The sequence below is a fragment of the Pseudomonas sp. PDM01 genome, assembly GCF_014852325.1.
GTDB lineage: Bacteria > Pseudomonadota > Gammaproteobacteria > Pseudomonadales > Pseudomonadaceae > Aquipseudomonas > Aquipseudomonas migulae.
In genome coordinates this window covers 56692-172034 of record NZ_JACVBK010000011.1, presented here as the reverse complement: position 1 = coordinate 172034, position 115343 = coordinate 56692, and the positions used below count along the sequence as shown (strand labels likewise).

Annotated in this window: 103 protein-coding genes, 4 tRNA genes and 2 pseudogenes (1 of these 109 running past the window's edge); 53 read left to right on the top strand and 56 right to left on the bottom strand. The window is 59.2% G+C overall.

The features are described 5' to 3' along the window. The 3 genes from IB246_RS25555 to IB246_RS25545 form a co-directional block, all read right to left on the bottom strand. Nucleotides 1-751, bottom strand: partial view of a hypothetical protein gene (locus IB246_RS25555; protein WP_008044439.1) — the 5' portion only. It extends 86 nt beyond the left edge of the window; only the first 751 of its 837 coding nucleotides appear in the window; the start codon lies at nt 749-751; the stop codon falls past the left edge of the window. 175 nt (nt 752-926) lie between these two features. Further along, entirely contained in the window at nt 927-1721 is a 795-nt protein-coding gene (locus IB246_RS25550; protein WP_008044437.1) for a substrate-binding periplasmic protein, read from the bottom strand. 93 nt (nt 1722-1814) lie between these two features. Continuing rightward, nucleotides 1815-2441 carry a TetR/AcrR family transcriptional regulator gene (locus IB246_RS25545; protein ID WP_008030281.1) on the bottom strand — a complete coding sequence of 209 codons (627 nt, stop codon included), beginning with the start codon at nt 2439-2441 and terminating at the stop codon, nt 1815-1817. A gap of 175 nt (nt 2442-2616) precedes the next feature. Here IB246_RS25545 and IB246_RS25540 point away from each other — a divergent pair, with 175 nt between their 5' ends. From IB246_RS25540 to IB246_RS25505, 9 genes and pseudogenes are all read left to right on the top strand, one after another. Continuing rightward, nucleotides 2617-4407, top strand: coding sequence for an acyclic terpene utilization AtuA family protein (locus IB246_RS25540; RefSeq protein ID WP_162130719.1), 1791 nt, complete (start codon nt 2617-2619; stop codon nt 4405-4407). Between the two features lie 12 nt (nt 4408-4419). Then, nucleotides 4420-5289 carry an SDR family oxidoreductase gene (locus IB246_RS25535; RefSeq protein ID WP_008044432.1) on the top strand — a complete coding sequence of 290 codons (870 nt, stop codon included), beginning with the start codon at nt 4420-4422 and terminating at the stop codon, nt 5287-5289. 3 nt (nt 5290-5292) lie between these two features. Then, on the top strand, nt 5293-6909 hold the full coding sequence (atuC, locus tag IB246_RS25530; protein WP_008044430.1) for a geranyl-CoA carboxylase subunit beta: 1617 nt from the start codon (nt 5293-5295) through the stop codon (nt 6907-6909). A gap of 24 nt (nt 6910-6933) precedes the next feature. After that, nucleotides 6934-8091 (top strand): citronellyl-CoA dehydrogenase, encoded by a 1158-nt coding sequence (gene atuD, locus IB246_RS25525; protein WP_008044426.1) that lies wholly within the window; start codon nt 6934-6936, stop codon nt 8089-8091. Then, nucleotides 8088-8885 (top strand): enoyl-CoA hydratase/isomerase family protein, encoded by a 798-nt coding sequence (locus IB246_RS25520; RefSeq protein WP_008044423.1) that lies wholly within the window; start codon nt 8088-8090, stop codon nt 8883-8885. Before atuD ends, IB246_RS25520 begins: the two co-directional genes overlap by 4 nt. Nucleotides 8886-8997: 112 nt before the next feature. Further along, a pseudogene (locus IB246_RS25515) lies at nt 8998-10465 on the top strand (acetyl/propionyl/methylcrotonyl-CoA carboxylase subunit alpha); the annotation flags it as partial. A 143-nt stretch (nt 10466-10608) separates the two neighbouring features. Continuing rightward, a pseudogene (locus IB246_RS29130) lies at nt 10609-10959 on the top strand (acetyl-CoA carboxylase biotin carboxyl carrier protein subunit); the annotation flags it as partial. Between the two features lie 71 nt (nt 10960-11030). Then, the gene (locus tag IB246_RS25510; RefSeq protein ID WP_008030291.1) at nt 11031-11573 is read left to right on the top strand and encodes an exonuclease domain-containing protein; all 543 of its coding nucleotides are present in this window, start codon (nt 11031-11033) and stop codon (nt 11571-11573) included. Nucleotides 11574-11642: 69 nt separating this feature from the next. Then, nucleotides 11643-11927 (top strand): pyrimidine/purine nucleoside phosphorylase, encoded by a 285-nt coding sequence (locus tag IB246_RS25505; RefSeq protein ID WP_008030293.1) that lies wholly within the window; start codon nt 11643-11645, stop codon nt 11925-11927. A 71-nt stretch (nt 11928-11998) separates the two neighbouring features. Here IB246_RS25505 and IB246_RS25500 read toward each other — a convergent pair whose 3' ends face one another. Continuing rightward, a complete protein-coding gene (locus tag IB246_RS25500) occupies nt 11999-12805 on the bottom strand; it encodes an MOSC domain-containing protein (RefSeq protein ID WP_008044403.1) in 807 nt (268 codons plus the stop codon). A 126-nt stretch (nt 12806-12931) separates the two neighbouring features. Further along, nucleotides 12932-13867 carry a chemotaxis protein CheV gene (locus tag IB246_RS25495; RefSeq protein ID WP_008044401.1) on the bottom strand — a complete coding sequence of 312 codons (936 nt, stop codon included), beginning with the start codon at nt 13865-13867 and terminating at the stop codon, nt 12932-12934. 463 nt (nt 13868-14330) lie between these two features. On the opposite strand from IB246_RS25495, the gene IB246_RS25490 reads away from it, so the two are divergent. The 3 genes from IB246_RS25490 to IB246_RS25480 all read left to right on the top strand — a co-directional run bounded on the left by IB246_RS25490 (nt 14331) and on the right by IB246_RS25480 (nt 16696). Beyond that, entirely contained in the window at nt 14331-14801 is a 471-nt protein-coding gene (locus IB246_RS25490; protein ID WP_008044399.1) for a hypothetical protein, read from the top strand. A 345-nt stretch (nt 14802-15146) separates the two neighbouring features. Next, nucleotides 15147-16040 carry a sensor histidine kinase gene (locus tag IB246_RS25485; protein WP_008030303.1) on the top strand — a complete coding sequence of 298 codons (894 nt, stop codon included), beginning with the start codon at nt 15147-15149 and terminating at the stop codon, nt 16038-16040. Continuing rightward, nucleotides 16037-16696, top strand: coding sequence for a response regulator transcription factor (locus IB246_RS25480; protein ID WP_032828800.1), 660 nt, complete (start codon nt 16037-16039; stop codon nt 16694-16696). The genes IB246_RS25485 and IB246_RS25480 overlap by 4 nt, the downstream gene beginning before the upstream one ends. On the opposite strand, the gene yegS is transcribed toward IB246_RS25480, so the two are convergent. Further along, complete coding sequence (yegS, locus tag IB246_RS25475) at nt 16680-17597, bottom strand: lipid kinase YegS (RefSeq protein ID WP_032832873.1); 918 nt, start codon at nt 17595-17597, stop codon at nt 16680-16682. The genes IB246_RS25480 and yegS overlap by 17 nt on opposite strands. A 228-nt stretch (nt 17598-17825) precedes the next feature. Between yegS and IB246_RS25470 the strand changes: the two genes are divergently transcribed. Next, nucleotides 17826-18134 carry a hypothetical protein gene (locus IB246_RS25470; protein ID WP_081500235.1) on the top strand — a complete coding sequence of 103 codons (309 nt, stop codon included), beginning with the start codon at nt 17826-17828 and terminating at the stop codon, nt 18132-18134. Between the two features lie 66 nt (nt 18135-18200). Here IB246_RS25470 and glp read toward each other — a convergent pair whose 3' ends face one another. Further along, entirely contained in the window at nt 18201-19388 is a 1188-nt protein-coding gene (glp, locus tag IB246_RS25465; protein WP_008044395.1) for a gephyrin-like molybdotransferase Glp, read from the bottom strand. Between the two features lie 22 nt (nt 19389-19410). Next, nucleotides 19411-19950, bottom strand: a complete 540-nt coding sequence (gene moaB / locus IB246_RS25460) for a molybdenum cofactor biosynthesis protein B (protein ID WP_008030315.1) — start codon at nt 19948-19950, stop codon at nt 19411-19413. Between the two features lie 81 nt (nt 19951-20031). Here moaB and mobA point away from each other — a divergent pair, with 81 nt between their 5' ends. Together mobA and IB246_RS25450 are read left to right on the top strand one after the other, a co-directional pair. After that, entirely contained in the window at nt 20032-20634 is a 603-nt protein-coding gene (gene mobA, locus IB246_RS25455) for a molybdenum cofactor guanylyltransferase MobA (RefSeq protein WP_008044392.1), read from the top strand. Nucleotides 20635-20710: 76 nt separating this feature from the next. Beyond that, nucleotides 20711-20932, top strand: coding sequence for a YgdI/YgdR family lipoprotein (locus IB246_RS25450; RefSeq protein ID WP_008030318.1), 222 nt, complete (start codon nt 20711-20713; stop codon nt 20930-20932). Between the two features lie 70 nt (nt 20933-21002). On the opposite strand, the gene IB246_RS25445 is transcribed toward IB246_RS25450, so the two are convergent. The 3 genes from IB246_RS25445 to IB246_RS25435 form a co-directional block, all read right to left on the bottom strand. Further along, nucleotides 21003-21893, bottom strand: coding sequence for a pseudouridine synthase (locus tag IB246_RS25445; RefSeq protein WP_032832869.1), 891 nt, complete (start codon nt 21891-21893; stop codon nt 21003-21005). A gap of 71 nt (nt 21894-21964) precedes the next feature. Further along, on the bottom strand, nt 21965-22285 hold the full coding sequence (locus tag IB246_RS25440; protein ID WP_008030323.1) for a hypothetical protein: 321 nt from the start codon (nt 22283-22285) through the stop codon (nt 21965-21967). A gap of 165 nt (nt 22286-22450) precedes the next feature. Further along, a complete protein-coding gene (locus IB246_RS25435) occupies nt 22451-22687 on the bottom strand; it encodes a glutaredoxin family protein (protein ID WP_008030325.1) in 237 nt (78 codons plus the stop codon). Between the two features lie 210 nt (nt 22688-22897). On the opposite strand from IB246_RS25435, the gene IB246_RS25430 reads away from it, so the two are divergent. After that, nucleotides 22898-24610 (top strand): cation:proton antiporter, encoded by a 1713-nt coding sequence (locus IB246_RS25430; RefSeq protein ID WP_008044387.1) that lies wholly within the window; start codon nt 22898-22900, stop codon nt 24608-24610. Nucleotide 24611: 1 nt separating this feature from the next. On the opposite strand, the gene IB246_RS25425 is transcribed toward IB246_RS25430, so the two are convergent. Continuing rightward, nucleotides 24612-25820 (bottom strand): ammonium transporter, encoded by a 1209-nt coding sequence (locus IB246_RS25425; RefSeq protein ID WP_008044385.1) that lies wholly within the window; start codon nt 25818-25820, stop codon nt 24612-24614. Between the two features lie 305 nt (nt 25821-26125). On the opposite strand from IB246_RS25425, the gene IB246_RS25420 reads away from it, so the two are divergent. From IB246_RS25420 to IB246_RS25380, 9 genes are all read left to right on the top strand, one after another. Then, on the top strand, nt 26126-26440 hold the full coding sequence (locus IB246_RS25420; RefSeq protein ID WP_008030332.1) for a DUF883 family protein: 315 nt from the start codon (nt 26126-26128) through the stop codon (nt 26438-26440). A gap of 2 nt (nt 26441-26442) precedes the next feature. Further along, nucleotides 26443-26832: a phage holin family protein gene (locus IB246_RS25415; protein WP_008044383.1), complete on the top strand. Its 390-nt coding sequence runs from the start codon at nt 26443-26445 to the stop codon at nt 26830-26832. Next, nucleotides 26829-27170, top strand: coding sequence for a hypothetical protein (locus IB246_RS25410; protein ID WP_008044376.1), 342 nt, complete (start codon nt 26829-26831; stop codon nt 27168-27170). The genes IB246_RS25415 and IB246_RS25410 overlap by 4 nt, the downstream gene beginning before the upstream one ends. A gap of 124 nt (nt 27171-27294) precedes the next feature. Next, nucleotides 27295-28458: an EAL domain-containing protein gene (locus IB246_RS25405; RefSeq protein ID WP_008044374.1), complete on the top strand. Its 1164-nt coding sequence runs from the start codon at nt 27295-27297 to the stop codon at nt 28456-28458. A gap of 69 nt (nt 28459-28527) precedes the next feature. Then, nucleotides 28528-29856: a deoxyguanosinetriphosphate triphosphohydrolase gene (locus tag IB246_RS25400; protein WP_008044371.1), complete on the top strand. Its 1329-nt coding sequence runs from the start codon at nt 28528-28530 to the stop codon at nt 29854-29856. A 175-nt stretch (nt 29857-30031) separates the two neighbouring features. After that, the gene (locus IB246_RS25395) at nt 30032-30424 is read left to right on the top strand and encodes a response regulator (RefSeq protein ID WP_008044369.1); all 393 of its coding nucleotides are present in this window, start codon (nt 30032-30034) and stop codon (nt 30422-30424) included. A 250-nt stretch (nt 30425-30674) separates the two neighbouring features. Next, complete coding sequence (locus IB246_RS25390) at nt 30675-31301, top strand: response regulator transcription factor (protein ID WP_008030344.1); 627 nt, start codon at nt 30675-30677, stop codon at nt 31299-31301. An 8-nt stretch (nt 31302-31309) separates the two neighbouring features. Further along, nucleotides 31310-34609 carry a transporter substrate-binding domain-containing protein gene (locus IB246_RS25385; protein WP_008044367.1) on the top strand — a complete coding sequence of 1100 codons (3300 nt, stop codon included), beginning with the start codon at nt 31310-31312 and terminating at the stop codon, nt 34607-34609. A 50-nt stretch (nt 34610-34659) separates the two neighbouring features. Next, nucleotides 34660-37602: an HD domain-containing phosphohydrolase gene (locus IB246_RS25380; protein ID WP_008044365.1), complete on the top strand. Its 2943-nt coding sequence runs from the start codon at nt 34660-34662 to the stop codon at nt 37600-37602. Here IB246_RS25380 and IB246_RS25375 read toward each other — a convergent pair whose 3' ends face one another. Next, the gene (locus IB246_RS25375) at nt 37603-38085 is read right to left on the bottom strand and encodes a GAF domain-containing protein (protein WP_008030351.1); all 483 of its coding nucleotides are present in this window, start codon (nt 38083-38085) and stop codon (nt 37603-37605) included. Next, nucleotides 38082-38972 carry an ATP-binding protein gene (locus tag IB246_RS25370; RefSeq protein ID WP_008030353.1) on the bottom strand — a complete coding sequence of 297 codons (891 nt, stop codon included), beginning with the start codon at nt 38970-38972 and terminating at the stop codon, nt 38082-38084. Before IB246_RS25370 ends, IB246_RS25375 begins: the two co-directional genes overlap by 4 nt. 165 nt (nt 38973-39137) lie before the next feature. On the opposite strand from IB246_RS25370, the gene IB246_RS25365 reads away from it, so the two are divergent. Further along, a complete protein-coding gene (locus IB246_RS25365; RefSeq protein WP_008044362.1) occupies nt 39138-41459 on the top strand; it encodes a response regulator in 2322 nt (773 codons plus the stop codon). On the opposite strand, the gene IB246_RS25360 is transcribed toward IB246_RS25365, so the two are convergent. From IB246_RS25360 to msrB, 3 genes are all read right to left on the bottom strand, one after another. After that, a complete protein-coding gene (locus IB246_RS25360) occupies nt 41443-41904 on the bottom strand; it encodes a MarR family winged helix-turn-helix transcriptional regulator (RefSeq protein WP_008030355.1) in 462 nt (153 codons plus the stop codon). The two genes, IB246_RS25365 and IB246_RS25360, sit on opposite strands and share 17 nt — an antisense overlap. Continuing rightward, a complete protein-coding gene (locus IB246_RS25355; protein WP_008030357.1) occupies nt 41901-42386 on the bottom strand; it encodes a glutathione peroxidase in 486 nt (161 codons plus the stop codon). The genes IB246_RS25360 and IB246_RS25355 overlap by 4 nt, the downstream gene beginning before the upstream one ends. Before the next feature lie 189 nt (nt 42387-42575). Beyond that, complete coding sequence (gene msrB / locus IB246_RS25350; protein ID WP_008044361.1) at nt 42576-42971, bottom strand: peptide-methionine (R)-S-oxide reductase MsrB; 396 nt, start codon at nt 42969-42971, stop codon at nt 42576-42578. Nucleotides 42972-43197: 226 nt separating this feature from the next. On the opposite strand from msrB, the gene IB246_RS25345 reads away from it, so the two are divergent. Continuing rightward, complete coding sequence (locus tag IB246_RS25345) at nt 43198-44409, top strand: pyridoxal phosphate-dependent aminotransferase (protein WP_008030363.1); 1212 nt, start codon at nt 43198-43200, stop codon at nt 44407-44409. A gap of 318 nt (nt 44410-44727) precedes the next feature. Beyond that, nucleotides 44728-45615, top strand: coding sequence for a protease HtpX (htpX, locus tag IB246_RS25340; RefSeq protein WP_008044359.1), 888 nt, complete (start codon nt 44728-44730; stop codon nt 45613-45615). 198 nt (nt 45616-45813) lie between these two features. On the opposite strand, the gene IB246_RS25335 is transcribed toward htpX, so the two are convergent. After that, nucleotides 45814-46470, bottom strand: a complete 657-nt coding sequence (locus tag IB246_RS25335) for a thiopurine S-methyltransferase (protein WP_008044357.1) — start codon at nt 46468-46470, stop codon at nt 45814-45816. 102 nt (nt 46471-46572) lie between these two features. On the opposite strand from IB246_RS25335, the gene IB246_RS25330 reads away from it, so the two are divergent. Beyond that, complete coding sequence (locus tag IB246_RS25330) at nt 46573-47340, top strand: DODA-type extradiol aromatic ring-opening family dioxygenase (RefSeq protein ID WP_008044355.1); 768 nt, start codon at nt 46573-46575, stop codon at nt 47338-47340. Nucleotides 47341-47369: 29 nt separating this feature from the next. Here IB246_RS25330 and IB246_RS25325 read toward each other — a convergent pair whose 3' ends face one another. Further along, a complete protein-coding gene (locus tag IB246_RS25325) occupies nt 47370-48083 on the bottom strand; it encodes a UTRA domain-containing protein (protein WP_008030372.1) in 714 nt (237 codons plus the stop codon). 349 nt (nt 48084-48432) lie between these two features. On the opposite strand from IB246_RS25325, the gene IB246_RS25320 reads away from it, so the two are divergent. The 6 genes from IB246_RS25320 to IB246_RS25295 all read left to right on the top strand — a co-directional run bounded on the left by IB246_RS25320 (nt 48433) and on the right by IB246_RS25295 (nt 53748). Then, complete coding sequence (locus IB246_RS25320; protein ID WP_008044353.1) at nt 48433-49497, top strand: ABC transporter substrate-binding protein; 1065 nt, start codon at nt 48433-48435, stop codon at nt 49495-49497. Between the two features lie 141 nt (nt 49498-49638). Next, a complete protein-coding gene (locus IB246_RS25315) occupies nt 49639-50445 on the top strand; it encodes an alkaline phosphatase family protein (protein WP_008040899.1) in 807 nt (268 codons plus the stop codon). A 5-nt stretch (nt 50446-50450) separates the two neighbouring features. After that, complete coding sequence (locus IB246_RS25310; RefSeq protein ID WP_162130714.1) at nt 50451-51287, top strand: ABC transporter permease; 837 nt, start codon at nt 50451-50453, stop codon at nt 51285-51287. Then, entirely contained in the window at nt 51274-52074 is an 801-nt protein-coding gene (locus tag IB246_RS25305) for an ABC transporter permease (RefSeq protein ID WP_008040901.1), read from the top strand. The genes IB246_RS25310 and IB246_RS25305 overlap by 14 nt, the downstream gene beginning before the upstream one ends. Continuing rightward, nucleotides 52071-53060 carry an ABC transporter ATP-binding protein gene (locus IB246_RS25300; RefSeq protein ID WP_008040902.1) on the top strand — a complete coding sequence of 330 codons (990 nt, stop codon included), beginning with the start codon at nt 52071-52073 and terminating at the stop codon, nt 53058-53060. Before IB246_RS25305 ends, IB246_RS25300 begins: the two co-directional genes overlap by 4 nt. A gap of 34 nt (nt 53061-53094) precedes the next feature. Continuing rightward, a complete protein-coding gene (locus IB246_RS25295; RefSeq protein WP_008040903.1) occupies nt 53095-53748 on the top strand; it encodes an HAD family hydrolase in 654 nt (217 codons plus the stop codon). A 115-nt stretch (nt 53749-53863) separates the two neighbouring features. Here the strand turns inward: IB246_RS25295 and IB246_RS25290 are convergent, their stop codons facing one another. After that, the gene (locus tag IB246_RS25290) at nt 53864-54826 is read right to left on the bottom strand and encodes a zinc-binding dehydrogenase (protein WP_008040904.1); all 963 of its coding nucleotides are present in this window, start codon (nt 54824-54826) and stop codon (nt 53864-53866) included. Nucleotides 54827-54964: 138 nt separating this feature from the next. Between IB246_RS25290 and IB246_RS25285 the strand changes: the two genes are divergently transcribed. Both IB246_RS25285 and IB246_RS25280 read left to right on the top strand, forming a co-directional pair. After that, a complete protein-coding gene (locus IB246_RS25285; RefSeq protein WP_008040905.1) occupies nt 54965-57046 on the top strand; it encodes a carboxy terminal-processing peptidase in 2082 nt (693 codons plus the stop codon). 132 nt (nt 57047-57178) lie between these two features. Then, nucleotides 57179-58969 (top strand): bifunctional diguanylate cyclase/phosphodiesterase, encoded by a 1791-nt coding sequence (locus IB246_RS25280; RefSeq protein ID WP_008040906.1) that lies wholly within the window; start codon nt 57179-57181, stop codon nt 58967-58969. Between the two features lie 109 nt (nt 58970-59078). Here IB246_RS25280 and IB246_RS25275 read toward each other — a convergent pair whose 3' ends face one another. From IB246_RS25275 to IB246_RS25255, 5 genes are all read right to left on the bottom strand, one after another. Beyond that, nucleotides 59079-59489, bottom strand: a complete 411-nt coding sequence (locus IB246_RS25275) for a sel1 repeat family protein (RefSeq protein ID WP_008040907.1) — start codon at nt 59487-59489, stop codon at nt 59079-59081. Further along, on the bottom strand, nt 59490-59861 hold the full coding sequence (locus IB246_RS25270) for a hypothetical protein (RefSeq protein ID WP_003223109.1): 372 nt from the start codon (nt 59859-59861) through the stop codon (nt 59490-59492). After that, nucleotides 59858-60199: a helix-turn-helix domain-containing protein gene (locus IB246_RS25265; protein WP_008040908.1), complete on the bottom strand. Its 342-nt coding sequence runs from the start codon at nt 60197-60199 to the stop codon at nt 59858-59860. Before IB246_RS25265 ends, IB246_RS25270 begins: the two co-directional genes overlap by 4 nt. A gap of 113 nt (nt 60200-60312) precedes the next feature. Then, nucleotides 60313-60768 carry a YkvA family protein gene (locus IB246_RS25260; protein ID WP_008040909.1) on the bottom strand — a complete coding sequence of 152 codons (456 nt, stop codon included), beginning with the start codon at nt 60766-60768 and terminating at the stop codon, nt 60313-60315. A gap of 293 nt (nt 60769-61061) precedes the next feature. Beyond that, nucleotides 61062-61778, bottom strand: a complete 717-nt coding sequence (locus tag IB246_RS25255; RefSeq protein WP_008040911.1) for an FKBP-type peptidyl-prolyl cis-trans isomerase — start codon at nt 61776-61778, stop codon at nt 61062-61064. A gap of 269 nt (nt 61779-62047) precedes the next feature. Here IB246_RS25255 and IB246_RS25250 point away from each other — a divergent pair, with 269 nt between their 5' ends. Beyond that, nucleotides 62048-63856 (top strand): di-heme-cytochrome C peroxidase, encoded by a 1809-nt coding sequence (locus IB246_RS25250; RefSeq protein ID WP_008040912.1) that lies wholly within the window; start codon nt 62048-62050, stop codon nt 63854-63856. After that, entirely contained in the window at nt 63853-65022 is a 1170-nt protein-coding gene (locus tag IB246_RS25245) for a catalase family protein (RefSeq protein ID WP_008040913.1), read from the top strand. Before IB246_RS25250 ends, IB246_RS25245 begins: the two co-directional genes overlap by 4 nt. 143 nt (nt 65023-65165) lie before the next feature. Here the strand turns inward: IB246_RS25245 and IB246_RS25240 are convergent. The 4 genes from IB246_RS25240 to IB246_RS25225 form a co-directional block, all read right to left on the bottom strand. Next, a tRNA-Asp gene (locus tag IB246_RS25240) sits at nt 65166-65242 on the bottom strand. Between the two features lie 19 nt (nt 65243-65261). Next, a tRNA-Val gene (locus IB246_RS25235) sits at nt 65262-65337 on the bottom strand. A gap of 188 nt (nt 65338-65525) precedes the next feature. Continuing rightward, a tRNA-Asp gene (locus IB246_RS25230) sits at nt 65526-65602 on the bottom strand. 19 nt (nt 65603-65621) lie between these two features. Next, nucleotides 65622-65697: transfer RNA gene (locus IB246_RS25225), tRNA-Val, on the bottom strand. Between the two features lie 160 nt (nt 65698-65857). Here IB246_RS25225 and rdgC point away from each other — a divergent pair. The 3 genes from rdgC to sugE all read left to right on the top strand — a co-directional run bounded on the left by rdgC (nt 65858) and on the right by sugE (nt 68323). After that, the gene (gene rdgC / locus IB246_RS25220) at nt 65858-66778 is read left to right on the top strand and encodes a recombination-associated protein RdgC (RefSeq protein WP_008040914.1); all 921 of its coding nucleotides are present in this window, start codon (nt 65858-65860) and stop codon (nt 66776-66778) included. Nucleotides 66779-66923: 145 nt separating this feature from the next. Beyond that, nucleotides 66924-67889 carry a bile acid:sodium symporter family protein gene (locus tag IB246_RS25215; protein WP_008035661.1) on the top strand — a complete coding sequence of 322 codons (966 nt, stop codon included), beginning with the start codon at nt 66924-66926 and terminating at the stop codon, nt 67887-67889. A 119-nt stretch (nt 67890-68008) separates the two neighbouring features. Then, nucleotides 68009-68323, top strand: a complete 315-nt coding sequence (gene sugE, locus IB246_RS25210) for a quaternary ammonium compound efflux SMR transporter SugE (RefSeq protein ID WP_008035664.1) — start codon at nt 68009-68011, stop codon at nt 68321-68323. Between the two features lie 78 nt (nt 68324-68401). Here sugE and IB246_RS25205 read toward each other — a convergent pair whose 3' ends face one another. After that, nucleotides 68402-69163 (bottom strand): TenA family transcriptional regulator, encoded by a 762-nt coding sequence (locus tag IB246_RS25205; protein ID WP_008040915.1) that lies wholly within the window; start codon nt 69161-69163, stop codon nt 68402-68404. A 78-nt stretch (nt 69164-69241) separates the two neighbouring features. Then, nucleotides 69242-71701: an EAL domain-containing protein gene (locus tag IB246_RS25200; RefSeq protein WP_008040916.1), complete on the bottom strand. Its 2460-nt coding sequence runs from the start codon at nt 71699-71701 to the stop codon at nt 69242-69244. A gap of 290 nt (nt 71702-71991) precedes the next feature. Between IB246_RS25200 and IB246_RS25195 the strand changes: the two genes are divergently transcribed. Further along, on the top strand, nt 71992-76653 hold the full coding sequence (locus IB246_RS25195) for a deaminase domain-containing protein (RefSeq protein WP_008040918.1): 4662 nt from the start codon (nt 71992-71994) through the stop codon (nt 76651-76653). A 14-nt stretch (nt 76654-76667) separates the two neighbouring features. Here the strand turns inward: IB246_RS25195 and IB246_RS25190 are convergent, their stop codons facing one another. From IB246_RS25190 to IB246_RS25170, 5 genes are all read right to left on the bottom strand, one after another. Continuing rightward, nucleotides 76668-78485, bottom strand: a complete 1818-nt coding sequence (locus IB246_RS25190) for an ABC transporter ATP-binding protein (protein ID WP_008040921.1) — start codon at nt 78483-78485, stop codon at nt 76668-76670. Next, the gene (locus tag IB246_RS25185) at nt 78478-79116 is read right to left on the bottom strand and encodes a DsbA family protein (RefSeq protein WP_008035678.1); all 639 of its coding nucleotides are present in this window, start codon (nt 79114-79116) and stop codon (nt 78478-78480) included. Before IB246_RS25185 ends, IB246_RS25190 begins: the two co-directional genes overlap by 8 nt. A 3-nt stretch (nt 79117-79119) precedes the next feature. Further along, the gene (locus IB246_RS25180; RefSeq protein ID WP_008035679.1) at nt 79120-80061 is read right to left on the bottom strand and encodes a rhodanese-related sulfurtransferase; all 942 of its coding nucleotides are present in this window, start codon (nt 80059-80061) and stop codon (nt 79120-79122) included. 184 nt (nt 80062-80245) lie between these two features. After that, nucleotides 80246-80542 carry a BolA family protein gene (locus IB246_RS25175; RefSeq protein ID WP_008035680.1) on the bottom strand — a complete coding sequence of 99 codons (297 nt, stop codon included), beginning with the start codon at nt 80540-80542 and terminating at the stop codon, nt 80246-80248. A 12-nt stretch (nt 80543-80554) separates the two neighbouring features. Continuing rightward, nucleotides 80555-81085 (bottom strand): DUF2059 domain-containing protein, encoded by a 531-nt coding sequence (locus IB246_RS25170; protein WP_008035681.1) that lies wholly within the window; start codon nt 81083-81085, stop codon nt 80555-80557. 192 nt (nt 81086-81277) lie between these two features. On the opposite strand from IB246_RS25170, the gene IB246_RS25165 reads away from it, so the two are divergent. Then, a complete protein-coding gene (locus IB246_RS25165) occupies nt 81278-82672 on the top strand; it encodes a class II fumarate hydratase (RefSeq protein ID WP_032829261.1) in 1395 nt (464 codons plus the stop codon). A 131-nt stretch (nt 82673-82803) separates the two neighbouring features. On the opposite strand, the gene IB246_RS25160 is transcribed toward IB246_RS25165, so the two are convergent. Then, entirely contained in the window at nt 82804-83763 is a 960-nt protein-coding gene (locus IB246_RS25160) for a DMT family transporter (protein ID WP_008040922.1), read from the bottom strand. Between the two features lie 210 nt (nt 83764-83973). On the opposite strand from IB246_RS25160, the gene IB246_RS25155 reads away from it, so the two are divergent. Beyond that, entirely contained in the window at nt 83974-84168 is a 195-nt protein-coding gene (locus IB246_RS25155) for a DUF6316 family protein (RefSeq protein ID WP_008040923.1), read from the top strand. A gap of 126 nt (nt 84169-84294) precedes the next feature. Here the strand turns inward: IB246_RS25155 and IB246_RS25150 are convergent, their stop codons facing one another. Both IB246_RS25150 and pap read right to left on the bottom strand, forming a co-directional pair. Beyond that, nucleotides 84295-85479 carry a thiolase family protein gene (locus IB246_RS25150; protein ID WP_008040924.1) on the bottom strand — a complete coding sequence of 395 codons (1185 nt, stop codon included), beginning with the start codon at nt 85477-85479 and terminating at the stop codon, nt 84295-84297. Nucleotides 85480-85580: 101 nt separating this feature from the next. Then, complete coding sequence (gene pap, locus IB246_RS25145) at nt 85581-87104, bottom strand: polyphosphate:AMP phosphotransferase (protein WP_008040927.1); 1524 nt, start codon at nt 87102-87104, stop codon at nt 85581-85583. 160 nt (nt 87105-87264) lie between these two features. Here pap and mnmC point away from each other — a divergent pair, with 160 nt between their 5' ends. From mnmC to IB246_RS25120, 5 genes are all read left to right on the top strand, one after another. Next, nucleotides 87265-89244: a bifunctional tRNA (5-methylaminomethyl-2-thiouridine)(34)-methyltransferase MnmD/FAD-dependent 5-carboxymethylaminomethyl-2-thiouridine(34) oxidoreductase MnmC gene (gene mnmC, locus IB246_RS25140; RefSeq protein ID WP_008040928.1), complete on the top strand. Its 1980-nt coding sequence runs from the start codon at nt 87265-87267 to the stop codon at nt 89242-89244. Nucleotides 89245-89420: 176 nt separating this feature from the next. After that, complete coding sequence (locus IB246_RS25135; RefSeq protein WP_008040929.1) at nt 89421-91193, top strand: N-acetylglutaminylglutamine amidotransferase; 1773 nt, start codon at nt 89421-89423, stop codon at nt 91191-91193. A 3-nt stretch (nt 91194-91196) separates the two neighbouring features. Beyond that, nucleotides 91197-92945 (top strand): N-acetylglutaminylglutamine synthetase, encoded by a 1749-nt coding sequence (gene ngg / locus IB246_RS25130; RefSeq protein WP_008040930.1) that lies wholly within the window; start codon nt 91197-91199, stop codon nt 92943-92945. Between the two features lie 158 nt (nt 92946-93103). Next, complete coding sequence (locus IB246_RS25125) at nt 93104-94294, top strand: osmoprotectant NAGGN system M42 family peptidase (protein WP_008040932.1); 1191 nt, start codon at nt 93104-93106, stop codon at nt 94292-94294. Nucleotides 94295-94503: 209 nt separating this feature from the next. Beyond that, nucleotides 94504-94731 carry a YheU family protein gene (locus tag IB246_RS25120; RefSeq protein ID WP_003199186.1) on the top strand — a complete coding sequence of 76 codons (228 nt, stop codon included), beginning with the start codon at nt 94504-94506 and terminating at the stop codon, nt 94729-94731. A gap of 5 nt (nt 94732-94736) precedes the next feature. Here the strand turns inward: IB246_RS25120 and csrA are convergent, their stop codons facing one another. From csrA to IB246_RS25105, 3 genes are all read right to left on the bottom strand, one after another. Next, nucleotides 94737-94922, bottom strand: a complete 186-nt coding sequence (gene csrA / locus IB246_RS25115) for a carbon storage regulator CsrA (protein ID WP_008034548.1) — start codon at nt 94920-94922, stop codon at nt 94737-94739. A 142-nt stretch (nt 94923-95064) separates the two neighbouring features. Continuing rightward, the gene (locus tag IB246_RS25110) at nt 95065-95397 is read right to left on the bottom strand and encodes a YnfA family protein (protein WP_008034549.1); all 333 of its coding nucleotides are present in this window, start codon (nt 95395-95397) and stop codon (nt 95065-95067) included. A 64-nt stretch (nt 95398-95461) separates the two neighbouring features. Continuing rightward, complete coding sequence (locus IB246_RS25105) at nt 95462-96277, bottom strand: SDR family oxidoreductase (RefSeq protein ID WP_008034550.1); 816 nt, start codon at nt 96275-96277, stop codon at nt 95462-95464. A gap of 278 nt (nt 96278-96555) precedes the next feature. On the opposite strand from IB246_RS25105, the gene IB246_RS25100 reads away from it, so the two are divergent. Further along, nucleotides 96556-96714: a DUF3309 family protein gene (locus tag IB246_RS25100; protein WP_174602692.1), complete on the top strand. Its 159-nt coding sequence runs from the start codon at nt 96556-96558 to the stop codon at nt 96712-96714. Between the two features lie 59 nt (nt 96715-96773). Here the strand turns inward: IB246_RS25100 and IB246_RS25095 are convergent, their stop codons facing one another. From IB246_RS25095 to IB246_RS25050, 10 genes are all read right to left on the bottom strand, one after another. Next, nucleotides 96774-98867: an LTA synthase family protein gene (locus tag IB246_RS25095; protein ID WP_008040933.1), complete on the bottom strand. Its 2094-nt coding sequence runs from the start codon at nt 98865-98867 to the stop codon at nt 96774-96776. Between the two features lie 1224 nt (nt 98868-100091). Continuing rightward, nucleotides 100092-100697 (bottom strand): START domain-containing protein, encoded by a 606-nt coding sequence (locus IB246_RS25090; protein WP_008040859.1) that lies wholly within the window; start codon nt 100695-100697, stop codon nt 100092-100094. 40 nt (nt 100698-100737) lie between these two features. Further along, nucleotides 100738-100992, bottom strand: coding sequence for a YkgJ family cysteine cluster protein (locus tag IB246_RS25085; protein ID WP_008040860.1), 255 nt, complete (start codon nt 100990-100992; stop codon nt 100738-100740). A gap of 165 nt (nt 100993-101157) precedes the next feature. Next, the gene (locus IB246_RS25080) at nt 101158-101631 is read right to left on the bottom strand and encodes a hypothetical protein (RefSeq protein WP_008040861.1); all 474 of its coding nucleotides are present in this window, start codon (nt 101629-101631) and stop codon (nt 101158-101160) included. Between the two features lie 95 nt (nt 101632-101726). Continuing rightward, entirely contained in the window at nt 101727-103166 is a 1440-nt protein-coding gene (locus IB246_RS25075) for a PLP-dependent aminotransferase family protein (RefSeq protein WP_008040862.1), read from the bottom strand. 300 nt (nt 103167-103466) lie between these two features. Beyond that, nucleotides 103467-104279 (bottom strand): OmpA family protein, encoded by an 813-nt coding sequence (locus IB246_RS25070; protein WP_008040863.1) that lies wholly within the window; start codon nt 104277-104279, stop codon nt 103467-103469. After that, complete coding sequence (locus IB246_RS25065; RefSeq protein WP_008040864.1) at nt 104276-104632, bottom strand: DUF4398 domain-containing protein; 357 nt, start codon at nt 104630-104632, stop codon at nt 104276-104278. Before IB246_RS25065 ends, IB246_RS25070 begins: the two co-directional genes overlap by 4 nt. 9 nt (nt 104633-104641) lie before the next feature. Then, nucleotides 104642-105478 (bottom strand): substrate-binding periplasmic protein, encoded by an 837-nt coding sequence (locus tag IB246_RS25060; protein WP_008040865.1) that lies wholly within the window; start codon nt 105476-105478, stop codon nt 104642-104644. 115 nt (nt 105479-105593) lie between these two features. Further along, nucleotides 105594-106523 (bottom strand): electron transfer flavoprotein subunit alpha/FixB family protein, encoded by a 930-nt coding sequence (locus tag IB246_RS25055; RefSeq protein ID WP_008040866.1) that lies wholly within the window; start codon nt 106521-106523, stop codon nt 105594-105596. Further along, on the bottom strand, nt 106524-107273 hold the full coding sequence (locus IB246_RS25050) for an electron transfer flavoprotein subunit beta/FixA family protein (protein ID WP_007942046.1): 750 nt from the start codon (nt 107271-107273) through the stop codon (nt 106524-106526). It lies immediately after the preceding gene. A 547-nt stretch (nt 107274-107820) separates the two neighbouring features. Between IB246_RS25050 and IB246_RS25045 the strand changes: the two genes are divergently transcribed. Next, on the top strand, nt 107821-109485 hold the full coding sequence (locus IB246_RS25045; RefSeq protein WP_032832564.1) for an electron transfer flavoprotein-ubiquinone oxidoreductase: 1665 nt from the start codon (nt 107821-107823) through the stop codon (nt 109483-109485). A gap of 184 nt (nt 109486-109669) precedes the next feature. Here IB246_RS25045 and IB246_RS25040 read toward each other — a convergent pair whose 3' ends face one another. Further along, nucleotides 109670-110560, bottom strand: coding sequence for an AraC family transcriptional regulator (locus IB246_RS25040; RefSeq protein ID WP_008040868.1), 891 nt, complete (start codon nt 110558-110560; stop codon nt 109670-109672). Between the two features lie 190 nt (nt 110561-110750). Here IB246_RS25040 and IB246_RS25035 point away from each other — a divergent pair, with 190 nt between their 5' ends. Then, nucleotides 110751-111803 carry an NAD(P)-dependent alcohol dehydrogenase gene (locus IB246_RS25035; protein WP_008032874.1) on the top strand — a complete coding sequence of 351 codons (1053 nt, stop codon included), beginning with the start codon at nt 110751-110753 and terminating at the stop codon, nt 111801-111803. A gap of 11 nt (nt 111804-111814) precedes the next feature. Here the strand turns inward: IB246_RS25035 and IB246_RS25030 are convergent, their stop codons facing one another. The 3 genes from IB246_RS25030 to dgoD form a co-directional block, all read right to left on the bottom strand. Continuing rightward, on the bottom strand, nt 111815-112618 hold the full coding sequence (locus IB246_RS25030) for an IclR family transcriptional regulator (RefSeq protein ID WP_008032872.1): 804 nt from the start codon (nt 112616-112618) through the stop codon (nt 111815-111817). A gap of 60 nt (nt 112619-112678) precedes the next feature. Then, nucleotides 112679-113989, bottom strand: a complete 1311-nt coding sequence (locus tag IB246_RS25025; protein ID WP_008032871.1) for an MFS transporter — start codon at nt 113987-113989, stop codon at nt 112679-112681. A 197-nt stretch (nt 113990-114186) separates the two neighbouring features. Continuing rightward, nucleotides 114187-115335 (bottom strand): galactonate dehydratase, encoded by a 1149-nt coding sequence (dgoD, locus tag IB246_RS25020; RefSeq protein ID WP_007903915.1) that lies wholly within the window; start codon nt 115333-115335, stop codon nt 114187-114189. Nucleotides 115336-115343 lie beyond the last annotated feature (8 nt).

Here is a 115343-nt window from a genome sequence, read left to right as displayed (position 1 = left end):
GCGACGAGTCCGCCGTAAACGAACCCTCCAGGCGGTTTACCGCTGATGTAATCTCAGTGGGTGGGACAATGACACCAGCACTGGATTCAAGTGAGAGCACTGGAACTGCATAACGGTTTATCCAACGGCGCACGTCAATCCCAAAGGTATACACGCGCCCCACCTCTAAATCCTGGAAGCTCTTGCTTAACAGAACGCCTGAAGATCGACTGGTGAACGTGTTGCTGAATAATGCATAGCCATTCCCATCTTGCCTGACAGTGAGATCTCGAGGGTCAGCCGCAGCCTCTCCCCTCATCCAGCCGTTCCAGTTATCTGTCCCGTCCTTCGCACTGAACGTTGTTACATCTTCGTAGCGCAACACAACCTCAAGACTCAGTGGCGGAAACAAATCCGGGCAACCACATTCGCCGTTCTCCAGCGGCACCTGAAAAACAAACATGAGGTGACTGCGGTCAAGCAGGCCTTGAAAATGCTCCCAACTAATGTCTCGAGACCAACCTTTCACATATTCATCTTGGGTTACAGGCTCCTTATCTACGATGAGCTGCATCATTGTCGAGCCATCCCGATTGTACCCACAGATATGCAAAGTAGTCGGTTGGCCAACCTCAATAGTCCGCCAACGGGCAACATCAACAGTGATACCGGACTCTCCATCCGGCGTCGGCACAGTCAGAAACTTGCCGACAGCTTGCTTCACCAACGGAGTTGGAAGACGCGGGAGTAAATTCGATTCGTTATTTGACATTGCAGATGCCTTTTCGTAATGAGGCTTTCCCCCATTAAAGGGTTCAGCACCGGAAAGTCATCTAACCGCAAGGCAATGAGAGCGACTACTGTCACATTTGACAGTTTGCTCCTCGAAAAAAGGAATTTACGACGTATGGGCGCCTGCTACTTTCCAGGGGGTTGAAGCCTTATCGTCAATCCTGGGGAACCGGCACCACGGCGATCTTGTACGGATCGAAAATCTTCAGCATCTGGCCGTTGTCCCGCAACCCTTGCAGCAACTTGCCGAAGGCAACGCCGCTGATGGGCGCTGTCGGACGGAGAATGGCGTAATGGTGATAGACCTGATCGATGCGTTCGGACACCAGCAGTTGATCAGCAACTTTATCGTTACGCAGCAGGTAATCGCTCAGATAGGAGCGCGTCACCAGGGCAATGTCGGCGCGCCCGCGCAGCACCATCAGCAGGTTGCTGTCATGGGAATAGGTCAGCGTGGCGTTGTAGTTTTGCGCGAGGACTTTGGGGTCGGCATTGAAGTTGGCGAATTCGTAGTGATAGCCACTGAACAGCGCCAGACGCTTGCCGGCAAGATCGGCGAAATAGTTCTGCTGACGATTGGGAATCCGTTGCGCGACAAAAATCTCGGCATCTTCCAGGCCCATGTCGACGCTGACGTGGGGAATGTCCTTCCAGCCCCAGTTCGGGTTCTCGAAGATGGCCATGTCCACCCGGCTCTGCTTGAAGTCACCGAAGCGTCGCGGAATGGATGTCGGCACGAGCACAAACTGGTAGTCGGTTTGCAGGGCATTGAGCGCCTCGACCAACTGCGGCAGCAGGCCAGTGTCGGCACCGGATTCAGGGCGTACGGTGTAGGGCGGAAAATGCGCGGCACCGACCCGCACCAGTTGCGCCGCCGGAGACGGTAATACCCAAAGCGCTGCAAGCGCCGCCAGAAAAAGCCGCGAGGCCGTCCGAATTGGCGAAGACATCAAAACAACCCACTCCCCAAAAAAGTACGCATCAATTCATTCAAGCTAGGCGGTTTCGGCCACTTAGCCAGTTTCCTGCGGTTCCGGGCAACACTATTGTTTTTCTTCGAGCACCAGAATCAACGCCTCATCGGCCAATTGATCGAGGTTCACGCTGCCATCCGGGCGATACCAGGTCGTGGTCCAGGACAGCGCACCGGTCAGAAAACGCCGAGTGATGAACACGTCCCCGCGAATGAATCCCGCGTCCTTGGCCTCCCCCAGCACCTGCAGCCAGAGGTCTTCATAGATGTCGCGCAACGCCAACACCTTCGCTTGCCCGTCCTCGGACAGCGAACGCCATTCGTACACCAACACCGCCATGGCCTCGCCGCTGCCGCCCATGATCGACTGCAACTCACAGCGAATCAGCGCCAGTACCCGTTCGCGCACGTTTTCAGCTTCGGCGATCGCCGCACGCATCAACGCGGTGTTGTAGCGAATGGTTTCCTCCATCACTGCCCGCAGGATCTCGTCCTTGCTTTTGAAGTGATGAAAAATGCTGCCCGACTGAATGCCCACCGCGCCGGCCAGATCACGCACCGTGGTGCGCTCGTAGCCTTTGTTGCGGAACAGGTGAGCCGCCACTTGCAGCAATTTGCCACGGGCGCTGTCCGGGTCGGTCAACTGGCCGTTGTCGACCAATTCGCGCATTACCCTCAGGGCTTTTTGCTCGTCCACCCGTTCTCTCCTACAGTCGTACTCACCGCTAAAACAGCGGGGTTGCGCGGGCAATTTAAGCTGACGAAGGCAACCAAGCAAGCGCTCGGGCAGAAGATATTTAAGTCGTTTACAAACCAAGCGCTTGCTTGGTAGTCTCGATACACGTCTGAGGGAGGTGGCTATGGAAAGGGCTGTGCCTGAAACTGTTCGCATCGGTTGCGCCAGCGCCTTCTGGGGCGACACCTCGACCGCCGCCGCGCAACTGGTGGAAGGCGGACGCCTGGATTACCTGGTGTTCGATTATCTGGCCGAGATCACGATGTCGATCATGGCCGGTGCGCGGATGAAAGATCCCCAGGCCGGCTACGCCAGCGACTTCATCGAAGTGCTCAGCCCGCTGCTCACGCAGCTCGCCGCACAGAACATCCGCGTCATCAGCAACGCCGGCGGCGTCAACCCGCAGGCCTGCGCCGCTGCCCTGCAAGCGGCCTGCGACAAGGCCGGCGTGGCGCTGAAAATCGCCGTGTTGCTGGGTGATGACCTGCAACCGCAGTTCAAACACCTGAGCACCCGCGGCCTTCACGAAATGTTCAGCGGCGCGCCCTTGCCGCCGATGTGCGTCTCCACCAACGCCTACCTCGGTGCGCCCGGCATCGTCGAAGCCTTGCGCCTGGGCGCGGACATCGTCATCACCGGGCGCGTGGTCGACAGCGCCGTGGTCAGCGCTGCACTGGTGCATGAATTCGGCTGGTCCTGGCACGACTACGACAAACTCGCGCAAGCCGCACTCGCCGGTCACATCATCGAATGCGGCGCCCAGTGCACCGGCGGCAACTTCACCGATTGGCGCGACGTGCCCGACTACGAACACATCGGTTTCCCCATCGTCGAAGTCAGCGCCGACAGCCAGTTCATCGTCAGCAAACCCGAAGGCTCCGGCGGTCTCGTCACGCCACTCACGGTCGGCGAGCAGATGCTCTATGAAATCGGCGACCCGCAGGCCTATCTGCTGCCCGATGTGATTTGCGATTTCACCCAGGTCAAACTTCAGCAACAAGGCAAGAACGCAGTTCAGGTACACGGCGCCAAAGGCTTGCCGCCCACCGATCAGTACAAGGTCAGCGCGACGTATCCGGACGGTTTCCGCTGCACCGCCAGTTGCCTGATCGCCGGGATCGATGCGGTGGACAAGGCGCGGCGTGTCAGCGAAGCGATCATCAACAAGACCTCGGAAATCTTCAGCCAGCGCGGTTGGGCGCCCTACAGCGAGGTCAATATTGAACTGCTCGGCAGCGAGGCCACGTACGGTCCCCATGGCCAGCGTCGCGACAGCCGCGAAGTGGTGATCAAACTCGCCGTGCGCCATCCGGACAAACAAGCGCTGATCGTGTTCTCCCGGGAAATCGCCCAGGCCGCCACCGGCATGGCGCCGGGGTTGACCGGCATCGTCGGCGGACGGCCGACGGTGTATCCGCTGATCCGGCTGTTCTCGTTCCTCATCGACAAATCCGCCTGCACGCTGGACATTGATCTCAATGGTCAACGTCATCCGTGCGCCCTGCCCGCCCTCGACGCGCTCACCACCGCGGACCTGCCGGTGCCGTACGACCCACCGAAACCCACCGGTCGCGCCGATGCCAGCGTGGCGCTGATCAAGCTCGCGGTCGCACGCTCGGGTGACAAGGGCAATCACAGCAACATCGGCGTCATGGCGCGCGAGCCGGAGTACCTGCCGTGGATCGCCGAAGCCCTGACCCCGGAAGTGATGGTCGACTGGATGAGCCATGTGCTCGACCCGATTCACGGGCGCGTCGAGCGCTGGTACCTGCCCGCGACCCACAGCCTGAATTTCTTGCTGGAAAACGCCCTTGGCGGTGGTGGCGTGGCCAGTCTGCGGATCGATCCGCAAGGTAAAGCCTTCGCCCAACAACTGCTGGACATCCAGATTCCGGTGCCGCAGCGCATCGCCGACCAGGTCAACTAGAGGACTGCCGCCGTGGCCTACGATTCGATTTTCAAAGCTGATCTGTTTGCCGGCCAAAACATCATCGTCACCGGTGGCGGCAGCGGCATCGGTCGCTGCACCGCCCATGAACTGGCGGCCCTCGGCGCCCATGTGCTGTTGATCGGGCGCAATGCCGACAAACTGAAATCCGTGGTTGCCGAGATTACCGAGGATGGCGGCAAGGCCGATTGGCAGACCTGCGATATTCGCGACGAAGAAGCGGTCAAGCATCTGGTCAGCGAACTGATCCGCAAGCACGGTCCGATCCACGGACTGGTCAACAATGCCGGCGGCCAATTTCCCTCACCACTGGCCTCGATCAACCAGAAGGGTTTCGAAACCGTGATGCGCACCAACCTGGTGGGCGGTTTCCTGATGGCGCGCGAAGTCTTCAACCAGTCCATGAGCCAACACGGCGGCGCCATCGTCAACATGCTCGCCGACATGTGGAACGGCATGCCCGGCATGGGCCACTCGGGCGCGGCGCGCTCGGGCATGGATAACCTGACCAAGACCGCTGCGTTCGAATGGGGTTACGCCGGGGTGCGGGTCAATGCAGTGGCGCCGGGCTGGATCGCCTCCAGCGGCATGGACACTTACGAAGGTGCGTTCAAAGCGGTGATTCCGACCTTGCGCGAGCACGTGCCGCTGAAACGCATCGGCACCGAATCGGAAGTCAGCGCCGCGATCGTCTTCCTGCTCAGTCCGGCCGCAGCGTTTGTCAGTGGCAGCACCTTGCGTATCGACGGCGCCGCCAGCCTTGGCGGTCGGGCGTGGCCGATCCACAAGGCCAGGATCAGTGAGTCGTACAACGGTTTCCACCGCGCGTACTTGCCGGACGTGCTCAAGGACAAGGAATAAGTCATGCCGGTGATTCAGTCGCAAGTCGACCCGTTCAGCGACCAGTTTGCCCAGAACCGTGCAGCGATGCTGGCGGGAATCGAGCAAGTCCGTCAGCTCGAACAGAACCTGCTGAACAAAGCGGCCGAAGCCAAACCCAGGTTCGACAAGCGCGGGCAATTGCTGCCCCGCGAACGCCTCAATCTTCTGCTCGACCCGGGTGCGCCGTTCCTCGAACTGGCGAGCCTGGCCGGCTACAAATTGCATGACGACAAGGACGGCAGTTCGGCCGGCGGCGGTTTGATCGCCGGGATCGGTTACGTGTCCGGTGTGCGGGTTCTGGTCGTGGCGAACAACAGCGCGATCAAGGGCGGGACGATTTCCCCCAGCGGTTTGAAAAAGTCCCTGCGCCTGCAACAGATCGCCATGGAGAACAAACTGCCGGTGATCACCCTCGCCGAAAGCGGTGGCGCCAACCTCAATTACGCAGCGGAGATTTTCGTCGAAGGCGCGCGCAGTTTTGCCAATCAGGCGCGGATGTCGGCCATGGGGTTGCCGCAGATCACCGTGGTCCACGGTTCGGCCACGGCGGGCGGTGCTTATCAGCCAGGGCTCTCGGATTACACGGTAGTGGTGCGTGGCAAAGCCAAACTGTTTCTCGCCGGCCCACCGTTACTGAAAGCCGCGACCGGAGAAGTGGCGACCGACGAAGAACTGGGCGGTGCCGAGATGCACGCGCAAACCGCCGGCACCGCTGAATACCTGGCCGAGAACGATGCCGATGGCGTGCGCCTGGTGCGCGAGATTGTCAGCCTGTTGTCATGGAACGAGCAGCTGCAATGGTTGCCCGAACGGCAGTGGAAAGAACCCCTCTACCCTATCGACGAGCTGCTGGGACTGATCCCGGACGATCCGAAAAAGCCCTACGACGTGCGCGAAATCATTGCGCGGATCGCCGACGGCTCGAACTTCCTTGAGTTCAAGGGTGAATTCGATCAGCAAACCATTTGCGGCCATTTGCACATTCAGGGGCGCGCCTGCGGATTCATCGGCAACAACGGCCCGATCACCCCCAAAGGGGCGAGTAAAGCCGCGCAGTTCATCCAGCTCTGCGATCAGAGCCAGACGCCGCTGCTGTTCTTTCACAACACCACCGGGTTCATGGTCGGCACCGAGTCGGAACAGCAAGGCGTGATCAAGCACGGCGCAAAGATGATTCAGGCGGTGGCCAACGCCCGCGTACCGAAACTGACCATCGTCGTCGGCGGTTCCTATGGCGCCGGTAACTACGCCATGTGCGGTCGCGGCCTCGACCCGCGCTTCATCTTCGCCTGGCCCAACAGCCGCACGGCGGTGATGGGCGGCGCGCAGGCCGGCAAGGTGCTGCGCATCGTCACCGAAGCCAAACAACTCAAGGACGGCCTGGTGCCCGACCCGAAAATGCTCGACATGCTGGAGCAGGTCACCGCACAGAAACTCGACAGCCAGTCCACCGCGCTTTATGGCAGCGCCAGTCTGTGGGACGACGGGCTCATCGATCCGCGGGACACCCGGACCCTGCTCGGTTACTTGCTGGACATCTGTCATGAGGCCGATGTGCGGCCGCTGCAAACCAACAGTTTTGGCGTAGCCCGGTTCTGAACCGGCCAGAGGAGAACAATAAAAATGATCTTCACCCAGGAACACGAAGCACTGCGCCGCACCGTTCGCCAATTCGTCGAAAACGAGATCAACCCGCACGTCGAGGCATGGGAAAAGGCCGGGCGCTTTCCCATCCACGAAATCTTCCGCAAGGCCGGTGACCTGGGCCTGCTGGGAATTTCCAAACCGGAAAAATTCGGCGGCATGGGGCTCGATTACAGCTATTCGATTGTCGCCGCCGAGGAGTTCGGCACCATTCATTGCGGCGGCATTCCGATGTCCATCGGTGTGCAGACCGACATGTGCACTCCAGCGCTGGCGCGCTTCGGTTCCGATGAACTGCGTGAAGAGTTTCTGCGCCCTGCCATTACCGGCGAACAGGTCGGTTGCATCGGCGTTTCCGAAGTCGGCGCCGGTTCCGACGTGGCCGGGTTGAAAACCACCGCCCGCAAGGACGGCGACGACTACGTGATCAACGGCAGCAAGATGTGGATCACCAACTCGCCAAGCGCCGATTTCATTTGTCTGCTGGCCAATACCTCGGACGACAAACCGCACATCAACAAGTCGCTGATCATGGTGCCGATGAACACGCCGGGGATCAGCCTCAGTTCGCACCTGGACAAGCTCGGCATGCGCAGCTCGGAAACCGCCCAGGTGTTTTTCGACAACGTGCGCGTGCCGCAACGCAACCGCATCGGCCATGAAGGCGCGGGCTTCATGATGCAAATGCTGCAGTTTCAGGAAGAACGCCTGTTCGGCGCGGCGAACATGATCAAGGGCCTGGAATACTGCATCGACAGCACCATCGAGTATTGCAAGGAACGTAAAACCTTCGGCAATGCGCTGATCGACAATCAGGTCATCCACTTTCGCCTCGCCGAACTGCAAACCGAAATCGAATGCCTGCGGGCGCTGGTCTATCAGGCCACCGAGCAGTACATCAAAGGTCAGGACGTCACGCGTCTGGCGTCGATGGCCAAACTCAAGGCCGGGCGACTGGGCCGCGAAGTCAGCGACAGTTGCCTGCAATATTGGGGCGGCATGGGCTTCATGTGGGACAACCCCGTGGCCCGCGCCTACCGCGATGTGCGGCTGGTGTCGATTGGCGGCGGCGCCGACGAAATCATGCTGGGGATCATCTGCAAACTCATGGGCATCCTGCCGGGGAAAAAGAAATGAGCACCCTGCCGGATTGCCAGACGTTATTGCTCGAACCGCATAACGGTGTGCTGCACATCACCCTCAACCGCCCGGAAAGCCGCAACGCCATGAGCCTGCAAATGGTCGCCGAACTGCGCGCGGTGCTGTTGGCCGTGCGCGATGACCGTGCGATTCGGGCCTTGGTGATCGGCGGTGCCGGTGGACATTTCTGTGCCGGTGGCGACATCAAGGACATGGCCAACGCCCGTGCTCAAGGCGCGAACGCCTTCCGCGATCTGAACCGTGCGTTCGGCGCGCTGCTGCAAGAGGTGCAACACGCACCGCAAGTGGTGATCACCGTGCTGCAAGGCGCAGTGCTTGGCGGCGGTTTGGGCCTGGCCTGCGTCAGCGATGTCGCCCTGGCGGATCATCAGGCGCAATTCGGGTTGCCGGAAACCAGCCTCGGCGTGCTGCCCGCGCAGATCGCGCCGTTTGTGGTCCAGCGCATCGGTTTGACTCAGGCCCGGCGCCTGGCGCTGACGGCGGCGCGGTTCGATGGCAACCAGGCGCGGCGCATGGGGCTGGTGCATTTTGTCGAGCATGACGCGCAAGGCTTGGCCGAGCGTCTCGGTGAAATTCTGGCCCACGTGCTGTGCTGCGCGCCGGGGGCCAATGCGACGACCAAAAAACTGTTGCTGGCGAGTGCCGGGCAACCGTCGGATGCGTTGCTGGATGAGGCGGCCGAGTGGTTCAGCGAAGCGGTGATTGGAGCGGAAGGGGTCGAGGGCACGATGGCCTTCGTGCAGAAGCGTAAACCGGGATGGGCGCCATAAAAGCTTCGCGGGCAAGCCTCGCTCCTACAGGGCTCACCAAAAACCTTGTAGGAGCGAGGCTTGCCCGCGAAGAGGCCATCACTTCCACCGCAAATACGAAGGGAATATCCCAATGCCCGCCCTGAAAAAAATCCTGATCGCCAACCGCGGTGAAATCGCCTGCCGTATCCAGCGTACCGCCCAGGCGTTGGGCTACCGCACCGTCGCCGTGTTCAGCGACGCAGATGCGGATGCCTTGCACGTACAAATCGCCGACGAAGCCGTCAACATCGGCCCGGCCCCGGTCCAGAAGTCGTACCTGAACATCCCGGCCATCCTCGACGCCGCCCGCCGCACCGGTGCCGATTCGATCCACCCCGGCTACGGCTTCCTCTCGGAAAATGCCGAATTCGCCCGCGCCTGCCAGCACGCCGGCCTCACTTTCATCGGCCCCAGCCCTGAAGCCATCGAACTGATGGGCAGCAAACGCCTGTCGAAACTCGCCATGCTCGACGCCGGTGTGCCCTGCATCAAAGGCTATCAAGGCACCGGGCAGGACGATGCGAGCCTGAGCCGCGAAGCCGAACGCATCGGCTTTCCGCTGATGATCAAGGCCAGTGCCGGCGGTGGCGGGCGCGGCATGCGCCTGGTACACGATGCAGAGGATTTGCTCGCACAGATTCGCACCGCGCGCTCCGAGGCATTGAACGGGTTTGGCAGCGACGAACTGATCCTCGAACAAGCGCTGATCGATCCGCGTCACGTTGAGGTTCAGCTGTTCGGCGACCAACACGGCAACCTGATCTACCTCGGCGAACGCGACTGTTCGATCCAGCGCCGCCATCAGAAAGTCATCGAAGAAGCACCCTGCCCGGTCATGACCGCCGAACTGCGCCAGGCCATGGGGGAAGCGGCGCTCAAGGCCGGTCGCGCAGTGAATTATGTGGGCGCTGGTACTGTGGAGTTTCTGCTGGACGCGCACGGGCAGTTCTACTTTCTGGAAATGAACACGCGGTTGCAGGTGGAACACCCGGTGACTGAATTGATCACCGGTCTCGATCTGGTGGCCTGGCAGTTGCACGTCGCCGAAGGACTACCGCTGCCATTGCGCCAGGAACAGGTGCAACTCAACGGCCACGCCATGGAAGTGCGGCTGTATGCCGAAGACCCGACCCAAGGGTTCCTCCCGCAGACCGGGCGCATCAGCACCTGGGAACCGGCCTTGCAGAATGGAGCGCGTATCGATCATGGGCTGATCGAAGGTCAACATGTCAGCCCGTTCTATGACCCGATGATGGGCAAGATCATCGCCCACGGCGCTACCCGCGAAGAAGCCCGGCGCAAGTTGCTGCGCGCGGTGCAAGACAGTGTGCTGCTGGGCTTGCCGAGCAATCAGCGCTTGCTTGCCAGCCTGCTGGAACATCCACGCTTCATCAGTGGCGAGTTCAGCACCGGGTTCATCCCGACGCATTTCGCCGACCATCCTTGTTTGCATCCGCATAACCCGAGTGCTGAAGAACTGGCGATTGCGGCGGCGCTGTTTTATCAGGCTTCGGCGCAGGCTCATCCCGCCGCGCTGGCCGGCTGGCGCAACAACGCCAGTGTGCCGCTGCACTATCGCATCGGCCTGGAGGATCGGGACTGGCCGGTGCAGTTGAACGCGGTACCAGGTGAACCGTACCGGATTGAAGTCGCCGCCCAGGCCTTCGAACTGAACGTCATCCAGTGCGACGGACGCTGGGCCACCCTGGACATCAACGGCATCCGCCAGCGCCATGCCTATCGTCTGGAGGCCGGACAACTCTGGCTGTTCACCCGCCCCGGCAGCCTGCGCCTGGAGGATCGCACGCAAGCGCTGGTCAGCGGCCAGGCCAGCGTCAGCTCCGGCACGCTCAAGGCGCCGATGGACGGCGCGATCGTCGACGTGCTGGTCGCACAAGGCAGCCTGGTCAGTAAAGGCCAACTGCTGGTGGTGCTGGAAGCAATGAAAATGGAGCATCCGCTCAAGTCCGGCATCGACGGCGTGCTCAAACGCTTGCAGGTCAAGGTCGGCGATCAGGTAAAAAATCGTCAGATTTTGTTGGAGGTCGAATAAGCCGCTAGGCGGATCCGTCGGGTTTGGCTACGCTCAAGCCCTATCAGGATGCGGATACCGGGAACCCTTCAATGCCTCACTGGCTGGTGATCGATCTGGAAGCCACCACCGATGAAGGTGGCTGGCCAGTTACGGAAATGGAAATCATCGAAATCGGCGCCACGCTGGTGGACCGCCAAGGGCGTGAGCAGGACCATTTCCAGCGCTTCGTGCGACCGCTGCGACGGCCCCTGCTCACGCCGTTTTGTCGCGAGTTGACCCGCATCACCCAGGCGAATATCGACAGCGCACAGGCGCTGACCGAGGTCTGGCCGGTCTTCGAGCGCTGGCTCGGCCAACATCATTCGCGGCTGGAAGGCTGGGCCAGTTGGGGCGATTACGATCGCAGGCAACTGCTTCAGGAGTGGGAGCGCTTGCAACTCGACAGCCAACTGAGTCGCGTGCCGCACATGAACCTCAAGCAGCGCTTTGCCAAGGCCCGACGGCTGGAACGCCCGCTGGGACTCAACGGCGCCCTGCAACTGGCCGGCATGCAGTTCACCGGCCAGCAGCACCGGGCACTGGAAGATGCGCGCAATACAGCGCGTCTGTTACCGCTGATTCTCCCGCTCTAGAGAGGTGACGGCGCCAAGGGCCTTGTGCATACTGGCCGGCCCTTTTTAGCCCTTTTCGAGGAATCGCCCATGTTTAAAGTCAACGAGTACTTCGACGGCACCGTCAAGTCGATCGCCTTTGGCACCGCTGAAGGTCCGGCGACCATTGGCGTCATGGCTCCGGGCGAATACGAATTCGGCACCAGCCAGCGTGAAATCATGCACGTGGTGACCGGCGCCCTGACCGTCAAACTGCCAGACAGCACCAACTGGGAAACCTTCGCCGCCGGCAGCCAGTTCAACGTGCCAGCCAACAGCAAATTCCAGCTTAAAGTGGCCGTCGACACCGCTTACCTGTGCGAATACCGCGGCTAAAACCCCGGATTTTCACAGCACAAAAAAAATGCCCGTGTCCTTGGACACGGGCATTTTTCATTCAGGGTCGCTTATTCCAGGATCGTGACCGGCATGCCGACTTCGAGAAGACCGTTGCCATCGTTGACCAGATTCTGGCCAAACATCGCACCGTCTTCCTGGGCACGATACTTCTGCAAGGTCGCGAGCGGTTCACGGTCATCGCTGCGTTCGCCGGTCTGCGGATCGATGGTGGTCAGAATGCAGCGCGAACACGGCTTGACCACACGAAACTCGACATCGCCGATACGAATACGCTTCCAGCCGTCCTCGGCATACGCCTCGCTGCCCTCGATCACCAGATTCGGTCGAAAACGCAGCATCTCCAACGAACGCCCGACCTTTTGCGACAGATCCTCAAGGGACGCCTGCCCGATCAGCAGCAACGGGAAGCCATCGGCGAAGGCCACCTGATCGTCGTCCTTGCCATAACCGGCCTGTGTGGTCCGAGCGCGATCAACCGGCACCTGCACCAGGCGAGTCGGCTTGCCAATGAATCTGCTGACCCAGGCCCCCGCCTCGTCACCGGCATCAGGCACACGCAAGGTGTCGCGCCAGATGGTCACGCCACGCAACTCAGCGTCGTTGGCAGGCAAGGCAATATCAATTGGCGTGTGGCCGGGAGCGCTGAGGGTCAAACCACCCTGGGCATTCCACAACGCCGACAGCTGGCTCATCTGCGCCACCGCACGCTGGGTCAGGAAGCGCCCGCTGGCCTCGTCCACCAGCATCCAGCGTCGATCCCCGTCCAGCCCCAGTTTGTCGAGACTGACCTGTTGCAGGATCTCGCCCTTGCCGGATTTCAACGGATAACGATAAAGCGCGCTCAGACGCAGCATGACCAGCTCCCTGGAGGACAAAAATGCCACCCTATACGAGCTTGATCGCCGAATCAAAGACTGCGAACTGGATTACCAACCCTGTGGGAGCGAGCAGGCTCGTTCCCACAGGAAACTGTATCGTGATCAGGCAGGCACTTCGTCGAGCATCAGGCGCTGACGCACCACATCGACCAGTTTGTCCGGCTGGAATTTGGAGAGGAAGTTGTCACAACCAACCTTCTTGACCATCGAGTCGTTGAAACTGCCGGACAACGAGGTGTGCAGAACCACGTAGAGGCCGCGCAGACGCGGATCGTTACGGATCTCGGTGGTCAGGCGATAGCCGTCCATTTCCGGCATCTCGGCGTCGGTGAAGATCATCAGCAATTTGTCGGTCATGTTCACGCCGGTATCCGCCCAGCCCTTGAGCATGTTCAGCGCTTTCAAGCCATCGCTGGCGATGTGCATCTTCACGCCCAACTGGCCGAGGGTGTCGCGCAACTGCGAGAGCGCCACGTTGGAGTCGTCCACCAGCAGCACTTCACGGCCACGGGCGCGCTCCAGTATTGGATCGTCGAGTTTGTCGCGGGACACCTTGGCGTTGTACGGAACGATTTCGGCGAGGACTTTTTCGACGTCGATAATCTCCACCAACTGATCATCGACCTTGCTGATGGCAGTCAGGTAATGCTGACGGCCGGCGCTGGTCGGCGGCGGCAGAATGGCTTCCCAGTTCATGTTGACGATGCGGTCCACACCACCCACCAGGAAAGCCTGCACGGAGCGGTTATACTCGGTGACGATGATCGTGCTGGTAGGGCTCGGCACCAGCGGACGCATGCCGATGGCCTGGGACAGGTCGATCACCGGCAACGTCTGGCCACGCAGGTTGACCACGCCGCAGACAAACGGATGGCGCTGGGGCATCAGGGTCAGTTTCGGCAGTTGCAGCACTTCCTGCACTTTGAAAACGTTGATCGCGAACAATTGCCGCCCAGCCAGGCGGAACATGAGAATTTCCAGGCGATTCTCACCCACCAGTTGCGTGCGTTGGTCTACCGTGTCGAGAATGCCGGCCATCAATGACTCCTGGTACTTGTTCTGATGAATTCACTAAAGAGGGTTATCGGCTGTTTTTTCAGGACCTTGACCCCGATGCAAAATGCCACGCTCAGGCATTGATGTCACATTAACATCATGCTTTACTGGCGCCATCACTTCATCTGCTTCACTCCCTGCGGCGCGACCCTGTTTCGTCCATTAGGTTCCCGTGCGTAAGGGATTCCCCTAGTAACAATCAGGCCCAACCTGATATTCGCAATATCCAATAGCCATTAATGTGACGCCATTCTCATTGCATGAACGGAGTCAGGCTTTTGTGTGCGATCGCAGGTCAGTGGCCATCCACCCTCTTGAACTCCTCCGCCTGCAGACAGCCCGGCTGGAGCGCGATCTCACGACGGCACGGCAACGCCATGGCGCAGATCATTCTCGCTGACACACACGACATTCCCTCATTTGACATGACGTTGTGGAGATAAGCATGCCGAACGACCGTAACGACTGGGCCAAGCGGTTCCCGGAGTTTCTCGCCGAAGCTGAAACACTCCTGGCCAAATCCGAGGAGTGCCTGAGTCATTTGCAACTGATCAGCAATGACAAGGACGCCATCGAATGCATGCTCAGTACCCTGCTCAAGCTGGCCAACAAGGCCGATGCCCTCGCCCTGGTCGCCGTTTCGGAGTTTTCGCTGCACATTCATGGCCTGCTGAACCATGCCCAAAACCACGTCGACCTGCATGCTCAGGCGCTGGATGCGTTGAAAGACTGCTTCACATTGATGGCCTGGCAACTCGAACTGATCGATCAGACCACCGGCCAACTCAGCCTCGACGACAGTGAACAAACCTCATTGATCGAAGCCTTTGCCTACCAGGTCGGGCAAAACCAGTTTCAGCCACCGGTTAATTCCAAACCGTTCCGGCTCGTTTCCTTTACGGAACGGCAGGCTTAATTTCACCCGATAATAACGCCGTGGTTCGTATTCATATTGCCAAGATGTCACTCTGTAACTTGATCACGCTCATGTCGCAATTGAATATTTCATGCCTGTCAACGACAGCCCGATACAAGTAACTATTCCCTTCCTGCCGATAAACTTTTCCATTGTGGAACTATCGTCCAAAACCTTTATTTCCTGACTCTATAGACATATATACCGAACGCGACCAACGGTATGTTAAGTGGTATTATGCCGACCATTAGTTGACGTCAATTAATGGCAGAGTGACTCAGACAGAGACCCGTCAGTCCATTAGACCGGTCTGCCCGCAGCGAACATCCATTGGCTCCATCCGTTATGTACGCCAGCCTCAAGTCAATCACCATGTGGCCCCCCTCCCGAGTAAACGCGCGTCGGTTCACGCTTTTGTTGTGTACCTGCTCGGCGCTCGGCAGCCTGCTGATCTATGGCCTGTCCACACGCTTGCCGTTAAGTCTGCTGCTGCTCAATATTGCAGCGCTGACGTGCGTCTGGGTGCAGCATCGCCTGTCGCGCAAGTCGATAAAGTTCGAGCCTCAAGAGCTCGCCGACCGTTTATTGAAGGTTCAGGAGAACGAACGCCACCGGCTCAGTCGTGAACTGCATGACGATATTGGCCAGTTATTGACCGCGGCAAAACTTCAAAGTGATTGGCTCAGACGCCGAATGCCCGAAGAACTGCAAGAGCAATGCGCGGCGCTCTGCGACACGCTGGAAGAAACCCTGACCAAAGTGCGTGACGTATCGGCCATCCTCAACCCCAGACAGTTGACCAGCCTGGGGCTGGAAGCCAGTCTGCGTGCACATTTGCTCAAGACACTGGGCAATACGACGGTGAACTGGAGCCTGGAATGCCATTCACGCTTGACCGGCATCCCCGAAGAAATGGCGGTGGCCGCCTTTCGAATCACCCAGGAAGCGGTGACCAACATACTGCGCCACGCCGAGGCGAAAAATCTGTTGGTCCGCCTGCAACGCCAGCCTCAAGGCTTGACGCTGTTGATCAGCGACGACGGCCTGGGTTTCGCGCCGGCGACGGATCCGGGTCGTGAGGGCCAGCGCGGAATGGCCGGAATGTCGGAACGTATCGATCAACTGGGCGGTACATTGACCGTCACCAGCGAACCGGGCAAAGGTACTCAAATCGAAGCTCTCTTCCCCTGGGCGCCACGTGCGCTCGAACGGGCCAGTACGAATAAGGTTATGCGTTGACTTGTAACTTACTTCTGGTGGATGACCACTCGCTTATCAGGGCTGGCGTGCGCGCTCTGGTGCTGGATATTCCCGGCTACGCCGTCATCGGCGAGGCCAATGACGGCTCGCAGCTGCTCGAAATGGTCGAGCATCTGTCCCCGGACATCGTGCTGCTGGATATTTCCATGAAGGAAACCGGTGGCCTTGAAGCCTTGCAGCGCCTCAAGCGCGTACGCCCGCAAAGCAAGGTACTGATTCTGTCGATGCACACCGACCCGGCGCTCATCATGCAGGCACTGGAATCCGGCGCCCACGGTTACCTGCTCAAGGACACCACGGCCACAGAACTCGAACATGCCCTGGAAGCCCTGCGCAACAACGAGCGCTACCTGAGCCCGGCCATCGCCCATACGGTCATCAACCAGGCGCTGACCCGCAACCAGAAACATCAGCCGGAACCCGCGGACTCGCACAACCTGACGGCACGTCAGCTGGAAATCCTGCGGCTGATTGTTCGCGGAAAATCCACCCGGGAAATCGCCAATGGCCTGGGTTTGAGTATCAAGACGGTCGAAACCCACCGCTCGCAAATCATGAAGCGCTTGCAGATTTACGACGTGGCAGGCCTGGTGCTGTTCGCCGTGCGCGAGCAAATCATCAGTCTGGACGACTGATCATTGCCGGAACGCTCAGCAGCGGCGAGTCCTCGGGCAAATGCACCCGCAGTGCTGCCGGGCGCGCCGAGAAACGCAAGCTGTCGCCTTCCAGTGGTTCACCATCGAGATTGATGTAAAGACCTTCCGAGACCTTGATCTCGACCCATGGCAGACGGGCGCGCACAAACATGCTGTCGATACCGAAGCCGTCGGAGAGCAAACTTTTCAACGTACCCACCACTTCCTGCGGTGCAGGCAGAATACTGATATCCAGCAGACCGTCATCCGCCAGCGCCTGTGGGCACAGTACGTGACCACCGCCCGCCTGGCGGCCATTGCCGATGCCCAGTGCCAGCAGCTCGCCACTCCACTGAAAATCCGGGCCATGCAGCTCGCCATAGGCCGCATGCAACTCGCTGAAACGTGACAACCCCGTGAACAGGTAGGCCGCACCTCCAAGCACTTTCTTTAATTCCTCTGAGGTATTGGCCGTGACCTGACTGCCGAAGCCGCCCGTGGCCATATTCAGAAACACCTGCCCGCCGACCTCTCCCAGGTCGATGGCACACGGCTCAGTTTCCAGAAGATTCAAGGCTTGGGCGGGTTCCAGAGGCACACCGGCAGCGCGCGCGAAATCGTTGGCGGTTCCCAACGGCATCAGCACCAGACTGGCCTGCGTCGACTGTGCAGCCATGGCTTCGGCAATATCACGCAACGTTCCGTCACCGCCCCCAGCGATGATCTGCCTGTAGCCCGCCGCCAGAGCCTCATCCACCAGGCGTCGTGCGTCGCCGGCCTCCCAGGTCAATCGAACAGCCAACTCCCAACCTTGTGCGCGCCTGCCCTCGACCGCCGCACGAACCTCCTCGTTGAGCGCCTGCTTGCCATGCAGAATCAACAGTGCCTTGCGTTCGCTCATTGTGATCACCCCCATGTTTGCATTCCGTATGGGAGATGTTGACCGCGATGCGCACCATAAAAGTCGCAGGAAACCGAATTATTTCAAGGAGTCCGGGATTGAGGTCCTACAAGGCGGGATTTTTTCTTACAAAACCTGAGGAATCGGCTCAATTGACCCACCCGTTTGATTGGTACACCTTGGTGGCTGCGGTTTATCAGTCATCAGCAGGAATTACAGGGACGTACCATGCAAAGCCATGACATCAGGTTACCGGGCATTCCGGTTGCACCACTCGCGGAAAGACGGGCCAAACAGCAAGCCGAATTCAATAAAAATGCAAAACCCACTGGAGAAGCCGAAATGGAACCTCGCGTCGTCGAACTGGAAACTCACCTCGAATACATCCGAAGAGACATGGATGAAGTCCGCAGTGACGTGAAATCGATCAAACACCGGCTTGCCTATTCAGCCGGTGGCACTGCCGTGGTGCTCGGCCTTCTGGGCTGGATCGCCAACAGTCGTTTCGACCAGGTCGTGGCACTCATCGCACATTAGGCGTCAGCCATCAACGCAAAACCCGGTTCGATCAACCGGGTTTGCGTGGCCAGCGTGAGGCAGGTATCAGCCCAGAACTTCGCTCAGCGGGATGAAATACACGCTGTCACCTTCGATCAGCGTGTGATCCTCCAGCACTTCAACCAGACCATCGGCCCAGGCTGCGCTGCGCAGTACACCTGAACTCTGATTTTTGTAGATGATCGCCCGGCCGTTTTCCAGACGTCCACGCAAGTACTCGCGTCGACTGCCGGCTTTGGTCCAGTTAAACCCTGCCGGCACCTGAAATTTCAGCGGTTCAACCACTTTTACGCCTTGGCGGCGTAATAGGTAGGGCCTTGCCAACAAGGCAAAGGTCACCAGGGTCGACGCCGGGTTACCGGGTAAACCAATGACCGGAACCCCACGGAAATGTCCGAAGGTCAGCGGTTTGCCCGGTTTGATAGCGAGTTTCCACAATGTCAGCTCGCCCTCCTCCCGTAAGGCAATGCCCAGAAAATCCGCCTCACCCACCGATACGCCACCGGTCGAGAGGATCAGGTCGACGCTTGCCAAACTGGCAAGACGGGCACGAGTGGTCTCGAGGTCATCTGGAAGAATACCGGCGTCGATCACCTCACAACCCAATCGCTGCAACCAGCTGCAGAGCAACACACGATTGCTGTTGTAGATCTGGCCAGGTCCCAGCGGCTTACCCGGTTCAACCAATTCATCACCGGTGGACAAAACGGCGACGCGAACTTTGCGAATCACCTCAAGCTCTGCGCATCCCAGTGAAGCAGCCAGGCCCTGCTCAATTGGCCCAAGCCGTGTGCCGGCTGGCAGAATCAGTTCACCGACGGTAGTTTCCTGGCCTTGTGGCCGGATGTTTTGTCCTGGCGCCAGGGCATCGGTGAAACGGACTCGTTCATCCGCCTGGATTTCGGCGTTTTCCTGCATCTCGACGCAGTCGGCCCCAGCAGGAACCGGCGCACCAGTGAAGATTCGCGCACAGGTGCCGGGCGTCAAAGGCGGCGGAGCGTTGCCTGCAAAAATCTTCTGGCTGACCACCAACGGCTCTCCCGTCCAGTCGGCCGCGCGCAACGCATAACCATCCATTGCACTGTTGGGCCACGGAGGAAGATCAAGCGTCGAGATCAGGTCATCGGCCAGAACACGACCCTCAACCTGCGCCAGGGGCGGGCGCTCACGCTCACGAATCGGCGTGGCTTCAGCCATTTCCAGCAAGCGCGCCAGTGCGACTTCGACAGCCATCAGGCTGCCTGTCTTGCCTGGCTTACCCACGGGATTCACAGGGCTGCGCCTGTTTCAGATGAGGCACGAAATTGCATGGGCGGTGCCGCGAATCCAGTTGCTCAGCGAGAATACCGTCCCAACCGGTTCGCACAGCGTTGGTCGAGCCGGGCAAGCAGCAGACCAGCGTGCCATTGGCCAAACCGGCCAAGGCGCGGGACTGAACAGTGGAGGAGCCAATATCCGCCACCGATATCTGCCGGAAAAGCTCGCCAAATCCATCGACCTGCTTGTCCAGCAGGCAGCTCACCGCTTCGGGCGTGCTGTCGCGCCCGGTGAATCCCGTACCACCTGTGATCAGGACAACCTGCACCACATCGTCGGCAATCCAGTTGGCGACTTGCGCGCGGATTTTGTAGAGGTCATCTTTGAGCAGAACCCGAGAGGCCAGGTTATGGCCAGCAGCGATCAAGCGGTCAACGAAGACCTGGCCTGACGTGTCGGTTTCCAGAGTACGGGTATCGCTGACAGTCAGCACCGCGATGTTGAGCGGTGCGAAAGGTACATCAGCCTTGGCTTTCATAGGCTCGTCCAGTTGTAGGAGAAACAGCCCGGTGTTATATCACAGCGCCTCCTTTTTTCGCCGCCCCCATGGAGACCTGCCATGACCTCGAATACACATTTGCCACCCTGTTCCATTCTGCTCCTGGCAGGGGGGCGCGGCCAACGCATGGGCGGCCAGGACAAAGGGCTGATCGAGTGGCACGGCGAGCCACTGATCGCGCATTTGCATCGCAAGACCCGTCCGTTGAGCGATGACCTGATCATCTCCTGCAACAGGAATCTGGAAAAGTATGCGCCCTACGCCGACCAGTTGGTCCATGACGACGAAGGCGATTTCCCCGGTCCGCTGGCTGGCATGCGTGCAGGCCTGAAGGCCGCTCGTCATGCGTATCTGCTGGTATTGCCTTGTGACGTACCGCGCATCGATGCCGCGCTGCTCCACAGCATGCGCGAAACCGCCAGCCAGCATCCGGACAAACCGCTGATGCTGCGCCATGACGGACACTGGGAACCCTTGCTGTGCATCATTCCGGTTGCCCTGCGAGAAGCGTTCGAAAGTGCCTGGAATGACGGCGAACGCAGCCCGGGGCGCCTCATGCGCAAACTGGGCGCCACGGCGTTGCAATGCCCCGACAACGATCCTCGCCTGGCCAACCTCAATACACCGGAACTGTTAAGTGCCCACAACACTGTGTCAGACTGACACGAGAATGAACTTGCACGTGTCGCGAACGTCTCAAGCTCAGTTACCAAAAGAATTCATATTCGGAGACACACTCATGACTCAACGGACCCTCGCCGCTTTCATGCTCGCACTCGGCCTCGCTACCCTTGCCGGTTGCGCATCGCCTGCAGTGATCACCTTGAATGACGGTCGCGAAATCCAGGCTGTCGACTCGCCAAAATACGATAAGGAATCGGGTTTCTACGAATTTGAACAGTTGGACGGCAAACAAACCCGCGTCAACAAGGATCAAGTTCGTACCGTCAAAGAGCTGTAATCTTTGCGGCACCAACCGGATACAGAAAAGCCCGCTTTATGCGGGCTTTTTCGTGGCTGAAAAACAGCCATCACCATTGCAGGGTGATAGCGCTCTCGAAGTCTCTTTCCTCACCCGTGACCGGGTCCACAAACCGAAGCCCTTGTGCGAGCAACTTCAACGGATTGGCATAGTCGTCTTCGACATCCTTGAGCACTTGCGGATAGAACGGGTCATTGCAGATGCTGGCCCCCAAAGCCGTCATGTGCACCCGCAACTGATGCTTCTTGCCTGTCACCGGGTAAAGCGCATATCGCCAGAGATCGCCGTTCTTCTCCCTGACCTCGACGGCCGTCTCGGTATTGCTGGCGCCCGGCCCCTCTTGCATACGAAAGAAAGGCTCGCCATCAACGAGCCGACTCTTGTGGACCAAGGGAAAGGTCAGTTCCGGCAATGCCCTGGCAATAGCCTCATAGCGCTTTTCGATCTGCCGCGTTGGAAACAACGACTGATACGCGGAACGGCTCTGAGGATTGGCTGAAAACAGCACCAGCCCCGCCGTATGCCGATCAATGCGATGCAACGGTACCAGGTGCGGGTTATCCAGCCGACGGATCAACCGTCGAAGCAGCGTCTGCTCGACATATTCACCCGCTGGCGTCACAGGCAGGAAATGCGGCTTGTCTGCCACCACCAGGTGCTCGTCCGCGTACAGAATCGACTCGACCACAGGGATCGGCTTTTCGTCCGGCACTTCCCGAAAGTAGTGAATCCGCAGGCCTTCCTTGTAAGGAAGATCAAGGGCGATTGGCGTACCGTGCCCATCGAGGACGCGACCGCGGGCGATTCGGTCCAGCCATTGCTCGCGACCGATGGCACTGAAGTGCTCGCACAGGCATTCAAGTACGGTCTGCCACGGGCCAGGCGGCAAGTAGAGCGTGCTGGCCTGGCTGTGCGCAGCAGAAAAAGATGAAGTGGACATACGGAAGTTCTGACCCTCAATGCAGGGCGGCATTATCCAACAGAGGCCGGACCGAACCTAGCAGAGAATCCTCAGGCCGGAATCGACTGCGTGCGCGCCGCCGCTTCAGTGAATTCCTTGAGCCAGCGCAACACATCGACCGCCTCCCAGCGACCCGGATCGTAAAGTGCGTACAACAAGCCCTGATAGCCCACGACGTCCAGCTGCCGGTGATAACCCGCGCGCTGGAACAGTGCTTCGATTTCAGCGAAACAGGTATTGAAATGCAGCTTGTTGAACGGCGTTTTTCCTTCCGTGACCAGGCCATCCAGACGCAACTCGTGGACGGCCTCACGCACTACGTCCACCGACATCCGGTTCACGCTGTTCTTCAACTGTTCGACATTGACCAAGATTCATCCCTCTGACTTCCGGGATCGCCTGCCTGAATCCGCAATAGAGAGAACACGGCAGGTGATCGGAATAACTGTATGCACATACAGTAACCGAATAACCTGCATTTCGCCAATGACCGAAACGAGAACAGCGACGGATGGGAATCGCGAAAAATGTCGAGGTCAGCGCAGGAACGCCACGACCTGGTCGGCACTGAATGGCCAACCCAGCTCAGCGCCGGTATCGACTCGCCGTAACACCGGAATGCGCAAACTGTAAGCTTCGAACCATGATTCGTTCTCTGCGATATCCACCAGCTCGACCAGCAGACCGCGCTCGACAAATTCCATCAGCATGGCTTCGGCCACTTCACAAAGATGGCACCCAAGGGTGCCGAAAAGCTGACATTCAGGAGGCATGAGCACAGAACCCGGTAAAGTGAGCGTTTATTCTAGGCCCGCTATAAGAAGCAGTCGAGCCAATGACTCAGGCGCCTTGGCAACGGCGCATTTCCAAAGTTTTCGGCAACTCCCTGACTCAAATCACTCAAGCGCAATGTCACTTGCGCGATGCTCGCGGCTTTTTTTGCCTCTACGCTTGAGTAACTCGCACCTTGACCGGAGTTTTTTGTGTTCGCCAACCTGTTGATCATCCTCGCCTCCTCTCTGGTGGTTATTGCACTGTTCCAGCGCCTGCGCCTGCCACCGGTGCTGGGCTATCTGTGCGTGGGGTTGATGATCGGACCGACCGCGTTCAACTGGGTCAATGAAAGCGAGGAGTTGCCCGACCTCGCCGAGCTGGGCGTGGTGTTCCTGCTGTTCTCCCTCGGACTGGAGTTTTCCCTGACGAAAATGCTCGCGTTGCGCCACGTGGTGTTTCGGCTGGGCGGCCTGCAAGTACTGGTCACCGCGACACTGCTTGGGGGGGTGCTGATGTTGCTCGGCATGTCGGTAACCCCTGCACTGCTGCTCGGCGCAGGTCTGTCGCTGTCGTCCACCGCCATTGTCAGCAAGGAGCTGGGCAGTCTCGGCGAGATTTTCAGCAGCCACGGCCAGAACGCCATTGCGGTGTTGCTGTTCCAGGACGTCGTGGCGGTGTTGCTGCTGACTCTGGTGCCGGTGTTCGCCGGGAACAGCGATCAGGCCTGGTACTGGGCGTTACCTGTGACGCTCGGCAAGACCGTTGTGCTGTTCGTCGGGCTGTTGCTGACCAGTCGCTGGTTGCTGCCGCGGCTGTTCCATGAAGTGGCGGCGGCCCGCTCCGCCGAGCTGTTTGTGCTGCTGGCGCTGGTCATTGTGCTGCTGACCGCCTGGCTGACTCACCTGCTCGGTCTCTCCCCTGCCCTGGGGGCATTTCTCGCCGGCATGCTGCTGGGGGAAAGTCATTACCGCCATCAAATCGAGGCCGATATCCGTCCGTTCCGCGACATTCTGCTCGGGGTATTTTTCGTCAGCATCGGCATGTTGATCGACCTGCAGTTGTTCGCCAGCCACGGCCTGCTGATCCTCGGCCTGACCATCGGCTTGCTGCTGATCAAAGGCTGCGTGGTCGCGCTGCTGGTCAAATGGCGCGGCAGCGATGTCGAAACCGCCTGGCGCAGCGGCCTGGCTTTGGCCCAGGGCGGCGAGTTCTGTTTTGCGCTGATGGCCCTGATGCAACAAAACAAAATGATGCCCGCCGACCTCGGCGGACTGCTGCTGGCCGCGACCTTCTGCTCGATGCTGCTGACGCCACTGTTGCTGCGTTCGGCGCCCCGCATCGCAACGCGTCTGCACCGCAAGCCCAACGAAGAAGCGAAGCTCGACGAAATAAGCGCGCTGAACGCCGGACTGCACAGCCATGTGGTGATCTGTGGTTATGGTCGCGTCGGTCAGTCGATCGGGCGAGCGCTGCGCAATGCGCTGCAGCCCTATATCGCGCTGGACACCGATCCGGTGCGTGTCCAGGAAGCCGCCGTGGGTGAAACCTGTGTGCACTATGGCGACTCACGACGCGGTGAACTGCTGCTGGCGGTAGGACTGGCGCGCGCCAGGCTGCTGGTGATTGCCGTGGACCAGGCCGATATCGCGTTGCTGATTCTCCAGGAGGCGCGCCGATTAAACTCGACCGTTCCAATCCTGGTACGCACTCGGGACGACAGCCAACTGGCCGAGTTGAAAGCAGCCGGCGCCAGCGAAGTCGTGCCCGAATTGCTGGAGTCGAGCCTGATGCTCGCCTCCCACGCGTTGATCATGCTGGGTATACCCGCGCATCAGGTCCAAGAGCGGGCCGACCAGATACGGCATGACCGCTATCGCCTGCTGCACGGTTTTTATCCCGGTGCCGACGATGAAGAAACCTGACTCAGTCCTGGCTCACGGCGCCGATCTTGTGCACCGACAGGTCCGCGCCGTAATACTCTTCTTCCTGACTCAGGCGCAGGCCATGGAACGCCTTGATCACGCCATACACGGTAAAGCCGCCGGCCAGCGCCACGACCACCCCGAGGGAGGTTCCGATCAACTGACTGACTAGGCTCACCCCACCCAGGCCACCCAGTGCGCTCTGACCGAAAATGCCACAGGCGATCCCGCCCCAGACACCGCACAGACCGTGCAACGGCCAGACACCCAATACGTCATCGATGTGCCATTTGCCTTGCGCAGCGGTAAAGCACCAGACAAACAGCGCCCCGGCGATGGCGCCGGTCACGAGCGCGCCGACCGGGTGCATCAGATCGGAACCGGCGCAGATCGCCACCAGCCCGGCCAGTGGGCCGTTATGCAGAAAGCCGGGGTCATTGCGCCCGACGATCAGCGCCGCCACGGTGCCGCCCACCATGGCCATCAGCGAGTTCACCGCGACCAACCCGCTGACACCCTGCAGGGTTTGCGCACTCATCACGTTAAAACCGAACCAGCCCACAATGAGAATCCACGAGCCCAGGGCCAGGAAGGGAATGCTCGACGGTGCGAACGCCACCAGGCGTCCCTCGCGATAGCGACCTTGCCTCGGCCCGAGCAACAACACCGCTGCCAGCGCCAGCCAGCCGCCCATGGCATGGACTACCACCGAACCGGCGAAATCATGGAAGCTGGCACCAAAGCGCGCCAGCAACCAGGCCTGCAAGCCAAAGTTGCCGTTCCAGATCATGCCTTCGAAAAAGGGATAGACGAACGCCACGATCAACGCCGTCGCACACAACTGCGGAACGAACCGGGCGCGCTCGGCGATGCCGCCGGAAATGATTGCCGGTATGGCTGCGGCGAACGTCAGCAGAAAGAAAAACTTCACCAGGCCATAGCCATGATCGGCATTGATCACCGCCGCCGGTTGCATGAAGGTGACCCCGTAGGAAATCCAATAGCCTATAAAGAAGTAGGCAAGGGTCGAAATGGCGAAGTCGCTGAGGATCTTCGACAAGGCGTTGACCTGATTCTTCTGTCGAACCGTGCCGACTTCGAGAAAGGCAAAACCGGCGTGCATGGCCAAGACCATGACTGCACCGATCAGAATGAACAACGTGTTGGAGCTATGGACCAGACTGTCCACAGCGCTTTGCAGATTTTCCATGGAGTTGGCAGACCTGAAGGCTAAAAAAGCACCAAAGCAGTTCGCGCAGACAATTCATGCACCAAGTTGCAACTTCGCCGGATCAGTCCATTGATCCCGATGAGTCACTTTGGCGCACAAGGTTGGAACCTTTGCGCGAGGTTTCATTATTTGAGATAAGGTTTTGCTCGATTCTTGCCCAGCAACAGCGCAAACACGCAGGCTGACGCACCACGACATAGCAAAAGTTGTACCAGTCATTTGTACTGAACCTTCGCGCAAGGCTCATACTCGAACGCAACAGAAGCCACTTACGGAGATCACCAATGGCCAGCATCAAGGCAAAGACTGCTCAAGAAATCCTGATGAACGACTTCCAGACCCTGGTCAGCGACACCGAGCGGTTGCTGGAACACACCGCCACATTGGCCGGTGATCAGGCGGATGAGTTGCGCGAACAGATCCACGACAGCCTGCTGCGTGCACGCGAAACCTTGAAACTGACTGAAGACTCCCTGCGCGAACGCGGCAAGGCCGCCGTCACCGCCACTGAAGACTATGTTCAGGCCAACCCATGGCAATCGGTCGGGATCGCGGCCGGCGTGGGTTTCCTGATCGGTCTGCTGGCAACACGGCGCTGATTATGACGATCGGTGAATCCGGCTCGTCCGCGACGGGCCCAAGCTCCTCATCGCGGCGCCTGGGTGCCGCTTTCCTTGGACTGCTGCACAGCCATGTCGAACTGTTCGGCATCGAATTGCAGGAACAAAAAGCCCGCACCGTCAGCCTGTTGCTGTTCGCAGGCCTGGCGCTGGTGTTTGCCTTGCTGTTGCTGGTGGGGTTGTCGACGCTGGTGTTGATCCTGTTTTGGGACACCTATCGCCTGCCCGCCATCATCGGGCTCTGCGTGTTCTACACCCTCGCGGCCATCTTCTGCGCGATGCGCTTGAGAGCAGCGATTTTCGATGAATCCTCGCCCTTCAATGGCACCCTGGAAGAACTGGCCAACGATCGGGAGCGCCTGCTGCCATGAGCCTGCCTGAACTGCCTCACAACAGCTCGCGCACGGAAATGCGCAAGGCGCTGATCCGTCTGCGTATGGAAATGCATCGCCAGGAAATCCGTCACGAATCCGCGCAACTGCTGCAACCCTTGCAACGTGTGCGCGGGATGACACAAAACCTGCAAGACGGCTTCGGCATCAAGCACGCCCCGCTCTGGGGCGTAGCGGCCGTGACCCTGCTGGGCTTTTTGACCGGCAAGGGCGCCAAGAGCGGTGGCGTCAGCAGCCTGACTCGACTGGTTCGGCTAGGCACCACGCTGGGGCCGCTGATCAAGCTGATCCTGCAAGGCAACTCGCCCAAACACTGAAGCCACTAGCTGGCTGCATTCTTGCAACATCACCGGGATGAACCTCTTTATCGAGGGGTTCAAACCTGCACGCCTACCCGGCATCAGGTTCAATCCAAAAACAAGACCTTACTAAGGAGGCCTCGTGATCGACGGGCAACCGCTCGCCTGCTTTCAGCCGTTCATCGATACCGCCACCGGCCGTATCGCCGGCGTCGAAGCACTGGGCCGACTGCGTCAGGCCGACGGTCAATTGGCCTCGGTGGGTCCACTGTTCGCCGACCCGAGAACACCCGCCATCGCCCTGCGTCGCCTGGACCGCCAGATCCGCGATAACGCCCTGAGCCGTTTGCATGAAGCGCCCCCGGAGTGGTTTCTCAGCCTGAACATGTCACCGCGCTGGATCAGTCGCTTGCGTGCGGACCAGGCACTGCCGAGCCTCAAGCAATTGAGCCGGCACGGCGTCGACCCGCAGCGAATCGTGTTCGAGATCACTGAACTGGGCGGTGACATCCAGCGTCTGGCCGACGTGGTGGCGCGATACCGACACGCCGGCGCGCGAATCGCCATCGATGATTTCGGTGCCGGTTACTCACAGCTTGATCGCGTGCTGGCCCTGCAACCGGACATTCTCAAGCTCGACATGCGGCTGTTCCAGGCCGCGGCGTTGGGCGGCCCCAGCAGCGACGTGGTCAAGGCCCTGGCGCAAATGGCGGAGAAAACCGGGTGCTGGATCATTGCCGAAGGGGTGGAAACCGAGGCTCAATTGAATTTTGCCCTGGAGTGCGGATCGCGTTATGTGCAGGGTTTTCTGTTCGCCCGCGCGCAAGCAGACTTCTTCGCCACCGACGCCTTCGTCGAGCGCTTCGCCCAGCTGCGTCAGCGCTATGTACAGCAAAAACTGACTGAGCGCGGTCGCCTGATGAGCATGCGCCAGCAACTTTGCGAGCTGATGGCGATTCTGCAAGCCTGGGCCCAGGCCAGCGCACCGCTGAGCGCATTGCCACAATTGGACGCCTTTCCCTGGCTCTTGCGTTTCTATCAATGCGACCGCCACGGCACCCAACTGACGCCCAACCTCGAATGGCGCAACAGCGGCTGGGAAGCCGACGATCGCTACTTGGGCCATAACTGGTCATGGCGTCCGTACTTTTATCATTTGCTGGCGGAGGGTTGGGATGAGCGCCGACTGACGCTTTCCAACACTTACCGCGACGCCACCAGCAACCAGTACTGCCTCACCGCCGGGCAATTTTTCGCCAACGGCGAGCGACTGCTGCTCATCGACATCGACGCTGCGGGGCTGTAGTTCCGCTTGCAGGTCCTGACGCGAACCGGGAAGCTTAAGGCATCAGTCACCTGACGGAGAGAATCAGCCTTGGATTGGCAAACCCTGCTTACCCGCGAACGCCTCGGAAAGCCGCTGCACAGCCCGGAAGAACTCGGCCGCAGCCCTTTCCACAAAGACCACGACCGCATCATTTTCTCGGGAGCGTTTCGCCGCCTCGGACGCAAGACCCAGGTGCATCCGGTCACCAGCAACGATCACATCCACACGCGCCTGACCCACTCGCTGGAAGTCAGTTGCGTCGGCCGCTCGCTGGGCATGCGTGTCGGTGAAACCATCCGCAGCGCCCTGCCCGACTGGTGCGAACCCAGTGACCTGGGCATGGTGGTGCAATCCGCTTGCCTGGCCCACGACATCGGCAACCCGCCCTTCGGCCACTCCGGCGAAGACGCGATCCGTCACTGGTTCCAACAGGCCGCCGGCCGCGGCTGGCTGGATGCAATGAGCGAAGCCGAACGCAATGACTTCCTCAACTTCGAAGGCAACGCCCAAGGTTTCCGGGTGCTCACGCAGCTTGAGTACCATCAGTTCGATGGCGGTACCCGGTTGACCTACGCCACGCTGGGCACTTACCTGAAATACCCATGGACGGCCATGCACGCCGATTCGCTGGGTTACAAGAAGCACAAATTCGGCTGCTATCAGAGTGAGTTGCCGCTGCTGGAGCAGATCGCCCATAAACTCGGCCTGCCGCAACTCGAAGAGCAGCGCTGGGCCCGCCATCCGCTGGTCTATCTGATGGAGGCCGCCGATGACATCTGCTACGCGCTGATCGATCTGGAAGACGGTCTGGAAATGGAGTTGCTGGAGTACGCTGAAGTCGAGTCCCTGTTGCTGGACCTGGTCGGCGACGATCTGCCGGAAACCTATCGCCTGCTCGGCCCGAGTGACTCGCGCCGACGCAAACTGGCGATCCTGCGCGGCAAGGCCATCGAACACCTGACCAACGCCGCCGCCCGCGCTTTTGTCGAGCAACAGGATGCATTGCTGGCCGGTACACTGCCCGGTGATCTGGTGGAGCACATGCACGGTCCGGCCAAGCGTTGCGTACTGAATGCCAAGGACATGGCGCGCAAGAAAATCTTTCAGGACAAGCGCAAGACCCTACACGAAATCGGTGCCTATACCACGCTGGAAATCCTGCTCAACGCCTTCTGCGGCGCAGCCCTGGAACAGCACAACGGGCGGGCGCCTTCGTTCAAGAGCCGTCGCATCCTCGATTTGCTGGGTAACAACGCGCCAGACCCTCACGGTCCATTGCACACGTCGTTCCTGCGCATGATTGACTTCATCGCCGGCATGACCGACAGCTATGCCAGCGAAATGGCCCTGGAGATGACCGGACGTTCTAGCCACTGACGAGAGCAGGTTGATCAGCCATTACGCCGCCTGAAATGGCTGATCAGCCTCCCAACGCCCAAGTGCACTCAACGTTCGCTGAATCGCCCTACACCTCACGTCGAGCAAGCTGATCGATTACTCGGAATACTCGCGAAATAATCACGCGTCCCAGAGACGAAGCGTGAGTAACTCCATGTTCAAAGACGACCTGCGCATCCTGCTGGTGGAAGATCATCCCTTTCAACTCAGGGCAACTCAGTACCTGCTTGAAAGTTACGGCTTCACTCAAGTGACCACCACCGACAGTGCCAAAGGCGCGTTGCAGCAAATGTTCAGGGCTGTGCAACCGTTCGATATTCTATTGTGCGATCAATGTTTGCCCGACCTTCCCGGACTTGATCTTGTCCAGTTCGCCAGTCATCGAGGAATGATCAGGCAGGCCATACTGTTAAGCAGCCTGAGTTGTACAGAACTTGATGAAATTGAGAAAACAGCCAACGAGCGGGGGCTACCCTTACTTGGTTATTTGATCAAACCCTTGAAACAATCCGAATTCAGAAACTTATTGACCTTGGCCTCATTATAAAAACAGCACAAGTGCGATAACTGCTTTTCGATACACAACTTGAAAACAACAAATAAAAACTCCCAACAGACTGACTGACCACACGCAACTTCCAGCCATCTTCATTAAAAACCTAGTTGATTCGTAGCCCCTTTCCTATTCGCTTGTAGGATTATTCCTATATTGCTGCTTGAGGTCTGTCAGTTCATGCGTCCCCTCAACTATCTGAGCTAAGGTGCGCGCTTTATTAGAGCTCGTATGGGATTTGATTATGAACTCCGTTTTTATTGTCGACGATCACCCCGTCATCCGTCTCGCCGTCCGAATGTTGCTGGAGCACGAAGGCTACAAAGTCGTCGGCGAAACCGACAATGGGGTCGATGCCATGCAGATGGTTCGCGAATGCATGCCCGACCTGGTCATTCTCGATATCAGCATTCCGAAACTGGATGGCCTCGAAGTTCTCGCCCGCTTCAACGCAATGAGTACCCCCCTGAAAACACTGGTATTAACTGCACAATGCCCGACACTTTTCGGTATTCGCTGCATGCAGTCCGGTGCTTCAGGTTATGTATGCAAACAGGAAGACCTGAGTGAACTGGTGAGTGCTATCAAAGCAGTATTGTCCGGTTACAACTACTTCCCGAGCCAGGCCCTGAATCCTGTTCGCGGCGATGAGGTGCGCTGTGCAGAACTGGAACTGTTCAAGTCAGTCAACGACCGAGAGCTGATGGTGTTGCAACTTTTTGCCCAGGGCCGCACCAACAAGGAAATTGCCAAAGGCATGTTTCTCAGCAACAAGACTGTGAGCACCTACAAAAAAAGACTCATGCAAAAACTCAGAGCCAAATCCCTGGTTGAACTCATCGAGATGGCAAAACGTAACGCATTGGTGTGAGACACAGGATGCCCAGTCGCATAAAGGATTATCTGCTACTCATGGCCGCCGTATGCCTGACCTCTTCGGTGCTTGCCGCACAGCCAGCCAGCGAGCACTACAACCTGCTCAGTCGCTCAACGGCCGGACACCTGGACGTCCAACTGGATCAAGCACAACAACAATGGATCACCAGTAAACGGCAGCTGATTCTCGGCACGTCAGCGCCGGACTACCCACCTTTCGACCTGACCGTCAGCGGCCAGGATTACGAAGGTTTCACCGCCGATTATGCGGGCCTCCTCGGCAAGGCCATCGGTTTGCCGATCAAGGTGCAGCGCTTCGCGTCCCGAGGGGCTGCGATCAAGGCGCTCGAAAAAGGCGAGGTCGATCTGCTCGGCACCGCCAATGGATTCGAGGCTCATAACGCCGATATCGTGCTTTCAACCCCCTACGCCGTGGACCAGCCGGTTCTGGTGACACGGGAAGGAGAAACCCGATCCCTGACCGACGGCCTCGCCGGTCTGCGGTTGAGCATGGTGTATCACTATTTGCCGCTGGAGGAAGTCCGGGCCCTGTATCCCAAAGCCATCATCACGTCTTATCCGTCCTACCAGAATGCAATCAATGCCGTGGCTTTCGACCAGGCCGACGTCTTTCTCGGCGACACCATCTCGACCCACTACATGATCAACAAGGGTTACCTGAACAATATCCGCATGGCCAACTTCGGCAAACACGAGGCCCACGGATTCAGTTTTGCCGTGCACAAAGACAACCCGGAACTGCTCGCAATCATCAACGCGATGCTCATGGCCATCCCCGCCAGCGAGCGGGAAAACATTGCCGAACGCTGGAGTGCCGGCAGCGACATCCTGCTCACCGACCAGAAACTGCAGCTCACCCACCTCGAAGAACGCTGGCTCGCACAACATCCGGTGGTGCGCGTGGTGGTCAATGAAGCCTATGCACCGCTGACGTTTTTCGACAGCGATGGCAACTTTCGCGGCGTTACCGCAGACCTGCTTGAACTGATCAGATTGCGTACCGGCCTGCGCTTCGATATCCGACGCAGCCGAAGCGACGACGAGATGATTAAACAGATCAAAGACCATCAGGCCGACGTGATTGCTGCCCTGCTCCCCAGCGATGAACGTGAAACGATCCTGAACTTCACCCGTCCCTATCTGCAAAACTCCTTTGTGTTGCTGACGCGCAAAGCCACCGACAGCCCGATCAACCTTGAGCAACTGCAAGGCAAGCGCCTGACCATCGCCCAAGGCAACCCACTGGTGGATTACCTGCGTCGCGAGTTCCCGCGAATCAAGCTGATAGAGACGCCAGACACGTTCAGCGCGGTTGAGTTGCTCGCCGAAGGCAAAGCGGAAGGTGCGGTGAACTCTCTGGTGATCGCCAACTACTTCATGTCATCGCGTCTCTTTGAACACACGCTTCAGATCAGCACCACCATCGGCACCCGCCAGGCCGCGTTCTCGCTGGCGACCGGGCAAGACGCCAAAGAACTCAACGCCATCCTCAACAAGGCGCTGCTGAGCATCGCGCCGGAAGAACTCGGCATCATCAACAGCCGCTGGCGTGGCTATTCGGCGTCGTCGCAAAGTACCTGGCGCAACTACCAGCGATTGTTCTATCAGATCGTTATCGGTGCCGGCGTACTGCTGCTGATTTCCGCGGCGTGGAACGCTTACATGCGTCGCCAGATAAAACAACGCCAGGCGGCTGAGCGTGCGTTGAACGATCAATTGCGTGAACGGCGGCAACTGTTCGACGAGCTGCGCTGCGCGAAAGATCGCGCCGATGAAGCCAACCGGGCCAAAAGCACGTTCCTGGCGACCATGAGCCATGAAATCCGCACCCCGATGAATGCCGTCATCGGCATGCTCGAACTGACGCTGAGGCGGATCGATCGCAACCATCCGGATCGCCCGGCCATCGACGTGGCGTACAACTCGGCGAAGGACCTGCTGGCACTGATCGGGGACATTCTCGACATCGCCCGCATCGAATCCGGGCGCTTGAGCCTGAGCCCGCAACGCGTCAATCCGCTTGAAATCATCGGCTCGGTGGCAAGGATCTTCGATGGGCTGGCCCGCCAGAAAAACCTCGATCTGCGACTTGAGTTCAACCCGGCCAACCCGCCCGTCGGTGTCCTGCTGGACCCAATGCGTTTCAAGCAGGTGCTGTCGAATCTGGTCAGCAACGCCATTAAATTCACCGAGCAAGGCGAGGTCAGAATCACCGTTGAGTTGCTCCCGGGCACCGAGCCCGGGCACATCCGGATGCTGTTGCTGGTTGAGGACAGCGGCATCGGTATCAGCGAACAGGATCAGCAACGGCTGTTCGAACCTTTCGCCCAGGCCAATGACCAAGGGCAGGCCGGCAGAGGCGGCGCCGGGTTGGGTCTGGTGATCAGCCGAAGCCTGTGCGAAATGATGGGCGGCAGCCTGCATTTGAGCAGCCAGCCGGGGGTAGGCACGCAGGTTCAGGTTTCGCTGCACCTGGCCACAGTGCCCGTCGAACAGGTGCCGAAAGCCGCCGAAGTGCCCATCCACACGACGACGCCCTTGAACGTTCTGGTGGTCGACGATCACCCGGCCAATCGCTTGCTGATGTGTCAGCAACTGGAATTTCTGGGGCATCGATTCAGCGTCGCAGAAGACGGCGAAGCAGGACTGGAAGCGTGGAATAACGGGCTGTTCGATCTGGTGATTGTCGATTGCAACATGCCGATCATGAACGGATACGAGCTGACCCGCGCCATTCGCCGCCATGAACAGCATTCGAAACGACCGCCCTGCACCGTGCTCGGTTTCACCGCCAACGCACAGCCCGAAGAATTACTGCGCTGCAAACAAGCCGGGATGGACGACTGCCTGTTCAAGCCACTGACGCTGACCGCGTTGAGCGAATGGGTGGCCGGCATCAAACCGCCTGTTCGCGATCCCGCCTTCAGCCTGCAAGGGCTGCACCTGTTGACCGGTGGCAACCCAGTGATGGACAGGCGATTGTTGACCGAACTGCAGAGCAGTAACCGCCAGGACCTGCAAGCGCTGCGGGCATTATCCCGGTCAAAAGACCCGCGGGCTTTTCTCGACGTCGCCCACAAAATCAAGGGCGCCGCGCGCATTGTCCAGGCCACTCGCTTGATGGGCAGCTGCGAGGCGCTTGAGCAGGTCTGCCATGGCGTCTTCCATCACGAAGAAGTGGCGCAATGCTGCAAAGCCATGGAGCGCGCCATGCTTGAACTGGAGCAGGCATTGCAGCAACAAATTGGACAAAACGACAAAAGCAGAATGACGGAGCCTTAACTATGCTTGGTCGCTGAGCAGTGTGTTAAACATCATGGAGAGACCCCGCAATGACCAGCCCACTGCGCCCGGATCAACGACGGTTTCCCCTGCACGTCCATATCAGCGTGATGTTCACCTTCCTGTTGCTGCTGACTGGCGTGGTGCTGGGCATTTTCAACTATGGGCAAACCACGCAAATCATTCTGTCCAGCAGTGAGAAGCTCTTCGAGCGCATCGAGCAGGATGTCCGCCTGGACCTGCACGCCACCTATGGGCCCATTCGCCATCTGTTGAGCCTGTTGGTGTTCAACCCGGCGGCGCAGGCGCCTGACCTGGAACAGCGCCTGGCATTGCTCAAACCCTTCAGCCAGTCGCTCAAGGACAATCCTGACCTGGCCTCGCTGTATCTGGGTTACGACAACGGTGATTTCTTCATGGTTCGCCCCTTGCGAACCGCCGCCCTGAAAGCGCTGCTCAAGGCCCCGGACAAAGCGGTTTATCAAGTCTGGAGCATCGAGCAAAACCGCGGCCCGGTGCATTCCCAGTCATTGTTTTTCGATCAGGACCTAAACCTCCTCAGCCGTCACGACAACCCCGACGACACCTACGATCCGCGCACCCGCGCCTGGTATTCCAGCGCTCGCGGCGACAGCGATCAGATCACCACCGAGCCCTACCTCTTTTTCTCCACCCGCAATGTCGGCACCACCCTCGCCCGGCGCAGCGGCGAGCACGCCATCATGGGCGCCGACCTGACCCTGGCGGAACTGTCCGCGACGCTGGCCAAGCACGTTGTAACCCCCAATACCGAAATCGTGCTGTTCGATGCCCAGGGCAATGCCATCGCATACCCCGACAGCAACAAACTGATCGTCGACGATCAGACCGCACGCTTGAGCAAGGCTGCCGACCTGAGTCCCGGCCTCGGCGCATTGCTGAACAACCCGCCAACAGGCAATCGGCTGAGGGCCGCCGGCCGGCAGTGGATCGTTGCCCGCAGCAGCATGCAGGAAGGTGGTCCGCAGGGGCTGCAACTGGCGCTGCTGGTACCGGAAGACGAATTGCTCGCCGATGCCTACCGCATGCGTTGGCAGGGCGCGCTGATTACGCTGGCCACGTTGCTTTTGTGCCTGCCCTTGGGCTGGTTGACCTCCAGAATTCTGGTCACCCCCCTGCGTGCTCTGGTGCAGGAAGCCGATGCGATTCGCAGTTTCAATTTCAAATTTCCGGCCTCCCGTCGCTCTCCGGTACTCGAAGTCGACCAACTGAGCGTGTCGATGGCGCGCATGAAAGACACCCTGGCGAGTTTTTTCCGGATCACCGACAGCCTGAGCGCCGAGACCCGGTTTGCCCCCTTGCTGGAAAGGGTGTTGTTCGAAACCGTGAAAATCGGCCAGGCCCAGGCGGGCCTGATCTATCTGCGGGAAAATGACGGCGATCGCATGACACCTCATGGCCTGGTCATCAACGACATTTCACAGGCATTGCCCGCGTTCGACATTCGCAGCCATGAACTCCAGGATCCACAGAGCCCTGCCTGGCTACAGCAGCTGTCGCATGCCGACAACGTGGTCACCACTCTCGGTTTCGAACAAGTGGGGGATTTGCAGAAAGTGTTGCTGACGATGGAATGCCCGCGGGTGCATCTGATCGGTATCCGCCTGCACAATCGCCATAACGAAACCGTGGGCCTGCTGGTCCTGTTGCTGGCGGACAGCGGCGATCAAAGTGATCTGGAAAAGCTTCGTCCGGACCGTATCGCGTTCCTTCAGGCTGTGTCCGGCGCGGCCGCCGTGAGTATCGAAAGTCAGCGCCTGCAAGCCAAACAAAAACAGCTGCTGGACGCGTTCATTCAACTGCTGGCCGGTGCCATCGACGCGAAAAGCCCTTACACCGGCGGCCATTGTCAGCGAGTGCCGGCGCTGACGTTGATGCTCGCCCAGGCTGCCGCGGCGAGTCAGGACCCGGCCTTCAGCAGTTATCAACCGACCGAGGACGAGTGGGAAGCGCTGCACATCGCCGCTTGGCTACATGATTGCGGCAAGGTCACCACACCTGAGTACGTGGTCGATAAAGCCACCAAGCTGGAAACCCTGAACGACCGCATCCACGAAATCCGCACCCGCTTCGAAGTGCTCAAGCGCGATGCCTGGATCAGCTACTGGCAAGCCGTTGCCCTGGGCGGTGACGAGCAGCACCTGGCGGAACTGCGCGATGCCACTCTGGCGGCGCTGGACGATGATTTCGCGTTTGTTGCCCGCTGCAATCTGGGTGGCGAGGCGATGGCCGAGTCCGATTTGCAACGCCTGCGCAACCTGGCCCAGCGCACCTGGACCCGAACCCTTGATGACCGGCTGGGCGTTTCCTGGGAAGAGAACCGGCGTCAGGCGCGAACATCGGCGCCAACCCTGCCGGTCAGCGAGCCGCTGCTGGCGGACAAACCGGAGCATCTGTTCGAACGCGCCGAAGGCGAGCTGATGCCGGAAGACAATCCCTGGGGGTTCAAACTCGATGTGCCCCGCTACAAGTACAACCGGGGCGAGCTCTACAACCTGAGCATCGCCCGAGGCACGTTGACGCGCGAGGAGCGTTACATCATCAATCACCACATGGTGCAGACGATCCTGATGCTCAGCCACCTGCCCTTCCCCGGCCACCTCAACAACGTCGCGGAAATCGCCGGCGGCCACCACGAAAAAATGGACGGCACCGGTTATCCAAAACAGTTGAAGCGCGAGGAAATGAGCCTGCCGGCGCGGATGATGGCGATTGCCGATATTTTCGAAGCGCTGACCGCCGCCGATCGTCCCTACAAGAAAGCCAAGCCGTTGAGCGAAGCACTGGGCATCATGGCCACCATGTGCCGTGACGCCCACATCGACCCGGAACTGTTCAGGCTCTTCATCAACGCCGAAATCTACCGGCAATACGCCGAGCGATTTCTCGATCCGCAACAGATCGATGCCGTAGACCCGCCAGGCCTGCTGGCCAAGGCAGGCTTGAGGGCGTGATCAGCAGTCGGTCAGGCGCAGGAAGATGGCCGCCAGCTTTTCAATCCCGGCTTGATCATGTTCGGTGAAGCGCGCCAGTTTCGGGCTGTCGAGGTCCAGCACGCCGATCAGGCGGCCGTCCTTGACCAGCGGCACAACCAGTTCGCTGTTCGACGCGCTGTCGCAGGCGATGTGCCCGGGAAAGGCGTGCACGTCTTCGACCAACTGAGTCTGCAACGTCGCCGCCGCCGTCCCGCACACGCCACGACCGAACGGGATGCGCACGCAGGCGATCTGCCCCTGGAACGGACCCAGCACCAGCTCTTCATTGCGATTGAGGTAGAAACCGGCCCAGTTCAAGTCGTCGAGCTGGTTGTACAGGAACGCGGAAAACTGTGCGGCGTTGGCGATGAAATCACGCTCGTCCGCCAGCAAGGATTCCAGCTGCGCGTGCAGCATGCCGTAGCCTTCGAGGCCTTGGCCGCTTTGTTGTAAATCGATCATGCCTTGTGCTCCAACAGCTTCAGCCCGACCCAATAGCGGGCAAATTGATAGGCGCAACGTCCGTTGCGATTGCCTCGGCCGGTGGCCCAACGCACCGCGAGGATGTCCAGTTCTTCGTCACGCTGCCACTTCAGGCCGGCCTTGTCGGCCAGTTGACCGATCCAGTGCTCGACCACATTGAGGAAGTGTTCCTGCGTGAACGGATAGAACGACAACCACAGGCCGAAACGGTCCGACAGCGCGATCTTGTCTTCCACGGCCTCGCTGGGGTGCAATTCGCCGTCGACCCTTTTCCAGTTTTCGTTATCGCTTTCCTTTTCCGGCACCAGGTGGCGACGGTTTGAAGTGGCGTACAGCAAAACGTTGTCCGGCGCCTGTTCGAGAGAGCCGTCGAGCACGCTCTTGAGCACGCGATAGTCGCCCTCGCCCGCCTCGAACGACAGGTCATCGCAGAACAGCACGAAACGTTGGGGCAGTTTGGCGATTTGCTCGACCACACGCGGCAAGTCGGCCAAGTGATCGCGTTCGATCTCGATCAGTCGCAGACCGGTCTTGGCGTGTTCGGCCAGCAGCGCGCGCACCAGCGACGATTTACCGGTGCCACGCGAGCCCCAGAGCAACGCGTGGTTGGCCGGCATGCCGTCGAGGAACTGTTGAGTGTTTCGGCCCAGTTGCTCTACTTGGCGGTCAACACCGATCAGGTCGGACAACCGCGTATCGAGGCTGACCTGCAGCGGCAGCAGAAAACCGCTGCGCCCTTCCCGCTGCCAGCGTGCGGCCAGGCAATGCGTCCAGTCGATGGCTTGCCGAGGTGCGGGCAAGAGCGGTTCGATACGGGCCAGAACGGCATCGGCGCGTTCAAGAAAAGCATTCAATCGGGAATCCACGTCTTCTCCTCGGGCACGTTCACAGTAATGATGGCGCTACAGCGACGAAATACAGCATTCACAGACGTGTTCATCCCGTGCACAAGGGCTCGCGAGAACATCGGTATCCATGCATGATCGACTATGCTTGAGCAGCGAAGGGAAACGGAAGTGGTTCGACACCCCATGGATATCAAGTTCACCAACCGGCTGTCCTACAAGCAAGCCCGGCTTACCGTGCTGGTCGGTTTCATTCTGGGTACGCTGCTCAGCCTGCTGCAAATAGGCATCGATTATGCCAGTGAAGACGCCTCCATCAACCGTGAAATAGTGTCTTTGCTGGAAATCAGCCATAACCCCGCTTCGCGCATTGCCTACAACATCGACGCCGAACTCGCCCAGGAACTGACCCTGGGCCTGCTGCGTTCACCGGCGATCATCGCTGCGCAACTCACCGACAACAACGGCTCGGTACTGGCCAGCGTCAAGCGCCCGCCATCGCAGAGCAGCTATCGGGTGATCAGCGACTTCCTGTTCGGTGCCAACCGGGCGTTCGAAGACCGGCTGTATCTGGATCACTTGCCCAACGAATCCCTCGGCACCTTGCGCCTGGAAGTCGACACCTATTCTTTCGGCAACCGCTTCCTGCGTCGGGCCGAAGTGACCCTGCTCAATGGCTTTGCCCGCAGCCTGATCCTGACCGGCATCCTGCTGGCGCTGTTCTATGTGATGCTGACCAAACCGCTGGTGCGGGTTATCCGCGAACTCAGCAGCCGCGATCCGCGCAGTGTCGAACCGACCTGGCTGGAGTACCCGAGCGGGCATAAAAACGATGAGATCGGTGTGCTGGTCAAGGTTGCCAACCAGCAATTCGAGAACATTGCCACTGAGATCCAGCAGCGGCGCAACGCTGAAAACCGTTTGACCGATTACCTCGGGCAACTGGAAAACATCGTGTCGGCGCGCACCGCCGAACTCAAGGCGATCAACAGCCGGCTCAGCCAGTCCAACCAGGAACTGGAAGTCGCGCGCAGCACCGCCCTGGACATGGCCGAGGCACGCTCGGTATTTCTCGCCAACATGAGCCACGAGATCCGCACGCCCCTCAATGGCTTGCTGGGGATGATCGCGCTGTCCCTCGACGGCCCGCTCAATGCCGAGCAACAGCAACAACTGTCCATCGCCCACGACTCGGGCAAAGTGCTGGTGGAGTTGCTCAACGATATTCTCGACCTGTCGAAATTCGACGCCGGTCAGCTTGAACTCGAACACATTCCGTTCGACCTCGGTTCGCTGATCGAGGACACCGCCAACCTGCTGTCGCAGAACGCGGCGCCAAGCGTCGAACTGACGTGCCTGATCGAACCGACATTCCCGGCGCTGGTGCTCGGTGACCCGACCCGGGTCCGGCAGATCGTCAGCAACCTGTTGTCCAACGCCCTCAAATTCACCCGTTTCGGCCGGGTCGATGTCCGCCTGTCGACGTACGAAGACGGCGTCAGAATCGAAGTCTGCGACACTGGCATCGGCATCGCCCAGGACGCTCAGGTCAAGATTTTCCAGCCATTCACCCAGGCCGGCGCCGGCATTACCCGACAGTTTGGCGGCACCGGGCTTGGGCTGGCGCTGACTTACAACCTCTGCGAAGCCATGCAGGGGCGCCTCACCATCAGCTCGGAAGCCGGTTTCGGCAGCCAGTTCTGCGCCGACCTGCCGCTGCCGAGCCACACCCGCGCCTTCGCCCCGGCAACGCTGCACGGCAAGGTGATCGCGATCACCACCGCCAGCAGCGGCCTGGCGGAACTGTTGAAGAGTCTGTTGCCGGGTTGGGGGCTCGACTATCAGCAGCGTTCGATCGATGACGCGATGATTGGTCTGAAGTCCGACGTGGTCATCACCGATTGCCCGGAATGCGTGTTTCGCCTGCGCCCCACCTGTACCGCACCGATTCTGCTGGTGACCGCTTACGGCAGTTTCATGCCCAGCGAACAGGCCAGCGCCCTGGCGCCATTACAACAACAGGCCCGGCCTCTGGCGCGCAATGCGCTGTACCAGACACTGCGGCGAGTGTTGCAGCCGGAAATCAACACCATCAACGATGCGCGACTGGAGGCGCTCACTCCCCAGCGGCGCGGACGGGTGCTGCTGGTGGAGGATAATCCGGTCAATCAATTGGTGGCCAAGGGCATGCTCGGAAAACTCGGCTGCGAGGTGATTGTCGCCGCCCACGGCGGCGAGGCCCTGGATCAGCTGGAGCAAAGCGAATTCGATCTGGTGCTGATGGACTGCAATATGCCGGTGATGGACGGCTACGAAGCCAGTCGGCAAATCCGTCGCAGCGGTCGCTGGCCGCAATTGCCCATCGTCGCCCTGACCGCCAACGCCATGTCCGAGGAACGCGAACGCTGCCGTGCGGCGGGCATGAGCGATTACCTGGCCAAACCTTTCCGCCGGGAAGAACTGGCCGCCCTGCTTGACCTGTGGATGCCCGCTACGACAGTGCTTTGATTTGTCCCAACAAGTGGTCAAGCCCCTCGCGCAGATCATTCAAGCGATCCAGATCGACACCGCTGTCACACAACAGTCGGGCTTTGAGCGGCCCGACCTGATCGCGCAACGCCTTGCCCGTGGGCGACAGGCTCAGGTGCACTTCACGCTCATCCCGCGCTGAACGCTGTCGCTGCACCAGTTGCAGTTGTTCAAGTCGCTTGAGCAGCGGCGTCAACGTGCCGGAATCCAGCGCCAGGCGCTCGCCCAACGCCTTGACCGTCGGCTGCTCCGGCGCCGCCTCCTGCCATTCCCACAAAACCAGCATCGCCAGGTATTGCGGGTACGTCAGGCCGAGTTGATCGAGCATCGGCTTGTAAGCGCGGATCACCGCCCGGGAAGCGGCGTACAGCTTGAAGCAGAGTTGGCTGTCGAGCTTCAGGGAATCGACGGACAAGGTATTCATTTGAGCAGGGCTTCGATCTCGCGGCTGAGGTCTTGCGGCTTGGTCGCGGGAGCGAAGCGCTTGACCAGTTGGCCGTCCTTGCCGATCAGGAATTTGGTGAAGTTCCACTTGATGCCCTGAGAACCCAGAACACCCGGTGCGCGTTTTTTCAGTTGCACGAACAGCGGGTGGGCATCGGCACCGTTAACGTCGATCTTTTTGAACAGCGGAAAACTGACACCGAAGTTCAGTTCACAGAACTCGGAAATCGCGCCTTCATTGCCCGGCTCCTGCTTGCCGAACTGGTTGCACGGGAAACCGAGCACCACCAGACCTTGATCCTTGTAGGTCTGCCACAGCTCTTCCAGCCCTTTGTATTGCGGCGTGAAGCCACATTTGCTCGCGGTGTTGACCACCAGCACCGCTTTGCCGGCGTAATCCGCCAGGGTCTTTTTCTCACCCTTGATGGTGGTGCAAGGGATGCTCAGCAGGTTGTCGCTCATGATTCGGACTCTCGAATGAAAGAAGATGAGACAAACATAGCGAGCAATTGAATTGTGTGCAATTTAAATTATTGGATGCCGAATATCTGTAGGAGCGAAGCTTGCTCGCGAAGGCGTCTTAACATTCAACACTGATGTTGACTGACCCGACGCCTTCGCGAGCAAGCTTCGCTCCTACAAGGGCCCGCATCACGAACGCGGAACGAGATCCAGGCACACCGAGTTGATGCAATACCGCAGGCCGGTCGGCGGCGGACCATCCGGGAACACATGCCCCAGGTGCGCATCGCATTTGGCGCAGACCACTTCGGTACGGATCATGCCGTGGCTGACATCTCGAATCTCGGTCATGGCGCTGTCGCCGATCGGCGCATAGAAACTCGGCCAGCCGCAGCCGGAGTCAAATTTGGTTTTTGAGTCGAACAGCGGCTCATTGCAGCAGATGCAGTGGTAAATACCGTCGGTTTTGGTGCCGTTGTACTTGCCGGAAAACGGCCGTTCGGTGCCCTTGAGGCGGCAAACGTTGTACTGCTCCGGATCGAGCATCGCCCGCCATTCTTCCAGGGTTTTTTCCAACTTTTCCATCATCACACCTCAGCAGCTGAAAAAGCCCGATCTGTACCTTTTCCACGGATCGGGCGGCACGTATGATTGCGCCTCGTCAAACGCCAGTCTGGCAGCCAGACCACGCGCATTCAAACGGATTTATGGGTGCTGCCTCTCAAGGCGCCAGGCCTGTGTGAATACGCAGGATTCCCAGTACGGTAGTTCATACACCGCCTGGATCGTTCATTTTCGGGAACACATCGCCATGCAGGTCAGCAAATCGAACAAGCTCGCCAACGTCTGCTACGACATTCGCGGCCCAGTGCTCAAGCACGCCAAACGCCTGGAAGAGGAAGGCCATCGCATCCTCAAGCTGAACATCGGCAACCCGGCGCCTTTTGGTTTCGAAGCGCCGGATGAAATCCTCCAGGACGTGATCCGCAACCTGCCGACCGCCCAGGGCTACAGCGATTCCAAAGGCCTGTTCAGTGCGCGTAAAGCCGTCATGCAGTACTACCAGCAGAAGCAGGTAGAAGGCGTCGGCATTGAAGACATTTACCTGGGCAACGGCGTTTCCGAGCTGATCGTGATGTCGATGCAAGCGCTGCTCAACAACGGCGACGAAGTGCTGGTGCCGGCTCCGGACTACCCGCTGTGGACCGCTGCCGTGAGCCTGTCGGGCGGCAACCCGGTGCACTACCTGTGCGACGAGCAGGCCAACTGGTGGCCGGATCTGGCTGACATCAAGGCCAAGATCACCCCGAACACCAAGGCCCTGGTGATCATCAACCCGAACAACCCGACCGGCGCGGTGTATTCGAAGGAAGTCCTGCTGGGCATGCTGGAACTGGCCCGTCAGCACAACCTGGTGGTGTTTTCTGACGAGATCTACGACAAGATCCTGTACGACGATGCCGTGCACATCTGCACCGCCTCCCTGGCCCCTGACCTGCTGTGCCTGACCTTCAACGGCCTGTCCAAGTCCTATCGCGTGGCCGGTTTCCGTTCTGGCTGGATTGCTATCTCCGGTCCGAAACATCACGCGCAAAGCTACATTGAAGGCATCGACATGCTGGCGAACATGCGCCTGTGTGCCAACGTTCCGAGTCAGCACGCGATCCAGACCGCCCTCGGGGGTTATCAGAGCATCAACGATCTGGTCCTGCCGCAAGGTCGCCTGCTGGAACAACGCAACCGTACCTGGGAATTGCTCAACGACATTCCCGGTGTCAGCTGCGTCAAGCCGATGGGCGCGCTGTATGCGTTCCCGCGCATCGACCCGAAAGTCTGCCCGATCCACAACGACGAAAAATTCGTGCTCGACCTGCTGCTGTCGGAAAAGCTGCTGGTGGTTCAAGGCACCGCTTTCAACTGGCCATGGCCGGACCACTTCCGCGTCGTGACCCTGCCGCGTGTCGACGACCTGGACATGGCCATCGGACGAATCGGCAACTTCCTCAAATCCTATCGCCAGTAATCGGACTGGCCTCGTGCGACTTTTCCACGAAAGTCGCACGAGGATTAATTCAGCAACATATCTTTAAGCCTCGCCGTACATCCCCACTGCAATCGCTGCCCGGTAGCAAGCTTTGTGACCGCGTCCAACAATCACGGGGCCCGCAACGCGAATCGGCTGACAAACACTTCCCCTGCCCACGTCGGAAATGCCCTGCAAGCGACTAGACTGTTGCTGTAGGACACAGTTTGAAATAGTCACCCGGTTGAATAGCCCGTTGCAGCACCTTATATACCCCGCAGTACGCTACATCTTTAGCAAAAGGAGATTTCTACAACCATGATGCGCATCCTGCTGTTTTTGGCCACTAACCTGGCGGTCGTGCTGATTGCCAGCATCACCCTGAGCCTTTTCGGCTTCAACGGGTTCATGGCGGCCAATGGGGTTGATCTCAACCTCAATCAGCTGCTGATTTTCTGTGCGGTCTTTGGTTTCGCCGGCTCCCTGTTCTCGCTGTTCATCTCCAAGTGGATGGCGAAGATGAGCACCAGCACCCAAATCATCACCCAGCCGCGCACACGTCACGAGCAATGGCTGCTGCAAACGGTCGAGCAACTGTCTCGCGAAGCCGGGATCAAGATGCCGGAAGTCGGGATTTTCCCGGCCTACGAGGCGAACGCGTTCGCCACTGGCTGGAACAAGAACGATGCACTGGTCGCGGTCAGCCAGGGCTTGCTCGAGCGATTCTCGCCGGATGAAGTGAAAGCCGTTCTGGCCCACGAAATCGGTCACGTGGCCAATGGCGACATGGTCACCCTGGCGCTGATCCAGGGCGTGGTGAACACCTTCGTCATGTTCTTCGCGCGGATCATCGGCAACTTTGTCGACAAGGTGATCTTCAAGAACGAAGAAGGCCAGGGCATCGCCTACTACATCGCGACCATCGTCGCCGAACTGGTGCTGGGCATTCTGGCCAGCTCCATCGTCATGTGGTTCTCGCGCAAACGCGAGTTCCGTGCCGACGAAGCCGGTGCACGCCTGGCGGGCACCAACGCGATGATTGGCGCACTGCAACGCCTGCGTGCGGAACAAGGGCTGCCGGTGCACATGCCTGACACCCTGAACGCTTTCGGCATCAACGGTGGCATCAAACAGGGGTTCGCCCGCATGTTCATGAGCCACCCGCCGCTGGAAGAGCGTATCGACGCATTGCGTCGTCGGGGCTGACAGGCTCGGCACTAAAAGAAAAGGCCCGCAGTGATGCGGGCCTTTTTTTGTCTGCTTGATTAATGCGGTGTTCATCAGGACCTCTTCGCGGGCAAGCCTCGCTCCTACAGGATTTGTGTCGTTCACATAATCGGCGAATTACACAAAACCTGTAGGAGCGAGGCTTGCCCGCGAAGAGGCTGGTAGAAGCAACATCAATTACCGGGCAGAAACCCGATAAACCCGCTCCTCAAGCCGCGTCACGCCGCTTTCGACGAATTTCCAGCTCTCACCCAGAACGTCCTGATCCTCCAGAATCTTCAACGACCACACAGCCCCGAACAACCGCTGCACTTCATCATCAAGCACGGCAAACGGCGGTCCGTCTTTTTGCGTCTGGTCGTAATCCAGCGTGATCAAAAGCCCCAACGCGTCCTTTGGCAAAATCCGGTTCAAATGAGCCGCGTATTGCTCGCGCATGGCCGGCGGCAGAGCGATCAGTGCCGCCCGGTCGTACAGGCCGGCGCAATCGGCAACATCGCCGGCCGTCAACTCGAAGAAATCACCACACCACAACTCGATCGAGCCTGCGCGATAGACCTTGAAGGGCCCCTGCTCAGTGACGTTCGGGTCAAAGTGATGTTCGCTGAAGAAATCTTCGACAGCCTTTTCCGACAGCTCAATTCCCAGGACTTCATGACCCTGGTGCGCCAGCCACAATAAATCCAGACTTTTCCCACACAACGGCACCAGTACGCGCGCCCCCTCCTCCAGCCCCAATTGCGGCCAGAAACGTTGCAGATAAGGGTTCACCTGCGGCAGATGGAAGCCGATCTGATTCGATTGCCATCGCTTGTGCCAAAACTCCGGCTGCATAAATATCTCCGAAAATTCGATCAAAACACCCTAAAACTTATATTAGATTTAGATCAATGATCTGACTGAAGATGGGCCCATCTTACTCTCAGGAGCTCCTTCATGTTCCCCAGCCTTTACATCTCTCATGGCTCACCCATGCTGGCACTGGAACCCGGTGCCAGCGGGCCGGCCCTCGCGCGCCTGGCTGCCGAATTGCCGAAACCCCGGGCAATCGTGATTGTTTCCGCGCATTGGGAAAGCAATGAATTGCTGGTCAGCGGCAATCCGCAGCCTGAAACCTGGCATGACTTCGGCGGCTTTCCCAAGGCGTTGTTCGAGGTGCAATACCCGGCACCCGGCGATCCACAACTGGCCGCAGAAGTTGTCGAGTTGTTGAAGCGCAGTGACCTGCCCGCCCGCATCGACAGCAAACGGCCCTTTGACCATGGCGTCTGGGTGCCGTTGTCGTTGATGTACCCGCAGGCGGATGTCCCGGTGGTGCAAGTCTCGCTGCCCACACGCGGCGGTCCTGCGCTGCAAACCCGTGTCGGCCATGCCCTGAGCAGCCTGCGCGAACATGGCGTGCTGTTGATCGGTTCGGGCAGCATCACCCACAACCTGCGCGAACTGGACTGGCACGCCGGACCGGAAAGCGTAGAACCGTGGGCGAAGGTGTTTCGCGACTGGATGATCGAGAAACTTGAGGCCAACGACGAAGCCGCGTTACACGACTATCGCCAGCAAGCGCCGAACGCCGTGCGCAACCACCCGAGCGATGAACATTTGTTGCCGTTGTACTTTGCCCGCAGTGCCGGCGGAGCATTCAGCGTCAGCCACCAGGGTTTCACCATGGGCGCGCTGGGCATGGACATTTACCGCTTCGGGTAATGAAAAACCGAGACCTGCGGCGGCCAGGCTCAGACCACATCAACACCGACATGGATCGCATCGTGCCGCCAGAACTCCAGGTCACAATCGATCAACCGCTCGTGTTGGTCGTAATTGACCCGGGCGATGCGCAATCCCGGACTGCCGACCGACACCCGTAACGCCGCCGCCGCATCCACCGACAACGCCGTCGGCACGATCTCGAAGCGCACCCGCCCGTAATGCAAATCGTAATGCCGCGCGTACAGCTCGGTGATCGACTGATTCAGATCAAACTCCAGAATCCCCGGGAAATACTGCGGATTGAGGTAGTGCTCCACGTACAACACCAGCCGCTCATCAATTCGCCGAGCGCGGCAGATCTGAATCACGCTCGACAACGCCGGCAACTGCAACCAGGCACAGACCGCCGCCGACGCAGGCTGCAAGCGTGCCGAAATCACCTCGGTAGACGGCACCCGCCCTTGAGCGCTGACCATCGCGTGAAAGTGGCTGCGCTGCATCAGGTTGTAAGCCAGGCGCGGTGGCGACACGAACCAGCCCCGGCGCTCTTCGCGATAAATCTGCCCTTGAGCCTCCAGCTGCAACAACGCTTCGCGCACGGTAATGCGTGTCGTGCCGAACAACTCACTGAGCTTGCGCTCCGCCGGTAACTTGCTGCCAGGCGCCAACAGGCCGTGGTCGAGCTGTTCCTGAAGAACCTGCCCGATGGCTGTCACCGCTTTGGTTGTCTCGATGCGCATCAACGTTACCTATCTGGACTAGACCAGCACTGTTTCGGAGCAGAACCGTCATTTGAAACGACTCCGTCAACTTTCAGCAAGCCTAGGCACTGCACATGACTGACAGATGACAAAGGCGCTGAACGGTGCAGTCAAACGTGTGCAATTTAACGGCCAAGTCCTTTCATATCAGTTCTTTAGCCATGGTCTACGCTTACTCGCAAGCCTGAGCGTTGATCTGAAGAAAATGCAGACGGACCGCTGGTCGACATCAAAATGTCATCAGGGGCGCCTAGATTGGCTCAGGTATTGCTGACCTAGACCAACACAACCGCAATCGCAGCGTTGAAAACGCCCAAAGGAGCTTCGGATGAAAAAGCTTTTCCTGGCATCACTGTTAGGTTCGACCATTGCCATGTGCACCGCCGCCATGGCGGCTGATGATTTGAAAACCCTCGAAGCCGCTGCGAAAGCGGAAGGTGCGGTCAACAGCGTCGGCATGCCCGATGACTGGGCCAACTGGAAAGGCACCTGGGAAGACCTGGCCAAGATCTACGGCCTGAAACACATCGACACCGACATGAGCTCGGCGCAGGAAATCGCCAAGTTCGCCGCTGAAAAAGACAACGCCACGGCCGACATCGGCGACGTCGGTGCAGCGTTCGGCCCTATCGCGGTCAAGCAAGGCGTGGTCCAGCCGTACAAGCCAAGCACCTGGGATCAGGTGCCTGCCTGGGCGAAGGATAAGGACGGCAACTGGGCACTGGCCTACACCGGCACCATCGCGTTCATCGTCAACAAAAAGCTGCTGCACGGTTCAGAAGCGCCGACCAAATGGGCCGATCTTAAAAACGGTAAATACAAAGTATCCATCGGTGACGTGAGCACCGCTGCTCAGGCCGCCAACGGCGTTCTGGCGGCGGCCCTTGCCAACGGCGGCGACGAAAAAAACCTCCAGCCTGCCCTGGCGCTGTTCGCTGACATTGCGAAACAAGGCCGCCTGTCCATGGCCAACCCGACGATTGCCACCATGGAAAAGGGTGAAATCGAGGTCGGCGTGGTCTGGGACTTCAACGGTCTGAGCTACAAGGCCAAGATGGCCAATCCGGATGACTACGTGGTGTTGATCCCCTCCGATGGTTCGGTGATTTCCGGTTACACCACCATCATCAACAAATACGCCAAGAACCCGAACGCCGCCAAACTGGCTCGTGAATACATCTTCAGCGATGCCGGTCAGATCAACCTGGCCAAGGGTAACGCCCGTCCGATCCGTGCCGAGCACCTGACCCTGCCAGCCGAAGTCCAGGCCAAGCTGCTGCCGAACGAGCAGTACAAAAAGGTCACGCCGATCAAAGACGCGGATGCGTGGGAAAAAACTTCCAAGGCTCTGCCGCAGAAGTGGAACGAAGAAGTCATCGTCGAGATGAAGTAATGCTTCATTTGTAGGAGCGAGGCTTGCCCGCGAAGAGGGACTTTAATTCAACAGTTATGTTGACTGAAAGTACGCTTTCGCGAGCAAGCTTCGCTCCTACAGGTTTCTACGATATTTCCAGTCTCCCGGAGTCCCGCCCCTATGAAGCACAACGTCATCCTTGTCGTGCTCGACGGCCTCAATTACGAGGTTGCGCGCCACGCCATGGGGCACCTGCAGGCTTACGTCGGCGCAGGACGCGCGGCACTCTACAAACTGGAGTGCGAACTGCCGGCCCTGTCCCGTCCGCTGTATGAATGCATCCTGACCGGCGTCACGCCGATCGATAGCGGTATCGTTCACAACAACGTTTCGCGCCTGTCCAACCAACGCAGCATTTATCACTACGCCAGCGAAGCGGGCCTGAAAACCGCTGCTGCGGCTTATCACTGGGTCAGTGAGTTGTACAACCGTTCGCCGTTCGTGGCCGCCCGGGACCGTCACACCGACGCCCCCGAATTGCCAATCCAGCACGGGCACTTTTACTGGAACGATCACTACCCGGACTCGCACCTGTTCGCCGACGCAGAACACCTGCGCCTGCGCCATGCACCGAACTTTCTCCTGGTGCACCCCATGAACATCGACGACGCCGGGCACAAGCACGGCCTCGACACCGCGCAATACCGCAACAGTGCCCGCTCGGCGGACATTATTCTCGCCGACTACCTGCAAGGCTGGCTCGACGCCGGTTACCAGGTGCTGGTGACCGCCGACCACGGCATGAACAACGACCGCTCCCACAACGGCCTGTTGCCGGAAGAACGCGAAGTGCCACTGTTCGTGCTCGGTGACGCCTTCAGCTTCAACGCCGGTGCCGAACCGAAACAGACAGACATCTGCGGCACCGTCTGCGAACTGCTGGGCCTGGCCCACGACAAACCAGTGTGCCGGGAGCTGCTCAAGTGAATGCCATGACTCGCGGCAAATGGCTGGCGGCCTTGTGCCTCGTGCCCTTCGCACTGTTCTTTATCGTGTTCGAGATCGCCCCGCTCATCTGGGTGATGATCAACAGCCTGCAATCGGAAGAGTTCGGTTGGGGCCTGGCCAACTTCACCAAGATCTTCAATTCGAAGTTCTATTTGCAGGCGATCCAGTACAGCCTCGAGATCAGTTTCTGGTCCAGCGTGTTCGGGATCATCATCGCGGTGCTCGGCGCTTATTCCCTGCGTCGTGTCGACTCGAAGCTGCGTAACTTCGTCAACGCCTTCGCCAACATGACCAGCAACTTTGCCGGCGTGCCTTTGGCCTTCGCGTTCATCATCCTGCTGGGTTTCAACGGCAGCATCACCATCATGCTCAAGCAGGCCGGGATCATTCAGGATTTCAACCTGTACTCGAAAACCGGGCTGATCATTCTCTACACGTATTTCCAGATCCCCCTCGGTGTGCTGCTGCTCTACCCGGCCTTCGACGCCCTGCGCGAAGACTGGCGTGAATCTGCCGCGCTGCTGGGTGCCAACGGCTGGCAGTTCTGGCGACACATCGGTTTGCCGGTGCTGACGCCGGCACTGCTCGGCACCTTCGTGATCCTGCTGGCCAACGCCCTCGGCGCCTACGCCACGGTTTACGCACTGACCACCGGCAACTTCAACGTGCTGCCGATCCGTATTGCGGCGATGGTCTCCGGTGACATTTCCCTGGACCCGAACCTCGCCAGTGCGCTGGCCGTTGTGCTGGTGGCGTTGATGACCCTGGTCACCATCGTGCATCAGCTGCTGTTGAAGAGGAGCTACCATGTCTCGCGCTGAATTGGGCCCCGTCGGTATCTATCACCGCGTCGTGGTTTACCTGCTGTTTGCCATTCTGTTGCTGCCACTGGTTGGCACGCTGATCTACTCGATTGCCAGCAGTTGGTCGGCGACCATTCTGCCCAGCGGCTTCACCGTCAAATGGTATGTGCAGCTGTGGAGCGATCCGCGATTCCTGAGTGCTTTTGGCCAATCGCTGCTGGTCTGCGTCGGTGCGCTGATCCTGTCGGTGGTGCTGATCCTGCCGCTGCTGTTCGTGGTGCATTACCACTTCCCGAAGCTCGATGCGCTGATGAACATCCTGATCCTGCTGCCCTTCGCGGTGCCCCCGGTGGTGTCGTCGGTGGGGCTGTTGCAGCTTTACGGTTCGGGGCCGTTCGCGATGGTCGGCACGCCATGGATTCTGATCGGCTGCTACTTCACCGTGGCGCTGCCGTTCATGTATCGCGCGATCACCAACAACCTGCAAGCGATCAACCTGCGCGACCTGATGGATGCCGCCCAACTGCTCGGTGCCAGCACTTTTCAGGCGGCATTCCTGGTGGTGCTGCCGAACCTGCGCAAAGGTCTGATGGTTGCGTTGCTGCTGTCGTTCTCGTTCCTGTTCGGTGAGTTCGTGTTCGCCAACATCCTCGTCGGCACCCGCTACGAAACCCTGCAGGTCTACCTCAACAACATGCGTAACAGCAGCGGCCACTTCACCAGTGCGCTGGTGATTTCCTACTTCTTCTTCGTACTGGTTCTGACCTGGGCGGCCAATATCTTGAACAAGGACAAAAGCGAATGAGCTATGTCAGCGTCCAACATTTGCAGAAAAACTATGCAGGCACCAACATATTCAGCGACATCAACTGCGAAATCCAGAAGGGCGAATTCGTCACCCTGCTCGGCCCGTCCGGTTGCGGCAAATCCACGCTGCTGCGCTGCATCGCCGGGCTGACCTCGGTAGATGGCGGCAAGATCTTGCTGGATGGTGTCGACATCGTGCCGCTGAGCCCGCAGAAACGCGGGATCGGCATGGTGTTTCAAAGCTATGCGCTGTTCCCGAACATGACCGTGGAGCAAAACGTCGCCTTTGGTTTGCGCATGCAGAAGGTCAACAGCGACGACAGCCAAAAGCGCGTTGCCGAAGTGCTGAAACTGGTGGAACTCAACGATTTCGCCGCCCGTTATCCGCACCAACTGTCCGGCGGTCAATGCCAGCGCGTCGCCCTCGCCCGCTCATTGGTGACCCGTCCACGCCTGTTGCTGCTGGACGAACCGCTGTCGGCCCTTGATGCGCGGATTCGCAAGCATTTGCGCGAACAGATCCGTCAGATCCAGCGCGAGCTCGGCCTGACCACGATCTTCGTCACACACGATCAGGAAGAAGCGCTGACCATGTCTGACCGGATTTTCCTGATGAATCAGGGAAAGATCGTACAGAGCGGCGACGCCGAAACCCTCTACACCGCGCCGGTGGATGTGTTCGCTGCCGGCTTTATCGGCAACTACAACCTGCTCGACGCCGACAACGCCTCGAAATTGCTGCAACGACCGATTACGCATCGCATCGCGATTCGCCCGGAAGCCATCGAACTGAGCCTGAACGGCGAACTTGACGCACAAGTGCGCAGCCACAGCCTGCTGGGCAACGTGATTCGCTACCGGATCGAGGCCCGGGGCGTGGAATTGGTGGTGGATGTGCTCAACCGCTCGGCGGCCGATCTGCATCCCGATGGTCAGCGTCTGGCGCTTTCCATCGATCCGACGGCCCTGTGTGAGGTAGCCTGATGACTTTGCTGATGTTGAAGAGAGAACTGCACTGATGGCCCTGGCAATTTTTGATCTGGACGAAACCCTGATCCACGGCGACTGCGCCACCCTCTGGAGCGAACAGATGGGCCGGCTGGGCTGGGTCGATCCCGAGTCGTTCATGCGTCAGAACAACGAACTGATGGACGCTTACAGCCACGGCAAGTTGCGCATGGAGGAATACATGGCCTTCAGCCTCGAACCGATGATCGGGCGCACACCCGAAGAGGTCGACCACTTGGTCGGGCCGTGGGTGGAAGACTTCATCGAACCGATCATCTTCAGCGACGCAACCAAAGCCATCGCCGCCCATCGCAAGGCCGGTGACCGGATACTGGTGATTTCGGCGTCGGGTACACACCTGGTCAGGCCGATTGCCGACCGCTTGGGCATCGACGAGATTCTGGGCATCGAGTTGGAAGTGTTGCATGGGGTCTATAGCGGCAACACCGTCGGTACGCTGACCTACCGCGAAGGCAAGATCACCCGATTGCTGGAATGGCTGGATGCGGAAGAGGAAAACCTGGAGGGCGCGAGTTTCTATTCCGACTCACGTAATGATTTGCCGCTGTTGCTGAAGGTAGATTTCCCACACGTGGTGAACCCTGACCCGGTATTGCTCGAGCACGCCGAAAAAGCCGGCTGGCCGATCCACCTCTGGAAATAACGCAAAACCCTGTAGGAGCGAGGCTTGCCCGCGAAAACGGTGTATCAGTCAACACAAGTGTTGAATGTAATTACGCCTTCGCGGGCAAGCCTCGCTCCTACAGGGCTCGGTGTTGTCAGACGAGGCTTTCGTCGATCACCAACACCAACTTCCCCGCCACCTTGTTCGTCGCCAACTCGGCAAATGCCGCTTCGGCATCCTTGATCGGGAAGGTCTTCGCCAACTGCGGGCTCAATCGCCCTTCGGCAAACAACGGCCAGACATGCTGGCGTAAATCACTGAACAAATCCGCCTTGAACTGATCGTCACGGCTGCGCAAGGTCGAACCCAGCAACTGCACGCGTTTGGCCAGCACCTGCGCCAGATCCAGTTTTGCCTCACGGCCGCCCATCAGGCCAATCAACACCCAACGGCCATCGAGAGCCAGCAGCTTGAGGTTCAGCGCGGCGTAGTTGCCGCCGACCGGATCAAGAATCACATCGAACGGCCCCAGGTCGATCAAGCTGTCCAGATCGTCGGTGCGCACCACGCCACCCTGTGCACCCAGCGCTTCGCAATAGGCCAGACGCTCGGCAGAACCGACGCTGACCCAGCACGGGTTGCCAAACGCCTTGCACAGCTGAATGGCAGCTGAACCGATTCCACTTGCTCCGGCGTGAAGAAGAACTTTCTCACCCGGTTTGAGCGCAGCCAATTGAAACAAATTCAGCCAGACGGTCGCATAGACTTCGGGTAGCGCTGCCGCCTCGGCCAGGGACAATCCTTCGGGGACCGGCAGCACATGCCGTCCGTCGACAACCACCTCTTCGGCCATCCCGCCCCCGGCCAGCAAGGCGCAGACCCGATCACCGACCTGCCAGGACGAGCCCGGGCCGACCTCACTGATCACCCCGGAACACTCAAGACCCAGTACCTGACTGGCCCCCGGCGGTGGCGGATAAAGGCCCGCCTTCTGTAACAAATCGGCGCGATTGAGGCCCGCTGCCGCCACGCGAATGCGAACTTGCCCTACATCGCATGTAGGACCGGGCTCTTCAACCCACTCCACTTGACCGTCAACGCCTTGCAATGCTTTCACAGTGCCTCCATAGTGAGTCTGGACTGAGCCCGAAGCTGTAGCGCCGGGCTTTTTGCATTATGCGACCGGCCCTTGTGGTACCGGCGACTTCAAAGACGGCCTAATATGCGTTATCAATTGTCCCCGCGTCGAATCAGCATGAAGCATCTGTTCCCCAGCACCGCCCTCGCCCTATTTATTGGTATCGGCCTGATGCCGATGTCGAGCAATACGTTCGCAGCCAATAGCTGGGACAAGCTTCAGCCAGATCGTGACGAAGTGATCGCCAGTCTGAATGTCGTCGAGTTGCTCAAGCGTCACCACTACAGCAAGCCGCCGCTCGATGACGCGCGCTCCGTGATCATCTACGACAGCTACCTCAAGCTGCTGGATCCGTCGCGCAGCTACTTCATGGCCAGCGACATTGCCGAATTCGACAAGTGGAAAACCCAGTTCGACGACTTCCTCAAGAGCGGCGACCTCAACGCCGGGTTCACCATCTACAAGCGCTACCTGGACCGCGTAAAAGCGCGTCTGGACTTTGCCCTTGCGGAGCTGAACAAGGGCGTCGACAAGATCGACTTCACCGCCAAGGAAACCTTGCTGATCGATCGCAAGGACGCGCCTTGGCTCAAGTCCACCGCAGAGCTCGACGACCTGTGGCGCAAACGCGTCAAGGACGAAGTGCTGCGGATGAAGATTGCTGGCAAAGAGCCCAAGCAGATTCAGGAAACGCTGACCAAGCGTTACAAGAATCAGCTCTCGCGCCTGGACCAGACCCGTCCGGAAGACATCTTCCAGGCGTACATCAACACCTTCGCCATGTCCTACGACCCGCACACCAACTATCTGTCGCCGGATAACGCGGAGAACTTCGACATCAACATGAGCCTGTCCCTCGAAGGCATCGGCGCTGTGTTGCAGAGCGACAACGACCAGGTGAAAGTCGTGCGTCTGGTGCCGGCTGGCCCTGCCGACAAGACCAAGCAGGTCGCACCGGCCGACAAGATCATCGGCGTTGCCCAGGGCAACAAAGAGATGGTCGATGTGGTCGGCTGGCGCCTCGATGAAGTGGTCAAGCTGATCCGTGGTCCGAAAGGTACCGTGGTGCGCCTGGAAGTCATCCCGGCCAGCAATGCGCCGAACGACCAGACCTCCAAGATCGTGCCGATCACCCGCGAAGCGGTGAAGCTTGAAGACCAGGCCGTGAAGAAGTCAGTCCTCAACCTGAAACAGGATGGCAAGGACTACAAGCTCGGCGTCATCGAGATTCCGGCCTTCTACCTCGACTTCAAGGCTTTCCGTGCCGGCGATCCGGACTACAAGAGCACTACTCGCGACGTCAAGAAACTGCTGACCGAGTTGCAGAAAGAGAAAGTCGACGGCGTGGTCATCGACCTGCGCAACAATGGCGGCGGCTCCTTGCAGGAAGCCACCGAGCTGACCAGCCTGTTCATCGACAAAGGCCCGACCGTGCTCGTGCGTAACGCCGATGGCCGGGTCGATGTACTCGAAGATGAAAACCCGGGCGCCTTCTACAAAGGCCCGATGGCGTTGCTGGTCAACCGCCTGTCCGCCTCGGCTTCGGAGATTTTCGCCGGCGCCATGCAGGACTACCACCGCGCACTGATCATTGGCGGCCAGACCTTCGGCAAAGGCACCGTGCAGACCATTCAGCCGCTGAACCATGGCGAACTGAAACTGACCCTGGCCAAGTTCTACCGGGTTTCCGGCCAGAGCACCCAGCATCAGGGCGTACTGCCGGACATCGATTACCCGTCGATCATCGACACCAAGGAAATCGGCGAGAGCGCCCTGCCGGAAGCCATGCCGTGGGACACCATCCGCGCGGCCATCAAGCCTGCGGTCGACCCGTTCAAGCCATACATTTCGCAGCTCAAATCCGAGCATGACGTACGTTCGGCCAAAGACGCGGAGTTCGTGTTCATCCGCGACAAACTGGCCCTGGCGCAGAAGCTGATGTCGGAAAAAACCGTCAGCCTCAATGAAGCCGAGCGTCGTGCCCAACACGCGGATATCGAAGCCAAGCAGCTTGCGATGGAAAACATCCGTCGCAAGGCCAAGGGCGAAGAGCCGCTCAAAGAGCTGAAGAAAGAAGACGAAGACGTCGCTGCGGCCGAGCCGGACAAGGTCAAACCAGAAGACGATGCCTACCTGAGCGAAACCGGTCGGATTCTGCTGGACTACCTGAAACTCAACACCGCGGTTGCCAAACACTAAGTTGTTACAAGCACGATGATGGCAATTTAATGCTGACGCCCCCTTAGCGTCATCAAACAGTCATCATTCTGTCGTGAAATACGGGACTGAGAGCTTTGGCTCTCAGTCCTTTTTTTTTCGCCAGAGACCGCCATGACCACTACCGAACAGCTGAGTGCGTTGAGTTCAATACTGACTCAAAGCGGTTTGCACAGCCTGTTCCAGCCAATCATTTCGCTCTCTGAACGACAGATCATCGGTTACGAAGCCCTCAGCCGTGGCCCATCCAACAGCCCGCTGCACTCGCCCATCGCCTTGTTTGCCGTCGCCCGCCAGGCCGGTCGTTTGAACGAGCTGGAAATTGCCTGCCGCGAGAGCGCTTGCCGGCGCTTTAATGAGCAGCAACTGCCGGGCAAACTCTTTCTCAACGTGTCGCCGGAATCGCTGCTCGAAGCGGCTCACCAACCGGGTCGGACCCTGCAACTGCTGCAGGATTTCGGCATACCGCCCAGCCAGGTGGTCATCGAACTGACGGAACAGACGCCTACCGACGATTTCCAGCTGCTGCAAAACGCGCTGCATCACTATCGGGCGATGGGCTTTTCCATTGCGCTGGATGATTTGGGTGCCGGTTATTCGAGCCTGCGCCTGTGGTCCGAGCTGCGGCCGGACTATGTGAAGATCGATCGGCACTTCATCGACGGCATCCATCAGGATGCGCTCAAGCGTGAATTTGTCGGTTCCATCATGCAAATCGCCAAAGCCTCTCGGGCACAAGTGATTGCTGAAGGGATCGAGCTGCCGGAGGAGCTCGCGGTGTTGACCGATATGGGCGTCGATCTGGTCCAGGGTTATTTGCTCTGCCGCCCTCAAGAACACCCGCCAAGGGAAGCGCGAAACCTGATGCCCAAACAGGACAGCTCTGCGGTGGCGCTGAACGACGAAGGCAGTGACCTCAGTGCTCTTTTGATCGATCAACCAGCGGTCGCGCGGGGTACGCCGACTGCCACGGTGCTGGAAGCCTTCCGCCGCCAGGCCAACCTGAACTCACTGGCGGTGCTCGATGAGCAAGGCCACCCCTGCGGCATCGTCCATCGGCATTCGCTGTCGGACGCCCTGCTCAAACCCTTTGCCACCGACCTCTTTGCCCGCAAGCCCATCAGCCGGTTGATGAACGACGACTTTCTCGCCGTCGAGATGAGCCAGTCGCTGCAACAGGTCAGCCGCCTGATCACCAGCCGCGCCCGGCAGCGCATCGAGGAAGACTTCATCATCACCCTCAACGGCGGCTACCTGGGACTGGGTCGGGTCATCGACGTACTGAAGCTGATTACTGAACTGAAGATCCAGCAAGCCCGTTACGCCAACCCGCTGACCCTGTTGCCGGGCAACGTGCCGATCCAGCAATGCCTGACGCGGCTGCTGCAACAACAAAGGGAATCAGTGATCTGCTACGTGGACATCGACAGTTTCAAACCCTTCAACGACATCTACGGATACGGTCGCGGGGACGAAGTCCTGCTGTGCCTGGCGCAATGTCTGAATGATCGCGTCGACCCGTCCCGCGACTTTGTCGGCCATATCGGCGGCGATGATTTCCTGCTGGTGCTCGGGCCGGAAGACTGGCGCAAACGTTTGAACCAGCTGCTCGACGATTTCCAGAGCCAATGCCGACGCTTCTACCGCAGCGAACACCTGGAAGCCGGCTGCTTCATCGCCCCGAATCGACAGGGCGTGCGCCAGGAATTTCCGTTGTTATCGCTGTCGATCGGCGTGGTGCATTTGCATCCACAGGCCTGTGGACAACTCGATGCGAGCCAGTTGGCGGAGATGGCGTCGCAGGCTAAACACCACGCGAAGAATGTGCCGGGGTATAGCGTGCATGTGATTGATAGTCTGACGGCGCCCAAGCGAGAGGATGAATTGCTGGTTGGGCAGCGGTGATGGGGCTGACGCCTTCGCGGGCAAGCCTCGCTCCTACGGGATGGGTGTCGTTATTAACGTTCACATCCCGTAGGAGCGAGGCTTGCCCGCGAAGGCGTCGGATCAGCCACTAATTATCCAAAGGACCGCGAGCAGCCAACTCTTTCAATTTGATCTCAGCCAACGGATGTCCGGCCTTGGCAGCCATCGCCCAAAACCGGGCGGCCTCATCCGGATCCGGTGCCTTGCTCGCCGTCCCGGCCAGACTGATCACCCCCACCTGATACGCCGCCTTGCCATCCCCCGCCAACGCCGCCAGGCGCAGCAAGCGGACACCTTCCTCACGAGCCCCAAGGCCCACGCCGCGAAAGGCCAGAATGTGGCCATAGAAGCTTTGAGCGTCGACATCGCCCAGGTTCGCCATGCGTGCAAGCTGGCCTTCAAGCCAACTCCAGCCGCGTGGCTGACGCACAAACCACGACCAGTGAAACAACCGGCGAGCCAGCCAGTAACCGGCCCGCGCCTTGAGCTTGAAAAACACTCAGGCTTCCGCCGATTCGGGGTACTCGTATTCGAACACTCGCACCACTTCCGAGGCATGCCACGAGGCGGCGGCGACACCATCGGACGGCCCGGAGAAACGCCCCAGGCGCTCGACGCATTCGAAGAAACCGGTGCGCGGCAGGCGACTGGCGCCCTGGCTGATTACCAACGAGCTGCGCAGCGGCTGCTCGGCCTTGGCGTCCAGTGCGGCCAGGTGCTCAAGGGCCGCGGTCAAGGTTTGCATGGCCGGCGTCGGCAATTGCAGGCGCTCAAGCAACGCGCGGTAGGTCAGCAAATGACGCTGGCGGCGCGCCTGATCCAGCTCGCCCAGCAATCCGTCCCAATGTTGACGACTGATGCGTACGCTCACGATTCTTCCCTCCACCCTGGCACCGTCAATTCCCAGGCCAGGCTGCGGCGAATCGCAGCGTCGGGTTGACGCTCGCCACTTTCGATCAAGGCCAGATAAGACGGGCTGATGCCTACCGTGCGGGCCAGCGCCTCAATGGCGATGCCCTTCCCTTCGCGCAAACTGCGTAGTTGATCCAGACCCGGAAGAATCTGGTCTGGTGTGGCCACGCGCTGCACAGGGGCCTCGCGCGGCGGTTGTTGATCGATGCCTGCAGCTTTGAGTAGAGCCTGATACTGAGCCCACGGAACAACCGCATACTCGGGCTCGCCTTCGCGTGTGATTATCTGAATATCCATGACTTCCCCGTAGGACAACGACACTTAGCGAGTCGGCGCTTTTCCTTAGAAGTGTAATCCTAACAGCGGCCAAGGTCGCGGGGGTATGAATATAGGGATGATCCTGAATCGACTCAGGTTTTTTTCGGGCCCTGCAGTTGAAGTTGTTCCAGGGTATCGGGCAAGCGCTCGACCACCGCGAGCTTCTCTGGCGCCTGGCGATTGCGCCAGGCGCGGAAGGCGTTGAGCTCGTCGTCGAGAACCTTCATCAGCCAGGCGAGCACGGCGATGTCATCGAACATGCCGAACACCGGAATGAAATCCGGAATCGCATCCACCGGGCTCAGGAAATACATCAAGCCTGCCACCACCGAGATCAGCGCTTTAGGGCTGATGGCCCGGTATTCACCGCGCCAGTAAGCCAGGCACAACGCCTGCAACAAGCGCAGGTCGTCTTTGAGCTTGCCCAAACGGTTGCCCTGGCTGGCACCTTTGCTGGCTACCGCGAACAATAACGTCGGCAAACGCCCACGAGCTAACAGACGTCCGGCCAGTGGCAGGAAACGAGCGAAATTCCAGGGTGCTTTCATCATTCCTCCCGCTGAAATGTTATCCACACAAATTGTGGATAACCTTGTGAACAGAGCTGCATTTCACGGCTGAAAGCCCCGTTTCATAAGGGCTCAACTCAGATCGGGCGTTTTTTACTCACATAAAAAAACCCAAGATTTCATTGACTTGGCGCTCCGCCGCGGCTAGCGCAGGCGCTCTCAATGGCTATGACTCCAGCCTGAAACATCCGTTCGCTTTGTTTACCCTTGCCGGACGCCAGATGCAACAACGCCCCGCATAAGCGAGGCGTTGTTGTCAGGACAAACGCTAATTACTTGGCAGCGTCGTCTTGTTTTGCCGGATCCTTGATCGCCAGCAGTTCCAGGTCGAATACCAGCACCGAGTTGGCTGGAATCGCCGGGCTTGGGCTTTGGGCGCCGTAAGCCAGCTCGCTAGGGATGAACAGTTTGTACTTCTCGCCAACGTGCATCAGTTGCAGGCCTTCGACCCAACCCGGAATCACGCCGCTGACCGGCAGATCGATCGGGCTGCCACGCTCGACGGAGCTGTCGAACACGGTGCCGTTGGTCAGGGTGCCGGTGTAGTGAACAGTCACCACGTCGGTCGGCTTAGGCTGTGCGCCATCAGCTTTCTTGACCACTTCGTACTGCAGGCCCGAAGCCGTGGTGGTGACACCGGCTTTCTTGGCGTTGTCTTCGAGGAATTTCTTGCCGGCGGCTGCCGACTCTTCACTCATTTTGGCCATACGTTCTTCAGCACGCTTCTGCAGTGCTGCGAAGGCTTCGACCAACTCGTCATCCTTCAGTTTCTGTTCTTTCTTGCCGATGGCATCTTCAATGCCCTGGGCAACGGCTTTGGAGTCCAGATCATCCATGCCTTCCTGAGCCAGGCTCTTGCCCATGTTCAGGCCAATCCCGTAGGAAGCTTTTTGCGCCGGGGTTTTCAGCTCTACGCTGGTCTGCGAGTCGCAACCCGCAAGTACCAGGCTAACCAGGGCCACCGCCGCCGCCAACCGATGCTGTTTCATGCTATTTCCTTGTTCATGCGCCTAAAGGGCAATCGAGTAAAGCCGCGAGCTTATCAGGCGGCCACGACCAATGGCTACCGGCATGAGAGCAGGAAACTTCTGATAAGTTCAGGTGTTTTAACGCATTTCCGGAATCGGATGATGAAGCTTCTGTCATCTTCGCCCCACAGGGACGACTGCTTCGTCCCACAACAACTGAAGTAATGGCCACTTGCCCCACGATTGCAGCTGAGGCATAAGAGAGCGACAACTCGACAAGGATGTTTAACTTGCGCCTCTTTTATCGCTTTCTGATTCTGATCGTTGCACTGCTGGGCCTCGCCCTCGCCGTGATTCTGTATTACGTCGCCAACCCGAAACTGCCGAACTGGTCGCCAGCACAACAAGTGCATTACCTGGAGCAGTGGAGCGCGGCCGACCGCCAGACCTACTACTTCACGCCCCAGGGCACTCAGGTCAAAGGCTTGCGCTACGAGTGGTTCAACGCGCTCGAGCTGCCCTTTTCGCAACAGCGATTCGCCAGTCCGGAGTACCTTGCGCGCTTCGGTTTCCTGGTCGATCCCGGCCAGAAAGCCACGCCGAACAACCCCGGCAACCTGCCCGTGGGTTTCGCCCGCCATCAAAACCCCGGCAGCCAGGATCAGTTTCTGGACATTACCTGCGCCGCCTGCCACACCGGCGAATTGCGCTTCAACGGTCAGGCCATCCGCATCGATGGCGGTTCGGCGCAACACGTCTTGCCGTCCAGCGTTCCGACACTGCGCGGTGGCAGTTTCGGACAAGCTCTGGTCGCCAGTCTGACGTCGACTTACTACAACCCGTGGAAATTCGAACGTTTCGCTCGCAACGTGCTGGGCCAGGAATACGACGCCCGGCATCAACAGCTGCGCAAAGACTTCAAAACCTCTCTCGATACGTTCTTGAAAGTAGCCTGGAACGACACCCATCGAGGGCTCTACCCGACCGAGGAAGGCCCTGGCCGCACCGACGCGTTCGGGCGCATTGCCAACGCCAGTTTCGGCGACGCGATCTCACCGGCCAACTACCGGGTGGCCAATGCGCCGGTCGACTACCCGCAACTGTGGGACATGTGGACATTCGACTGGGTGCAGTGGAACGGTTCGGCACAGCAGCCGATGGCCCGCAACATCGGCGAGGCGTTGGGCGTAGGCGCCACGCTGAATTTCTTCGACAGCAACGGGCAGCCACTCAAGGGCGACTACCGATATCCGTCCAGCGTGCGGGTACGCGATTTGCACCTGATCGAAGAAACCCTGCAACGACTCAAACCGCCTGCCTGGCCGGAAGAGCTGCTGGGCGCGGTCGACAAACCTTTGGCCGCCAAAGGTCGCGCACTGTTCACCGAGAACTGCGCGGGTTGCCACGTTCCGCGGACGATCCAGGAAGGCGAGCGCTGGGTGCAGCAGTTGCACATGCTGCCCGTCGACGTCATCGGCACTGATCCGACAGCGGCGAACAACATCGCCAATCACCGTTTCGACCTGACTGCGCTGCAATGGGACCCGACGGAGCTGGCACAGATGGACGTGAAGCTGCACCCGACACCCGAGGAGCCGCTGGACCTGAGCCAGCTTTCGGTGGCCAAGGGGCTGGCCTACGTCACGGCGTTCGTCGAGGACCGGGCTTACCGGGAGGCCAAGGTCACAGCCGCAGAAAAGCCTCGGCTCGATGGCTTCGGCCTGCCGATCGGCGTTCGTGAAAAAGTGGCTTACAAGGCTCGACCGCTGTCAGGCGTCTGGGCGACCGCACCGTTCCTGCACAACGGCTCAGTGCCGAGCATTTACCAATTGCTCTCGCCTCAGGACGAACGCGCGGCCACCTTCTATAAAGGCACGTTCGAGTACGACCCGAAACACCTGGGCTATCGCACCGAAGCCTTCACCAATGGCTTCCTGTTCGATACGCGCATTACCGGTAACCACAACAGCGGCCATGAATTCCGCGCGGGTAAACACGGCAACGGGGTGATTGGCCGACTGCTGCAACCCGAGGAACGCTTTGCGTTGATGGAGTACCTGAAAGTGCTGGGCGGCCCGCTGGAGGCGCAATTGCCATGATCATGACCACCTTCAAGAAGGATTTGCCGCTGTTTGCCCGGTTCTGGTTGTGGCTGGGCCGCCTGCTCGGCAAAACCCTGCTGGTTTTGCTGTGCATCGGCTTGCTTGGCTGGGCGCTGGCCACTGCCTGGTTTGCCTGGCAGCACCGTGGACCGGTCTCGGCACTGGAGCAGATTCCGGATGGCGAAGCCGCCATGACCCAGGACGTGATCCAGACCGCCGTGCGGATTGTCGATCAACACCGTGAAAGCACCCGCTATCTGCGTGATGCCCATGCCAAGGCCCATGGCTGCGTAAAGGCTGAGGTGCAGGTGTTGCCGGATCTGGCGACAGAGTTGCGTCAAGGTGTGTTCAGTGAGCCGGGCAAGACCTGGCAAGCGACGATGCGCCTGTCCAACGGCAATGCCTACCCGCAATTCGACAGCATCCGCGATGCGCGGGGCATGGCGATCAAACTGCTCGATGTGCCGGGCAAACAACTGCTCAGCGATCAACAGCGTCGCGGCGAACAGGACTTCGTGATGTTCAGCCATCCGAACTTCTTTGTCAGCGATGTCGCCGAATATCGTCAGAATGTCGCCGCCCAGGCGGACGGCAAGAAGGTGATGGCGTTCTTTCCGGGCTGGGACCCGCGCACCTGGCAGGTCCGTCATCTGTTTATCGCCTTGGCGACGCTTTCTCCGCCACCACCGAGCCCGACCCAGACGACGTATTTTTCGGTTTCGCCCTACAAATTCGGCGAGGCCAATGCCAAGTTTCGGGTCATGCCCGACCCAACGAACTGCCCGACCTATGCCCTGCCCGCGCAAAACCAGAAGTTGCCGAACTTTCTGCGCAATGCGCTGAACCAGCAACTGTCGACCGATCGGGTGCCCGCCTGTTTTGTCCTGCAGATCCAGCGACAGGATGCAGGCAAGTACATGCCGATCGAGGACACCAGTGTTGAATGGAAGGAAAGCGACGCGCCTTTCCAGACAGTGGCGCGGATCAACGTGCCCGCTCAGGACTTCGACACGCCAGCGTTGAACCTGCAATGCGACAACCAGTCGTTCAATCCATGGTTTGGTGTTGAGGCCCATCGCCCGATTGGCGGCATCAACCGCTTGCGCAAAGCTGTTTACGAGGCGGTCAGCGATTACCGACACAGCCGAAACGCCGAACAGTAGGCGGGCACAAACGAAAAAAGCGACCCGAAGGTCGCTTTTTCAGTGGGAGCCTGCAGAAAGCCAAACTCCAGACAGCAAAAAGCCCGCTTAAAGCGGGCTTTTTCCGTGGTGACCTGGCGTTCAGTGTTCCAGGTTACCGAATATGGCGCAGCGGACGGGACTCGAACCCGCGACCCCCGGCGTGACAGGCCGGTATTCTAACCGACTGAACTACCGCTGCGCGTAGCGTTGAAAGTAAATGGTGGGTGATGACGGGATCGAACCGCCGACATTCTGCTTGTAAGGCAGACGCTCTCCCAGCTGAGCTAATCACCCTTTACCTTCGTTGCGGGGCGCATTGTGCCACAGATTTTCATAACATGTTGATTTAATTGATAAATAATTCAAAAAAATCTGAAAACCGGTGAAACGACGCATCCAGCAGGAACTTCAGGCAGAAAAAAACCCGCGTTAGCGGGCTTTTCCGTGGTGACCTGGCGTTCAGCGTTCCAGGTTACCGAATATGGCGCAGCGGACGGGACTCGAACCCGCGACCCCCGGCGTGACAGGCCGGTATTCTAACCGACTGAACTACCGCTGCGCGTAACACTTGAAGCGAATGGTGGGTGATGACGGGATCGAACCGCCGACATTCTGCTTGTAAGGCAGACGCTCTCCCAGCTGAGCTAATCACCCTTCACTTTCGGTGTGGCGCGCATTCTACGGAGCGACCTCACCTCTGGCAAGCACTTTTTTAAATAATTTTTTCAGGCCTTCCAAAGGCTTAGAGAAGGGTTGGCCTATGGCGCCACGAAGAGAATAATGCCCCACTTTGTATAAAGGAGAGACTCGCCCCATGTGGTTCAAAAACCTGCTTATCTATCGCCTGACCCAAGATCTGCCTTTTGATGCCGAGGCGTTGGAAACTGCACTGGCCACCAAACTGGCGCGTTCATGTGCAAGCCAGGAGTTGACCACCTACGGTTTCGTCGCGCCTTTCGGCAAGGGCGAAGATGCACCACTGGTGCACTTCAGCGGCGACTTCCTGCTGATCTCCGCCCGTAAGGAAGAACGCATCCTGCCGGGCAGCGTCGTGCGTGACGCCGTTAAGGAAAAGGTCGAAGAGATCGAAGCCGAACAAATGCGCAAGGTCTACAAAAAGGAACGCGATCAGATCAAGGATGAAATCATCCAGGCCTTCCTGCCGCGTGCCTTTATCCGTCGTTCGTCGACCTTCGCTGCGATCGCGCCGAAACAGGGCCTGATTCTGGTCAACTCGGCCAGCCCGAAACGTGCCGAAGACCTGCTGTCGACCCTGCGTGAAGTGATCGGCACCCTGCCGGTACGTCCGCTGACCGTGAAAATGTCCCCGACCGCCACCATGACTGAATGGGTCACCACCCAGAAAGCCGCGGATGACTTCTTTGTGCTGGACGAGTGCGAGCTGCGCGACACCCACGAAGACGGCGGCATCGTGCGCTGCAAGCGTCAGGACCTGACCAGCGAAGAAATCCAGTTGCACCTGAGCACCGGCAAAGTGGTCACTCAGCTGTCGCTGGCCTGGCAGGACAAACTGTCCTTCGTCCTTGACGACAAGATGGTGGTCAAGCGCCTGAAGTTCGAAGACCTGCTGCAGGATCAGGCGGAACAGGACGGCGGCGAAGAAGCCCTCGGCCAGTTGGACGCCAGTTTCACCCTGATGATGCTGACGTTCGGCGACTTCCTCCCGGCGCTGGTTGAAGCGTTGGGCGGTGAAGAGACGCCGCAGGGAATCTAAAGCCTGGTGATTTTCCACTGTGGGAGCGGGCTTGCTCGCGAAAGCGGTTTTACATCCAACACATGTGTTGGTTGAAACACCGCTTTCGCGAGCAAGCCCGCTCCCACATTTGTTTTGCAGTGTTACTTAAAATAAGGATCAGGCCATGCGTGCACTGGCTGCATTGAGTCGCTTTGTCGGCAACACCTTCGCTTACTGGGTTCTGATTTTCGCCGTCGTGGCTTTCCTGCAACCGGCATGGTTCCTCGGCCTGAAAGGCGCGATCGTGCCGCTCCTGGGCCTGGTGATGTTCGGTATGGGCCTGACTCTCAAGCTCGAAGACTTCGCCGAAGTCGCTCGCCATCCGTGGCGCGTGGCGCTGGGCGTGGTTGCACATTTCGTGATCATGCCCGGTGTGGCGTGGTTGCTCTGCCAGGTGTTCCATCTGCCGCCGGAAATCGCCGTGGGTGTCATCCTGGTCGGTTGCTGCCCAAGCGGCACCTCATCAAACGTCATGACCTGGCTGGCCCGTGGCGACCTTGCGCTGTCGGTGGCCATTGCCGCCGTCACCACCCTCCTCGCTCCACTGCTGACGCCCGCGCTGATCTGGCTGCTCGCATCGGCCTGGTTGCCGGTGTCCTTCATGGAATTGTTCTGGTCGATCCTGCAAGTGGTGCTGCTGCCGATCGTGCTCGGCGTGGTCGCTCAGCGCGTGCTCGGTGATCGGGTTCGCCACGCAGTGGACGTACTGCCGCTGGTTTCCGTTGTCAGCATCGTGATCATCGTCACGGCTGTCGTCGCGGCCAGCCAGGCGAAGATCGCCGAGTCCGGCCTGCTGATCATGGCCGTGGTGATGCTGCACAACAGCTTCGGCTATCTGCTGGGGTACTTCACCGGACGGCTGTTCAAGTTGCCACTGGCCCAGCGTAAATCCCTGGCGCTGGAGGTCGGCATGCAGAACTCCGGTTTGGGCGCCGCGCTGGCCAGTGCGCATTTCTCGCCGCTGGCGGCGGTGCCGAGCGCGTTGTTCAGTGTGTGGCACAACATTTCCGGGGCGCTGCTCTCGACGTATTTCCGCCGGATGAGCGAGAAAGAAGATCGGGAAACCGCGGCTCGGCAAGTGACTGAGTAAGCGCAAAACTTGATCCCCGGGTTAATGATGGGCACCATACTGCGCAACGCGAGGACGACCTCGCGGCTCGATCGAGTCATTAATCTGGGGACGACCCCGTCAATCGATGGAGGTCTCTCATGTCCTGGATCATTCTGTTTTTCGCCGGCCTGTTCGAAGTGGGCTGGGCTGTCGGCCTGAAATATACCGACGGTTTCAGCCGCCCTCTCCCTACTGCGTTGACGATTGCCGCGATGGCCATCAGCCTTGGCCTGCTTGGGCTGGCGATGAAGGAATTGCCCCTGGGCACTGCCTATGCGATCTGGACCGGCGTGGGTGCCGTCGGCACGGTCATCGCCGGGATCATCCTGTTTGGTGAATCGATGGCGCTGTTCAGGCTGGCCAGCGTGACCTTGATCATTGCCGGGCTGATCGGACTGAAAGTCAGCGCCTGACGGCTTGCGGCCAATACGACAAAGCCCGCCCCTCTATCGATAGAGGGCGCGGGCTTTTTCAATGGTGAGTCCAACCGATCAGCTTTCGGCCAATGCCATGCGCCCACGCGCGACCGGAGCCTTTTCCACATGCTCAAGCTGGATGCACCGTTCCAGGAACAGGTACATGTAGTCGTAGCTTTTGCACACGGCCTCGCGCAATTGGGCCTGCAGTGACTTGCTCGGGTTCAGCCCCGCCAGCGTGCAGATGATTTCCAGCGCTTCCCACGGATGGGCATCATCGTACTGGGCATGCATCTTCAGCCACTTCATGGCTCGCTTGCGATCCTCTTCGGGGAACGATGCCGCGTAGACGCCATTGGAACAGACCAGCGCCGACCACTCGCCGGTCGCGCCTTCAATGGCGTAGTTGGTGGCGGCAATGGCAACGATCAGCGAGTCCGCCGAACTGGTGTGCCAGCACCAATGACTCAAGGCGTGAAGTTCAGGGGCCACCTTTTGCGCCTGCAGTTCTTCCAGGCTGACACCGTGAGCACGGCTCCAGTGCACCCAGTAATCGGCATGGTTCAATTCCACACGAATGTTGCGCATCAACCATCGTCGCGCCATGTCCTCGCCGGGATGGCGGGCAAAACGGGTCTTGGTGAGGTTCTGTGCCATATACAACGCGAATTGCTCAACCACGGGCCAACCACCAATAAGGTAGTTGCGCATGGTCTTTGCGCTGAGTTTGTTATCTCGCATGCGCCTGTACAATTCGTGTTCGACAACCCGGCGTTTACTCTCGCTGCAGTCCTGGATCAGTTGCTGAGCCCAGGCGGGATAACTTGCAGCTTCCATGAGGGGTCCGGTTCTGTTGAATGTATCGATCACTGTCGGGTTCCTTTTGATTGTGATTGTAAGGATCAGCAAGAGATTTCAACGGAACGTGCCAGGCGCCTTGAACAACAACGGCTGAGGCCTGGCAGGACGACTTTGTAAACTATCGCAGGTAAACAAATGCGGGCGCTCAATCACATACCCTTGAGCGTAATCCACCCCGATTTCCAGCAATGCCTGTTCAATCTGGGGTGTTTCAACAAACTCGGCAATCGTACGCTTACCCATTACATGGCCGATGTGATTGATCACTTCGACCATGGCGCGGTTAATCGGGTCGTCCAGCATATCCTTTACGAAACTCCCGTCGATCTTCAGGAAGTCTACAGGCAAATGTTTCAAGTAGGCGAATGAGGACATACCGGCGCAAAAGTCATCCAACGAAAAGTGGCAACCTAAGCCTTTGAGTTCATTAATAAATCTAATTGCACTTCCAAGATTGGAAATAGCGCTGGTTTCAGTAATTTCAAAACAAATCATTTCAGGCGGTATGGAATAAGTAATGAACTGTTGACGCAGGAAGTCCAGGAACGCCTCATCTCCTATAGTTGTGCCTGACAGATTAATCGCACACATCGCCAACGGCCCTTTGTGTTTCTCCGATATACATTGGGCAATGATCTTGAAAACATTCTGTACAACCCAACGATCAAGCGAAGTCATCAACCCATAACGTTCCGCCGCCGGAATAAAACTGTCGGGCAATATCATGCGCCCGGCTTCGTCATGCAGGCGCAACAGGATTTCGATATGCCCGCCGCCTGTTTCGACATGACCCAAGGCTGCGATTTCCTGGGCATACAGACAAAAGCGGTCCTCTTCCAGCGCCATGTGCAAGCGCTGCACCCAAGCCATTTCGCCAAAGCGCAGGGACAATTCCGAGTCATCGGCGTGATAGACCTGAACCCGGTTGCGGCCCTTTTCCTTGGCCATGTAACAGGCCATATCGGCGGCGCGCAGCGACGTTTCGAGGGTGGTCGGGTGCTGATTGATGTGTACCAGGCCGATGCTCACGGTGGTCACGAACGGCCGGCCTTTCCAGACGAAGTGCAGGTTCTGCACGGTCTGGCGCAGGCCCTCGGCGATTTTCTCCGCGGCTTCCGGTGCGCAACTCTCCAGCAGGATGCCGAATTCGTCGCCGCCCAGGCGGGCCAGGGTATCGCCTTCGCGCAAGCCCGATTGCAGCAACGCGCAGATGTGCCGCAACAACTCGTCCCCCGCCGCGTGGCCGCACGTGTCGTTGACCAGCTTGAACTGGTCCAGATCGAGAAACATCAAGGCATGACGCCCCGGATGTCGCGTCAGGTTGTGCAGCACCTGTTCCAGGCGATATTCGAATTCGCGGCGATTGGCCAGCCCGGTCAGGGCGTCATGGGTCGCCTGCCAGGACAAATTGGCAATGTATTGCCGCTCCTGGGTCATGTCGTGCAACACCAGCACGGTGCCGCTGACCTTGCCGGCATTGCGGATCGGCGCACCGACCAGTGTGACCGAAACCGTGCTGCCATCCAGCCGTTGAATCAATTTGGAATGCTCGCTGCCACCACTGAGCTGACCGCTCAGGATGTGCTCGATCAACGTAAAGCCGTCGGCCTGGGCATTCTCGTCCAGCAGATTGAACAGCGCGGCCAGGGGCAAGCCTGTCGCCTGCTCGGCCTTCCAGTGCGTCAACGCCTCGGCGGCCGGGTTCATGTAGGCAATCGCGCCGTCGACATTGGTGGTGATCACAGCATCGCCAATCGATTGCAGGGTGATCTGCGCGCGCTCCTTCTCCAACTGCAAGGCGTCGGCGAACGCATGGCGCTGCTTGAGCAATTTGTGCGTGCGCATCAGGGCCAGGACAATCAAGCCCAGGGCGGTGGCGAGGTTCGTCAACAGCAGCAGGCGCAGAATCACCCGCGAGCCTTCACCCAAGGCATCGCTGAAGGCCTTCGCCGCCGGCGTCACTTCATCGTTGATCGCAAATATCTGATCTTTCCAGCGCTGGATATCGCCATTGGTGGCCTGACGGGAGGTGATGCGCTGATGCATTTCCCGAGCAACATTATCAAGGCGCAGCAGATACGCATCCCCTACCGTCCAGAGGTCGATGGCTTTCTCAAGGTAAGAGAAGTGGCGGAAATTGAGGTACAGCCAGATCAGGCTGGAGACGTCATCCGGATGGTTGCCCCCCTTGAGGATCGCCTGGCGTGCCGCTTCGATGTTCGGTGGTTGATTGTCCAGCGCCAAACGTAACTCGTGGCCCCCCTGAGGCACGGCGATGGCGTTCTGGTATTTGAGGAATATCGTCTCGTCGCGACTGTCCGCGTAGAGATTCAGGTAATAGATGGCGTCTTTCTGGCCCTTGGACCAGAGGCTTTCGCCGGCAACATAGCCGCGCACCGCCGACAAAACATACAGGCTGAAACCGCCCAACAGCGCCTGAAATAGCACGACAGCGATAAATGGCCAGACAATGCCCAGCAACCGTGGCGTTCCGAGAGTCCGCGTTTGATTCATGAGGTCCCTTGTTTTAGCACTGCCAGATCATCATCCAACGTGATCGCTACAGCTAGACTAGGGTGCGTTCTCGATCCCGGCAAGCGAGAAGCCCTTTCTATGGGCAAGTGCCGGTAAATAACGGTTTTCAGTGAGAGGCGGACACACCTCGCGACACAGTTCCTGGAGAAAAGCCGCCATCACCTAACTATGTACCGCTCTCTCCTGTTTGTTTTCGCTTGAAATCGGCCAACGACGCCATCGCACCAGAGCGATGCGCAGATCAACCGATAATCAAGAGAAGCAATTACATGCAATCGAACACTTCAAACCCACCGTCACCCTCCGAGGCTGAGTTACATGCAGGCCAACTGGAGGAGTACGAACTTCTGCTCGCGGCCTTGCGCGAAACACCGGTAAACATTCTATGGCCCGTCTTGCCACTAAAACCTTATTCACCACTCACCAAGGTGAGCGCAGATGGATTAAAAGCGTTGTGGCAAGTGCTGCGCGATCGGGATTACATCGATATGTGCACAAAACTTGAAATAAAGCACGGCGATCTGTCCGTTGCGTTCAAGGAGGGCAAGTATGTCTATCAGGCCTGGAAGAACACAGGACATAAAGTCACGCTGGAGTTGACCGAGCACGCCAAATGGCAGCCGCTGAAACTGCGGATTGAGCGGGCAGCAGCATTACTGGGCGGAGTGTTGAATTCAAACCGCACCATTGGCTTAGAAAGAATGTGCGTCTTTTACGGTATTGCATTGACGTCGAGAGACCCGCAAATAGTTCAGGTCACGATAAAGGTCGTTCAGGACAGGATCGCCGCCCATCGTTTGAGACTGGAGGACGAGTTTGAAGCCCTTGATCTGAAGTCCCCTCCCACAGAAAAGGACCTGGAAACGTTCGCGACTATCCAACAAGCATTTCCTGGCACTCCAGTCGATACGCAGTTACTCCATAGCGGCCAGGTCCGCGGCGAAATAGTCGATGCGGTTAATCAATTTTTGCCGGAGAGCGTTACTTCACCGCTGACTTACCTTGCCAAGGACATTCTTCCTACCGCAACGATTGAACAAGTACGCGCAATGCCGAGTGTGTATCTCGAAAAAATCCTGCAGCGCGCGGAGGCTCAAAGGCTTGGAAACACATTACTGACAACAATGAATTGGTATGGTGGCACAACCGGTGAAGAGACTTCGCCTTACATCCGCACCAGACTGATAGCCAATGCGCTGCAGTATTGGCTTTGTGCACAGACCCTGGATTCCAGCGATTTGATCGCCGGGTACAACTGGCGAAGTCGTTCGAACTGGGGAAAGAGCTACCAGGCAATCCGCGAGGCATTTGAATCCCATTTACTCACGTCAAAACTGGCATCGTCGGAAAAAGAGGCAGTGGTCATTTCGCGATTGTTTTTGTCCCGGTTCCCATTTGAGTTTCGTGTCCGGGACATTCCGGCAGATCTTGCTTACCGGAGCACGGTTGTCTGGGTCAACTTCCTCAACGGAGTCAATTTCGTCAAATCCGCCGCCCCCGAATTGCTGGACAGACTGAGCTTCCAGCAGTTGGTCAACTTGCCCATGCACAGGGCCGAAGTGGCAACCACGGAAGAATTGAACCTCCTCAGTCTCACCAGGCTGCTTCCGACCCTGGATTGGGCTGTCACCCAGGGTTTCGTTTCGCAAAAAGACCTCAAGGATTACACGCAAGCCGACATCGAACGAGCCTGCTCCGAACTGGAAAAACACTCGAACGAGGTCAATCAAGCGGTTATCCGAATCAATGAAGAGCCACCCAAACGGCTGGCCATCGCCAAGGCTGAAATACAAACGCTGTTCGGAAGCGAAGCCTTCAATACCGATGGACGCAAACTGGCCAGGCATGACGAGTTGGCTTCGATCGGCTTTCGCGACCCGCCGCCACTCAGGGGTAAGGAATACAAGTACTACTCGTTCACCGATGTCTTGGCGTCCGGCATGTTCGACGATCAGAAAAAATGGTTTGTGACTGAGGCTGACGGCGAGACCTTGAGCAAACAATGGATCAGGATGGACAAGGATCGGTATGTCAAAACCGAAGCGCCATGGCCTGTTCCCGGCATCAACTGGGAAGGCCGCCTTCGGCCAGTCCTGTCACCGTTTACCAAAATCCCCGATGTCCCTGCGCTGTTTGACGATGCGTTCAAGCTGCATCTGGAAACGATCACGACAGCCTACCAGACATTGATCAGAACGCTGTTAACCTCACTCCCCTATGCCGACCGCCTGGCGCTGGAGGTGGGTGAAGTCAAGATTTACAGCCTGCGCAAAGAAACCCGCAAAGTCGCCGCCAAAGACGAAACGCCCGAAATTACGTTGCCGCTCAGAGCGCGCAACGGCGTAATCCTGCAAGCGACTCAAACAAACGAGCCCATCGGGGACGAAGCCGCCGTTTCCGTCAGCACTTTTTACGAACTTCTCCCGAAAGCCGGGGTAATACGTCGCCTCGAAAATTTTGATGCGACATTGTTGATTCCCCGGATCGGGGCGATGGCAACCACCTCCAATGGGGCCTATGTCGATGTCATCCGCGACAGGCATTTACCCTTCGACTGGGATGCGCATTCGAACGGCACCCTGCCCAAGGCAACGGCCTTCTGCGAGGCCATCATCGATCAGCTGCCACCAGCCTTCAGCACAAGTTCCGAGATCACGGAGCATCATCAACGCGCCCCATTGACCCTGTCGTCCAGCCGCTCACTGGCGATCAGCCGACACATTGCGACCGAACTCCTGTTTGTTGACCCGCAAGCGTTGCGTACCTTTGCGAAGGGTCAGACCAGGTTTGAACTCGAAGAAGCTCAACGTAGAAAGATATTCAAGATCGCCAAGTTGTTTGTACCGTTCTGGGGCCCTGTCGAAGACGTGATGTCAGGCGATAAGAATCGCATCGCCCTGGGAATAGTCGGCCTGTTTTTCGATGTAATTTCGTTCGTGATCCCCATTGGCAAATTCGCCACGGGTTCGATCAGACTGATCAGTAACGCGGGCCAACTAGCCACACGCGCAACGCTCCCTTCATTTTCAACGCTGACAAAAACGCTGCTGGTATCGACACTGCGAGCGTTGAATCCGCTTGAGATTATTCCCGCGCTGCTCAAAGGCTTGGGCAAATCGGTGCGATACATTTATAAAACCGTCACGTTCGAATTTAACGAACTCGTGGGGAAAATCCGCTACTACGAGTACGTGCGCAGCTTGCCTCAGTTGAGTGATGCCGGACGCTGGAAGCCTGCAACGCTGGGAGATCAGCTAGCCAGCATCAAAGGCATAGATGATGTGCCAATTCACAACATCGGCACCTCTGGCAAGACCGACTTGCGCCTGATCGATCCATTGTCCTCCAAGCCCTATGGCCCGTCGTTGACCACCCGCGCCAGTGACTTCTCTCCCGGGCAATCGCACTACAGCACCCTGGAAAGCCGCAACCAGCAATCGGTTGTGGAGCTAGCCAAGACACGCCACGTACGAGAAGTGCTTGAAGTGGACGGCCGAACCACGCTGTTCATCGATGACGTGCCGTACCGGCTGGAGGGTGACACGCTACGCCGTGCAGACTTGATTGACGCGAGTGATTCGCTGAAGTCGATACCTTGCCGACCGAGACGCGCCCCGGGAGCAGATGTGTGCACGACTCGCTATGTGAAGCGAGACCCGGCCCCGACACCCGCGGTTGGCACCTTCGATGAAACCAAGGGATGGGCCACCTGGTTTGGCGACAGCATTTACACACCAGGCACTGCGGGCGCCCCCCTGACGAAGGTTTCGTTGGCCACTCACACAACACTCGACGCGACGATGGAATTCCGCAAAGGCATTTACGGGCGTGTCAAAGTCAACGTGACCGAAAAAGGTGTGACCGATACCTTCCACTCCGGAGCCGTCATCGTGGACTCCGTAGACGGTTCGAAACGGTATGTTTTCACACGTCTTGATGCGGGGGATTTTTACGTTGCCGAACTGGCAAAAGGGCAAAGCCTGCGTAACGCACTGACTTTCAAGCAAGCGTCAACCTTGCCCGCCGAACTGCGGCGCGAGTTGATGGTGGTGTACACCGGCTCGTTGAATGCCAACAACATGGCGAGGATTTACGGTGTGACTCTCGTTGAGCGCGCCATGAGAGCGATGGACAACATCGCCATACCTATCGGCGGCCATGCCAATCCGCCCGATACACTCAGGCTGATCAAGGTCGATACCAGCCCCGGCGAGGCCGTGCTGTTCGATCACTCGACCCGAATGATCGTCAGGCACTCCACCGATGGCGCAACGACCTGGTCAGCGTCCAGGAATGCTCCGGAAAGTGTCCGTGAAACGACAGCGCAAGTATTCAATACACTGTTTCAGAGAACCGTTATCACCCTGGAATCGTCGGTTCGGGATGGGCCCAAGGCGTTGAGAATCGATGGCGTCATGTTGGAACTACAGCAACGCATCAGCGCCATTCATAACAGTGAATTGGGCAAACTGCGCAATGTTGCATTCGCTGAAATCAAGACAAGACAGGGCATTCGGGAGGTTTATGTCAGCGTTTCCGGCAGACAGGGTGACACCGCTTACCTGCCATTGTTTGAGAGAAACAGAGGCTCGAAAGAGGTGATCGACGAAGGTACGAGTTACTTCAACATCGATCACGGTGCCAACTTCCCGCAGACATCGCTGAACGTCTCCGCTTCTGGCAAGTTGCGAGCGATTCCGCACACGATCGACAACATCGAGACGTATACGCCCGCACTCACCCAACGCCCTACTTCACTGGACACCGAGAGCAAACTCATCAGCGTCATACGCCAGAAATATCCGAACTCTCAGGAGCTTGAGTCCATCACGATAGCCACGACCATGGCGCCTTGCGATTCGTGTTCAATCGTCATGAAGCAATTCGGTTATGACGGCAGTCCGGAGGTGTTGAACGTGATCTGGAAGTAGCCGCGCAGCACTGATCAGTGCTGCTGCAAATGCCCGTACAGCTTGGCGTACAAACCACCCTCGGCAATCAGTTGCTGATGGTCGCCATCCTCGGCAATTTGCCCGCCGTCGAATACCAGCACCCGGTCGGCCTGCTTCACGGCGGACAATCGGTGCGCAATGATCAGCGTGGTGCGGTGGCTCAGGAACCGCGCCAGTGCCTGGTGCAGGTTGTATTCGGTGGCGGCATCCAGCGCTGAAGTGGCCTCGTCGAGGATCACCACTTTCGGTTCGGCCAGCACCATCCGTGCAATCGCCAGGCGCTGGCGCTGACCACCTGACAAGCGCACGCCGGAACGCCCGACGATACTGTCCAGGCCGTTGGGCAATTCCCGAACCGTGTTGTGCAGCTGCGCAATTTCCAGCGCCTGCCAGCAGGCTTCGTCACTGCGCTCACGGCCCATGGTCAGGTTGGCGCGGATGGTGTCGTTGAACAGCGCCGGGTGTTGCAGGACCACCGCAACGTTTTCACGCACCGTTTCCAGGCCGATGTCCTGCTGGGTCGAACCGCCGAAGCGAATGGTTCCGGCCAGGGGCGTGTAAAGGCCCAGCAGCAATTGCACCAACGTACTTTTGCCGCCGCCGCTGGCGCCGACAATCGCGACTTTTTCACCGGGAGCGATGGACAGGTTCATCTGGTTCAACACCAGTTCGTCACCGTAACCGAAACTCAATCCCTGGACTTCGATACCCACGGTTTCGCGACCGTTGAACGGATCGACCCCGCCCGGGTACTCAGGCTCATCGGCCCTTGCCAACAACTCATTGATTCGGGACAGCGCACCACCGGCGGCGTAGTAGGCGTATTGCAGATTCAGCAGCTGTTCCACCGGACCGATCATGAACCACAAGTAACTGAACACCGCGAGCATCTGGCCGATGGACAGGTCGGAAAACAACACGGTGAGCATCGCCGCGGCGCGGAAAATATCGATACCGAACTGGAACAGCAAACCGCTGGCCCGGTTCGAGGCATCGGTTTTCCACTGGGAGTTCACCGCGTAATCGCGCACTTCCCGCGCACGTTGGCCGAGGCGCCCGAGGAAAAAACCCTGACGGTTGCCGGCGCGCACTTCCTGGATGGCATCGAGGGTTTCGGTCAACGCTTGAGTGAATCGCGAGGTGCTGTCGTTCTCGAGTTTCTTCAGGTGCTTGACCCGCTTGCCCAGCAGCACCGTGGCATAGATAACCAGCGGGTTGAACAGCATGATCAGCAGCGCCAGCTTCCAGTGCATCCAGATCAGGATGCTCGCGGTGCCGATCAGGGTCAGCATGGCCACGAGGAAACGGCTGAGGGTTTCGCCGACGAATTTGTCCACCGTGTCCAGGTCAGTAACCAGGTGCGTGGTCACCGTGCCGCTGCCCAGGCTTTCGTATTCACCCAGCGAGATGCGCTTGAGGCGCTCGATCAGCCGCAGGCGGATGCGGTACACGATGTCTTTGGCCAGTGCCGCGAACAACTTGGCCTGCACCACGTTGAACAACAAGGCACCGCAGCGCAGCAACAAGGTCACCAGCAGCATCAGGCCGATGTACCCCGCCGCTTTCTGCCAGCCTTCGGGCAGTGCGTGGTTCATGACTTTCAGCGCGGCGTCGCCATGGCCCAGCAGCACTTCGTCCACCAGCAAGGGCAAGAGCAAGGGAATCGGCACGCTGCACAACGTCGCCAGCACGGCCACGCCGTTGGCGATCCACAGGGATTTCTTGTGATGCAGGGCCAAGCGGCGGATTTCCGCCCAGCTCAGACGGTCGACACGTGCAGCGGTTGGGGCGTCGTCGGGCAGATCATGCACAGGCAGCGCGCTCCAGCCAGCGGCCGAGCAGCGGTGACAATACGCTGAGAGGCTGATAGCCATTGGTCAACAACGCCAATTGACCATCACGCTCTGCCAGCAAGGTGGGGAAACCGGCGATGCCGAGGTCCTGCACCCAAGTGAAATCGGCCGCGGTCGCGGCATGTTGATCGGCGCGGTCGAACGCGGCAGCGAATTCGATGCGCGGCAAACCGGCCTGCTCCGCCAGTTCCACCAGCACACTGGCGTGGGTGACATCGCGCCCTTCTGCGTAAAACGCATGCTGGATCAGACCGAGCAGTTTCCACGCGCAATCCGGCGCCAGGCTGCGTGCGGTCACCAACGCCCTACAGGCCGGCTCGGTGTCGTACACAAAACCGTCGGGCAATGCGCCTTCGATCTTGAACGGTTGACCGGTGGCCTCGGTGACCGCCTGCCAATGTTCAAGAATGTAGCGCCGGGTGGTCGGCTCCAGCGCCGAACCACTGCCGGTGCGCAAACCGCCCACAATCAAATGCACGTCCACACCCGCCGCCTGCGCCTGCTCGACCAACGCATTGGCCACCGGCGCAAAGCCCCAGCACCAGGAACACATCGGGTCCATCACATAGAGCAGGCGGCGTGCAGACATGGTTCAAGCCTCGGAAGGGGTTTGCTTGTAGTTGTAGCCGATCGGGTGCGGCATGTTGCGAGCCTTGGCCAGTTCGATCTGCTTCTGCCGATCGATGGCACTGCGACGGGTCTTCTCGCTCAGCTTATCCCAGCAATGCGGGCAGCTGATGCCGGCCACATAGTGCTCGGACGCGCGGTCTTCAACACTAACCGGTGTACGACAGGCGTGACATTGATCGTAGTCACCTTCACTGAGGTCATGACGAACGGTCACGCGGTTATCGAACACGAAGCAGTCGCCCTGCCACTTGGTTTCTTCCTGCGGCACCTCTTCGAGGTACTTCAGAATGCCGCCCTTGAGGTGGTAGACCTCATCGAAACCCTGGCTGAGCATGTAGCTCGAAGCCTTTTCACAACGGATGCCGCCGGTGCAGAACATCGCGACTTTCTTGTGCACGGCCGGGTCGAAGTTGGCTTTGATGTAGTCGGGGAATTCGCGAAAACTGGTGGTTTTCGGATCGATGGCGCCTTCGAAGGTGCCGATCGAGACTTCGTAATCGTTGCGGGTGTCGATCAACAGTACTTCCGGATCGCTGATCAGCGCGTTCCAGTTCTCTGGATCAACGTAGGTGCCGACCTTTTTGTTCGGGTCCACGCCTTCGACGCCGAGGGTGACGATTTCTTTCTTGAGTTTGACTTTGGTGCGATAGAACGGCTGATCATCGCAGTACGACTCTTTGTGGTCGATGTCGTCCATGCGCGGGTCGTTCTTGAGCCAGGCCATCAGCCCGTCGATGCCTTCACGGCTGCCGGACACGGTGCCGTTGATGCCTTCTTCGGCGATCAGCAGCGTGCCTTTGATGCCGTTGTCGACCATGGCCTGCAGCAGCGGCTCGCGCAGGTCGACGTAGTTTTCCAGGGTGACGAACTTATACAGTGCCGCCACGACAATCTGTTGTGTCATGGGTGATTCTCCAGGTGGCTACCCTCGTAAGGGGTGAACCGGATGCGAAAAAAAACGCGCCGGGTAAGCGGCGCGTTGCGGATTCTAGCAAAAATAAACGCTCCTCTGTAGGAGCCGGCTTGCCGGCGATGGCAATCTCGAGGACGCCATCGCCGGCGAGCCGGCTCCTACAAGGGGCGGGACATCAATGCGAGCCGCCAGCACAGGTCGGCGAGGCCGGAGCCGTGTCGATCTGTGCCCATTCCTCAGGCGTGTAGGTATGCAGCGCCAACGCATGGAACTCGCCCATCAGCTCGCCGAGCGTGCCGTAGACTTTCTGGTGACGCTTGACGCGGTTGAGCCCTTCGAACTGCTGGCTGACTACCACGGCCTTGTAATGGGTCTGCAACCCACGACTGTGCATATGGCTTTCATCCAGCACTTGCAGGTGCTCGGGCTGTAACAGCCCCAGCGTCGATTCGATGCGTTGTTGCATGGTCATACCGAACTCCGCTTAAGGCTTTTTCTTGGCAGCAGGTGCAGCGGCGTTAGCCTTAGGGTCCAGCTCGTTGGTCATGTCAGCCAACAGCTTGTTGACCACTGGCACGGCGCTTTCGAGCTTGGCCTGGGTCATCTGGGCCGATTGCTGGGTCAGCTGTGGCATTTTTTCCAGGACTTTCTTGCCCAGTGGCGACTGGTAGAACGCGACCAGGTCTTTCAGCTCGGATTCGCTGAAGTTGGAGGTGTACAGCTTGACCATGTCCGGCTTCAGCTTGTTCCAGCCAATGGCTTGGTCCAGAGCGGCGTTGGCTTTGGCCTGGTAGGTTTCCAGCAAGGCTTTTTTCGATTCAGGGGCTTTGGTCTGTTCAAAGCGCTGAGCGAACATTTGCTGCACTTGCATGTACACCGGAGTGCCCAATTTGTCAGCGTGCGCCAGGGTCAGGAAAGCTTCGGCACTGGCGTTGTGGCTGGCGGTATCGGCAAAAACAGGGCCGCTGGCGCAAACCAGTGCAACCGCGGTACAGATGGCACGAAGACGAGTCATCGAGTTTCCTTTTCTAGCAGGCGAGGTAAAACCCCAAGGGCGTCCATTCTGCGCCTAAAAAAGTGTGTCGCTCAACCCCAAGCCTTGTCGTGCCTGAATTAGAGGGGTTGAATGGTCAAAATACTGACCGATGGAACCACGGCCGGCGATCACGGCCTAAACTGCGCTATCAGACTGACAGGAGTGTGCATGATGAGCCGTATCGAAACCGACAGCCTTGGCCAGGTGGAAGTGCCGGATGAGGCCTACTGGGGCGCTCAGACGCAACGCTCGCTGATTAACTTCGCCATCGGCAACGAGCGCATGCCGCTGGCGGTGCTGCATGGGCTGGCGCTGATCAAGAAAGCCGCGGCGCGGGTCAATGACCGCAACGGCGATCTGCCCGCCGACATCGCCCGGCTGATCGAACAGGCCGCCGACGAAGTGCTCGACGGCAAACACGACGACCAGTTCCCGCTGGTGGTCTGGCAGACCGGCAGCGGCACCCAGAGCAACATGAACGTCAACGAAGTGATCGCCGGGCGCGCCAACGAACTGGCCGGCAACCCGCGCGGCGGCAAGGTGCCGGTGCACCCCAACGATCACGTCAACCGCTCGCAGAGCTCCAACGACTGCTTCCCCACCGCGATGCACATCGCCGCCGCGCAGGCGGTGCAGAACCATTTGCTGCCGGCGATCAGCGAACTGTCGGGCGGTCTGGCCGAGCTGTCCGCGCGACACATGAAGCTGGTGAAGACCGGCCGCACCCACATGATGGATGCGACGCCGATCACCTTCGGCCAGGAACTCTCGGCTTACATCGCGCAACTGGATTACGCCGAACGGGCGATCCGCAGCGCCCTGCCCGATGTGTGTGAACTGGCCCAGGGCGGCACCGCCGTCGGCACCGGGCTGAATTCGCCGCACGGTTTTGGCGAAGCGATTGCCTCAGAGCTGGCTGCGCTCTCCGGCCTGCCGTTTGTCACCGCACCGAACAAATTCGCCGCATTGGCGGGCCATGAACCGCTGACCACATTGTCCGGCGCGCTGAAAACCCTCGCCGTGACCCTGATGAAAATCGCCAACGACCTGCGCTTGCTGGGTTCCGGGCCACGTGCCGGTTTCGCCGAAGTGAAATTGCCGGCCAACGAACCCGGCAGTTCGATCATGCCCGGCAAGGTCAACCCGACTCAGTGCGAAGCCCTGTCGATGCTCGCATGCCAGGTGTTGGGCAACGACGTGGCCATCGGCTTCGCCGCGAGTCAGGGGCATCTGCAACTGAACGTGTTCAAACCGGTAATCATCCACAACCTGCTGCAATCGATCCGTTTGCTGGGCGATGGCTGCAGCAACTTCCAGCAGCATTGCATCGCCGGCCTGGAACCGGATGCCGAGAAAATGGCTGAGCATCTGGAGCGTGGGTTGATGCTGGTGACGGCGCTGAACCCGCATATCGGTTACGACAAATCGGCGGAAATTGCCAAGAAGGCCTATGCCGAAGGGCTGACGTTGCGGGAGGCGGCGTTGCAGTTGGGGTATCTGACCGATGAACAGTTTGATGCGTGGGTGCGGCCGGAGAATATGCTGGAGGCTGGGGCCAAGGGTTAAATTTTTCAGCGCCTGACAGTCCGTCATCGCGAGCAAGCCTCGCTCCTACAAGGTTTGTGTCGATCACTATATCTGTGAACGACACAAAACCTGTAGGAGCGAGGCTGGCCCGCGAAGAACGATAACGCGGTCTAACTGGCCGCCATCCGAACCTTCCGCGCCTTGAGCCCCGCAATCAACGAAGGCCCCAACGCCACCAGCGCCGACCCCAGCACCACCAGCACCGCCCCGCCATACCCCAGGCCATTGATCGTTTCGGCATGCACATACTCCGGCCACAACCAGGCCGCCATGGCCACCGCCGCGAACGTCACCAACGGCGTGATCGCCAGCGTCGCACTCACCCGCGAGGCTTCCCAGTGCGCCAGCGCTTCGGCAAATGCACCATACGCAATCAGGGTATTCATGCAGCAGGCCAGCAACAGCCAGCCTTGCAGCGGATTCAGTTGCAGCGCTTCCAGCGGGTGCACCCACGGGGTCAGCAACAACCCGCAGAACAGGTAAATCACCATCATCACCTGCAACGAATTCCACACCGTCAGCAACTGCTTCTGCCCAAGCGCATAGAACGTCCAGACCGTGGACGCCAACAACACCAGCAGCACACCCGCCGTGTAGTCGCTCAGCGAGGTGAACAACTCAACCAGACGCTGGTTGAAAAACAGTCCGAAACCGATCAGCAACACCAGCAGGCCAATCCCCTGCCCCACGCTGAAGCGTTCCTTGAACACAAACAGGCTGGCGATCAGCAACATGATCGGGCCCATCTGCACCACCAATTGCGCCGTGCCAGGGCTGAGCAGATTCAAGCCCATCAAGTACAGGACGTAGTTGCCCACCAGACCGAGCACCGCCATCACCACCAGCCAGCCACCGCGCGGGCCGAGCACTTTGCGGCTCGGCAGGCGTCGGGTCGCTGCCAGGTAAATGAACAGGCAGCCGCCGGACACCATCAGGCGAAACCAGGTCACCGTGACCGGGTCCATCACCAGCAGCACTTGCTTGAGCTTGATCGGCAGGATTCCCCACAAAAACGCAGTCAACAAGGCCAGGAACAAACCATAAACCCAGCGACCCGATGAAATGTGCATGCGTACCTCAAAGCCAGATGGCAAGAGCCGTCATTCTAGGCTCAGCGGTGCCTGGTACACAGGGACAGTTGGCTGCCGGACGCAAATGAAACTGTGCGGGTCGCAGCAATAAATTGGCGATGTGCCGCTGATCGGCTGGCCAGGCGTTGCAAGTGGTTCATGCATAAGCTCATTGGATCCGCCAACAGCAGCCCCCTTCAGGTGACCGCCATGTACGGCATGCGCGCCCAGGACAACGCCCCCGCCGTGCACTTTCGCAGTGACCGGATGTGCCGGGTGAATGGAGAGTTGTATTTCAGTACCCGGGAAAACACCCTGGAGGGGCCGTTTGAAAACCCGGAGGCGGCTGCGCGGGAGATTGCGGCTTACATCGCGCGGATGCAGCTTTTGAGCGCCTGTCGTTAGACCGAGGCGCCTTCATCGCGAGCAGGCTCGCTCCCACAGTGGATCAATGTCGCACACCTGATCCCTGTGGGAGCGAGACCGGCTTGCCGGCGATGGCGATGTAATAATCACCACAAACTTTAAGGTTTACCGCACCGCTTCAAACAACCCGGTCGCGCCCATCCCGCCACCCACGCACATGGTGACGATGCCGTAGCGCAAATTACGTCGCTGCAATTCCCGCACAAGATGCCCTACCTGACGCGACCCGGTCATGCCGAACGGGTGACCGATGGAAATCGAGCCGCCATTGACGTTGTACTTCTCGTTATCGATCCCCAGCCGGTTGCGGCTGTATAGGCATTGCGAGGCGAACGCTTCGTTGAGTTCCCACAGGTCAATGTCGGCCACCTGCAAACCCTTGGCCTTGAGCAGCTTCGGCACCGAAAACACCGGGCCGATGCCCATTTCATCCGGTTCGCAGCCCGCCACGGTGAAACCACGGAAGAACGCCTTCGGCTTCAACCCCAGTTCCAGCGCTTTCTCCAGGCTCATCACCAGGGTCATGGACGCACCGTCGGACAGCTGCGACGAGTTGCCCGCCGTCACCGAACCGTCTTCGGCAAACACCGGCTTCAACCCCGCCAGACTTTCCAGGGTCGTGTCCGGACGGTTGCAGTCGTCGCGGTCAACGACGCCATCGAGAATCTGCACCAGCCCGGTGGCCTTGTCTTCAACGCGATACTTCACCGCCATTGGCACGATTTCGTCGTCGAACAACCCGGCGGCCTGCGCCTGAGCGGTGCGCTGCTGACTTTGCAGGGCGTACAGATCCTGTTCTTCGCGGCTGACGTTGTAACGACGCGCAACGATTTCGGCGGTCTGGCCCATGGGGAAGTAGATACCCGGCACCTGTTCTTTCAGCAGCGGGTTGATCAGGTTGTCGGTGTTGACGCTTTTCATGGTCAGGCTGATGGATTCGACACCACCGGCGACGATGATGTCGCTGCAGCCCGAAGCGATCTGGTTAGCAGCGATGGCAATCGCCTGCAAGCCCGATGAGCAGAAACGGTTGAGGGTCATGCCGGCGGTGCCGGTGCCCAGGCGCGACAGCACCGCGACGTTGCGACCGATGTTGTAGCCCTGGGCGCCTTCGTTGGAGCCGGCGCCGACGATGCAATCCTCGACGCTGGCCGGGTCGATGCCCGAGCGCGCCAGCAGTGCATTGACGCAGTGGGCCGCCATGTCGTCCGGACGGGTCTGGTTGAACTTGCCGCGAAAGGACTTGGCCAGGCCGGTCCGCACGCTGTCGACGATCACCACTTCACGCATGGCATACCTCATTATTGTTGTCGGTTGAGAGTGGATCGAGCATAAGTCCAGCCGTGACCGGTCGCGACAATCATTCACCCCGCGTATGCGTCACCATCGGCTCAAGTCTTGGGCTTTTTCAGTTTCTTTTCATGCTTGTCGGACTTTTCGAACGCCGCTTCCAGCGCCTGGTTGAGCGTGCGCAAAACCTTGACCCGGGCCCAGCGCTTGTCGTTGGCTTCCACCAGCGTCCAGGGGGAAATTTCGGTGCTGGTACGGTCGACCATGTCGCCGACCGCGCCGCGATAGGCCTCCCACTTATCCCGATTGCGCCAGTCGTCTTCGGTGATTTTGAAGCGCTTGAAGGGGATCTGTTCGCGCTCTTCGAAGCGCTCCAGTTGCGTCTGTTTGTCGATGGCCAGCCAGAACTTGACCACGATCACTCCGGCATCGGCGATCTGCTCTTCGAAGTCGTTGATTTCACCGTAGGCGCGTAGCCAGTCGGCCGGGCTGCAAAAGCCTTCGATACGCTCCACCAGCACCCGGCCATACCAGGAACGGTCGAACACGGTGAATTTGGCCCGTGCCGGAATATGTCGCCAGAATCGCCACAGGTACGGATGCGCCCGCTCTTCTTCAGTGGGTGCAGCAATCGGCACGATGCTGTATTGCCGAGGATCGAGCGCGGCGGCCACCCGGCGGATCGCCCCGCCCTTGCCGGCCGCGTCGTTGCCTTCGAACACGGCGATCAAGGCGTGCCGGCGCATGCGTTTGTCACGCATCAAGCCGGAAAAACGCGCCTGCTCGGTGATCAGTTGCTCTTCGTAGTCTTCCTTTTCCAGGTGTTGGTTCAGGTCGAGGCTGTCGAGCAGGTTCACCAGATCGACACTGCTGGCCAATGGCGCGGCGCTGACTTTATCCGGGTGAATCTTCGGCCTTTTCAACGCGCCTTGCAGGCCTTCAAGCAGAATCTTGCCGACCGCCAGGCTCCGATAGCGCGGGTCCATCCCGGCGATCACGTGCCACGGCGCATAGTCGCGGCTGGTGCGGCGCAGAATGCGCTCGCCATACTTGACGAACTTGTCGTAAGTCTCCGATTGCTGCCAGTCCAGCGGGCTGATGCGCCAGCTGTGCAGCGGGTCGTCGGCCAGGGCCTTGAGGCGGTCCTTCATTTGCTTCTTGGAAAGGTGGAACCAGAACTTGAAGATCAACGCGCCTTCGTCGCACAACATCTTTTCCAGGCGTTCGGCACCGTTGATGCTCTGATCGAACCGGGGTTCCTTGATCACGCCATGAACCCGGGCCTGCAACATCTGGCTGTACCAGTTACCAAAGAAGATGCCCATGCGGCCCTTGGCCGGAAGCATCCGCCAGTAGCGCCAGGCCGGTGGTCGCGCCAGTTCTTCGTCGGTCTGCTGATCGAACGTGCGGACCTCGATCAGGCGCGGGTCCATCCACTCGTTGAGCAACTTCACGGTCTCGCCCTTGCCGGCGCCTTCGATGCCGTTGATCAAAATGATCACCGGAAAGCGTTTTTGCTGCTGAAGTTCGAACTGCGCCTCGAGCAACGCTTCACGCAGCGCCGGCACTTCGGCTTCATAGGTTTCTTTGTCGATGACGTGACCGATTTCAGCAGATTCGAACATGGGGCGGCTCCTTCCAGGATTGAACAAGACTAGCGGATTGACCTCCCCTGCGTGGGAGAAATCCCATTTTCACTGCCTGGCCCGATCCGGACGTTGCCATGGATCAAGCAGCGACTCGGCGATCGGCTAGAATGGTCGCCTTGCCGTTGCCGAGCCTGCCATGAAACCTGTACTGCCCCACGCCCAGCTCGACTGGGACGACCAAGGTCTCCCGCGCTCGCGGGTGTTCGATGATGTGTATTTTTCCAACCTGTCCGGGCTGGACGAAACCCGTTACGTCTTCCTCGAACAGAACGCGCTGCGTGAACGTTTTGCGGCGTTGCCGGTGGACGGGAAACTGGTGATTGGCGAGACCGGTTTTGGTACCGGGTTGAATTTCCTGTGCGCCTGGCAGCTGTTCGAGCAGCACGCGGTGGCCGGTGCGCGGTTGCATTTTGTCAGTGTCGAAAAGTACCCGCTGAGCCTGCCCGACCTGCAGCGGGCGCTGGCCTTGTGGCCGGAACTCAAGCCGTTTGCCGATCAACTGTTGGCGCAATACGTGGCGATCCATCAAGGTTTCCAGCGCCTGATCCTGGACCACGGACGCATCACACTGACGCTGCTGATCGGCGATGCGCTGGAACAGTTGCCACAGCTGGACGCGCAGATCGATGCCTGGTTTCTCGACGGTTTCGCCCCGGCGAAAAACCCCGACATGTGGACCGCCGAACTGTTTGTCGAGCTGGCCCGACTCGCGGCGCCCGGCTCGACGATCAGCACCTTCACCAGCACCGGTTGGGTACGTCGTCTGTTGAATGCCGCAGGCTTCAAGATGAAACGCACGCCCGGCATCGGCCACAAATGGGAAATCCTGCGCGGGGTGTTTCTCGGTTGGCCTGAGGAGGTCACGAAGCCCGTCATGGCAAAACCGTGGTTTGCGCGTCCGGCCCCCCTGACCGGCGAACGTCGGGCCCTGGTGATTGGCGCCGGCCTCGCCGGTTGCGCGACAGCCGCCAGCCTCGCGGCGCGGGGTTGGCAAGTCAGTCTGCTGGAGCGTCACGGCGCACTGGCGCAGGAAGCCTCGGGCAATCCTCAAGGGGTTTTGTACCTCAAGCTTTCCGCCCATGGCACCGCATTATCGCAATTGATCGTCAGCGGCTTCGGCCACACCCGCCGCTTGCTTGAGCAGTTGCATCGAGGTCTCGACTGGGACGATTGCGGCGTGCTGCAACTGGCCTTCAATGCCAAGGAAGCGGAGCGTCAGGCGCAATTGGCCGCAGCGTTTCCCGAGGACTTGCTGCACACGCTCGATCAAGCGCAGGCCGAAATCCGCGCCGGCATCGCGCTGCAATCGGGTGGCCTGTTCTACCCCGAAGGCGGTTGGGTGCACCCGCCCGCCCTGTGCCAATGGCAAGCGGCGCACCCGAACATACAGATCTTGCCCCATCACGATGTGCTGGAGTTGCGCCGAGCGCACGGACACTGGCAAGCCCTGGATGGCGAAACCGTGCTGGCCGATGCCCCGGTAGTGATACTGGCCGGCGCTGCCGAGATCAAGCGCTTCACTTACAGCAGCGAGCTGCCGCTCAAACGCATTCGTGGGCAAATCACTCGCCTGCCACAGACGACTGAAAGCCAGGCACTGGGCACCGTCGTCTGCGCCGAAGGTTATGTCGCGCCAGCTCGTTTGGGTGAACACACCCTGGGCGCCAGTTTTGATTTCAACTCCGATGACCTGACCCCGACCGCCGCCGAACATGCAGGCAATCTGCAAATGCTCGAAGAAATCTCGGTAGATCTGGTCGCTCGACTCGGCGCAAATGCATTGCAGCCTGATGCACTTGAAGGCCGTGCAGCGTTTCGCTGCACCAGCCCGGATTATTTGCCGATTGTCGGCCCACTGGCCGACGGCCAGGCGTTCGCCGATGCCTACAGCGCCTTGAGCAAGGATGCCCGGCAAACCCCGGACATCCCTTGCCCATGGCTGGACGGTTTGTATGTCAACAGCGGCCACGGTTCCCGAGGGTTGATCACCGCGCCGTTGTCAGGCGAATTGCTCGCTGCGTGGCTGGATAACGAACCGCTGCCATTACCAAGAGCCGTGGCCGAGGCGTGTCATCCGAACCGCTTCGCCTTGCGCCGATTGATTCGAGGCAAATGAGGCACCTGGTTGCCGGGCATACGAGGTTTTGTACTTAAAGCCTTGGCACGCACCCAGCACCTTTATTACTTATCGATCTAAAACTCCCACGATCCCACCGGGTCAGTTTCTGAGTACCTGCCTTTTGGGCGCGGTATCGATTGACCCTCCCCAACGGAAAAACCGGTAAGGACTTTATGTGCGGATTAGCTGGCGAGTTACGCTTTGATCATCAACCTGCAGACCTTGCAGCCATTGAACGAATCACTCATCACCTGGCGCCTCGCGGCCCCGACGCGTGGGGCTTTCACAGCCAGGGGCCGATTGCCCTTGGTCATCGTCGCCTGAAAATCATGGACCTGTCCGACGGCTCGGCGCAGCCGATGGTCGACCCTCAACTGGGCCTGTCCCTGGCCTTCAACGGCGCGATCTACAACTTCCCCGAACTGCGTACCGAACTTGAATCCCTCGGCTACGCCTTCTATTCCGACGGCGACACCGAAGTGCTGCTCAAGGGCTACCACGCCTGGGGCGAAGCGCTGTTGCCCAAGCTCAACGGCATGTTTGCCTTCGCTATCTGGGAGCGTGACGCCAAGCGCCTGTTCATCGCCCGTGACCGTCTCGGCGTGAAGCCGCTGTACCTGTCGCGCACCGGCCAGCGCCTGCGCTTTGCTTCTGCGCTGCCGGCATTGCTCAAGGGTGGCGACATCAACCCGATCCTCGATCCGGTGGCGCTCAATCATTACCTGAACTTCCACGCGGTGGTCCCGGCGCCGCGCACCTTGCTGGCCGGCATCGAAAAGCTGCCGCCCGCCACCTGGATGCGCATCGAAGCGGACGGCACCACCGAGCAGAAAACCTGGTGGACCCTGCCCTACGGCCCACACGAGGATGAGAAAAATCTGACCCTCGAAGACTGGCGCGACCGCGTACTCGACAGCACCCGCGATGCGGTGGCGATTCGTCAACGGGCAGCGGTGGACGTCGGCGTGTTGCTGTCGGGCGGTGTCGATTCGAGCATGCTCGTCGGTCTGTTGCGGGAGGTCGGCGTGGAAAACCTATCGACCTTCTCCATCGGTTTCCAGGATGCCGGCGGCGAGCGCGGTGACGAGTTCCAGTATTCGGACCTGATCGCCAGGCATTACGGCACGCAGCACCACCAATTGCGCATCGACGAACAAGAGATCATCGAGCAACTGCCCGCCGCCTTCCGCGCGATGAGCGAGCCGATGGTCAGCCATGACTGCATCGCGTTCTATCTGTTGTCCCGCGAAGTGGCCAAGCATTGCAAAGTGGTGCAAAGCGGCCAGGGGGCGGACGAATTGTTCGCCGGGTATCACTGGTATCCGCAGGTCGATGGTGCGGCCGATCCGTACGCGGCGTACCGCGATGCGTTTTTCGATCGCAGCTACGAGGATTACGCCGCCACCGTACAGCCGAAATGGCTGACCGCGAATGACGCCGCCGGCGACTTCGTGAAGGAACATTTCGCACAGCCTGGTGCCGATGCGGCGGTGGACAAAGCCTTGCGTCTGGACAGCACGGTGATGCTGGTGGATGACCCGATCAAACGCGTCGACAACATGACCATGGCCTGGGGCCTGGAAGCGCGCACGCCGTTTCTCGACTATCGCCTGGTGGAATTGTCAGCCCGGGTGCCGGGCAAATTCAAACTGCCGGACGGCGGCAAGCAAGTGCTGAAAGAAGCGGCGCGACTGGTGATTCCGAGCGAAGTCATCGACCGTAAAAAGGGTTACTTCCCGGTGCCGGGTCTCAAGCATTTGCAGGGCGACACGCTGAACTGGGTGCGCGAATTGCTGCTGGACCCGAGCCAGGATCGTGGCCTGTTCAACCCGGCGATGCTCGACCGTTTGCTGACCGATCCACAAGGCCAGTTGACCCCGTTGCGCGGCTCGAAGCTGTGGCAATTGGCGGCGCTGAACCTGTGGCTCAGTGAACAAGGAATCTGATCAATGAAACCTCACGCCACGGCGTACAGCCAACGCTTGTTGCGCGGTCAGGCGCCCTCCTACGAACGCTTGCAGGCGCGTCTGGCTGAAGACGGCAGTGAACTCGGTACCGCGCCGATTGCCGTGCATTGCGGCTGGGGCCGGTTGTTGATCGGCCATACGTTCCCCGACCCGGCAAGCCTCGCCCAGGAGTTGCTCAATGAGCAACCGGGCGAACGGGACATCGCCCTCTATGTCGCCGCGCCCCAGCAAGTGCTGGGGCTGGAGCCGGCCCAGTTGTTTCTCGATCCGTCGGACACCTTGCGCTTGTGGTTCAGCGATTACCGGCAGGCGACCCGTGTGTTCCGCGGCTTTCGCATTCGTCGTGCGCAAGGCGATGCCGACTGGCAGGCGATCAATCAGTTGTATCAGGCGCGTGGCATGTTGCCGATCGACGCCCGTCTGCTGACCCCGCGTCATCTGGGCGGCCCGGTGTACTGGCTGGCCGAGGACGAGGACAGCGGCGCGGTCATCGGCAGTGTCATGGGCCTCAATCATCACAAGGCGTTCAACGATCCGGAAAACGGCAGCAGCCTCTGGTGCCTGGCAGTCGATCCGCACTGTTCGCGGCCCGGCGTCGGTGAAGTGCTGGTACGGCATTTGATCGAACACTTCATGAGCCGTGGCTTGAGTTACCTGGACCTGTCCGTACTGCACGACAATCGCCAGGCGAAAAGTCTTTATGCCAAGCTCGGTTTTCGCAACCTGTCGACCTTTGCGATCAAGCGCAAGAACGGCATTAACCAACCGTTGTTTCTCGGCCCCGGTCCTGAGGCCGAGTTCACCCCCTACGCGCGGATCATCGTCGAGGAAGCCCATCGTCGTGGCATCGATGTGCAGGTCGATGATGCCGAGGCCGGGATGTTTACCCTCAGCCACGGCGGACGGCGAGTACGTTGCCGCGAGTCGCTGAGTGACCTGACCAGCGCCATCAGCATGAGCCTGTGCCAGGACAAAAGCCTGACGCACAAAGTGTTGAAGGCGGCCGGTCTGAATCTGCCGAGCCAGCAACTGGCGGGCAACGCCGATGACAACCTGGCGTTTCTCGACGAACACGAGCGGGTGGTGGTCAAGCCGCTGGATGGCGAACAGGGTCAAGGGGTGGCGGTGGATCTGCGGACCATCGAAGACGTCCAGCAAGCCATCGAATCAGCCCGTCAGTTCGACAGCCGCGTGCTGCTGGAAAGCTTTCACGAAGGCCTCGACCTGCGGATTCTGGTGATCGGGTTTGAGGTGGTGGCGGCGGCGATTCGCCGGCCGGCCGAAGTGGTGGGCGACGGGCAGCATTCCATCGGTGCGCTGATTGACGCCCAGAGTCGGCGTCGGCAAGCGGCTACCAGCGGTGAAAGCAAAATCCCGCTGGACCACGAGACCGAACGCACGTTGCAGGCAGCGGGTTACGACTACAGCAGCATTCTGCCGGCGGGTGAACATTTGTTCGTACGGCGTACGGCGAATCTTCATACCGGCGGTGTGCTTGAAGATGTCACGGCGATCCTGCATCCCACGCTGGCGGAGGCCGCCGTCCGCGCGGCGCGGGCGCTGGATATTCCGATGGTCGGGCTCGACCTGATGGTGCCGGCGGCGGATCAGGCGCAATACGTGTTTATCGAAGCCAATGAACGCGCCGGCCTGGCCAACCATGAGCCGCAGCCGACGGCCGAGCGGTTTGTGGATCTGTTGTTTCCGCATAGTCAGCCGGCGGTCTCTTAGTGATGTGGTGCCTGAACCGGCCCCTTCGCGGGCAAGCCTCGCTCCTACAGGAATGGGTGCTTTTGTAGGAGCGAGGCTTGCCCGCGAAGACGGCCTCACAGACACCGCAAATTACCCTCATCGAAACCATCGATGCGCTCAACTCATCAGGAGTTTCCATGACCCATAAAATCCCGGAACCCGACCTCAACTACCTGCAAAAAGTCCTCCTGGAAATGCTCGCCATTCCGAGCCCGACCGGTTTCACCGACACCATCGTGCGTTACGTCGCCGAGCGGCTTGAAGAGCTGGGCATTCCTTTCGAGATGACTCGCCGCGGCACCATCCGCGCCACGCTTAAAGGCAAGAAAAACAGCCCCGACCGCGCCGTTTCCGCCCACCTCGACACCATCGGCGCCGCCGTTCGCGCAGTGAAAGACAACGGTCGCCTGACCCTGGCGCCAGTCGGCTGCTGGTCCAGCCGATTCGCCGAGGGCAGCCGCGTCAGCCTGTTTACCGACAACGGCGTGATCCGTGGCAGCGTGTTGCCGCTGATGGCGTCCGGGCATGCGTTCAACACGGCGGTGGACGAGATGCCGATCAGCTGGGATCACATCGAACTGCGCCTCGACGCGTACTGCGCGACCCGCGCCGATTGCGATTCCCTGGGGATCAGCGTCGGCGATTTCGTCGCGTTCGACCCGTTGCCGGAGTTCACCGAAAGCGGCCACATCAGCGCCCGTCACCTCGACGACAAGGCCGGCGTTGCCGCGCTGCTGGCGGCACTTAAAGCGATCGTCGACAGTGGCGAAGAACTGATGATCGACTGCCATCCGCTGTTCACCATCACCGAGGAAACCGGCAGCGGTGCAGCGGCGGCGTTACCGTGGGACGTCAGCGAATTCGTCGGCATCGACATCGCACCGGTCGCGCCCGGCCAGCACTCCAGCGAACATGCGGTCAGCGTGGCGATGCAGGATTCCGGCGGGCCTTATGACTATCACTTGTCGCGGCACTTGCTGCGACTGGCCAGAGACAACGAGTTGCCGGTGCGCCGCGACTTGTTTCGCTACTACTTCAGCGATGCCCATTCGGCGGTCACCGCCGGCCATGACATTCGTACCGCCCTGCTCGCCTTCGGATGCGACGCGACTCATGGCTACGAGCGCACCCACATCGACAGCCTCGCGGCGCTCAGTCGCCTGCTCGGCGCCTACATCCTCAGCCCGCCGGTGTTCGCCAGCGATGCGCAACCGGCCAAGGGTTCGCTGGACCGGTTCAGCCATCAGATCGAACATGACACGCAGATGGAAAGCGATACGCGGGTGCCTTCGGTGGATAGCCTGGTGGGGCAGCGGTCGGATAGCTGATCCGGAATTTTCATTGCCTGGGCTGACGCCTTCGCGGGCAAGCCTCGCTCCTACAGACTTTGCGTCGATGCGAAGTAATGTGATCAACGCGAAACCTGTAGGAGCGAGGCTTGCCCGCGAAGGCGTCAGCCCAGGCAACACATCAGGTCCAGACTAGCCGCCACCCATCATTCGCCGTAGCATCGCGCCATTGTTTAGCCGAGGTGCCTATGCTGATTCCCCACGACCAACTTGAAGTCGACACCCTGACCCGCCTGATCGAGGATTTCGTGACCCGTGACGGCACCGACAACGGCGATGACACGCCGCTGGAAACCCGCGTATTGCGTGTTCGCCAGGCCCTGACCAAAGGTCAGGCGCTGATTGTCTTCGACCCGGAAAGCGAGCAATGCCAGTTGATGCTCAAGCACGACGTGCCCAAGCATCTGTTCGACTGACGCCTTCATCGCCCTTTGGTTTTTGCCAGTTTGACCTGGATGCGCTTGTAGACTTCGGCACGATGCACATTGACGCTTTGCGGCGCGTCGACGCCGAAGCGCACCGTGTTGCCGTTGACGGCGACAATACGCACCGAAATGTCGTCACCGATGGAAATCATTTCGCCCACAACGCGGCTGAGTACAAGCATGGCATTCGTCCTTCAGGGTTATCGAACCCTGAAGATGCCCGGCACGCGACGGGCCTTCAATGCGACGAGGGCAAAACAGTCCCGCCCTACAACGCAAGGCGAACACCTCCTAAGGAAACGTCTTACAAACCGAGGCTTTGCTTCAGGCAGCGGAAAAACGCGGGCCGAACAGGATGACGCTTGCGCCGATCACACACAGCGCCACGCCGATCCAGTCAGAGCCGAGCGGGCGAATCCGTTCGACCACTGCCAGCCAGCCAATCGACGCAATGATGTAGATGCCACCGTAGGCGGCATAAGCCCGCCCCGCGTAGCTCGCCTCGACACGGGTCAGCAGCAGCGCGAACAAGGTCAGGCTGAGCAGCGCCGGCACCACCCACCAGACGCTTTTGCCTTGGCGCAACCACATCCAGAAGGCAAAGCAGCCGGCGATTTCAAACAGCGCGGCAAGAAAAAACCACAGGTAATTGAGCATGCGAACGTCTCGCGAGGATGACCGATGGCGGCCACCCTAACGGCGACGTTGTGCGCGGGCAAGTTTAGCCTGCGGTCTGTTTGGCCTTGGCGCGCATTTTATCGGCCATGAGGGTCATTTCGTCGTAGAGCAGTTGCGGGTTCTTCTGCTTCAGCGCCCAGGCCATACGGCCCTGTTCGTGGGGCAGGATCATGAATTCGCCGGCGGCGACGTGCTGATAGATGTAGTCGGCAATGTCGGCCGCACTAATCGGCGAACTTTCCAGCAACTTGCCAACCTGCGCTTTCATGGCGGGTGTCGGACCACGGAAAGAGTCCAGCAGGTTGGTCTGGAAGAACGACGGGCACACCACATGCACGCCAACTTCCTGATGCGCCAGTTCGATCAGCAGGCTTTCGGACAACGCCACCACACCGGCCTTGGCCACGTTGTAGTTACTCATCGCCGGGCCTTGCATCAGGGCGGCCATCGACGCGATGTTGATGATCTTGCCTTTGCTTTTTTCCAGCAGCGGCAAGAACGCCTTGCAACCCTTGACCACGCCCATCAGGTTGATCGCGATCTGCCAGTCCCAGTCTTCCAGGGACAGTTCGCTGAAGAACCCGCCCGAGGCGACACCGGCGTTGTTGACGATGACATCGATGCCGCCGAGCTTGACTTCACAGGCTTGGGCGAACGCGGTCAGCTGACTGTAATCGCGCACGTCGCAACGCTGGATAAAGCCATCGCCGCCGGCTTCGCGAACCAGTTTCAGGGTTTCCTGCAGACCGGGTTCGCTGACATCCGACAAAGCCAGTTGCCAGCCTTCACGTGCCCAGCGCAGCGCGATTTCGCGACCCAGGCCCGAGCCCGCGCCAGTGATCATCATGCGATTTTGCATAGCAAACAGCCTTGTTGTTCCGGGGAAGATGCGTCGAGTGTAGCGAAGGACCTTGCCCGACCCACGCTCCATCAGATTGCTGAATGGCGCGAGCAAACCGTGAGCGCGCCTGTATCAACCAGGCCCCTGAAAACGAAATAAGCCTTTCTTCGAAAAACATTAAAAAAACTTGGAATTTTCTTTCAAGTGCACCAGTCGGAATTTACAAGCAGCTCGGGTTTATTGCAGTCCAGCTGACAATTAACACCAGGCAATTTCAGAACACTTCCGACAAGGAAATAGACATGGGCACAATACTAATCATTATTCTGATCCTCCTGCTGGTAGGTGGTCTGCCGGTCTTCCCTCATTCCAGAAGTTGGGGTTATGGCCCGTCGGGTATCATCGGCGTGGTGTTGGTGGTGCTGTTGATTTTGCTGTTACTCGGCAAGATATAAAGATCTGACAGGCAAAAAAAAGAGGCCCTTGAAGGGCCTCTTTTTTATTGCGTCAACGCTTAGTCCGGCTTGCCGTCAACGACACCGGCGGTGTTGTCGATCAGGCTCTTGGTCGCCGTTTGCAGGAACGCTTCGAGCTTGAGTTTCAGCTCGGCAGTGCGAGGTGCATTCGGTACGATCTCGGCGTGAGGTGTCGCGCCCAGTTCGTACTGATACATCTTCGGCTCCATTTCCTTTTCTTTCGGCAAGACCAGAATCTGATCCGCCGTGACGATGGCCGTGGTCTGTTCGCTGCCCGACGGTTTGATCACGCCAAAACCGGTGTCGCCTTCCGGCAGGTCGAGCAGGTCACGCCCCCAGCACTGATGACGCACTTCGCCACCGATGCGACCCATGATGGTCGGTACGATGTCGATCTGCGTGCCTACCGTGTGGTCAAGTTTGCCGAATTTGTCCTGGATGCCCGGTGCAATCATCAGCATCGGCACGTTGAAGCGGCCCAGGTCCATTTCGGTGATCTGGCGCTCGTTGCCGAAACCGTGGTCACCGACGATGACAAACAGGGTTTCCTTGAAGTAAGGCTCCTTGCGGGCCTTTTCAAAGAACTGACCGAGCGCCCAGTCCGCGTAACGCATGGCGGTCAAATGCTCGTTCAGGCTGCCACGATCGGTCACGCGCTCGACCGGCAATGGCGTCGGCAAGGCGTATGGCGTGTGGTTGGACAGGGTCTGCAGCAAGGCATAGAACGGCTTGCCGTTTTCCCGTGCCTTGAGCTCGACCAGACCACGGTCGAACATGTCCTGGTCGGACACACCCCAGGTTGGATCGGAGAACACCGGGTTGACGAAGTCGTTACGACCAATGAAGTTGGTCATGCCCTGGCTGCTGAAGAAACCCGACTGGTTATCCCAGGCGAAGTCGCCGTTGTAGACGTACACGTCGTCATAGTCGCGGGCGCTGAGCAATTGCGGGAGGCCGGACAGTTTGTGACTGCCTTCCGGGGTCTGCATCAGGTATTCGAAACCCGGCAGGTTCGGGAAGCAGGCCATGGTGGCGAACATACCCTGGTGGGTGTGGGTGCCGTTGGAGAAAAAGCGGTCAAACAGCAGGCCTTCCTTCGACAGCTTGTCGAGGTACGGCGTGATGTTGCCCGGTGCACCGAGGGCGCCGACCGAGTGACCGGCCATGCTTTCCATCAGGATCACGACGACGTTCTTGATCGGCAGAGTCTTGTCGGCCGGCGGCGTGTAATCGCGACGCACCGCTGCGGTCTCGGCATCCACCAGTTTGTCGTTCGGCATCACCAGCATGTCACGCACGATTTGCTGAGCTTGCGGCTGTGGCAGCGTGGCTTTCCAGATGTTGTCGCGATCTTCGGACATCCGGCTCTTGGCTGCCGCAACCAGCGACAATGTGCCGTTGAGGCCCAGCTGGTTGGCGAAGTTGGAGTCGGTGGTGTAGACGTCACCCCAACGCAGTGGCGGACCTTGGCGCAGAGTGCCGCGAGCCGCGACCACGCAAACCAGCAGGCACACCACGAACACGACAATGCGCGCATACCACGGGGCGATCTGGCGCATGCCGATGCTGCCGCCGCTGAATGGACCGCGAGGACGGGTCGCGCGGTCGGCGCCCTTGAACGCCAGGGTCAGGATCAACGTGCCCACGCCCCAGGCCAGCAGGTAGCGAACCACCGGGAATCCGTACCAGAGCATGCTCATTACGGTTTTCGGGTCTTCCTTCACGTACTGGAAGACCAGGCCGTTGAGGCGTTGGTGGAACTCGCGGTAGAAGTCCATTTCCATCAGGCCGAGGAACAGCGCGATGCTCGAAGCGATGGTCAGCCAGAAACGGAAGAACCCGCGGGCCGCCATGGCCCGGGCGCTGAACAGCGCCAGCAACAGCGGAATGCTGAGGTAGACCACCAGGCGCAGGTCGAAGCGCAGGCCGTTGGCGAACGCTTCGAAGAAGGTCGAGGCCGGGGTGTCGAGGATCATCTCGCGGTTGTAGACCAGCAGCGCGACGCGCAGCAGGCTGAACATGACCATCATGACCAGGGCACACAGCAGCGTGTAGGCCAGATGCGATTTGACGGTCGGTTGCAGCAGGCGACTAGAAGCTCGCTGCTGACTCAGGGCGTCCGGGATTGCCATGTCGTTTTAGGACCCATTGGAAGTTGAAGTTTCAAAATTACAGCTGCGCCCTGCCCTCTGTTGGCCAGTTCTCGGCCCCGGGGTTTGCGCGGTGCGCAAATGTTGCACGATCAACCGCGGCATTGCCATTGATTACTGATCTGCACGGCTGGCGCGGGCGAATTGTCTTGGAGGCTTTGTGAAAATTTTGTGTAGTGCATATTCGGAAACACAATAAAGTCTTTCAGAGTCCATAAGTTGGGTGTGGGCATATCCGTTTCTGCGGTAACGGTGGCTTATGGTTTCGCCCTTACGGCGAGTCACTTTGGAAAAGCCCCAAAGTAACCAAAGGGCTCTTGCCCCTTTCGTTCGGTGCCTCGCTGTGGCTCGGCATGCCCTCGCTCCGGTCCTGCTCCGTGGGCCCGCCGCCATCGGCCATCCATGGCCGGGGGCGGCTAACCCGGCATCCATGCCGGGTTGCCCACTACGCAGAACCTCCACTCGGCCTCTCGAGGGGGCGACTACCGCCACAGCCGCCGAGGCGGCCTGAAAGCCGACCTGGCTCCTCAGTCGTGTGCACTCTCCCGCACTGTGGTGGCTGCACTAGTCTTGGATGTTTGCACATTCCCCCTGTAGGAGCCGGCTTGCTGGCGATAGCGGTGGATCAGTCATCTGTTTATTGACTGGACAGACGCCATCGCCAGCAAGCTGGCTCCTACAGGGGAAATGCATAGGTGTCTGGATGAATACGAGCAACTGTAGGAGCCGGCTTGGCGGCGATAGCGGTGGGTCAGTCAACCTGTTTATTGACTGGACGGACGCCATCGCCAGCAAGCCGGCTCCTACAGGGAATCGCGTACGCTTTTGATTTCCACCACTCATCAGGCCGAGCGTTAGCTCGCCTTCCGCTTTTGATCTGAGCGCCCCCTCGAGAGGCCGAGCGCAGGTTCTGCGCAGTGGGCAACCCGGCATGGATGCCGGGTTAGCCGCCCCCGGCCAGGGATGGCCGATGGCGGCGGGCCCACGGAGCAGGAGCGGAGCGAGGGCATGCCGAGCCACAGCGAGGCACCGAACGAAAGAGGCAAGAGCGCTTTGGTTACTTTCGCGCTTTTCGAAAGTGACTCGCTGTAAAAGCGAAACCATAAGCCGCCATGACCACAGCAACGGATATACACACCAATCAAACAAACCCGCAAAAAAAAGCCCCGATCAAATCAGGGCTTTTTATAGAAAGAAACAAAGCGATTACTTCTCGGCACGCTCTTTCAGGGCTTTCAAGGTATTGAACGGCGCATCAACCACAAACTTGTTGGCAATCATCGAAGGCACGCTACCACCCGGCTCAGTGTGAACCTGATAGGTCACTTCAATCTGGTCACCCTTGGGCACGAACTTCCAGAACCCATCAACCTTGGCAACCCGCACAAAACCCTTTTCTTCAGGAATGTACTTCGGCACACCCTCAAGCTTACGGGTCAGACTGCCATCGGCGCCTACGGTAGTCGTGATATGCAGCACCGAATCACGCGCGGTCACCGGCCATGGGGTATTGAACTGGGTGTAGGTCCAGCTCTGATCGCCTTCATGCTTGAGCAGCTTCTGCTGCTTGCATTCGTGAATCCACGAGCAGGCGCCCGCCACGTCTTCCTGGAGTGCGCGCAATTTGGCCATGGTGGTTTTCATCAGGGTAACGCCCTGATAAGCCTTGTAGTCAGAGCCGGCCACTTCACTCAAGGACACCTTGATGCCGTCTTCATTCTTGGCCACCTTCCAGTCTTCGGCCTGTGCGGTGGCAGTCGCCAGCAAAACCGTCAAACCACACAGCACAGCCATACGATGCAGCGAACCCATAATCTTATTCCTTATTGTTGAAGTTCCGTTCGTTGACACATCACGCCGCCGTCATCTGCTCCCACCAGCCCAGCAATCTGACCGCTTCGTCACTGCTGTTTCCGCAGACTTCGACGTCGGCTTCAAACGCCGAACACACGGCCGGACGTTCCGGTTGGCCGAAAATACTGCACAGGTTTTCGGCAGAGAGTTGTACGCAACGTTCTCCGGCGGCTTTGCCATTGGGCATACCGGGAATCGGAGAACTGATGGAAGGGGCAATGCAACAGGCGCCACAGCCTTCACGGCATTTCATGACGACGAGCTCCTCGCGACGGGTGATGTGTTAAAGGACGGGGCACAGAGTAACCGCTAAAACAGTTGTTTTAAATTACCTGTCGCCGGGTTTTTACGCTCAAACCAGCGTGACTGACCAGTCTCCGACAAAGCGTCTGGCCTGCGGGTCACGCCGAGGAAGGATTTACTGCTTGAACTCCAATTCCAGCGCCGCGCCCTCGACTTCCCGACGCTCTTCGTTACGCAGTTGCAACTTCATTTCGTTGCTGATCAGTCGTCCGTTGAGCTGGAACGGAGAGCTGCCAGCCTTCTCACCGAACATTTGCGGCAACACGGCGTCGTGCCGGGGCAACGGAACTGTACCGACCGGCTTAAACTCTTCGGCCATTTCCTCAGGCAAGCTCAAATCCAGGTCAGCCGAAGGCAGTTTGGTTTTCACCACTTCACTGGCCGGTTTCGATTTGGAGGCAATGGGTGAACGTTTTTTCTGCGTAGCCGCTTTCTTTTTGACCGGTGTGGCTTTTTTTGCCGGTGCCGGTTTTTTCGATGTCGCGCTGGCGGCCGGTTTTTCCTGAGCGGAAGCCGCCAAGACGCCTTCCGAATTGAAGGTTATCAACAGGCAGATCGACAACCAGGCGGCAGGAAAAATCGGTTTCATGGATCCAACGGGGAACGGCGCTATCGGCAGAGGGCCATATGCTCGCTTGTTGGACGCGACATGACAAGCTCGGGCAGGAATTACCCGCCCGCCCGTCACATTCCGCCGGCCATCTCCTGGCAAAGCTGGGTAGCCAGCATGCCCAGAGTCATCAACGCACGCTCGGCTTCGCGATTCCAGGGAATGCCGCAGTTGAGCCGAATGCAGTGATTGAACTGCTCGGTGTTACTGAAAATCAGCCCCGGTGCGATGCTGATGCCTTGCTGCAACGCGCGCACATGAAGTTCTTGTGTATTGACCCGCCCCGGCAGACTCACCCACAGAATGAAGCCGCCGGTCGGCCGGGTCATCTGTGTGCCTTCCGGGAAATACTGCTGCACCGCGAGCTGGAAAGCGCTGAGATTTTTGCGGTACTCCTGACGGATGTAGCGCAAATGCCGGTCGTAACCGCCATTTTCCAGATACGCCGCGATCCCCATCTGCGTAACGCTGCAAGCCGAATGCGTGCTGAAGGTCTGCAAGCGCTGGATTTCCTGCTGGTACTTGCCCGCAATCATCCAGCCAATCCGCACACCCGGAGACAGGGTCTTGGAGAAGCTTGAGCAGTAGATCACCCGATCCAGCCGGTCGTAGGCCTTGAGTGCCTTGGTACGGCCCTGCTCGAACATCAGTTCGCCGTAGATATCGTCTTCGACCACCTGAATATCGAAATCCGAGGCCAGGCGCAGCAGTTGTTTCTGCCGCTCTTCGGGCATGGTGCCGCCCAGCGGATTGCTCAGGCGCGTGGTCAGTACCAGCGCTTTGATCGACCACTGATTCGCTGCCAGTTGCAAGGCTTCCAGGCTCATGCCGGTGGCCGGATCGCTGGGGATCTCGATGACTTTCAGGCCCAGCAGATCGGCCAGTTGCAGCAACCCGTAGTAGGTTGGCGACTCGGCGGCGATCAAGTCGCCCGGCCGGGTCAGCACGCGCAGGGACATCTGCAAGGCATCAACGCAGCCGTGGGTGATCACCACTTCCGACGGATCGACCACCACGCCGGCATCGCGCATGCGAATTGCCACTTGCCGCCGCAACGGTTCAAAACCGGGGCTGAACATGTAACTGAATGCCCGCGGGCTATGGAATCGGGTGACTTTGGCCAACTGCTGATGCAGCGCCCGCACCGGCAGGTAATCGACGCTCGGCACCGCCGCGCCCAAGGGAAACACGCCCTCACGACGGGATTCGACCAACACTTGTTGAATGATGCTGCTGCGGGTGACCAGGCCGGGACGTTCAACTCGGGCGATGTCCGGTGTCGGCGCAGTCAGGGCCGGCGTCTGGTGCACGTAGTAACCCGACTGCGGCCGGGCACGGATCAGCCCCTGATCTTCGAGATTGGCATACGCCTGCAACACCGTCGCATGGCTGACGTTGAGCTGCGAACTCATCTTGCGCACCGAAGGCACGCGCTCCCCCGGCTGATAGACCCCACGACGGATGTCTTCGGCCAGTTGTTGAGCAATACGTTGGTAGAGCAAGAGATTGGTCATGACGCAGCACTCGATTTCACGGGCATTTTATTCTTGTGTGAAACAATACCGGAACAGTTTAGAAGTGTACGGGGACAGTTGCCACAATAGTCGACGGTACAGTGCAGTGTCAGCAAAATCTGTACTGCTTTGCGAGGCAATTCGCAGACACAAAAAAACCCGGCGCTGACGGGCAGCCCGGGTTTGTAGGAGCCGGCTTGCTGGCGATGGCATCACTGCGGTTCATCTGAGACACCGCGGTGATGCTATCGCCAGCAAGCCGGCTCCTACGGATTGCATGGTTTCACAAGGAAGCGTCCATTACCGGGCAGCGCCGAGCAGGCCTTTTTCGTCGGAGAACACAATTTCCACCCGACGGTTCTGCGCCCGGCCCCGTTCCGAGGCGTTCGCGTCTACCGGGTATTCGTCGCCATAACCTTCGACCTTAATGCGTTTTTCGTCGATGCCCAGGTCCGTCAACACGTCCGCCACCGATTGCGCACGGTCACGGGACAGTTTGAGGTTTTCCTGCTTGCCGCCGGTGCTGTCGGCGTAGCCTTCGATGCGCACGACGCGCTTGGGATTGAGCTGCAGGAATTGCACGATCTTCAATACCACGCGGTTCGCCGAGTTTTTCAGCTCCGCTTCGCCGGTGTCGAACAACACGTCGCCGAGGGTCATCACCAGGCCACGGTCAGTCTGGGTCGTGGCCAGCGCAACAATCTGCTCTTCAAGCCACTTGCCCTGCTGCTGCACGCTCAGCAGTTTGGATTCGCGCAGGGCCAGTTGCAGGCGCTGACGCTCCAGTTCGAGCTTCGCCGCGCGCTCTTCGTTGAGTACCTGATTGGTGTGCTCCCGAGCGATTTCACTGTAGCGCCGGCTCAGGTAGGCGTAATGCAGCACGTCGGACCCGCTGCCCCAGTAGCTGGACAGTCGATCGGCACGGGCCAGGGATTCACCGGCACGGATCACGTCTTTCGGCGCGATTCGCAGCACGTTGGAATCTTCTTTCACCTTCTGAAAGTCGGCACCCGCTTCTTGCAACGCAGCTTCACTGTGCTGACCGGCGCAGCCATAGAGACTCGCACAGCCAACAAGGATCAAGCCGCCGATAGCTTTGGACGTGAGGTTCATTGTGCGTCCCCCACTTGCTTGCGCAATCGAGTGATGCGGGTATTGAGAAGATCCAGCTTTTCTTCACTTTTGAGCGTCAGGACCTTGGCTTCGGCCAGCCGCGCGTCAAGTTCGGCCTGTTCGGCGCGCATGCGTGCATGTTTGTAAGACTGATCGGCCATATCACCTTGGGCACGGGCGAATTTATCTTCGGCCAGTTTCATTTCCGGCACATCGTCCGCGGTGGCACCCACGGCTTTGGCTTGCACGAGCACCTGTTCGGTCAGGCGTATTTGTTCATTCGGCGCCGGATCGGCTGCACAACCCGCCAGAGCCAGAACGGCCAGGGCAGCGAAAAGAGGTCGAATACTCACTAAAAATCCCTACTGTTTTGGGGTACTGGCGGGGGGTTGCTGTGGCTGCTGTTGCTGCGCTTTCCAGCGCTCGATATTGCGTTGCAGCACGGCTTCCGTCAGTCCGGACGCGGGCAATTCTGTCATCTTTTTGGCCAGCTGTCCGCGCAACCACGGATCGTTGCAGGCAGAGTTATGGGAAACCGCGAGGAACAGGCCGGGTTTGTCGACCGGCTGCGGGCGCGCGACGAGGTCATTGGCCATGCTCAGGGCCTGTGCGGCTGCCATGCCCGAATAGCGTCCGGCGAGGACAAATTCCACTTCCCCCAACAGCAATTTCTGAAGGGCCTGGGTCAGGTTTGGAGTGCGTACGAGGGTCAATTGCTGCTCGGCGAACGTAGCGAATTCCGAGGTCATTCGAGATTTTTCCGACAACGCGCCGGGATGACCGTGAAGGTCCTGCGCCTGGTTGTAGACCAGTGGCGAGTCTTTTCGAGTCCAGACCAGGTAATCGTTTTCCAGCAACGGCGGATGGATGTAATCCAGGGTTTCCAGCTCACTGACCGTCAACGGCGCGTCGGCCAGCATGTCCATGCGCCCACTGCGCACTTCCTCCAGCGCCTGAGCGCGTTTACCGGCATAGAGCATCTCGACCTTGATGCCCAACTGCCCTGCTACTTGTTGCAACAGGTCGGCGCTGGCACCGATCAGGTGCTTGGGGTTTTGCGGGTCTTGCCACAGATACGGCGGCGCATCCGGGCTGCCGGTGACCACCAGTCGTTCACACTTGCCCGCTGCGATGGACAGCGTCGGCAACAGCGTCAGACCCAACAGCAATGACCAACCGAACACTCGATGCAGATCCATACTCAAACCCCGTTATATCCCCTGTAGGAGCCGCCCGCAGCCAGCCGGCTCCTACAGGAAGAGCAAAAAAAAGCCCGACCAAAAGGTCGGGCTCTTTATAGGTCAAGCGGCTGGATTAGACCAGCTTCTCGAACTCAGGGATGGCTTCGAACAGGTCCGCCACCAGGCCGTAATCGGCCACCTGGAAGATCGGCGCTTCTTCGTCCTTGTTGATCGCGACGATCACTTTGGAGTCTTTCATGCCGGCCAGGTGCTGGATCGCGCCGGAGATACCGACCGCGATGTACAGCTGTGGAGCAACGATCTTGCCGGTCTGACCGACCTGCATGTCGTTGGGTACGAAACCTGCGTCGACCGCGGCGCGGGAAGCACCGACGGCAGCGCCCAGCTTGTCGGCCAGGGCGTACAGGTGTTTGAAGTTGTCGCCGTTCTGCATGCCGCGGCCGCCGGAAACGACGATCTTGGCAGCGGTCAGTTCCGGACGATCGGACTTGGCCAGTTCTTCACCGACGAAGCTCGAAGTGCCGGCGTTGTGCGCAGCAGCAACTGCTTCAACGGCAGCCGAACCGCCTTCAGCGGCAACCGGGTCGAAACCGGTGGCACGCACGGTGATCACTTTGACCGCAGCGTTCGACTGAACGGTAGCGATGGCGTTACCGGCGTAGATCGGGCGCTTGAAGGTGTCAGCGCTTTCAACCGAGATGATCTCGGAGATCTGGTCAACGTCCAGCTGAGCGGCAACGCGCGGCAGGATGTTTTTGCCGTTGGAAGTGGCGGCAGCCAGGATGTGGCTGTAGCCCTTGCCCAGCTCGGCAACCAGTGGCGCGACGTTTTCCGGCAGTTGGTGAGCGTAGGCGGCGTTATCGGCCACCAGCACTTTAGCCACGCCAGCCACTTTCGCAGCGGCTTCAGCCACGGCGCCAGCGCCCTGACCTGCAACCAGCACGTGGATGTCGCCGCCGATTTTGGCAGCAGCGGCCACGGTGTTCAGCGTGGCCGGGGCCAGCACTTTGTTGTCGTGTTCAGCAATAACCAAGATAGTCATTTAGATTACCTTCGCTTCGTTTTTCAGTTTCTCGACCAGTTCAGCCACCGACTTGACCTTGATACCTGCGCTGCGTGCAGCTGGCGCTTCGACTTTCACGGTCTTGTTGGTGGAGGCGGTGGAAACGCCCAAAGCATCCGGAGTCAGCACTTCGAGAGGCTTCTTCTTGGCTTTCATGATGTTTGGCAGGGACGCGTAGCGCGGCTCGTTCAAACGCAGGTCGGTGGTGACGATGGCCGGCAGTTTCAGGGAAACTGTTTGCGCGCCGCCGTCGATTTCGCGGGTCACGGCAACGCTGTCGCCGGACACTTCGACTTTGGACGCGAAGGTGCCCTGACCGTAGCCGCTCAATGCAGCGAGCATCTGGCCAGTCTGGTTGTTGTCGCTGTCGATGGCCTGTTTGCCGAGGATCACCAGCTGAGGCTGTTCCTTGTCGACAACGGCTTTCAACAGTTTGGCAACGGCCAGGGAAGTCAGATCTTCAGCGGATTCGACGAGGATGGCGCGGTCGGCACCCAGAGCCAGCGCGGTGCGCAGTTGCTCTTGAGCGGTGGACGGGCCGATGGAGACGACGACGATTTCAGTCGCAACGCCTTTCTCTTTCAGGCGTACGGCTTCTTCCACTGCGATTTCGCAGAACGGGTTCATCGACATCTTCACGTTGGCGAGGTCGACGCCGGAATTGTCCGCCTTGACGCGAACCTTGACGTTGTAATCCACAACGCGTTTGACAGCTACAAGAACCTTCATGGATTCCTCGTTACTCTCCGGTGAAAAGAAAGTCGCCTAGGCGAACCTGGCGGTTGATGCTCATCGGGCGCAAGGGCACCTCTAAAAACGCCGGCATACGTGTCAAGTGACCATCGCTCATGACGTTGATGACCGTTCGTCAGTGGTGACCAACAAGTCATTAAATATCGTGGCGTGTAAACTGCGCGCCAACACTGCGCTGCACATCACCTTGTACTGCCATCGCCCTGTCTTTAGAGGTGCTCTTGAAACCAACAGTCAGCCTACGGCGAGCGCAAAACCGACCGTATCTTGACCGGAACGCCTATTCCGGTCAATACGGCAAAATGGCCAGTCATAAGCCGCGTGACTTTGATTTCTCTGGCTTTGAGCCGATTCAAACAAACGTTTGTATTGGACGCTAAGAGTGGTGTAGATATAATGCGCCACCCAAAGAGAAAGGTGGTTCATCGATTGTCCTCTTCCTGCCTCGTGCAGGAATTCATGGATGCGACACCAAACCTCCAATTAGAAAAAAAACTGTTGAGCCTTGAGTAGGAGATAACCTGTGGAACGCGAATACATGGAATTCGACGTGGTCATCGTCGGTGCCGGCCCCGCTGGTCTTTCCGCCGCCTGCCGCTTGAAGCAGAAGGCTGCTGAAGCCGGTAAGGAAATCAGCGTCTGCGTGGTCGAAAAAGGCTCCGAAGTGGGTGCTCACATCCTGTCCGGTGCCGTGTTCGAACCACGCGCCCTGAACGAACTGTTCCCGGACTGGAAAGAACTTGGCGCGCCGTTGAACACGCCGGTCACCCGCGACGACATCTTCGTTCTCAAGAACGCCGACAGCGCGCAGAAGGTTCCCGACCTCTTTGTGCCCAAGACCATGCACAACGAAGGCAACTACATCATCTCCCTGGGTAACCTGTGCCGCTGGCTGGCTCAGCAGGCCGAGAACCTGGGCGTGGAAATCTACCCGGGCTTCGCCGCGCAGGAAGCACTGTTCGACGAGAACGGCGTGGTGCGCGGGATCATCACCGGTGATCTGGGCGTTGACCGCGAAGGCAACCCGAAAGAAGGCCTGTACACCCCCGGTATGGAATTGCGCGGCAAGTACACGCTGTTCGCCGAAGGCTGCCGTGGCCACATCGGCAAGCAGTTGATCAAGCGCTTCAACCTCGACAGCGAAGCCGATGCCCAGCACTACGGCATCGGCCTGAAAGAAATCTGGGAAATCGACCCGGCCAAACATCAGCCAGGCCTGGTGGTGCACACCGCCGGCTGGCCGCTGGACATCATGGGCACCGAGAACACCGGCGGCTCGTTCCTCTATCACCTGGAAAACAACCAGGTGGTGGTCGGCCTGATCGTTGATCTGTCCTACAGCAACACCTACCTGTCGCCGTTCGACGAGTTCCAGCGCCTCAAGCATCACCCGGTACTCAAGCAGTACCTGGAAGGCGGCAAGCGCATCAGCTACGGCGCGCGCGCCATCTGCAAGGGCGGCCTGAACTCGCTGCCGAAAATGGTCTTCAAGGGCGGTGCGCTGATCGGTTGCGACCTCGGCACCCTGAACTTCGCCAAGATCAAAGGCAGCCACACCGCGATGAAGTCCGGCATGCTCGCCGCTGAATCCGTGGCCGAGGCGCTGTTCGCTGAAAAGGACGGTACCGAAGAACTGACCACTTACGTCGACGCGTTCAAGAAGAGCTGGCTCTACGACGAGCTGTTCGCCAGCCGCAACTTCGGCCCGGCGATCCACAAGTTCGGCGCCATCGTCGGCGGTGGTTTCAACTGGCTGGACCAGAACATCTTCGGCGGCAAACTGCCGTTCACCCTGCACGACACCAAGCCGGATTACGCTTGCCTGAAACTCGCGGCCGACTGCAAGAAGATCGACTACCCGAAACCGGATGGCAAAATCAGTTTCGACAAACTCAGCTCGGTGTTCATCTCCGGTACCAACCACGAAGAAGAACAGCCTTGCCACCTGAAGCTGGCCGACCTGAGCATCCCGATCGCCAAGAACCTGCCGATGTACGATGAACCTGCCCAGCGTTACTGCCCGGCCGGCGTGTATGAGGTGGTCACCAAGGAAGACGGCGAGAAGCGCTTCCAGATCAACGCCCAGAACTGCGTTCACTGCAAGACCTGCGACATCAAGGACCCTGCACAGAACATCACCTGGGTGGCGCCGGAAGGTGCTGGCGGCCCGACTTACCCGAACATGTAAGTTGACTCGCTGAACATCAAGGCTCCCTAAATGGGGGCCTTTTTGTTGCCCGCAATTCATAACCCGACACAGATCCAATGTGGGAGCGAGCCTGCTCGCGATGGCAATTTATCATTCAACATTGATGCAAGCTGACCCACCGCTATCGCGAGCAGGCTCGCTCCCACAGAGGATGTGTGGTGAGTCAGGCAGCGCGTTCATCACCCGGATTACGCTCAAAGTAGCGCTTGTACTCCCGACTGAACTGCGACGTGCTCTGGTACCCGACCCGATGCGCCACCTGCGCCACGCCCAAGCCCTCCGCCACCAGCAACGTCTGCGCCTTGAGCAAGCGCAAACGCTTCAAATACTGCACCGGTGACAGCAACGTGCTGCGCTTGAAATGCTCATGAAAAGTCGACGCACTCATGTTCGCGCAACTGGCCAGGGTCTCGACGTTCAAGGGTTCGGCGTAGTGCGCATGCAAATGGCTGATCGACGCCGCGACACGGGCGAACTGCCCCTGCTGTTCCACCAGCGCGCGCAACACATCCGCCTGCGGCCCGCGCAACGCGACGAACAACAACTCGCGCAGGTGTGACGGCCCCATGATCCGCGCCTCCAGAGGATCGTGCAGACAACGCAACAACCGCTCCACACATCCGCGCATGCCGTCGTCGAGTACCACCGAAGTCATCGACTCCGGCGTCTGCGCCGCAATGTGCCGTCCCGGCACCAGTCCCATGGCCAGCACCAATTCACCCAGCAGCACCCGGTCAATCGCCACGGAAACCCCGAGCAGCGGCGCATTCGGCAAGGCAAAGGTTTCGCACTCGAACGGCACCGGCAACGCTTGAATCAAGTAATGCCCGGCGCCGTACTCCAGGGTTCGCGGCCCCAAATACGCCAGTTTGCTGCCTTGGGCGATGATCATCAGGCTCGGTTCATAAATATGCGGGCCACGGGCGACGTCACAACTCGCGCGCAGAACTTGCACACCGGGCAACTCGGTCTGGGTGAAACCGTCGCGGGTCGCCAGTGGCTCAATCAGCGAAACCAGCGTGGCATTGGCATCGAGATGACGGGTCAACAACATGGGAGCTCTTCACAAAATAATCACGGAAAAAGGGATGAAAGCATCATCGCAGGTCTGATTGCCCATTGAACCCAACGAACGCAGATGCCGGAGGAATAGGCATGACACCCGGAGGAATCGCCATGGCCGCGCAAAGGTACGGCGCCCAGAATGCGCCGCCTCACCTGTCATGCTTTTTGCGAGGTCCACCATGTACACCGCCATCGGATACGCCGCCCAGTCGGCCACCACTCCCCTTGCCCCCGTGAAATTCGAACGCCGCAGCCCGCGTGCCGACGACGTGGCGATCGAGATTCTCTACTGCGGCGTCTGCCATTCCGACATCCATCAGGCGCGCAATGAGTGGGGCATTGCCGTTTACCCGCTGATGCCCGGCCACGAGATCGTAGGCAAAGTGACCGCCATCGGTGCGAATGTCACCCAACATAAAGTCGGCGATCTGGTCGGCGTCGGCTGCATGGTCGATTCGTGCCGCAGCTGCGAGGCTTGCCAGGCCAACCTCGAACAATATTGCCTCGAAGGCCCGACCATGACCTACGCCACACCCGACCGGGTCGATGGCAGCAACACCATGGGCGGTTACTCCGACAGCATCGTGGTCAGCGAGCACTTCGTGGTGCGCATCCCGGAAAAACTTGACCTGGCCAGCGCCGCGCCAATCCTCTGCGCCGGCATCACCACCTACTCGCCGCTCAAACACTACGGCGTGAAAGCGGGCGACAAGGTCGGGATTCTCGGCATGGGCGGCCTCGGCCACATGGGCATCAAGTTTGCCAAGGCTATGGGCGCGGAAGTGACGCTGTTCACCCGTTCGGCAAGCAAGGCTGAAGAAGGTCGTCGTCAGGGCGCGGACCATGTGATCGTGTCCACCGATGCCGAGCAGATGAAAGCCGCTGCCGGCCATTTCGACTTCCTGCTGGACACCATTCCGGTGCAGCACGACCTCAATCCCTACCTCGACACGCTGCGTTTCGACGGCGTGCACATTCTGGTGGGGTTGATTGAACCGATTGATCCACCGGTCCACGCGGCCAAATTGGTGCTGGGTCGCCGCGTACTGGCGGGCTCGCTGATCGGCGGCATCGCCGAAACCCAAGAAGTGCTGGATTTCTGCGCTGAGCACAACATCACCTGCGACATCGAAATGCTCGACATCCGCCAGATCAACGAGGCTTACGCCCGCATGATCGCCGGTGACGTGAAGTACCGCTTCGTCATCGACATGGCAACGCTGAAGGTCTAAGCCTTAGCGGTTTATACCTTCAAGCCAAGTTCCGCCGAGAGCCGGGCCGTGACCCCTTTGATCAGGGGAATCAGCTCGGCCATTTTTTCCAGCGGCATGTACGGCACGGTGCTGGCGATGCTGATGCCGGCGACGATGCGCTTGCTGGCATCACGGATCGGCGCCGCCACGCAGCGGATCGACGGTTCGTTGTCTTCCAGGTCGAAGGCGTAACCGCCCGCCACGTACTCAATCATGCGCTGCTGGAACTGCTCCCAGGATTGCTCCGGGTGCTGCGGCCAGAACTGATTTTTCCCACCCGCCGGCAGGCTGACTTCGTACAGCCGTTGCCATTCTTCCTGCGTGTCATCGAGCATCAGCGCCTTGCCGATCCCGGTGCGCGCCAACGGCATGCGATGGCCAACCCGCGAACGCATTTCCGGACCATTGCGCCCCGGATTCTTGTGCAGGTACAGCACCTCGTCGCCCTCGCGAATCGCCAGGTGAATGGTGTCGCCGGTCAACGCCGACAACTCATCCAGATACGGACCGGCCAACGTGACCAGCGGCAATTCCTCACGCGCCTGAAAGCCCAGTTCGATCAGCTTCGGCCCCAGCAAATAACCGACTTGCGGCACCACGCGCAGATAACGCTCGTCCACCAGGCAACTGGCCAGACGATGGGTGGTGCTGCGCGTCGTGCCGATCAACCGGGCGATTTCCTTGAGATCGCGGGCGCCACTGGCCACGGCCTGAACCACACCCAGACCGCGAAGCAGGGTCTGAGTGCCGGTCGGCGCGGCGTCCTTGGCGATTTTTGGGGCGTCTTCCTGCATATCCAGCCTTTACCGTTGAGCGAGTGAACGGGCGGCATTATGGTCGCCCGACGGCTACGACTACAACTTGATACGCTCGACCTTCCCGACCAGCAGAATGTAGGAAAGCGCCCCCAACAACGCGAGAACCGAGATGTAGGTGATCGCTGGAGCGAACGAATCACCGCTGGCGAGGAAACCGATGACAATCGGCGTGGCAATCGCCGACAGGTTACCGATGAAGTTAAACACGCCGCCGGTCAGCCCCAACAAGCGTGCCGGTGCCAGCGTTGAAACCAGTGACCAGGTGATCGAAGCCAGACCGTTGCCGAAGAACGCCAAGGCGAGGAAGGCAATCACCAGCGGCGTCGACTCGACGAAATTGGCGCCGATGATCGAGGTGGAAATCAGCAAGCCGCCAATGATCGGCAACTTGCGGGCGAAACCCACCGTGTAGCCGCGACGGATCAGGAAGTCGGAGAAGAACCCGGAACAGAGTACGCCGACGAAAGCGGCGAGAAACGGCAACGACGCCAGCAGGCCGGACTTGATGAAATCCATGCCGCGATACTTCACCAGGTAGGTCGGGAACCACGTCAGGAAAAACCACAACGTCGAGTTGAGGCAGAACTGGCCAAGGTAAATGCCCCACAACTTGCGCTTGGTCAGGACGATGCCGAGGTCGGTCCAGCTGAATTTCGCCTTGACCTTCGCTTGCTCGGCCTGAATATCCACCAGCCCGCCGCCTTCGCGGATCAGGTCGATTTCAGCGTCATTGGCGCCTTTGAAATCCCGCGGTTCGCGATACACCGCGTACCAGATCACCGCCCAGAGAATGCCCACCGCACCGGTGCTGACGAACACCATGTGCCAGCCAAATTCATGCTGCAACCAGGCGAGTACCGGCGTCAGGAACGCCAATCCGACGAACTGGCCGGAGGTGTAGAAACCAATGGCCGTGGCGCGCTCGCGCTCCGGGAACCAGGTGGTAACCACGCGGCTGTTGATCGGATACGCCGGTGCTTCCAGCGCACCGACCGCCATGCGCAAGACGAACAGCGCAATGAAGCTGGCGGCGAAACCGAGCATCACCGTGGCGATCGACCACAGCAGCAAGGCGAGGCTATAAAGGATGCGCGGCGGAACACGATCCACCAGCCAGCCGCCGGGGATCTGCATGGCGGCGTAGGTCCAGCCGAACGCGGAGAAGATCAGTCCGACGTGGATCGGGTCGATGCCCAGGTCACTGGTCAGCGCCGGGGCGGCGATGGACAGGTTGCTGCGGTCCAGATAGTTGATCACCACGGTGATGAACAGCAGGACCATGATGAAAAAACGCTTGCGGCTGGGCGCCACCAACGACGCCTGCCCGGTGAGGGTTTGCGGTTGCATGGGGAATGCCTCTTCTTATGTTTATTGAGGTCGATCTGGAACTGGAATGATGCCGATCTCCCTGTCCATGGAGATCAACCTGTGGGAGCCAGCCTGCTGGCGATCGCGTTGGGTCAGTCACCATGAATGCTGGATGTGCCGACCAAATCGCCAGCAGGCTGGCTCCTACAGGGGATTTGCGGTGGGTCAGCGATCACTCACCACTCGGCAAAACTGCCATCGGCATGGCGCCAGATCGGGTTGCGCCAGCGATGCCCGACCGCCGCGCGTTCGATCACGTATTCCTCGTTGATCTCAATCCCCAGGCCCGGGCCGTTCGGAATTTTCACGAAGCCTTTGTCGTAATCGAACACCCGCGGATCCTTGACGTAATCCAGCAGGTCGTTGCTCTCGTTGTAGTGGATACCCAGGCTCTGTTCCTGGATGAACGCGTTGTAGCAAACCGCATCCAGTTGCAGACACGCCGCCAGTGCAATCGGCCCCAACGGGCAATGCAGCGCCAGCGCTACGTCGTAGGCTTCGGCCATGTTGGCGATCTTGCGAGTCTCGGTGATACCACCGGCGTGCGAAGCATCCGGCTGGATGATGTCGACGTAACCTTCGCTGAGCACGCGCTTGAAATCCCAGCGCGAGAACAGACGCTCACCGAGGGCAATCGGTGTGCTGGTCAGCGGTGCCAGCTCCTTCAGCGCTTCGTAGTTTTCGCTGAGCACCGGCTCTTCGATAAACATCAGTTTGTACGGATCGAGTTCCTTCATCAGCACCTTGGCCATGGGTTTGTGCACCCGGCCATGGAAGTCCACACCGATACCCACGTTCGGGCCGACCGCATCACGCACGGCGGCGACGTTGGCCAGGGCCAGGTCGACTTTCTCGAAGGAATCGAGGAACTGCAGCTCTTCGGTACCGTTCATTTTCACGGCGGTGAAACCACGGCTGACCGCTTCTTTCGCGGCGCGCGCGGTGTCTGCCGGACGGTCACCGCCAATCCACGAATAGACACGAATCTTGTCGCGCACCTGACCACCGAGCAGGTCGCTGACCGACACACCCAAGGCCTTGCCCTTGATGTCCCACAACGCCTGGTCGATACCGGCCAGCGCACTCATGTGGATCGCACCGCCCCGGTAGAAGCCACCGCGATACAACACGGTCCAGATGTCTTCGATGTTGCGTGGGTCTTTGCCGATCAGGTAGTCGGACAATTCTTCAACGGCAGCCGCCACCGTATGGGCACGACCTTCGACCACGGGTTCGCCCCAACCGGTCACGCCCTCGTCGGTTTCCACTTTCAGGAAGCACCAGCGCGGCGGAACGATGAAGGTGGTCAGTTTGGTGATTTTCATCTCTTCTC

Excerpts from the sequence above, each read along its gene's own strand:
- IB246_RS25500 (WP_008044403.1), bottom strand. The coding sequence starts at position 12,805 with ATGCTGCGTCTGAGCGCGCTTTATCGTTATCCGTTGAAATCCGGCAAG.
- IB246_RS25345 (WP_008030363.1), top strand. The coding sequence starts at position 43,198 with ATGCAGGTCAGCAAATCGAACAAGCTCGCCAACGTCTGCTACGACATT.
- IB246_RS25365 (WP_008044362.1), top strand. The coding sequence starts at position 39,138 with ATGGATATCAAGTTCACCAACCGGCTGTCCTACAAGCAAGCCCGGCTT.
- msrB (WP_008044361.1), bottom strand. The coding sequence starts at position 42,971 with ATGGAAAAGTTGGAAAAAACCCTGGAAGAATGGCGGGCGATGCTCGAT.
- IB246_RS25450 (WP_008030318.1), top strand. The coding sequence starts at position 20,711 with ATGACTCAACGGACCCTCGCCGCTTTCATGCTCGCACTCGGCCTCGCT.
- IB246_RS25410 (WP_008044376.1), top strand. The coding sequence starts at position 26,829 with ATGAGCCTGCCTGAACTGCCTCACAACAGCTCGCGCACGGAAATGCGC.
- IB246_RS25040 (WP_008040868.1), bottom strand. The coding sequence starts at position 110,560 with ATGTTGTTGACCCGTCATCTCGATGCCAATGCCACGCTGGTTTCGCTG.
- IB246_RS25135 (WP_008040929.1), top strand. The coding sequence starts at position 89,421 with ATGTGCGGATTAGCTGGCGAGTTACGCTTTGATCATCAACCTGCAGAC.
- IB246_RS25280 (WP_008040906.1), top strand. The coding sequence starts at position 57,179 with ATGACCACTACCGAACAGCTGAGTGCGTTGAGTTCAATACTGACTCAA.
- sugE (WP_008035664.1), top strand. The coding sequence starts at position 68,009 with ATGTCCTGGATCATTCTGTTTTTCGCCGGCCTGTTCGAAGTGGGCTGG.
- IB246_RS25070 (WP_008040863.1), bottom strand. The coding sequence starts at position 104,279 with ATGAACCTCACGTCCAAAGCTATCGGCGGCTTGATCCTTGTTGGCTGT.
- IB246_RS25255 (WP_008040911.1), bottom strand. The coding sequence starts at position 61,778 with ATGAAACAGCATCGGTTGGCGGCGGCGGTGGCCCTGGTTAGCCTGGTA.
- IB246_RS25150 (WP_008040924.1), bottom strand. The coding sequence starts at position 85,479 with ATGCGTGAAGTGGTGATCGTCGACAGCGTGCGGACCGGCCTGGCCAAG.
- IB246_RS25050 (WP_007942046.1), bottom strand. The coding sequence starts at position 107,273 with ATGAAGGTTCTTGTAGCTGTCAAACGCGTTGTGGATTACAACGTCAAG.
- IB246_RS25490 (WP_008044399.1), top strand. The coding sequence starts at position 14,331 with ATGCCGAACGACCGTAACGACTGGGCCAAGCGGTTCCCGGAGTTTCTC.
- IB246_RS25495 (WP_008044401.1), bottom strand. The coding sequence starts at position 13,867 with ATGGCCGGCATTCTCGACACGGTAGACCAACGCACGCAACTGGTGGGT.
- IB246_RS25260 (WP_008040909.1), bottom strand. The coding sequence starts at position 60,768 with ATGAAAGCACCCTGGAATTTCGCTCGTTTCCTGCCACTGGCCGGACGT.
- IB246_RS25420 (WP_008030332.1), top strand. The coding sequence starts at position 26,126 with ATGGCCAGCATCAAGGCAAAGACTGCTCAAGAAATCCTGATGAACGAC.
- IB246_RS25315 (WP_008040899.1), top strand. The coding sequence starts at position 49,639 with ATGAAGCACAACGTCATCCTTGTCGTGCTCGACGGCCTCAATTACGAG.
- IB246_RS25520 (WP_008044423.1), top strand. The coding sequence starts at position 8,088 with ATGAGCACCCTGCCGGATTGCCAGACGTTATTGCTCGAACCGCATAAC.
- IB246_RS25320 (WP_008044353.1), top strand. The coding sequence starts at position 48,433 with ATGAAAAAGCTTTTCCTGGCATCACTGTTAGGTTCGACCATTGCCATG.
- IB246_RS25470 (WP_081500235.1), top strand. The coding sequence starts at position 17,826 with ATGCAAAGCCATGACATCAGGTTACCGGGCATTCCGGTTGCACCACTC.
- IB246_RS25415 (WP_008044383.1), top strand. The coding sequence starts at position 26,443 with ATGACGATCGGTGAATCCGGCTCGTCCGCGACGGGCCCAAGCTCCTCA.
- glp (WP_008044395.1), bottom strand. The coding sequence starts at position 19,388 with ATGGCTGTCGAAGTCGCACTGGCGCGCTTGCTGGAAATGGCTGAAGCC.
- atuD (WP_008044426.1), top strand. The coding sequence starts at position 6,934 with ATGATCTTCACCCAGGAACACGAAGCACTGCGCCGCACCGTTCGCCAA.
- IB246_RS25060 (WP_008040865.1), bottom strand. The coding sequence starts at position 105,478 with ATGGATCTGCATCGAGTGTTCGGTTGGTCATTGCTGTTGGGTCTGACG.
- rdgC (WP_008040914.1), top strand. The coding sequence starts at position 65,858 with ATGTGGTTCAAAAACCTGCTTATCTATCGCCTGACCCAAGATCTGCCT.
- IB246_RS25245 (WP_008040913.1), top strand. The coding sequence starts at position 63,853 with ATGATCATGACCACCTTCAAGAAGGATTTGCCGCTGTTTGCCCGGTTC.
- IB246_RS25285 (WP_008040905.1), top strand. The coding sequence starts at position 54,965 with ATGAAGCATCTGTTCCCCAGCACCGCCCTCGCCCTATTTATTGGTATC.
- IB246_RS25155 (WP_008040923.1), top strand. The coding sequence starts at position 83,974 with ATGTACGGCATGCGCGCCCAGGACAACGCCCCCGCCGTGCACTTTCGC.
- IB246_RS25295 (WP_008040903.1), top strand. The coding sequence starts at position 53,095 with ATGGCCCTGGCAATTTTTGATCTGGACGAAACCCTGATCCACGGCGAC.
- IB246_RS25030 (WP_008032872.1), bottom strand. The coding sequence starts at position 112,618 with ATGCAGGAAGACGCCCCAAAAATCGCCAAGGACGCCGCGCCGACCGGC.
- IB246_RS25215 (WP_008035661.1), top strand. The coding sequence starts at position 66,924 with ATGCGTGCACTGGCTGCATTGAGTCGCTTTGTCGGCAACACCTTCGCT.
- mobA (WP_008044392.1), top strand. The coding sequence starts at position 20,032 with ATGACCTCGAATACACATTTGCCACCCTGTTCCATTCTGCTCCTGGCA.
- IB246_RS25435 (WP_008030325.1), bottom strand. The coding sequence starts at position 22,687 with ATGCCTCCTGAATGTCAGCTTTTCGGCACCCTTGGGTGCCATCTTTGT.
- IB246_RS25355 (WP_008030357.1), bottom strand. The coding sequence starts at position 42,386 with ATGAGCGACAACCTGCTGAGCATCCCTTGCACCACCATCAAGGGTGAG.
- IB246_RS25505 (WP_008030293.1), top strand. The coding sequence starts at position 11,643 with ATGTTTAAAGTCAACGAGTACTTCGACGGCACCGTCAAGTCGATCGCC.
- IB246_RS25395 (WP_008044369.1), top strand. The coding sequence starts at position 30,032 with ATGTTCAAAGACGACCTGCGCATCCTGCTGGTGGAAGATCATCCCTTT.
- IB246_RS25510 (WP_008030291.1), top strand. The coding sequence starts at position 11,031 with ATGCCTCACTGGCTGGTGATCGATCTGGAAGCCACCACCGATGAAGGT.
- IB246_RS25425 (WP_008044385.1), bottom strand. The coding sequence starts at position 25,820 with ATGGAAAATCTGCAAAGCGCTGTGGACAGTCTGGTCCATAGCTCCAAC.
- IB246_RS25125 (WP_008040932.1), top strand. The coding sequence starts at position 93,104 with ATGACCCATAAAATCCCGGAACCCGACCTCAACTACCTGCAAAAAGTC.
- IB246_RS25110 (WP_008034549.1), bottom strand. The coding sequence starts at position 95,397 with ATGCTCAATTACCTGTGGTTTTTTCTTGCCGCGCTGTTTGAAATCGCC.
- csrA (WP_008034548.1), bottom strand. The coding sequence starts at position 94,922 with ATGCTTGTACTCAGCCGCGTTGTGGGCGAAATGATTTCCATCGGTGAC.
- IB246_RS25360 (WP_008030355.1), bottom strand. The coding sequence starts at position 41,904 with ATGAATACCTTGTCCGTCGATTCCCTGAAGCTCGACAGCCAACTCTGC.
- IB246_RS25055 (WP_008040866.1), bottom strand. The coding sequence starts at position 106,523 with ATGACTATCTTGGTTATTGCTGAACACGACAACAAAGTGCTGGCCCCG.
- yegS (WP_032832873.1), bottom strand. The coding sequence starts at position 17,597 with ATGAGCGAACGCAAGGCACTGTTGATTCTGCATGGCAAGCAGGCGCTC.
- IB246_RS25550 (WP_008044437.1), bottom strand. The coding sequence starts at position 1,721 with ATGTCTTCGCCAATTCGGACGGCCTCGCGGCTTTTTCTGGCGGCGCTT.
- IB246_RS25025 (WP_008032871.1), bottom strand. The coding sequence starts at position 113,989 with ATGCAACCGCAAACCCTCACCGGGCAGGCGTCGTTGGTGGCGCCCAGC.
- IB246_RS25175 (WP_008035680.1), bottom strand. The coding sequence starts at position 80,542 with ATGACCATGCAACAACGCATCGAATCGACGCTGGGGCTGTTACAGCCC.
- IB246_RS25075 (WP_008040862.1), bottom strand. The coding sequence starts at position 103,166 with ATGACCAATCTCTTGCTCTACCAACGTATTGCTCAACAACTGGCCGAA.
- mnmC (WP_008040928.1), top strand. The coding sequence starts at position 87,265 with ATGAAACCTGTACTGCCCCACGCCCAGCTCGACTGGGACGACCAAGGT.
- dgoD (WP_007903915.1), bottom strand. The coding sequence starts at position 115,335 with ATGAAAATCACCAAACTGACCACCTTCATCGTTCCGCCGCGCTGGTGC.
- IB246_RS25485 (WP_008030303.1), top strand. The coding sequence starts at position 15,147 with ATGTACGCCAGCCTCAAGTCAATCACCATGTGGCCCCCCTCCCGAGTA.
- IB246_RS25160 (WP_008040922.1), bottom strand. The coding sequence starts at position 83,763 with ATGCACATTTCATCGGGTCGCTGGGTTTATGGTTTGTTCCTGGCCTTG.
- IB246_RS25445 (WP_032832869.1), bottom strand. The coding sequence starts at position 21,893 with ATGTCCACTTCATCTTTTTCTGCTGCGCACAGCCAGGCCAGCACGCTC.
- IB246_RS25300 (WP_008040902.1), top strand. The coding sequence starts at position 52,071 with ATGAGCTATGTCAGCGTCCAACATTTGCAGAAAAACTATGCAGGCACC.
- IB246_RS25180 (WP_008035679.1), bottom strand. The coding sequence starts at position 80,061 with ATGACACAACAGATTGTCGTGGCGGCACTGTATAAGTTCGTCACCCTG.
- IB246_RS25305 (WP_008040901.1), top strand. The coding sequence starts at position 51,274 with ATGTCTCGCGCTGAATTGGGCCCCGTCGGTATCTATCACCGCGTCGTG.
- IB246_RS25185 (WP_008035678.1), bottom strand. The coding sequence starts at position 79,116 with ATGTCTGCACGCCGCCTGCTCTATGTGATGGACCCGATGTGTTCCTGG.
- IB246_RS25200 (WP_008040916.1), bottom strand. The coding sequence starts at position 71,701 with ATGAATCAAACGCGGACTCTCGGAACGCCACGGTTGCTGGGCATTGTC.
- IB246_RS25310 (WP_162130714.1), top strand. The coding sequence starts at position 50,451 with ATGACTCGCGGCAAATGGCTGGCGGCCTTGTGCCTCGTGCCCTTCGCA.
- IB246_RS25375 (WP_008030351.1), bottom strand. The coding sequence starts at position 38,085 with ATGATCGATTTACAACAAAGCGGCCAAGGCCTCGAAGGCTACGGCATG.
- pap (WP_008040927.1), bottom strand. The coding sequence starts at position 87,104 with ATGTTCGAATCTGCTGAAATCGGTCACGTCATCGACAAAGAAACCTAT.
- IB246_RS25385 (WP_008044367.1), top strand. The coding sequence starts at position 31,310 with ATGCCCAGTCGCATAAAGGATTATCTGCTACTCATGGCCGCCGTATGC.
- IB246_RS25165 (WP_032829261.1), top strand. The coding sequence starts at position 81,278 with ATGAGCCGTATCGAAACCGACAGCCTTGGCCAGGTGGAAGTGCCGGAT.
- IB246_RS25035 (WP_008032874.1), top strand. The coding sequence starts at position 110,751 with ATGTACACCGCCATCGGATACGCCGCCCAGTCGGCCACCACTCCCCTT.
- IB246_RS25330 (WP_008044355.1), top strand. The coding sequence starts at position 46,573 with ATGTTCCCCAGCCTTTACATCTCTCATGGCTCACCCATGCTGGCACTG.
- ngg (WP_008040930.1), top strand. The coding sequence starts at position 91,197 with ATGAAACCTCACGCCACGGCGTACAGCCAACGCTTGTTGCGCGGTCAG.
- IB246_RS25080 (WP_008040861.1), bottom strand. The coding sequence starts at position 101,631 with ATGAAACCGATTTTTCCTGCCGCCTGGTTGTCGATCTGCCTGTTGATA.
- IB246_RS25325 (WP_008030372.1), bottom strand. The coding sequence starts at position 48,083 with ATGCGCATCGAGACAACCAAAGCGGTGACAGCCATCGGGCAGGTTCTT.
- IB246_RS25090 (WP_008040859.1), bottom strand. The coding sequence starts at position 100,697 with ATGGGTTCGCTGCATCGTATGGCTGTGCTGTGTGGTTTGACGGTTTTG.
- IB246_RS25195 (WP_008040918.1), top strand. The coding sequence starts at position 71,992 with ATGCAATCGAACACTTCAAACCCACCGTCACCCTCCGAGGCTGAGTTA.
- IB246_RS25120 (WP_003199186.1), top strand. The coding sequence starts at position 94,504 with ATGCTGATTCCCCACGACCAACTTGAAGTCGACACCCTGACCCGCCTG.
- IB246_RS25095 (WP_008040933.1), bottom strand. The coding sequence starts at position 98,867 with ATGGCAATCCCGGACGCCCTGAGTCAGCAGCGAGCTTCTAGTCGCCTG.
- IB246_RS25170 (WP_008035681.1), bottom strand. The coding sequence starts at position 81,085 with ATGACTCGTCTTCGTGCCATCTGTACCGCGGTTGCACTGGTTTGCGCC.
- IB246_RS25085 (WP_008040860.1), bottom strand. The coding sequence starts at position 100,992 with ATGAAATGCCGTGAAGGCTGTGGCGCCTGTTGCATTGCCCCTTCCATC.
- IB246_RS25105 (WP_008034550.1), bottom strand. The coding sequence starts at position 96,277 with ATGCAAAATCGCATGATGATCACTGGCGCGGGCTCGGGCCTGGGTCGC.
- moaB (WP_008030315.1), bottom strand. The coding sequence starts at position 19,950 with ATGAAAGCCAAGGCTGATGTACCTTTCGCACCGCTCAACATCGCGGTG.
- IB246_RS25380 (WP_008044365.1), top strand. The coding sequence starts at position 34,660 with ATGACCAGCCCACTGCGCCCGGATCAACGACGGTTTCCCCTGCACGTC.
- atuC (WP_008044430.1), top strand. The coding sequence starts at position 5,293 with ATGCCGGTGATTCAGTCGCAAGTCGACCCGTTCAGCGACCAGTTTGCC.
- IB246_RS25205 (WP_008040915.1), bottom strand. The coding sequence starts at position 69,163 with ATGGAAGCTGCAAGTTATCCCGCCTGGGCTCAGCAACTGATCCAGGAC.
- IB246_RS25335 (WP_008044357.1), bottom strand. The coding sequence starts at position 46,470 with ATGCAGCCGGAGTTTTGGCACAAGCGATGGCAATCGAATCAGATCGGC.
- IB246_RS25390 (WP_008030344.1), top strand. The coding sequence starts at position 30,675 with ATGAACTCCGTTTTTATTGTCGACGATCACCCCGTCATCCGTCTCGCC.
- htpX (WP_008044359.1), top strand. The coding sequence starts at position 44,728 with ATGATGCGCATCCTGCTGTTTTTGGCCACTAACCTGGCGGTCGTGCTG.
- IB246_RS25265 (WP_008040908.1), bottom strand. The coding sequence starts at position 60,199 with ATGGATATTCAGATAATCACACGCGAAGGCGAGCCCGAGTATGCGGTT.